This window comes from Chryseobacterium gambrini (assembly GCF_900156825.1).
Taxonomy (GTDB): Bacteria; Bacteroidota; Bacteroidia; order Flavobacteriales; family Weeksellaceae; genus Chryseobacterium; species Chryseobacterium gambrini.
On record NZ_FTOV01000010.1, the window covers coordinates 1 to 115,343 of the forward strand.

Consider the following 115,343-nt stretch of genomic DNA (forward strand, 5'->3'; position numbering starts at 1 on the left):
ATTCGAGCGTCTGTCTTTATCCTGCTGCTTTTGCTCTTCTGGTTAATATTTTTAACTAAGTTATCAATCTGTTTTGTTTAATGCAAACTTACCATAGCAGCGGTTACCCCACAGCAGAAATGGGAAAGGGGAGGGATTGAAATTGGCGGGCGCAGGAGCGAGGAGTATGAGCGGATAGCACGAAAAAGCTCCTGAAAAAGAAGTAGAGTTCTAAAAACAAAAAAGTCCCATAAATTATGAGACTTTTGTATGGTATGTTTCAGATTTTAATTATCTACGTTTGAGGTTTCATCACCGATGTTCCATGTAAGTCCGAAACGAAGGGTGTTATCCAAAGCGGTATTAATTTTAGACATATTGATCAGGTAAGAAACGTCCAGACCGAAAGAACGGTATTTTAATCCGATACCCGCAGTTGCAAACTGTCTTGCTCCCTGTTCTTCACTTTCATGGAAATATCCTGTTCTTACAGAGAATGCATTGTCATAAGAATATTCTAATGCACCACTATACATGATGGAATTTTTGTTTTTGAAAGATTTTCCGATTCCCGCCATTACACCTACGTTTGGAACCTGATAGATCGGCTGTCTCGTGTTCGGATCTATTCCTGCATATTCCGAACCTGGAACTAAGATTTTTGATCCTTCCACGCTGATTCCCACTCTGTTCATATCATCAAGATACATATCGTAGCCAAGTCCCAGTCTTGCCATAGTAGGAAGATAAGATCTTGAATCTTCGTTTCCTGTATAATCCAGCTTCGGACCTAAGTTCTGAACAGCAAAACCTGCATTGATTTTTCCGTCCATTCCTCCTAAACTCGAGAATCTTGGAGATGTATAGTATCCTGAAACATCTACTGCAAAAGAGTTTGCCGGTTTAAGCGTTGTATCTGTGTTGAATCCTCCGGCTAAGTCTGAACGGATGTATCTTCCGGTAACCGCCATTGAATATGAATCGGATAGTTTAAGACCATAAGCTACGTCGATGGAAAATTCGTTTGGTTTTGAGGTTCCCATTGAAGTTACTTCGTTTCCTACTAACTGAGTAAGGTCTACTTCTCCCATATTGAAGTAATAAATACTTGCAGAAATGGTAGATCTTTCTTCCTGCCCTAAGAATTTGTGGAAGGCTCCGTATAATAAAAACACATCATTGGTAAGTTTTCCCATGTAAGGCGTGTAGTTTAGCCCGACGGAAGAACTCGATCTGCTGAAAGGATATTTCGCTGCATTCCAGAATTGTGAAAAAGCATCCGGAGAGGTTACCACACCCTGATCTCCCATACCTCCAGCTCTTGCATCTGGTGCGATTCTTAAGAAAGGAGCTCCGGTTAATACAGGTCTTACTAGACTTAAATCTTGAGAATAGCCTAAAAAACCAGCACTTAACCCAATTCCTAAAAGCAGTTTAGTAGTTAAATTCATATGTTGTCTTTTATATATTATCAGTTTTTTGTTAATATTATTACTGTTATCGTTTTAAATTTATTTCAAAAGTACCATTTTTTCTACAGCTGTAGCACTTCCTTTGCATTTTTCTTGATTTTGACTTTTTGCAAATATCTTAAAAATATACGTACCTTTTGCTACTGTTGCCCCAAAATCGTCTCTTCCGTCCCATTCTATTGCCTGACGTGGCGTTCTAAAGCCCTGTAGGAAGGGTTCTGCAACCACAGGCTGTGATAAAGTTCTTACCAATTTTCCTGTAATTGTATAAATCTGAACGTTTACATCCAGAATATCGTCGCAATTATGCTCAAACTGAACATACGTTTTGTTCGTAAACGGATTCGGCCAGTTCAGAGGTCGGTTGATTACCAAATGCTGATCTACTTCATCCTTAACTTCAAAATTTAACGTAGCAGTTGTAGAATTATTGTTTATGTCCCAAACTTTAAATGTTAACTGATGTTGTCCCACTGCAAGATTTCTGAAAGGATACGTTACATTTCCTTTCTGATAATCTGCCAAACTCGGGCTTAAACATCCGTTTCCTTCACCTGAAGCATAAAAATCATTCAGTACAATTGTATTGATAATTTGTCCGTCCAAATATACTGTAATATCATGACCAATACCAGAACCTGTAGAATTAATTCCTGTATCGTCTGTAACACACGCCAGTAACATCGGATTCTGGTCTGTGATACCGCCGTCTGCGAAGTTGGTATTGTTCATATACAATTTTACTTTTGGCGGTTCGTTGTCATTAATTCCGTTCGGATTGATATCTCCCACCTGAACCGGCTGGTTGTTGAATACATCAGAAGATTTATTATCTGCGTATCCTAAAATTCTGCCTGTTCCCACTGCGTAATTGATATCTTTCGGAACATAAAATTCTACAGTGAAAACTCCGTTTACAGCGGTTCCGGAAGCTTTTACGATCGCACTTCCTTCCTCGGTGTACTGAAGAACCGGCGTTAATCCTCCGTCGTTATTCAAAGTGGTTTTGTTTAATCTTTTATCAAAAATATTAATGACCACTCTTCCGTTAAACGTTGTATTTACCGTTCCGTTCGGATTATTGATGTGTCCTTTTACTTTCACAAAATCAAGACCTCTGATCAATCCTGGAACCGGAGTTTCAATATTGTCAATGACTAGTAATCTTTTCGGTCTGGTCAGTTTCATCGCAGGATCTCCTAGTAAATTAACCTTTAAATGTTCTGAAGAAGCTCCTCTCTGTTTTTTTGCATTCAAATGGGCATATCCTAAAGTATCGAAATCATCGTTGGTAAGTTTAAAGATATTTTGCGTGAAAAGGTTGGTGAAATCTACCCCATAACCTACGTCGATTGCACGGCTTGAAGTAATCATTGTTGCAGGACCTCCCTGCTTAAGCTTCATAAACTGTTCTCCTGCGGAAGAAACGTCAGGATCATCCCAAAGTGTGAACTCGCAGGTAATTGTCGATACAAACGGAAATCTGCTATACACATTAGAGAAATTATTCGCATTCTGAATTTCAGATAATGTTAAAACTCTTTCCTGCGCCCATCCGTTGATTCCTCCGTGTCCGAAATAGAAAAGATAAAGGCTGTTTCCGATATCATTGGAGATCGCCTGGTTTACCTGAGGATATCTTTGTCCTCCCGCTGTACTTTGCGCCTGAAAAGCATCAAGGTAAAGTTTTCTTACGTTATACTCTTTTAAAGTCGTATTGTTTTGTTCAAAAACCGTTGCCAGAGAATTGTTCATTACGGTATGAAAAGGGGGACCTCCGTCATTATCATCATCCACAACAAAATCCAGCTTCATTTTCCATTCCCCGAAAGGTGTAGACTGACCGGATAAACTGTTATAATAAGCTAGAGTCTTATCAATCATATTGGAAGCTTCCGTCGCATTGGCAGCCGGAATTCTGCCCACAGGAAGATCCGGAAGATTAAAATCGATGTAGCTTACAGTCTGTGGTTTCGTCATCACAATATAATCATCAGTAACGAATGATCTTATCACATCCTGAGAAATTTCACTCTGATAGCTGGATACAACATTCGTATTATTCTGAACCCTGTTTTTGTAATCAAATGAGGTATCTCCCAAAATAAATACATATTTCAATGTTCCAAGTGGAGTATTCAGCTTCGTTACAAAATCTCTGATCGCCGTAAGATCTCTACTGCCGCTTCCGAATTCATTATAGATTTTTTCCGTATCTACCACCTGTACATTATAATTGTTTTTGGTCTGGTGATAGTTGGCAATTCTTTGTGCCTGTCCCAACATTTCAGGAGTCGTGATAATTAAATAATCTACATTCTGTAACGCTGAAATGTTCTGATTGTTGATTCTTCCAACAAATGAAGGACTGAATGCCGCATCCGCTCTGAAAGCTACAAATTCATTATTGAAGTTCAGATTAGATGCTGTGTAGGCAAAATTAAATGATGCACTTCCTGCGGCTTTATTTACTCTTCTGTTGGCATTGGTAATATCTGTAACGTCCCAGATCTGCTCTGCCGCAGAAGCGTTGGAAAGACTGAAACCATAAGTGGTATTGCTTCCGGTAACCAGAGAAAAATCACGGAAACTCATCTGAGTACCGTTGAAGCTTAAATTATCTTTATACTGTACCTCAAAATAATCCGGGTAGAAAGTTCCGTTCGGATTCAGGGTAATATCAGGTTTCATGTTAATGGTAATCTGAGTTCCGCTTAAACCGGATACAACACCCGAATAATTCATAGGATAAAATTCATACGTTGAACTCAGATCCGGAGTAGGAACCGTAAAAGGAATCGGATTTTGATTATTGATATTATAAAGCAATTTGTTTTTTTGAGACTTATAGCCAATTACCTGTGCTTTATACCGAACCTCATCGCCTGTCTGAAGGGGAGAAGCAGTCGTAAAGGTAATCGTTTTGTCTGTTACAAAAGGAGCATCTTCCACCCATGTTCTTCCCACTCTCATCAGGTTTTTCTGGTCTACATTAATTACCTGATAATTATCAAATCTTGTGATAAGCGGAGTAGCAGGTAAATTAACATCTACCGGCTGAACTCTTTTTCCGGGACCTTTATCGAAATTGATGAAGTAATACGAATAATCTTCATAAATATTTTTCAGGTTTTCACTCGGATATGTTCTGGATTCTGTTCTTTTAATTCCGTTTCCGTTCGAGTTATTATATAAATTGTATCCGTTCGGACCCTGTGCATAGAACAAAGCATAGTCATTATCATTCCATACACCGTCGTCTTCTCCCACTACCTGAATAGCATTTTCCTGAAGCGCACTGTATCTTGCGTCCTGATTGTTTTCCGGAAGCATGATTCCGCCGTTTCCGTAAATTCTGAAGTTTTTAGGATTTACAGAAGAAGGATTGATGCCGTTATCCTGCAAAAACTGTCTGGTTATTTTAAATATTCCGGATTTATCAACTCTTATTTTGTAAAAAGTTCCTGATGATAAAGGATTGTTTGTAGTCCCCAGTTTTAAAGTATTTCCAAAACTGTTGGAAACATTAGTTTCTGATAGTTCAAAAGACGATAGCCTCTGGATCTGTCCCTTTACATTTTTGAAAAGAGATACATTTGCGCTTGCATATCTTGCTCCGTCGGCATTATAATAAACCACATCTTTGATCTCCTGATCCGTAATAAGATCCTTACTTAATGAAAATAATTCCTTTGCAGAAACATTTTCCCAGACAGGATTAGAAACTTTTAACTGGTTTTCGCCAACTTGTTGTTTAGTTGTTATAAAAATGTTATTTTGGCTGAATGAAAATCCCTGATTTTTAAAATTTGGGAGATTGAGTTTTGTCTCACCAAAGTCTCGAATTTTAGCACCATCCCATTCGATAGTGATTCTTTGAGCCCAAAGTGTTGATACAAAGCTTAATAAAAATAAAAGAGAAATTTTTTGTTTCATGTTTACTATTGAAATTTCTGAATTACAAAATAAATGAAAATTTTATAATTAAATTGTGATACAATAAAATTAATTTGTTAACGTTTTTCAAAAAAATCAACTCTTTACTTGATTTATTGAATAATTTATTTTTTCTTTGTACTTTGAAAATATTTATATCGACTATGAAAAAACTAAAGTTGTTTTCATTAATAGCATTAAGTTCTACACTTGCATTAACCAGTTGCGGAGGATCTAATAATGGCGGCGGTACTAAAAAATTTGTCAGCAAAACAGGTTGGAAACCAAACGAGAAACAAGGTTGGTTTTTTGCAGGAAAGCAACAAAAACAAAAAGGTTGGCCGGGAATGGTATATGTAGAAGGTGGAACTTTTACAATGGGATTAGTGAAAGATGATGTTATGCACGATTGGAATAACTCGCCTCGCAGAATGCAGGTAAGTTCATTCTTCATCGGGGAAACTGAAATTACTAACTACGAATACCGCGAATACCTTACATGGTTGAAGTATGTATTCCCACCAAGCGATCCAAGCTTTAAGGAAATCTACAACGGTGCGTTGCCGGATACCTTATTGTGGGACAACAAATTATCTAGAAATGACTACAACGAGACGTATTTCCGTGCTCCTGAATTCGATTACTATCCTGTAGTAGGAGTATCGTGGACTCAGGCAAACAGATACTGCGAATGGTTGTCAGACAGAGCGAACGAGAAAGCTTTAATGCAAGCTGGTATCATTGCAAAAGATTTGTACATTAACGAATCTAATAACCAGGGTGGAACCGCATTCAACATGGATAAATTCAAATCGAATGATCCTGAAATGCAAGGTTACATCAATGAAAAAAGAATGCAGCAGAAAACAGGTCTGAAAACGACTAACCAAAGATTATTGGCTGCAAACAGAGCTCCGAACGCTGCAATGGTAACAAAATTCAGACTTCCTACAGAAGTTGAGTGGGAATACGCAGCTTTAGGTATGGCTAAAAACAGAGAGTACAATCAGTATATGGGCAAAAAGCCTGAAATTGAAAAACTGAGAGGTACTAAAGGAAGAGAAAAAGGAATGTTCCTTGAAAACTTCAAAATGGGAACAGGAGATTACTCTGGTATCGCAGGTTGGAAAAATGACGGTTCTGCAAGAACTTCAGATGTAAGACAATTCCCTTCTAACGATTTAGGAATCTACGGAATGTACGGAAACGTTGCAGAATGGACTGCGGATGTTTACAGACCTATCATCGATGAAGATTTCAGTGACTTCAACTATTACAGAGGAAGCATGCCGCAGGCTATCGTAAGAAACGGTGACGGAACTTACAAAATGGTAGACGAAAGCAGCATTAAATACGATACTTTAGCTGACGGAAGATTGGTATACAGAAACCTACCGGGTCAGTATGAAAGACAAACAATTGCTGATTACAGAAACTACAGAGATGGTGACAGAATGTCTTCTTTAGACTACAGAACTGCATCAGATTCTGCTACCTCATACGACATGTACAATTCTCCGAAATCGAGATTTATTGTAGATGCTCAGGGTAGAGTAGTACTGCAAAAAGACAGAAAAGAAAGAACTTCTGCTATTACTAACGATGTAAGAGTGGTAAAAGGAGGTTCTTGGCAGGATACAGCATACTGGTTGGATCCGGGACAAAGAAGATACAAGTCTCAGGATAAAGCTTACGGATGGATTGGATTCCGTGTAGCTCAGGATGCGAGAGCCAACGAAAAAGGTAGAACAAGAAGATAATATTTATCAAAATAATTTTCAAAAAACCTTCCGGAATTCTGGAAGGTTTTTTTATTTTTGAACTATGAATATAGAACAGTTTTATCCTTTATTTTTACAATCCGAAAAAGCTACCATCGACAGCCGAAAAGTCGGAAAGAATGATATGTTCTTTGCTTTTTCAGGAGAAAATTTCAATGCAGCAACGTTGGCTGAACAGGCAGTTGAAAATGGCGCTTTAGCCGTGATTGTTGAACAGCAGGAATTTGAAAATAAAGAAAAAAATATTTTCTTCGTCAATTCTACACTGGAGTTTTTGCAGCAACTTGCCATTTATCACAGAAAACAATTGCAGATTCCTGTGATCGGTTTAACCGGAAGCAACGGGAAAACCACTACAAAAGAAATCATTCATGCTGTTCTTTCCGAAAAATTTAATGTACAGTATACTTCCGGAAATCTTAATAATCACATCGGAGTTCCTTTAACTCTTCTTTCCATTAAGCCGGAACACGAAATGGCAGTCATTGAAATGGGAGCCAATCACCAGAAGGAAATTGCTCTTTTAAGCTCCATTTCCCAGCCGGATTTCGGATATATTACCAATTTCGGAAAGGCACATCTGGAAGGTTTCGGAGGATACGAAGGAGTAATTAAAGGAAAATCTGAGCTGTACGATTATCTTAAAGATCATAAAAAGACGATCATTGTTAACGAAAATGATCCGATTCAGGTGGAAAAAACTGAAAATTATGTACCAAAAATTACTTTCGGAAGAGAAAATTCAGATTATCAGTTTGAATTATTTTCAGAACAAAACTTTGTAGGTCTCAAATATAAAGATCAGAAAGCAGTTTCAAAGCTTACCGGAGAATATAATTTCACCAACCTTTGCGCGGCGGCGAGTTTAGGTCTTCACTTCGGAATTGATTTTGAGAACATTAAAAATGCCATCGAAAATTATACGCCCACCAATATGCGTTCCCAGATTGTGAAGAAGGAAGGGAAAACATTAGTTTTGGATACCTATAATGCCAATCCGAGTTCAATGACTGCTTCTTTGCACAATTTCATCACCTTTGAAGGTTCAAAAACGATTATTATAGGCGATATGTTGGAATTGGGAGAAGAAAGTACGGTAGAGCATCAAAATATTTTAAAAATAGCGCATGATTTGGGTTTCAACGAAATCATTACCGTTGGAAAGCATTTTAAAGCAGTAAATAATTCTTCAAAATCTTTTGAAAACACAGCAGAGTTAGTAGAATATCTCGGTTTAAACAAAATAAAATCTGAAAACATCTTATTAAAAGCCTCAAGAGGAATTTCACTGGAGAAAGCGATTGATTTTATTTAGTATTTACTCCCTATAATATCATTTTAAAAATATTTAGTACGAATTATTTCTACCTTAATTTAATCTGGTACAGGAGAAATTTTAATTCACGTTTATTTATCATTTTTAACTTATTTCTTTTATAAATGGTATCTTCGGCTGGCTGAATCTGATAGCAATATTAACAAAGTTTAATCTAACGATCATTCTGAGCCAGCCGAAGAATAGAAATAGCTTATCTATCTATAATACGATCGATATTCACTGAAAAACCTGCTAATTGAGTTTTTCTATGTTTAGAGCTGTGCAACTGGGTATCGTTTGCATATTCGTTGCATCAACTCTCTGCATTCTGATTCTCAAAGCGCTTCCTGCAGCTAATTGTATAATAAAGTTTCTGCCGGAACAATTATTAGATCCATTGTAAGCATGAATAATGATATTTGAATTGACGATTTCTGTTCCGCCATTTTCCAGCCAAAATCTGCTGGAGAATTCATTACTTCCTGCGGGTATAGTAGTTCCTACAGAATAATTAACCCGATAAACACCTGCTTCCGATACCGTAACTGTATTAGAAGCTAACGTAAATATCCCGCCAATATTTGTTCTCCCGGTTCCTAAAGATAAAGTTGAAGTAACATTGGTAATAGTTTGTGAAGCGGCTGTATCATAAGCATCAAAAACCTTTAGTTCTTTGTAAGCTCCGCCATCGGCTCCTACAGAAATTACATTATTGGAATTTGCACTCACCACATTTGCCGTAGCGGTAGTTGCATCTTCTTTTATATAAGTGATGACACCCGTTGTCGCATTTTGATTAAGATTTGTTATCGTTTCTTTTATATCTGTAACCACATTGTTCTCATTGGTATAAGTTGCGATCGTTTTTCCGGCAGTTTGTGTATTCGTGATGGTAGTTATGTTTTGTAACGAACTTAAATTTTGTGTTGTAGTAACTCCATTTACATTTGATGTTAAGACAGAACCTGATAAACTTAATGTATTTGAATTAACAACAGGAGCGGTTGAAATTACTCCGTTTACATTTGAGGTAACAGTATTTCCGCTGGTGGAAATGCTATTGGTGGTACTTGCAGGAGCAATGGCTTGAGGAATCCAGGTTGTACCATTCCATGTTAATACTTGTCCGATGGTTGCTCCCTGCTGGGAAATTCTCAATTCGTTTCCGGTACTTCCGTTACCGGATAAAGTGTTATTTGTTAGTATTTTAGCATTTCCTGCAGAAGCCTGTGCAACAACAGCATTTGCCGATACATATTTTACTACACCATCTGTATCAAAAACCATAATGGAATCTTTTGCAGATTGAGAGGAACCAGTCTGGGTGATTTTTCTAACGCGTAACGTACCATTAATATCTAAAGTGTGTGTGGGTGAAGGTGTATTTATACCCATATTTCCACTCTGAGCATTAAAAAATAATACTGTAAACAATAGTACAACAAAGGAATACGTTTTTTTCATAATTATTTTTTTTCGAGTTAACATTATCCTGATACTAATTTTTCTTCGATGAAAAGATCAGTACTCCTGAGAAACAATAAATAAAAAATGAATTTTTCATATCTGATGATTATTTAGATATTAACTAATAATCAACAGGTATGCTTTGTTGTTTAAAGTGTTGATTTTAAATTATTTACGTATTATGTCTTGTTTTAAAAATTCCAAAATATAGAATTTTTTACATTTTTTGGATTTTTTTGCTATTAATGAAAAATAGTAAGATAGAAGTAATTTCGAAGTAAAAACAACACAATAATATTCAATAAGAATGGGCTTTATTCCATTTTAACAATTAAGAAAGCAATTGGCTTTAGCCAAAACTCATATTAAATTTCGGTTAAACTCAATTTTGATTTGAAATATTACCATTGAACTGAAACCTAACGCAATCAATGAAATGTAATGGTTTGATTATAAGTTAATTTTATTAAATAAGACCCAAGTTAAAACAAGAACTTTTGAGGTACTATTTGAAAATTACAGAAAAATGAATAGAAATTCTTGTTTTCAGACAAATCTACTGATGTAGAAAAGAATATATAAAAACTACTTTAAAATTAAATAAAAGATAAAAGGGAAGAGGTAATGATTAAAAATCTTCGAATGATGCTGGAAACTGGCTTGAAAAAATACCTGAAAGCATTCTAACGTTAATAACCCACTAAAAATTAATGGGTCTCAAAATATTGAAAAAAAATGGTTTATGCCTTTTTCTCCCAGAACTCGTTAATAATTAACTTAATATTTTTAAATGTACTCGGGGAAACTTCGCTTTCAATTTGTGCAGTATTTTTCCATGCAACTTCCGTAATTCCCTCTTCAATCTGAGGTTTTGAAGTATCTTCTCCGTTGAAATTCATTTCAAACCAATGTGTACATTTCAAAACTTTATCACCGTTTCTTTCGACATAAATATGATAGGTCGTGTTGATAAACTGTACCAGTTCCACATGGGCAAGTCCGGTTTCCTCTTCAATTTCGCGTACTGCAGACTCTTCACGCGATTCTCCTTTTTCCATTTTGCCTTTCGGAAGATCCCATTTTCCCAGTCTTTTAATGAAAAGAATTTCACCTTCAGGATTATTTACAATTCCTCCCGCTGCTTCGATAATTCTGAAAAGCTTTTGAAATTCTGCCCATATTTCATCGATATTCTCGCCGAAAACATTCAATTCTTTCACCGATGTATTTTCCAGAAGATCCAACGCGATTTCCAGGCTTGTGACGTTTTCGTATCCAAGCGTTTTTTCTAAGTTTTCAGATTGCTTAGACAACAATAATTTTTTTTCGTTCACAAAAACTTTATACATATATTTGTAAGAATTAAGAATTTAAATACAAAAATAAAAAATGAATTTAGAAGGACGAAAGATTATTGTTAATAAATCATCTAAAGACTTGGTAGAAATCCTGAAATCGCCAGAAAATTACAAAGATTTCATGCCGGATGGTCTTCAGAAATTTGAAACGAGAGAAGATGGATTTAAATTCGGATTGCAGGGAATGCCGGAAATTGCTCTGAAAATTGATGAAGTAACAGATGAGAAAGCAGTGTTGAAGTCTGCAAGTTCAAGCTTAGATTTTTCTTTAACAGCGGCTTTGAGTCCTCTTAACGAAAACCAGACCGAAGTTCAGATGCTGTTTGAAGGAAAATTCAACCCGTTTATCAAAATGATGGTGGAAAAACCTCTTCAGAATTTCATTAATACACTTACCGATAAAATCGAAGTTTACAAATAAACGAAAACCTTCAGCAATGAAGGTTTTTTTATGCTTTAAACAATGATTCCCGAACTGTGGTCACGGGAACTTCCCGTCGCAGAAGAAAGAACATTTACTTCATTGTTGTACCTTAAAACTCCCATGAATGCAAATATTAAAGCCTCTTTGAAATCAATAATCTCTTTTTCAGGAATAATAATTTCAGCATTGGTTTTGGCTTTTAACTTTTCAGTTAAATATTGATTATAAGTTCCGCCACCTGTAAAAAGGACTCGTTTGAGTTGGTAATTATTGAAAACTTTTGAAATCTGTTCTGCAGCGTGCTCTGTAAACGTTGCCATTACATCTGCATTCTCAATATTTTCAAAAAGCGGAAAGATATTTTTGTTACACCATTCAATTCCCAATGATTTTGGATGAGACTGGCTGTAAAAATCCAGCGAATTTAATTTAGACAGTAAGTCTTCATTAATTTTTCCTGTTCTCGCTAAATCACCGTTTTCATCGAAAATTTTATTGTATTTCTGAGCTAATTTATTCAGAATAATATTGACCGGAGCAATATCGAAGGCAATTCTTCTGTCAGGAATTCTCATGGAAATATTAGAAAAACCACCCAGATTAAGACAGGCATCGTATTCCGAAAACAATAATTCGTCGCCAATCGGGACAAGCGGAGCGCCGTTTCCGCCCATCAAAACATCCTGACTTCTGAAATCGTAAATTACAGGAACATTATTTTCTAAATTGATTGCTCTTCCGTCGCCGATCTGTAAAGTAAATTTTTTCTGAGGCTGATGAAAAACCGTGTGACCGTGAGAAGCAATCAGATCAACCGTTTTTATCTGATGCTTTTCGATAAAGTTTTTAACAGATTTTCCTAAATAAAAACCATATTCCGAATTCAGTTCCAGCAGTTCTTCCGCAGAAAGATGGATCGAGTTTCTAAGCTTCTCTTCCCAGCTTTTAGAGTAGGGAAGGGTTTCTGCTTTCAGTGTTTGGAATGTCCATTGATCCTGTTTTTCAAATCTGGCAAAACAGATATCCAGTCCGTCTAAACTTGTTCCGGACATCAATCCGACCGCATGAAAAACCATTTGATTATTTTTTGTTTTGAGATATTTCAGGCGCCGCAAAATCTCCTGAATTCTGGAAGAAAACATATTCGGAAAAATCATCTTTTGCACGCATTCCGTGTGCGCCGATCAGCGTACTTCCGTCTTTTCGCGTTACATATACCGTGTCTTTGGTGTAGATGTTTTTCTTTACCTGATCCCAGTAAATACTCTGCATGGCAAATTTATCGCCTTCATTGGTGGTAATTCTTACGTTTCCTTTCGCTTCGTAAAACTTTTTGTAATCGTAGAATTTAGCATATTTTGCTTTAATTGTTCCGGGAATTTTAGGCTTTTTCTTGTCAAAAAACTGAATGTCAATTCCCTTTCTTGCAACCGTATAAGGACTGTCGATCAGCTCATATTTTTCAATGATCGGAGCTTTTGCCCTCATTGTCACAAACCCGGAATCTCTCTGGATGATGTTTGCATTATTAATAATCTGTGAAGGAAAATTTTTGCTTTGTTTGCCTTTATTTTTCGTAAGATCCTCTTCACAGGAAGTTATTACAAAAAATATAGCACAACTAAAAAGGTATGCTATATTTTTTTTATATGATATGTTTCTAAAAAACTTCATTTTAGTTGTATAGAGTCTTTCTGAACCACTTATCCGCAAAATTGAAACCAACTCTCAGGTTCACAAAATTCTGGTTAATCAGATTATTTTTGGTAGTTCCTCTTTTTCCTACTTCAAGACCTAGTTCAAGACCGCTCATTCTCGTTATACTGCTGTTTTTGAACGGTAGAAGAACTCCTGCAGAAACTCCGACCTTATTGATGTTCTGTCCTGCGATCTGAAGACTTCCTTTCTCATAAAACGCTCCGTATCTGTAAACGATTCTTGAAAAATAACTTCTGAAATTGTTATAATTCGGCAAATACCAACCTCCGGCAGAAATTCTGTAAGAATCCTGAAGATCAAGCGTGTTTCCGAAATAATTAATGTTTTCCCCCTTTTTATAATCTCCCTGAAGAGAAAGGAACCATTTGTTTTCTTCTCCATAACCTACCCCTAAAGAAGCCTGTAAAGGTAAAAGGTTTTTAGATTTTGTATTTTTCTGGTCGATAATGCTTTCGTTACTTTTTACAGTGGCACCGGCATCAGAATAAAAATACGTACTGTTCACATAATCGGTCGTCATATTACTCGTATTTCCGAAAGTAGTAGTAGCTCCGATCGTAAGTTTTCTGTCTGTACTTGTATTCAGTTTCTGGTAACTTGCTCCTAAAGTAAAGTTGAAATTGTGGATGCTGTTTCTCGTTTCGTATCCGTTAATTAACTCCGCGTTGGAATAAGCCAGTTCATTCAGGTCATAAAGATTCCCGAAATAATAATTCGCTCTTGCTCCCACAGCAAGTTTATCGTTCACTTTATATCCTAAAGCCATCTGTACCGTATTCAGTGTACCGCTTCCTTTAAATCTGTTGGCTCTGATATTACCTGCGGAAAGTGTATCTCTGTGGATAATTTCATAGCTTTTTGAGCTGTACGGCTGATAAGAAATCCCCATCTTCAGCTTTGGAGACAGAGGAAAAGCAATTGAAATATTGGATAAATACGTAGAGTGCTTCGTAGACTTCGTATTATTATAGTTTGTTTTAAAGTAATTGTTTTCGTTGGTAGCTTCCAGCTTAATACTTGTAAGCTCGAAATTAGCATTGTTTGCAGGGTTTGCAAAATTGAAATTACTTGTAAAATCACTTATAAAAGCGGTAGATATACCTCCCATTGAGGTAGTTTCGATCGTATTATCATATTTTACATCTCCGATTCCGTAAGTTGCATATGGTGAATTACTCAGGTTCTGCGCGTTAAGGAAATATCCAACTGATATCAATGATAGTACAAAGATTTTTTTCATTCTTTATTTTTAAAACAATGCGCAAATATCTTAAATATTAATGAATTGTAAAAATTATAAGAGGTTAAAGTTTGTTAAGGGGGATGAATAGCTATAATTATGATGAATTCTTAATTGTAAATTCGCTTTGGCTGTGAATTTTTATACATTATCTATATACTGCATGATAAAATTCACAATTCATTTGCAACGCTAAATTTACCTGCAAAGTGAAATTTCACACTCTGCGAATTACAAATTTCTTATCTTTGAATCATGAATTGGGAGAACATTGCCGGACAGGAAAGTCTGAAAAAACTTCTTAGAGACAGTATTGCCAAAAACAGGGTAAGCCATGCCCAGCTTTTCGTCGGCAAAGAAGGGTACGGAACATTGCCGATGGCTTTGGCATATGCCAAAGAAATGCTTAGTAGCGAAAATCCGCACGCCGGAGCCAAAGTAGAGCATCTCAATCATCTCGATCTGCATTTCAGTTTTCCGGTTTTTACTGATAATAAAAACTCATTAAGCAAAAATAAATTTGATGAATTCAGGGACATGATTCTCAAATCTCCGTATGCAGGATATGATGAATGGACGGCTGTTTTAGAATCCGAAAACAAGCAGCTTTTTATTTCGGCAGATGAAATTGATGAACAGAACCAGAAATTTTCACTGAAAAGTTTTGAAGGCGGAACAAAAATTTTAATCGTCTGGAGAGCCGATAAAATGAACGTCGCTGCATCCAACAAATTCCTGAAATTTTTAGAAGAACCTCCTGCGAAAACAATCATTCTGCTTACTGCAGAATCTACCAACGAAATTTTACCTACCATACTTTCGCGAACACAGATTGTAGAAGTGCCAAGAATAAACGATGAAGATCTGGAAATTTATCTGAAAAAAAACTATAATCTTTCAGAAGACAAGACGGGGGAAATCATCCATCAGGCTCAGGGAGACCTTAATGAAGCCTTGAAACTTTTACAGTCCGGAAATAAAACCGATGAGTTCGAAAAACTCTTTGTACAGTGGGTTCGTGATGCATTTATGGTGAAAAAGAAACCTGAATTTCTGCGAAGCATCATTCTTTGGGCAAGAGAAATTGCAGGCTGGAACCGTGAAAAGCAGAAAAACTTTTTAAATTACTGTTCCGAGATTTTCAGACTCGCTTTGCTGCAGAACTATCAGTCGGAGAATTTAGTCTATAAAAAGATTGATGCCAATGGTTTCAACTGGATGGGATTCTCAAAATTCATCAGCGGAGCCAATATTGAAAGCATTCTGGAAGAAATCAATACCGCCGATCTGCACTTAACCCGAAACGGAAATCCCAAAATTGTCTGGACGGATCTCGGGATAAAATTATCAAGATACATTCATAAAAGCTAAATAAAAAACTCCGAAATGAATTCGGAGTTTTTTATTGTTAAGCTGTTTTCTTTACTTTGGCAGCTTTTTTATCGGTAGTTTTAGAACTGTTTTCTGCTGTTTTGTGTTTAGCATCACAGTTTTTATGATCTCCACAGGCTTTTTTATCTTTTGTGGAACATTCTTTCTTGTCTTTTCCTGCGCAGCATGCACCTTTCGGGGTTTCCTGTGCAAAGTTGAAAGTGAATAAAGTGATGGCTAAAACAGAAATTATTTTTTTCATGATCTAAATTTTTAATTGAATCCAAATATAACAATTTTTCCATTCGGAGAACTTTAAGATTAAAAAAAAATTAAATTTCAATAAAAAATCAATCAATCGTTTGATTTATGAAAAATTGATTGTAGATTTGCACCTCGAAAAACAGATACAGAGTAAAAGATGATTTCAAAAGAAGAGAATATATTATTTGCCGCAGAAAAGCTTTTCGCCGAGAAAGGCTTTGAGGGAACTTCCACAAGAGAAATTGCCAAAGCTGCAAATGTGAATATTTCTATGATCTCTTATTATTTCGGTTCTAAAGAAAAACTGTACGAGAAACTGGTAGAATACAGAATGAGCGAAGGACAGTTTTTTTCCAAAGATATTATCGAAAGAACCGATATCAACGAATGGGAAAAAGTTGAAAAAATCGTAGATCAGTTTGCAGGAAAAGTAAGACACAACAAATGTTTCTACAGAATTATGCAGAGAGAGCAGCTTCATGCAGAAAACCCGCAGATCGTAGAATTTCTCAAAGAAACTAAAATGGGATTCATTTCCATGTATTCAAAAATTCTGGAAAGCGGTCTTCAGAAAGGAATTTTTACAAAAAATCCTCCCATCTATCTCCTTCATTCCACGGTGAGCGGAACTTTATTTTACGCTTCCAACGCAAAAGAAATGTATAAAGAATTTCTTAACGACACCAATGAAGAGGAAGTTTTTGATGAAAAATATTACACAGAACTTAATAAACATATTAAATATCTACTAAAAGACCTTCTAGGTTATGAAGAAAATAAATAATTCAGTCCTTGCGCTCGCTCTATTTGTAGGGATTGCAAACGCAAATGCTCAGGAGAAAAAGACCCTCACTCTTGATGATGCCGTGCAGTTGGGAATCCAGAACAGCAAAAATCTTAAAATTGATGCTGCAAAAATAGAAGAAGCTACAGCCAATCTTTTGGAAGCCAAAAACAGACAGCTTCCGGAGCTGAAAATTTCAGGAAGCTATATGTATCTTCCTTTAAAACCGAATATTGATATTAAACTTCCCGGAGTTTCAGGAGCAGGAGGTCCGGAAGTTCATCAGGTTGCCTACGGATCAGCGAATGTCAGCGTTCCGATTTACAGCGGAGGAAGAATAAAATACGGAATCGAATCTGCAAAATATTTAGTGGAAGCATCTAAATTAACCACTGAAAACGACAAAGTAGCCATTGCTTATAACGTGGCACAGGCTTACAATAATTTATTTAAAGCCAACCAGTCCATCAAAGTTTTAGAAGAAAACCTTACCGCTTCCCAAAAAAGAGACGAAACGTTCCTTAAACTTGAAAACAACGGAGTAATTGCGAGAAATGACCGTTTAAAAGCAAGTTTGCAGACTTCAAACATCGAACTTCAGTTGCTGGAAGCAAAAAACAACTACAATATTGCCAATATCAATATGGATTTATTGCTTGGACTTCCGGAAACCACAGAAATCGAAGTAGATCAAAACTACATTGAAGAAGGAAATGAAGTAAAACCGCTTGATTTCTATTTAAATGAAGCCAGAGAAAACCGAAAAGATCTTCAGGCTTTGGACAAACAGAGACAGGCTGCAGCTTTGGGAACAAAATCCGCGAAAGCAGAAAATCTTCCTTCTATTGCTTTTACAGGAGGTTATGTGGCGGCAGATATTCCGAAGTTTTTAACGATTTATAATGCGGTAAATGTAGGCGTAGGAATTTCTTACAACTTATCGAATCTGTGGAAAGAAAACTCTTCACTGAAGCAGTCTCAGGCAAGAGAAATGCAGTTGGCAGCAACCAACGAGTTGTTAAACGACAACATCAAGTTGGATGTAAACAGAGAATATCAGAACACAGATTATTCTAAAAAGAGAATTGCCGTTTTCGAAAAATCTGCAGAACAGGCTAACGAAAATTACAGAATTACAAAAAATAAATATGATAACGGTTTGGCTACGATGACGGAACTTCTGGATGCAGATGCTGCACAGATTTCAGCGAACGTAGGAGTGATTAATGCGAAAGCAGATGCTGCTTTAGCCTACAGAAAACTATTACAGACCACCGGAACTTTAACAAACAAATAAAATTAAGAACTTATACCCACAATGGAAAATAATACTACACAAACGGCTGAACCTAAAAAGAAAAAAAGTTTAGTTTTCCCTATCATATTAGCAGTAGTTTTAATCGGCGGAGGAATCTACGGTTACAGAACCTATTCTTACGGGCAGGTTCATGAAGAAACAGACGATGCACAGATCGCGTCCAATATGGCTCCCGTAATTTCTAAAATTTCAGGATATGTAACGGAAGTAAAAGTAAAAGACAACCAGTTTGTGAAAAAAGGAGATACGCTGGTTATTCTGGACAGCAGAGATCAGAAAATGGCTTTACAGCAGGCAGAAGCAGCTTTGGCAACAGCGAAAAGCAGCATCTCTAATGCACAGGCTTCCACAACGGCAACTTCAAAAAATATAAATTCTTCTGAAGCCGCTGTTACTACAGCGAATGCACAGATTGAAGCCGCAAAAGTAAACGTTTGGAAAACTTCTCAGGATTTAAAAAGATATGCCAATCTTGTGAAAGACCACTCTATTACAGAACAGCAGTATGAGCAGGCTTTGGCAGCAAAACAGTCTGCAGATAAACAGCTTCAGGTTTTAATCGATCAGAGAAACCAGATTGCACAGCAAACCAATATCGCTTCTTCTCAGACCGCAGCAAGTTCTCAGCAGATTGGAGTGGCAAATTCCGTTGCAAAACAGAGAGAAGTGGATGTAGAAAATGCGAGACTGAATTTATCTTACACGGTAATTGTAGCGCCGGAAGACGGATATGTAGGAAAAGTGCCGATTCAGGCAGGACAGTATTTACAGGCAGGTTCACAATTGTTTTCTTTGGTTAAAAATGACCAGAAATGGGTAATTGCCAACTTCAAAGAAACCCAGATTGATAAAATGGTGGAAGGACAAAAAGTGAAAATCGAGATTGATGCTTTCCCGGACAGAGAATTTGACGGTGTGGTAAGTTCTTTCTCTCCAGCAACCGGAGCTACCTTCTCTATACTTCCTCCGGATAATGCAAGTGGTAACTTCGTAAAAGTAGTACAGAGACTTCCTGTAAAAATCGATTTTGTAAATCTGGATAAAAATGTATCCAAAAGATTAAGAACAGGAATGAATGTAAAAGCAGAAGTTTCTTTAAAATAAAAATATAAAATAAGTGAATTGTCAGCAATGCAGAAGCAGATCGGTTATGAGATGTGATGAAGTAGTAGAATTGACAATGAAAGATTGATAACTGCAATTCACTTTTTTCAAAAATATATATGATTATCTGTAATTTGTCATAATTGAAAAATCTTTGAGTTCTTTGCTGAGTGAAACGACTTTGCGAACTTAAAAACAGTTAGTATGTAAAAGAATCTTAGTGATCTTTGCGTTAAAAAGCAGTATAATTAATAACGGATTATCAAAAAAATATATAAGTGAATTGTCAATTTTTGAAGGAGAAGTCATTTTTTAATGAAATGAATTTGAAGATTGATGATGAAGCTGATGCCGGATAATGAAGAGAGATCAATGATAGATGTGGAAATGATGAAGTTGATCCATGAAGAAGGTTCCGGTGTAATGCAGAAAGATCATGAAGAGGAAACAGGAAAATGAAGACGATAAATGAAGCGGTTGCCGGATATGAAGAAGAAAATTCATGTTGAAATGATGAAGCTGAACGATGCAGCAGAATTCCGGTTTAATGAAGACAGATCATGAAGAGGAAAATGCAGAGGTAAAAATAAGACCATGCAGAGGATGATTATTGACAATTCACTTTTTTAAAATTGAGAAATTTAGAGATTTGGAAATACTTTGATGAAATTTTAATCAGCTAAATTTTTCTGAAACCTCATCTCATGGATGAGAGAACAAAGTTGGTTCGTAAAAACTTGTTCATATTTCCGAATCTCAAATCTCTTGATTTTTAATACAACACTAAAAAAACTATGCAAGATTCATTAGTAGAATACGGAGCCCGAAGAGTAATCATTACGATTACGGCAATTCTTTGTGCTTTGCTTGAAATAGTGGATTCCACGATTGTAAACGTTGCCCTGAATGAAATGAAGGGAAATCTTGGAGCCACCCTTTCCGAAGTAGGATGGGTAATCACCGCGTATGCGATCGGAAACGTAATTATTGTTCCGATGACGAGCTGGCTTTCGCAGCAGTTCGGGAGAAGAAACTATTTTGCGGCTTCCATTATTATATTTACCGTTTTCTCCTTTTTATGCGGAAATGCAACCAACATCTGGGAGCTTGTATTTTTCCGTCTCATGCAGGGAATCGGTGGGGGAGCGCTTCTGGTAACTTCACAAACCATCATCACGGAATCTTATCCGGTGGAAAAAAGAAGTATGGCACAGGCAATTTACGGACTTGGTGTAATTATCGGTCCTACATTGGGTCCGCCGTTGGGAGGATATATTGTGGATAATTTTAGCTGGCCTTACATTTTCTATATCAATATTCCGATCGGGATTGCGGCAACCTTAATGACGCTTCAGTTTGTAAGAAGTCCGAAATATGCCGAAAAACGAAAGATTTCCGATGTAGACTGGATTGGAATTGCATTATTGGCAATTACCGTAGGTTCCTTACAGTTTATTCTGGAAAGAGGTCATGAAGAAGATTGGTTTGCCAGCGGAATGATTGTTTTCTTTACCGTAGCTGCCGTTTTAGGATTTATCCTTTTCCTATGGAGAGAACTTACCTTTAAATATCCGATTGTAGAACTCCGTGTTCTGAAAAACGGAAACTTAAGAATCGGAACCGTGATGTCCTTCGTTTTAGGATTTGGTTTGTACGGCTCAACGTTTATCGTTCCTTTGTATACCCAGAGTATCCTGGGATGGACGGCGCTTCAGTCGGGTGCTTTAATGATTCCGGCAGCTTTAACGACGGCTTTCATGATGCCGATTATCGGAAGACTGCTTTCAAAAGGAGCTAAACAGCAGATTTTGGTTTCGTTGGGATTATTTATCTTCTTTATCTACAGTTTCTGGGGATATAAAATATTAACTCCGGATACAGGAAAAGATGCCTTCTTCTGGATGCTGATTGTAAGAGGAGCCGGATTGGGTTTACTGTTTATCCCGATCACCTCACTTTCATTAAGTACATTGAAAGGACAGGAAATCGGGCAGGGAGCTGCATTTACAGGGATGATGAGACAGCTTGGAGGTTCCTTCGGAATTGCGGCGATCACAACATTCATTGCCAATGCGAGTCAGAAATACAGGGTGAATCTTATTTCGCACCTCGACCAGACCGATTTTGCGGTACAGCAAAGGTTACAGGCTCTGAAAGGCAGTTTTATCGCAAAAGGAATGACTCCCGATGCCGCAATGAACGCCGCCTACAAAATGCTCGATCTTTCGGTAACGAAACAGGCAACTGTACTTTCTTACATGGATGTTTTTCTTTATCTTGGGGTAATCTTCCTTGTCTGTATTCCGTTCATCTTATTTATTAAAGAACGAAAAAGCAAAGAAAAGATTGATCTGAGTGGAGTACATTAATTAAAATGCCCGAAATTTTCTAATTGAATATAATAAAACCGCAGAGATTTTCTGCGGTTTTTTTTGATGGATCAATTTGATACTTACCATATTCATGGTATTTTTTATTGCATACAGAATCTATAATTTGGCTTTAAATTCAAACGGAATCCGAAAAGTTTAGAGTAGGAAAAATTAAAATTCTATTATTATGAAAAATTTAAGAAAAATTTCAAGAGAAAGCTTAAAATCCATTACAGGAGGAATAAATTCACAATCTCCAGGTGACTGGATGTGCGGACCTGGTAGAAAATATGCAAAATGTACTGATCCTGATACAGGTGCAACCTATTGGCAATGTACTTTGAATGGAGATCCAAGAATGTGTATGAGAATTATACCTGTTTAAATAGCAACTCTTTTTTGAAAACAATTGAATGGGCAATACTAATTGCCCTTATCTTGTATAAAAAAATCTTCTCATAAATCTGATTTTACATCCTCATAATCTGATTTAAATTTTTCTTAAGTTCAAAAAAAAGTTGCTGACAAACTGTTTTTGTAGTTCTGCTTTAAACTTTCTTGTATTATAAATTAAAATTAACCCCATTAAATCCTTTGCCCTTTCTAGCTAAACTGGTTAGTAATGCATCAGCAATCGGTACATACTCTTCTTTTAAGATTCCCATTGTATAATTATTTTAAAAATTCGGAAAATAAATATACACTTTAATCCCTCATCTTTAGAGGTTTGTATGCTTTTAATACACTGTTTAGAAGATTATTAATACTGTTGATTATTTTTAATTTAGTATTTACATGAAACGGTGTATTGTTTAGAATAAATTTTACTTTTTACACCATCTTTAAAGCCGAGTTGAGTATTTTTATTGCAGTATTAAACATTTTTACTAAACTGTTGAAGATTTTTGTTGCACTGTTGAACATTTTTATCGCAGTATGGAAGATTGAGATTTGTGTCCGAAAATAAATTTTTACCGCTCCTGCCATACAGTTGTCATTACCGACGCTTATATTTGCATTTAACTATGTATAAAAAATAATAACAATGAGTTATTGCGCGGCAATTGAAGGAATGCAGCCTGAAAGCAGGAGAGAACTGCACAAAAGATACCATGATAACCATTATGGATTTCCTATTCATGATGATAATGAGCTGTTCGGGAGACTGGTGATGGAAATCAATCAGGCAGGGCTGAGCTGGGAAACCATTCTGAAGAAAGAAGAGGGTTTCAGAAAAGCGTATGATAATTTTGATATTCAAAAGGTGGCTTCTTACGCTGAATCTGACCGGGAAAGACTGCTTAACGATCCTGCAATCATCAGAAATAAGCTGAAAGTAAACGCTGCCATTGAAAATGCAAAAACCATTGTAGAACTGCAGAAAGAATTTGGTTCTTTTGAAAAATGGCTGGAACATCATCATCCCAAAACGTTACCGGAATGGATGAAGCTTTTCAAAAAGACCTTCAAATTTACGGGCGGAGAAATCGTGAATGAATTCCTGATGAGCATCGGTTATCTCAAAGGTTCCCACGCAGAAAGCTGTCCCGTGTATGATGAGGTTTTAAAACATAATCCGATGTGGAATAATATTTAATTGATATTTGAAGAAGTATATAATAATCCTGAAAATTAATTAAAAGGATATTGCATAAAAAAAGCGGACTCAAAAGTGCCATTCTGAACATACACTGAAAGTTTCAAAATCTTAAATAGTTGATTTTAGAAATTCTTTGCTGCTCCCGAAATGATAAAAGTCAAATTGTTTTCACTTTTGAGACCGCTTCTTTAGGATATTTTATCGAAGACTTCTTACAGTAACGTCTGGTTTTTCGCCTTGGGGTACGATGAAAATGGCATCATCGTTTATGGTATCTCCGGAATCAAAATAATAACTTCCAATTACAGGAAGAATACTGTTCACAAATTTTCCGGATTTGTCATAAGCAGAGTAGGTTACATTAATGATCTGGGCTTTCATCTTCAGTTCAATTTTTTTTGATGTAAGCTTGGCTCCGGTTGCATTAATGCAGTTGAGCTCTACGATTGCAGTATTGTTTACAATCTGAGGATAGGAAGAAAGCCTGATGTTATAGGATTTATCGGAAGTGTTTTTTACAGATGCGGCAACTTTATAGCGATCAAAAGATTTTCCTCCGTTTTGTATTGTTTCTTTATTCAAAATATTAAAGGTTACGCTCATTCCATTGAGGTCAATGGTTTGTCCGTCCGTTATTTTCTGCGCTTTGGCAGTACTACAGAAAGAGATGATTACGAGAAGTAAACATAAAAAGGTTGATTTTTTCATGAATTGATATTTTGGTGTTTGTAGTACTAAAGTTACGAAATCTGTTAGAATAATTTTCTTTCTTTCAAAGTATTGTATTAAATTTTTCCTTACGATCAGAAAAAAGCTTTTGTTTTTTTATACAACATCAATCTGACTTTTGATTCTTTCTGAAAGCATGGTGATGATCCTTTTATTGAAGGATTTGCTGTCCGAAAGATAAACCGTTATTTCTTCCGGAGTGAGCATTCCGATTGTCATTCCGATGAAGGTATTTTTCAGGGCACTATCTTTTTGAAGGCTTTGTTCGGTGAAATTTATTTTCTGCTCGTTTTTCAGAGAAGTAAAATCTGACATTTTTCTCATTGCATAGTCTCTGAATATCTGGATGAAAATATCATTTTGTAATTTTAAAACAGGACGCAGCACATTATTCTGAAATAGTTCTGTTTCACTGCTGTTTTCAAATGTCGGAAGGGAAAGGTTTTCTCTTAAATCTTTTTTGGTGGGCATATTCATTTCTTTAACGAAACGCAATTTAGCAATCATTTTTGAAAAAACTTAGTTTATTCAGCACGCCAAGAATGTTTACAGTACCTACATTGTTTTGCATACGGCGTTCTTGCTAATTTTCCGCATTTTGGACAGTTATTGAAGAATACTTTTTCAGGCGTTTCGTTCATCATACGTTTTGCAACATTAATTTGAAATTCCTCGTAACTGTTTTTCAAAAGATTAAGAATTTGAGGATCATTACTAATCCATCCTTTTTCTTTCATCATATCTTTTATTGCTTTATTATCGGTGCTTTTAACTATGTACATCTGATGTTGCAAAGCTAATTTTTCATCATGCGTCATTAGGTTGCTGAAATATCTTATGATGTAGTTTATACTTTCCTTATCCATATTTTTTTCGTAAAAATTTATAATAACACAGAATAATTAAACTCATTTTAACTTTAACCACAAATGTAAATGATAAATTGTTTGTGATAAGATTATTAAAGCGAAAAGGGGTTCGCTCCTTTAGGAGCAGAATCTGTGTAGAAATAACAATCAATCAATCAATCAATCAATCAATCAATCAATCAATCCGTAGGATTGATATCTATAATTAGCTATGAACTTTCTAAAGATAGCGTTCCTACGGAACGCCAAATATCTTCCGAATACGATTTCTACACAGATAAAACTCTATAGAGTTTTCTAACTTTTACTTTAAACAGCGTTAAGATTTAAAGCTCTCAAAAAAAATCGAAGCTTTTTAAGCTATTGTGAGCTTTTCATTGCATTCATGAACTAAATTAAAATTATTTTAAGCTTTTGTGACTTTTGTGGTTAATAAAATTTTAAAGCAAACTTATTTTTTACCCCACCGTTTTCGTATCCTCTTCCTTCAGGATCTTTTTCTCCTTCATGGAAACCATCATTCTTTCGCATTTGTATTTTTGCCAGTCGAAATTACTCAGGAAATCCAGAGCTGCAGAAAATCCACGGTTGAAGAGCTCTTCTTTTTCTTCTCTTTGCATAAAGAAATTCAGCCAGTTGCTGGTTCCGCAGTTCACGGTCTGAATGCTGAAAAGATGGTAGAACGTATGTTTGGTGAGAAAAGTTTTGTCGTTAAAACCTTTTAAAGTATCAATAATATTGCCTGCAAAAGAGAGAGGCGATTTTAAAATTTCGGCACTGGTTTTTCCTTTTTCAGACTGAATATCGGAATCGCTGGTTAACTGTACGCCGAATAAAGGCATTCTCGGATAAAAAATATCAGTGGAGTGGAAAAGGTCGATCGGGAAATTGGAAATACTTCCGCCATCAATAAAAACTCCGGCAGGATTGATCTCTTCCTGTTTGGTATTCATCCAGAATCTCCATGCATATTTTACGGAGTTATCATTTTTGTCGATCTGTTTCTGAAATGGTTCAAAGAAGAACGGAACCGACATGGAAGCTCTTACAAATTCAGCCGGACTGATCTTTTTAAGCTCTTCTTCCGACCAATACAGATTTGCCATTGTGGGAAGTTCCACTTTTATTTTGGCGTTAATATCCGTTGTAATTACGATGTATTCGGATTTTAAGGAATAGAAAGGATCTTTTTTATAATACTCGTTGTTAATGACACCGTCGTAGAATATTTTAAAACGGATTTCGTCGATATGTTCCTTGTTGTTCTGCCGGATTTCCTCAATGCTTTCTAAAGCTATATTATAATATTGTGTTTCATTGCCGTGGCGATAATTCAGGTTAAGATCTTTGCCTGTTTTTACAAACTTGTCATTCAGCGCAGCCACTGTTTTAATGTCGAAAGCATCCAGAACGTCTTTCATCTGATTCAGAAATGTATTTCCGGGATTTAATCCTGAATTGGCTTTTTTCAGATCATTATATAATTTTCTCAGATACAGATAAGCAATGATGATCGGAATGATGGGAACCAGAAAAAGCAGTTTGGCTCTCAGCGTTGTTTCCGAAGAAATGACAAAAGGCGCAATCACGAGAATCAGCATAATAATTCCTGCGATAATGGAATTGATCTTCAGGAAATTTTTGTTATTCAGCATCGAATGGATGGTGGTTTTTACATACGGTTTTCCATCCATAAAGTCGGAGAAATTCCAGTTGAAGAGAATATCTTTAATCACTTCACTTTTGGCTTCTTCCTTGGTTTTACACGCGGCGATCAGCATCGTATTAATGGCTCCTGCACTCGTTCCGGCAACTTTCAGAAAACGGATCCCGAAAATTTCCAGTCCGTACAGATAACCTACCAGTGCGCTTCCCCAGACTCCGCCTCCTTCCTGCACAAATTCCACATACTGATTGCCTTCTGCATCCAGAAGATCAGAAAATTCCTTCGCCGAAATACGGTTGTGAAGCGCAGAAAGTTTTTCTTTGGATTCTTTGGAAAGAACATCTTCCTCAAGAATTTTTTGCAGCATTTCAGGTTTCATGGCTTTTGTTTTTTGGTTGTTTTTATTTTTTAAATGGGGTTGATAAGACCACCCCGTCTCAATTTTCCCTGAAAATTGATCCACCCCTCCGGAGGAGGGGAATTCTCAACGTTTCATTAGTTCATTGATTCTGAATTAAAATTACAACTATTTAAAAGATTCAGCCACAGTATTTTCACGATAATTAAAGCGGGAAAATTACCATTGTTTTCTTCGGGCGTAGATAAAGGTACAGATGACAACCAGAGCCATTAAGCCTAAGGTATAAAAATATCCGTGTTGGGTATGTAATTCCGGCATATTGTCGAAATTCATTCCGTAAACTCCTGCAATAAAGGTGATGGGTAAAAAATACACCGAGTAAATTGCCAGAACTTTCATCACCTGATTGGCTTTCTGGTCAGAAAGGGCGAGAAACATCCCGATAAGGTTGGTGATCTGTGCGTTGAGATGGTCGAAATCGGCAACCACGTCCTTGTGTTTGTCTTTTAAATCGTACACTTCGGAGTCCTGAAGCCCGAGTAATTTAAATTTATCGATGGCATCTGTGGAAATTGTAAGCACTCTTGAATTCAGCCCCGATTTTCTTTTCAGCTTGTATAACCTTTTAATCTGGTTTGTATGATTGGTATTTTTAAGGAAAATTTCGTTTTCGATATTGTCCATCGTTTCCAGAAGACTTACCGATTCATCATCAAAACTTTTCATGATGAGCAGTGCGATTTTCAACGCAATATTTTTGGAGGTAGTTTCGGTTTTCATGGCAGAAAGCTGTTTCTTGGTTTCTGCGATGCTCTTCGTTTTCATCCTGTGGATCGTGATGATGGTTCTTCCCAGAATAAAAATCCCGATTTTGGTACTGATGTCGCTGATCGTATTGAGGTTTTTGCGTTCCAGCTCGGTACTTTCCCGCAGGAGGAAGAATTTTACCTCTCCGTCCTCTTCATATTTCGGTAAGTGATTAGGATCTAAGGTATCTTCCAGAAGAAGATTATTGATTTCGTACCGTTCGTGTAAAAATTTCAGGTCTTCCGCTGTGGGAGCCTCTACATCCACCCATTCGCACTGGGAATCTCTGTAAATCGTGTCAATTGGCATACCGTAAAAATAGTAATATTTTGAAATACTATGTCTCAAATAAGTTTATCTTTGTCAAAATTAAAAAACTATATGATTAAAAGTACAATAAGAGGAATCGGATTTTATGTTCCAGATAACGTTGTTACCAATGATGATCTAGCAAAATTAATGACTACCAATGATGAATGGATCACGGAAAGGACGGGGATAAAAGAAAGAAGACACCGTAAAAACAGAAACGATTCTCAGGAAACGACAGCTTATTTAGGTTTCAAAGCTTCTGAAAAAGCAATTGCGAATGCGGGTTTAACGGCTAAAGATATAGATTATATTGTTTTTGCAACCCTTTCTCCGGATTACTATTTCCCGGGATGCGGTGTTCTGCTGCAGGATATGCTTGGCTGCGATACCATCGGAGCTTTGGACGTGAGAAACCAGTGTTCCGGTTTTGTATATGCGACGAGTGTGGCAAATGCCTTCATTAAATCCGGAACGTATAAAAATATTCTGGTGGTGGGTGCGGAAGTGCATTCTTTCGGACTTGATTTTTCTGATGAAGGAAGAGGGGTTTCCGTTATTTTCGGAGATGGGGCAGGAGCGATTGTACTGTCTGCAACAGAAGATGAAAACGCAGGAGATATTTTAGCATTCAACATGCACTCTGAAGGGAAATTTGCAGATGAATTGTGCACACAGTTTCCGGGTTCCAAATACGGATGGAGCGACAGGATGAGAAAAGAACCTGAAAATGTAACGAACAAAGAAGTTTACCCGATCATGAACGGAAATTTCGTGTTTAAGAACGCAGTAACGAGATTCCCTGAAACCATGCAGGAAGCTTTGGATAAAGCAGGAAAAACAATTAACGATGTAGATATGTTTATTCCGCATCAGGCGAATTTAAGAATTGCCCAGTTTGTTCAGCAGAAGTTTGGACTTCCGGATGAAAAGGTCTTCAACAACATCCAGAAATACGGAAATACAACGGCAGCTTCCATCCCGATTGCTTTAAGTGAAGCGATTGAACAAGGGAAAATTAAAAGAGGAGATTTGGTACTTCTTTCAGCTTTCGGAAGCGGCTTCACATGGGGAAGCGTTTTGTTTGAATATTAATGCCAAAGAAGCATTTTACGATAAAAATCCGCAGACTGTTCTGCGGATTTTGTTTTATGTGGAGTTTGTTTAAACTTTTATAAATAAATATTCTTTTCGGTTTTGCGTGTTCTCGATCCGAGACGGAGCCAAACTGTTTGGGTTTACACTTTCTCGGAGCGAGACGGTGTGTTTTTCTTTCAGGCTGAACTTTCTCGTTCCGAGAAAGTAAGAATCTGTCTGGGTTTTGGTATTCTCGGGTAGAGAATGCTTCTCCCTATTTTTCTTTCAGCATTTTTTCGATCAGTTTATTCTGCATTTCCATAAGTTGGCTGATCTGCTGCTGATTTTGCATCACGCTTTTGAATAAATCTAAATCAACATTATTAATATTTGTATCTCCTACATTTCCCACAGAAGAATTATTGCTTGTTTTTACATTATTATTGATGATGGTATCTCCTTCCAAAAAATACTGAGGTTCCACTTTAAAGAATTCAGCCACTTTCTGCATAAAAATAAAGTCTAATTTTTCAATGCTTCCATTTTCAATTTTGCTGAGATAGCTTTGGGAAACTTCAAGCTGAAAAGCCAGATCTTCCTGAGACATTTCTTTCTGTTCTCTCAGTTTTTTTATTTTAAAGCCAACACTGTTATTCATAATTATGGAAATTGAACTGTAAATATACTGTTTTTAGGAGAAAAAATTTATTCCAAACGGAATTGTATTTTATTCTGTTTGGAATAGATAATTAGGGAATGAGATTTTATTTTTGAAAAAAGTTTCGCGAAATACTTTTTATGTAAAAATTATTATTAATTTCAAATTCTAAAAACAAATGAAAAAAATTATTTTATTGGCAGCCTTTGGAGTTGCCGGAATGTTAAGTGCTAAAACTTCTAATAAAGAAGGTGAGTCCAAATCAAAGGTTTTTTACCACCCGATTGTCCTTACCTCTTCGTGTGGCTACACACAGGTTGTAGAAGTTGGACCTAATGACCAGCCAGATTGTTGGATGACAGACGCTCAACAAATGGAAGATGAATGTGCATCTCCGTTTACTAATCCTAGATTAGCTGGAATAAATTGGACTTAATAAACAATTAATTAACACTAATGCGTAAATATCTTTTAATATTATCAATTATTTTTTCTTTAAATGTTTTTTCTCAACAAAAAGAGGAAAAATCTTTTTCTGATCTTGAAGTTCAATATGAATATTCTTTTGTAAGAGACACTACAGATGTAGATCAAAGCCATAGGGCAAAAGAATTAATGATTTTAGATTTGAATTCGAATACATCATTATTTTATAGTCAACAATATATGGCAGCTCGAAAAATCTTTGAACAAGCTGCAATAGATGCTCAAAATAATAAGAATGTAACTATCAATACAGGCGATTTACCAAAATATAAAATAGGCTATTCTGTATATAGAAAAGATTTTGGTATTTTCGTTACAGTACTTATTGCCAGAGATTTATTCACATTTGAAAATACTTTTTTGAAATGGAACGTTAATTATAAAGATGTTAAAACAATTCTTGGTTATAATTGTAACAAAGCTACTACCGTCTTTAATAATAGAACGTACACAGCTTGGTATACAAAAGAAATTCCAATTTCAGAAGGACCTTACAGATTTAAAGGATTATCTGGTTTAATTTTGGGGATCAATGATGAAAAAAATTACCATTCTTTTTTGGCAGTTGGCATTGAGAAAAAACAGGTTGAAATAAAGCCTCTTCAAAAAGGGGTTCCCGTTACTCGCGAACAATATCTGAAAAAAAAGGAAGAGTTTAAAAGTAATCCCTATCCTGAAAGAACTAATATTTCAAAGGAAAGAAGAGATCAAATGATTGAATCATTTAAAAAAGATAACAATCCATTAGAAAGTTAATTTTTAGTTTATTAAAAGGATAAATTAACAAAAATTCCGCAGAATTTTCTGCGGAATTTATTTTTTACTGTACATTCAAGCTTTTCAGCAATTTCTCGGTATCGGAAGAATCCTGTCCTGTTTTTTTCGCCAGTTCGATGGATTTTTCGGCCCATAGTTTGGCGTTTTTCTTGTCGCCAACTTTGTTGTAAAGATTGGCTAAAGTATCGGTATTCGCGAAGTTTTCGTCTTTCTTTACAGATTCCTGCGCCCAAACTACTGCTTTTTCCAGAGAAGCTTTGTTGCTTACATTTTCAAAGAAATTCCATGCAAGAGAATTCAGTTCTTCGGAGCTTAATGCAGAAGTGTCCTGGTTCAGTTCAAGCGTCAGTTTTTCGTATTTGGCAATGTCTTTATCTCTTAACGCTCTTCCAGCCTGTGCTTTTTTAAGAATTTTCTCTGCTTCTTCCTTAGACAAGAATTTCTGAGCTTCTGTAAGGAAATAATTGTCGTCCCACGTTTTCGACTGTGCGTTGTAAGACTTTTTAAGGACAGACGTAATCTTTATGCTTTTGTCGATGGCTTCATACTTTTGAGGAGTAATCATTTTGGAGATTTCATCCTTTTTTGCCTGAAAAATTTTGTACATCGGGCTGTCTGCGTTCTGTGCAACGGAAAGAAGCATCTGAATATCTTCTCTGTCCAGCTCTTTTTTCGAACTGAAATAACGCTCCATTACTCTTCCTGCAAATTCAGCATCGTTGTACATCGTAAGAGAAGCAAGGTTTTTCAGAAACTCAGGATCTTTTTCACCGTCTTCGAATTTTTGTTTCAGCGCGGTTAATCTTTTGCCCGGATCTCCTGCATCTTTTGCAAACTGAATGAAATCGTTTTCCTCCACATATCCTAAAGTTCTGTGTACCAGTTCTCCGTTTCCGTCTACAAAAAGGTAAGTAGGGAAGGCTTTTACGTTGTATTTTTTGGCAATTTCAATTCCTTCGCCTTTCTCCATATCAATTTTTGCATTGATGAAGTGGGAGTTGTAATAATCTCCTACGGTTTTCTGCGGGAAAATATTTTTCGCCATCAGTTTACAAGGTCCGCACCAAGTGGTATATGCGTCGATAAATACAAGTTTATTTTCTTTTTTTGCTTTGGCAAGAATGGCTGTAAAGTTGGATTCTTCAAATTTTATTCCCTGCGCAAGAGCAAACGCTCCGATGAATAAGGCAGAAAATATCGATAGTTTTTTCATAATACTTTTTATTGGTTGCAAATGTAATAATTATGTTAATAAATAAGTCTTTTCAGGGGAGAAATAGTTACAACGTAGTTTTGATTATTTTTTTGATTTCAGGTTAAAAAAGAAACGGATGTCTTATTAAAAACAGTAAATATTTTCATTTTACCTATCGAATTAATTGGAAGTATTAAATTTTATTAAAAAATAAATTATTCTTAGTTTTGTGAAAAACAAAAAGACACCCATGAAAATGATGAATTATTATAACAAGGATAATAATTTGTTGAAGTATGTCTAATAGTTTCTGCCGGTTTGTATTGCTACTGGTCAATGCCTTTTCCGTTTCCGTACATGAGCATCATGAAACGATACATGTTGCACAGAACGTAATCATTATTGTGTTGTGTTCTGCATTAATTGGGTTATTTCTTCATTTCAGATCCAAACAGAAAAAGCAGCTTGCAAGAATCAGAAATATTCTCAGAAACCAGCGACAGGGATTTGTTCAGGATAAAGGTTTTTATTCTGAGGATCCAAAACCGGATTTTGCAAATATTTCCATTGAAGAAATTCAGAATAATGACGATGTAAAAGGAAGGAAAAAAGCAGAATCTCCGATGACTTCCGAAACCGAAGCCAAACTTCTTGAACTTCTGGATGATTTTGAAAAGGGAACGTCCTTCACGAATAAAAATATGTCTCTGTCCTTTCTTGCAGGAGAGTTAAACACCAATACGAAATATCTTTCGCACCTCATCAACCGCCATAAAAATTCGGATTTTAAAACCTATATCAATCGTCTGAGGATAAATTACATCGTCGATAAGCTTATTAATGACGAAAAATACCGCCAATACAAGATCAGCATCCTCGCTGAAGAGTGCGGATTTTCTTCTCACAGCAAGTTTGCCTCCGTTTTTAAACAGATTACAGATTATTCTCCATCGGTTTATATAAAGTTGCTTTATTCTGAAAATCAGTCGGATATGATTCCTGTTTTTCACGAAAACGATCAACAGTCTTAGTCTTTTTCTTTTCATTTTCCTGAAAACGGATAACCTTTCTTTTCGCAGAAACTATTGAGTGCATTATATTTGCGCCAGTTTTACGGGATAACCACTACTACTGCAGTTATTACCAATCTTTCCGGAAAAATAAAACCCGTACTGCTCACCTAAACACTAAAAACTAATAATGCCACTAGCCAATGTTGTAAAATATGTAACCGATATTTTGCACCAAACCATGAAACATTAACTAGTAACGAATTAAACGGATGAGAACAATTTTTACAGTCGTTATGGCTACTGTAGGATCTAATTTTGCCTTTTCGCAGATCGGGATCAATACAGCAAATCCTATAACGAGTTTGGACGTAGTCGCAAAGAACAGCGATGGCTCCACTGCGGAGGGTATTTTACCCCCGAGATTAACGGGAGATCAACTAAAAGCGGGAGATTCCAGATATTCAAGCACACACGCCGGAACTATTGTATATGTAACTTCACCGGTCACTTCAATCACTTCAAAAACCAACAGAGTAGATGCTCAGGGATTGTATTATTTTGACGGTACGATCTGGCAGAAATTAATGCTTGGTGATGAAAAATCATTAAACAGCAAGAACATCGGCGATATTAAAACTTCTGTAAAAAAGACCGACCACGGAGGATGGTATCTTTTGGACGGAAGAAATATTGCAGCCCTTTCGCCGGTAAGTCAGGCAGCAGCAGCAAGTCTGGGATTTACGGACAATCTGCCGGATTCCAGAGACAGGGTTCTGAAATCCAGAGCCAACGGAGAAGTTTTAGGCGCTACAGGAGGCGAAAACCATTTCGGAATTTTACAGTCTAACCTACCGAATATTACCCTTTCAGGACCGGTAAACGGGGTGGCGCAAAGTGCGGGATCTCATACCCACTCTTCCACAGAAGGGGGATTTTTATTGGGTGGAACCACGGTGAACAACAGTTCCGGCGGTTATCATCCGGATGGAGCTTCTACCGCATGGGGCGGCATCGGAATGCTGAACAATACAGCCGTTGCGGGAGCGCATATGCACACTGTGGCAGGAACGGCAACCATCTCTACCGGAGGCGGAGGGAAATCTATCGACAACCGATCTGCTTATCTGGTGGTGAATACATTTATCTATCTGGGAGAATAATCTTCCTAACAATACAATCGGGGTGATTGCCCGGTTTTTTTCAGTCAAGTTTTTTTAAGTACAAAACCGCAGCTTTTTTTGCGGTTTTGTTTTTTTATTTCATTTTTGTAGAATCTGAAGCTGCTTTTGTACTGTCTGAAGGAGCTGCAGTAGTTTCTGAATTGGCAACGGCAGAATCTCCCATTCTGTTTCTTAAAGAATCTTTGTTGTGCTCTTCTTTAAATTCTTCCCTGTTTTCTTTCTTATCGGCACAGCTTCCTAAAAACAGCAGTCCTAAAACGGTACAAATCCATAATTTTTTCATAGTAAATTTTTTAATGTTTAGTGTATATCAAATATAATGATTTAAAAAGTAAAAAGTAAAAAGTAAAAAGTAAAAAGTTCTTTTTAAACTTCTGAGCATTATAAATCCCCAGAAAATTTTCTGAGGATTTTGAAATTTTTAAGTTAAAATTCTGTGTTATTTTACAGTAGTGCTTGCAGAATCCATTTTCATCTTCATACTGTCCGGATTGGCTTTTGCTGTAGTCATGGTGTCTGTTGTGGCAGGAGCAACGGCTGTTGTATTATCCACCATTGTAGAATCCGAATTGGTGGTCGACATGGAAGACTCTTTTGTACCGCAACTTACTGCGAATATTCCGACTGTTGCTATTAACAATAATTTTTTCATAATATTTTATTTTGGTGTGATTGTAACATGATTAGTTCAATTATTATTCCGAAAGTATTGGTAAGCCTATTAAATTATCAATAAAATAAATTAAAAAGTGTTAATAAATCTCTTATCAATCAGTAATTTAAAGAAAGAAAAAGCCCCGAAACCAAGATTCCGGGGCTGTATTGATATAAGAACAACAATTATCTATTGTTCCTGAATGATTAACCTAAATACGGATATTTGTAATCTTTAGGAGATACAAAAGTTTCTTTAATAGATCTTACAGAAGTCCATCTTAGTAAGTTCATTTTAGAACCTGCTTTATCATTTGTTCCTGAAGCTCTACCACCACCGAAAGGCTGCTGACCAACAACAGCTCCTGTCGGTTTGTCATTGATGTAGAAGTTTCCGGATGCATTTTCCAACGCTTTGAATGCTTCATTTACCGCGTAACGATCCTGTGCAAAAACAGATCCTGTTAATGAATAAGGAGAAGAAGAATCTACCAACTGTAAAGTTTCAGCCCATTTTGCATCTTCATAAACGTAGATAGACAAAATTGGTCCGAAGATTTCCTCAACCATACTTTCGTACTGAGGATTTGTAGTTTCAATAACAGTCGGGTGTACAAACCATCCTTTAGAATCGTCTGTTTTACCGCCGATTACAACGTTTGCTTCAGTTGAAGAATTCGCTCTGTCAATATATCCTTTACATTTTTCAAAAGAATTTTTGTCAATTACCGCATTTACAAAGTTAGACGGATCTTCTGGAGAACCGATTTTGATAGAAGCAATCTGAGTTTCCATTACTTTTTTCACATCTGCCCAAAGAGACTGAGGAATATACGCTCTGGAAGCCGCAGAACATTTCTGTCCCTGATATTCGAAAGCACCTCTTACCAAAGCAGTTGCCACCGCTTCTACGTTTGCAGAAGGATGCGCAATTACGAAATCTTTCCCTCCGGTTTCTCCAACGATTCTTGGATACGTTCTGTAATTATGAATATTGTCTCCGATCATTTTCCACATTCCCTGAAAAACTTTCGTAGAACCTGTAAAGTGAAGTCCTGCAAAATCTCTGTGCGCCAAAACTTTCTCAGCCGTTTCTTTTCCATCTGTGAAGATCATGTTGATAACCCCTTTTGGAAGACCTGCTTCCGTAAGAACGTCCATGATAACTTTTGCGGAATAAACCTGCTTATCAGAAGGCTTCCAAACCACTACGTTTCCAAGCATTGCCATACAGGTCGGTAAATTTCCTGAAATCGCTGTAAAGTTGAAAGGAGTTACCGCAAAACAGAATCCTTCCAATGGTCTGTATTCCACTCTGTTCCAGATTCCTGCGTCAGAAACCGGCTGTTCGGAATACATTTCCGTCATAAATTCTACGTTGAATCTTAAGAAATCGATGAATTCACAAGCGGAATCAATTTCAGCCTGATGAACATTTTTAGACTGTCCGATCATCGTTGCTGCATTAATAACGTCTCTGTAAGGTCCTGCCAAAAGATCAGCCGCTTTTAAGAAAATGGCAGCACGGTGTTCCCATCCCAGTTCGTTCCATTCTTTTTTCGCAGCCAGCGCAGCGTTTATCGCATCATCTACATGCTGCATGGTTCCTCTGTGATAAAATCCGAAATCGTGCGCATGATCCTGAGGCGACTGAAGCTGAACTTTATCTCCTGTTTTTACTTCTTCACCATTGATGATCATTGGGATTTCGATTTTTTCAGCCCACATTTTTTTGTACTGGGCGATCAGACTTTTTACTTCCGGAGTTCCCGGTGCATACGAATTTACGGGCTCGTTTACTGCAAATGGTACTTGCGAAATTGCTTTAGACATATTAGTTGTATATTTTTATTTGCTAATGATACAAATTTACAACAATTATTTGGGTCGGAGAGAATGTGTGAATGGTCAATTTTGCTTCGCAGGTGAATTGTGAATTTTTGAATAGAGCTGAAATTGATAAGACTAACGAATTGACAATTCACCATTGATTTTCACGGTTAACAGTCAATTTTGCTTCGCAAGTGAATTGTGAATTTTAAAATATAATTGAAAAATTGACAAGTATAACGAATTGACAATTCACCATTGATCCCCTACATTTTCTCAGTCTCTAAAATTTTTAAAACTAATTTTTCTTCCTGTGTGAGATCTGCTTTACCATCGTTTTCCTCTATCTGTTCAAGCTCATCAAGATATTTTTTGATGGTGTTGTTTTCATACAAATTAATGACCAGAGGATGAACATAATATTTTCTACATACCGTACTGGTATTTCCAAGATGGGAAGCAACTATTTCAAGGGCTTCTTTCACTTTTTTCTTGTATTCTGTATGGGTTTCTGCATAGCCGATTTCCTTAAAAGCAATCAGAGCACTTACGGTTCCCGACCATGTTCTGAAATCTTTCGCCGTAAAATCTTCACCGCTGATTTCTTTAATATAATCATTCACCATTCCGGAGTCTACAGTATGGCGGTTTCCTTCATCATCAATGTACTGGAAAAGTTCTCTTCCGGGAATATCTTTGCACTTCTGCACCAGTCTGGAAAGCCTTTTACTTTTCAGATCAATATCATGCATTACGCCTTTTTTTCCTTTAAAATGAAAAGTTATTTTCTGTCCCTTAACCTGAACGTGCTTCTCCTTTAAAGTCGTTAAACCGAAAGAACCATACAGTTTTTCATATGCATTATTGCCAATTCTTATGTTGGTTCTCTGCATTAAACTTACGATCAGTGCAAGAATCTTTCTTTTTTCGAAATTTCTTAAGGCTAAATCTTTCTCAACCTGCAGGCGAATATCCGGTAAAGCATACCCGAACTGAAGCATTCTGTAAAACTTCGTGTGATTTCTCAGGGCACTCCAAAGCGGATGATAACGGTATTGCTTTCGTTTTTTAACATCAAAACCGGTTGCCTGAAGATGGCCGTTGTCCAAAGCGCAGATCCATACATTTTCCCAAGCCGGAGGAATAACCAGTTTGTTAATTCTTGTGATTTCTTCTTTATCCCTTATTTTTTCGCCGTCTTTGTAGTAAGAATATTTTTTTCCGGTTTTCTTCCGTGTAATTCCGGCTGTTTCTGCATCGGTGGTATATATAAGATGTACCGCCTTTGCAGATGCTACCGGGTCTTTCATAATTTTTACGATCTTCGAAGGCTTCAGATGTGAGATGAGTTCTAAGTCTGAATTTTCCATAAGATGATTTGGTTAAGAGTTCCTACCCCTTGAAAACAGCCATAAAATAATAGCTATTACGGCGACTACTACGATAATTCCCCACCACATTCCTGCTTTAAAGATCGTTTCTACTGCTTCGCAGCTTGTTAATGTCAGCAGACAAAATATCATCATACTGTATAAGCTCCATTTTTTCATAATAATTTATTTTTTGGTGTTTATTATTTTATACTCTGTTATGGTCTGCGCGCCATCTTTTTATTGATCTCTTGATTTTGTCGCCCGAAATATTTTCATGTAATGCTTTATGCAAAAGCTCTTTAAATTCATCATCATAAGCGAATCTTAACGCTGCAATCTGGTCAAATTTCAGCTTACCTTCAACCTCATCAGATCTCTGCTGGAAAAGTTCGTAATACCTCTGTTTAAATTCTAACCGAACCAATCGGTTCTGAAGAACCAGCGCATAATGCTGTCTCAGCATAATCGCAAGATAGAAAAGAAGAAAAATAGCAGCGGAAAATAAAATCCAGATCAATTGGTTGGTTTCATCATTAAAGATTTTATAAATGCCAAATATTTCCAATCCCATCAGCAATGGAAGATAAATGAAATGATGCGGCGGGTAAAATTTTCTGTGATTTTTGTAATTCTGACTTTCCATATGGTGTAAGTAAGCAATAACCTTTCCAAAATGTTAAATTTTAACAACAATTGATTCTTGTGGTATCTGAATATTGCTGTTTTCTTACATATAATTCAGAATTCCCGATCTTTCCTCATCATAAAACAGATTATTTTTCAGAAGCTTTTTCCGGCTTTCCGCACTCGCTGTTATAGTTTTTGGATTTGCGGCGGCGGAGCCGCCGCAAATCCAAAAACTATAAACGAGCTCAGACAAATGCTGCAATCCGGGCTAGGATTTCTGTCGTTCCACAAACATTTGCCATTTCAGGAAATCAAGAATAACAAAGCACAGAAAAACGTTCAATCATGCAGAAACGGTTTAAAAACAACAATAATTTCATCTTCAAAACTTAAAAAAATCGTAACTTCACCTCTTTAAAAAATTAAGATAAAATGACTTCAAAGGAAAAAGTAGCTGCGCTTCGTGAAGAAATGCAGAAAAATAATGTTGATGCATTTATAGTATATTCTGCAGATCCTCACATGAGCGAATATCTGCCGGAAGAATGGCAGGAGAGAGCATGGCTATCAGGATTTCTGGGTTCTGCAGGTTTTGTGGTAGTTACCAAAGACAAGGCAGGACTCTGGACAGACGGAAGATATTTTACACAGGCTCCGATCGAGCTGGCTGGTTCAGGAATCGATCTTTTCAAAGACGGAATGGAGGGAACGCCTCATTATATCGACTGGATCATTTCTGAAATTCCTGCGAACGGAAAAGTAGCGGTAAATGCTCTGGCAACTTCTCACGCTAACTGGGAATTGTTAACACAGAAATTAAACGCAAAAAATATTACCCTTGAAGACCTTCCTTTACTGAAAGAAATCTGGAAAGACAGGGGAGCACCTTCCAAAAATCCAATATATGTACATCCTGTAGAAAGAGCAGGAAAATCCGTAGTAGACAAAATCGCGGCAATACGCCAGAAAATGGAAGACATTGAGGCAACGGTACATATCATTTCAAGCTTGGATGATGTAGCATGGACGCTGAATTTAAGAGGAAGCGATGTAGAAAGCAATCCCGTGTTTTTAGGCTACATCGTTATCACTAAAAATGATGCGAAATTGTTTACAGATCTTGATAAGCTTGAAGTGGAAGCCAGAAGACAACTGGACGAAGCATGGGTAAAAATGATGCCTTATGAAGAATTCTACAACTGTCTGAAAGAATTTAAAAACGAAAAAGTTCTCGTTTCACCAAACAGCAACCAGTCGATTTTTGAAGCGTTGAAATCTGAAAATGAATTCATCAAAGCTCCGGTTCCGGGAAATCTGATGAAAGCCCAGAAAAACGAAACGGAACTTGAAGGATTCAGAAAAGTAATGGTAAGAGATGGCGTTGCAATGGTGAAATTCCTTTACTGGCTGACTCACAACGCCGGAAAAGAAGCCATGAACGAATATTCTATCGGTGAAAAACTGAGAGGCTTCCGTGCAGAAGGCGAAAATTTCGTAGGCGAAAGTTTCGGAAGCATCGTCGGATACAAAGACAACGGAGCTATTATGCACTATTCTGCCAAAAGTGAAGGAAGCAAAGACGTTACTAATGATGCAAGTATTCTGGTAGATTCCGGAGGTCAGTATTTGGAAGGAACAACAGATATTACAAGAACTTTGGCTTTAGGAGCAGTTTCTGAAGAATTCAAAAGAAATTCAACATTGGTTTTACAGGGATTAATCCGTTTATCGATGGTGAAATTCCCGAAGGGAACAAGAGGTGTTCAGCTGGATGCAATCGCAAGACTTCCGCTTTGGATGGTAGGGAAAGATTACAATCATGGAACTGGACATGGTGTAGGAAGTTTTATGAACGTTCACGAAGGTCCGCAAAACATCAGAAAAGATATGAATCCGCAGGAACTGTTGGTTGGAATGGTCTGCTCGAACGAACCGGGGTATTATCTGGAAGGAGAATACGGAATCCGTCATGAAAATCTGATCGCCGTAAAAGAATCTGCAACCACCATTCACGGTACTTTCTACGAATTCGAGACTTTAACATTCTGTCCGTTCTTTAAAGATACCATTGTGAAAGAAATTCTTTCTGAGGAAGAAATCAACTGGCTGAATGCTTATCATAAAACGTGTGAGGAGAAAATAGCGCCATATTTAGAAGGAGAAGTGAAAGACTGGTTCCTTGAACTTGTAAGTCCTTTGTAAAGAAAATAAATAGATTAAAAAACCGTCCTGTTAGTATTTGCAGGACGGTTTTTTTGCATTACCGTATTTTTACGGAGGTGTTTTTAGGGTTTATCCTGAAAAAATAAAATGAAACCCAACCTATCTTTGTACCAGCAAAAAGACATCATTCATATCTTCATATAGTAAATTCAAAGCAGGTAATCATCTCAGTTCTTGAGGTGATTTTTTTATTTAAGTCTGTATCTTTTGCTTACTTTTGCCGGAAAATCATATTCAGTCTCTAATGGTAAAGGATTTCTTTCGCAGTTTTAATATATTTTCAGAACAGGAAATTGAAGAATTTTTAAGGCTTTTTGAAGTCCGGAAACTCAACAAAAACGAAATTTTTATAAGAGAAGGTGAAAAATGCAGAGAGATTGCATTTATAGAAACCGGCATTTTCCGTTCTTATTATATTTCCGACGAAGGAAAAGATATAACCTACTGCTTTAGATTTCCGAATGATCTTATGGCTTCTTACTCATCATTTATTTCCGGTACACCAAGTGTAGAGACAATGCAGGCTATTTCAGATGCCGATTTGTTGATTTTAAAGAAAGATAAAGTAGAAGAATTAGTTCAGATTCATCCGAATTGGATGAAATTTTTAAAGACAATCGCCGAGCAGGAGTATCTCGAATTGGAAAAACGTTTTTTTCAGTTACAGAGGGATAACGCGACACAGAGATATTCTGTTTTACTAAACGATCAGCCGGAGTATATTCAGAATATTCCGTTGCAGTATCTGGCTTCTTATTTGGGAATTACACAAAGACATTTAAGCAGAATCAGAAAAGAAATTACTTTTTAGACATTTGTCCTACACCTTGAAGTGCTGCCTTTATAGTTTTGTAAAAAAAATATATGAAGTCAAACATTTTAATTATCGGCGGAAACGGAACGGTTGGAAAAACCATCGCAAGAATTTTTGCATCAAGAAATCCGCAGGCTGCTATTTTCATTGGAGGCAGGAAACAGGGAAAAACGGACAATGATTTAATAATTGATGTTACCAAACCTCACACATTTCAAGTAATTATTGATAAAAAAATAGACGTGATCATACTTTCTGTGAATGATAAGGAAGATCATGTTCTCCGTTTTGCCATTGAAAACAAGATAGATTATCTGGATATTACAAAACCGACTCCGGATCTTGTGAAAGCCTATGATTTTGCTAAAAAACACACAATAAACAGCAGAATTGTCTTCAGCTCCGGCTGGATGGGTGGAATTGTAAGTGGATTAATCAACGAGTTTTCTGATAGTATTAATGATATTGATGAAGCAAAACTTTTCGTTTACTATTCTGTGAAGGATCTTGCGGGAGAAAGTTCGGCTCATTTTATGGCTGAAAATGTAGCTAAGCCTTTCTTTAAATATCAAAATAATAAGCCGGTTTCTATCAAACATTTTCTGGATGCCGAACCATTCAGGTTTTCTTTCGGAATCGGAACAAGACAGGCTTATAATTTTGATGTTCCAGATTTATACATTTTAAATCAGATTGAAAAAATACCGAACGTAAGTGTTAAGATGACTTATAATTCAAAATTTATCACCTGGTTATTGGGAGCATTTCAAAAAATAAGACTGTACAATATTTTATCTTTAAAGGAAAGAAAAATGATTTTCGGCTCCAGCGGAAACGGCGATCAGTCGATTTTCGAAATTGTTATTAAAACTCATGAAGGATCTAAGAAAATAAGTCTACAAAGTACGAAAGGGCAGGCTGAATTAACAGCCTTATCCGCTGTTTTGCATGTAGAACACTTGTTGAAAAATTCTTATGAAAACAAAATTTACTTTAGTCATCATTTATATCAGAATTCTTCATTATTCCAATCTCTCAATGCCTCTGAAACCATTCATATAAAAATAACAGAATGAAAAAGATATTGATTATTAATGGTCATCCTAACAAAGATTCTTTCAATTTTGGGATAGCAAAAGCTTATCAGGACGGAGCTCTGCAGTCTGGAGCGGAAGTTAAGGAAATCGTTATTGCAGATTTAAATTTCAATCCGAATCTACAGTTTGGGTATCAGAAAAGAATGGAGCTGGAGCCTGATTTGGTGAAAGCCTGGGAAAAAATACAATGGGCGGATCATCTGGTCTGGATTCATCCGGTTTGGTGGGGAGGTTTACCGGCAATAATTAAGGGTTTTATCGACAGACTTTTTCTGCCTGGTTTTGCCTTCAAATACAGAGAAAATTCTGTTTGGTGGGACAAACTGCTGAAAGGAAAAACGGCTCACATCATCACAACATTAGATCAGCCGGGTTTATATTATCGTTTTTTCTTTGGCAGACCGAGCGTGAATCAGCTTAGAAAATCTGTATTGCAATTTTGTGGAGTAAAGCCTGTAAAAGTTACCTATATCGGAATTATTAAAACTTCGGATATAAAACAGCGCAAGATATGGCTTGAACAAATAAGACTGTTAGCAAAAAAACAGAAGTGACGATTTTGAATATCGTTTTAGAACTTAATGAGGTGCTTTTTGAAAATATTGCTTTGTATTTTAACTTGGAAAAAAGCAACCGAAAATCATGACAATAGATAAAGGATATTTTTGTTTGCGGTTAAAAACCGTAAATTTGCAGCATGAATAACGATACCATTTGTGCGTTGGCAACTGCCAATGGAGTAGGTGCTTTAGGAATTATAAGAGTTTCGGGAGTTGAAGCTTTAGCTGTTGTGCAAAAGTCTTTTCCGGGAAAAAATCTTTCTAAACAGAAATCCCACACCATTCATTACGGATATTTTATGGACGGGGAAGAAGCGATTGATGAAGTGATGCTTTCTATTTTTCTGGCTCCGAAAAGTTTTACGACAGAAAATTCTGTGGAAATTGCATTTCATGGGTCGCCGCACATTGGAAAACGTATTCTTGAAACGCTGATTAAAAATGGCGCAAGAATGGCAAAAGCCGGCGAATTTACGCTTCGTGCATTTATTAATGGAAGAATTGATCTTTCTCAGGCTGAAGCGATTGCCGATGTTATTGCGTCTGAAAATGAAGCTTCGAGGAAAGTGGCAATTAATCAGTTGAAAGGAGGAATTACCAACGAAATTTCTTTCCTGAGAACCGATTTGCTGAATTTTGTTTCATTAATTGAACTGGAGCTTGATTTTGCAGAAGAAGATGTGGAATTTGCGGACCGATCGGCTTTGGTTGGACTACTAAATAAAATTGAAGTAAAATTAAATTCCCTGATTGAAAGTTTCCAATACGGAAATGCCATCAAAAACGGAACCGCGGTTGCCATCATCGGAAAACCGAATGCCGGAAAATCAACCTTGTTGAATGCGTTGTTGAAGGAGGAGAGAGCAATTGTAAGCAATATTGCAGGAACGACGAGAGATACAATTGAGGAAGTTCTTCATATAAAAGGTCATGCTTTCCGTCTAATTGACACTGCAGGATTACGCGAAACAGTCGATGAAATTGAAGCCATTGGTGTGAAAAAAGCCAAAGAAAAGGTTGAAAATGCCAACATTCTAGTCTACTTAGCGGATGCTGCAACAGAAGATTTTTCCGAAGATATTGAAATGATAAAATCTCTTCAAAGAGATGATCTAAAGCTGATTATCTGTGCTACAAAAATTGATGAGGTTTCTCCTGCAACATATGAAAAAGCAGAAGATGTTTTCAGAAATGTAATATCTCAGGAATTTGACTTTATTAAAATTTCAGCGGTTGAAAATCAGAATATTCAGGATCTTAAAAATGAATTGTCTTCTTATGTAGAGCAGTTGAAAGCTTCTGAAAACAATGTTGTGATTACCAATCAGCGCCATTTTGAAGCACTACAGAAATCTTTGGAAGCCGTACAAAAAGTAAAAGAAGCAATTACTTTCCAAATTTCCACCGAACTTTTAGCTTACGAACTGAGAAACGCACTTGAACATCTCGGTGAAATTTCAGGCGAGGTAACAAACGATGAGGTTTTGGGGAATATTTTTTCTAAGTTTTGTATCGGGAAATAATACTTGAACCATCCTTATAAAATATGTAGATCAAAAAAATTATTAAAAGGGGATTTTTTGATCTCTACATTTAAAGTAACTTGTTTCAGTTAGTATATATGCAAACTTCAATAACAAGTCTTATGTAATTATACCAACTATTTGATAATTTTTTAAATGGATGTTGTCTTCTGGATGATCTTATTTTAACTTTTTAATCATTAAAGGGGTGAATTGTATAATTTTGTGAAAACAAAAATTAACGACAGTCTGTAGCGTCATCATCGGAAGAAATCCGCAGGGTCTATGTTTTAAAAACCTTATCGGGATTTCTACCGGCAAAAATGATTAGTACCATTGCTATTCTTGTTTTAGCTGTTTTATAACCTAAGTTATTCGCTTTTTTATAGATAAGGAAAAGCATAGAGGTAATCACGGTTATATAAACCATCACTTAAATTCCATTTTTATTGAGTGAAACCAAACGGGTAATGTTAAGTTTCTGTTTGATAAATCTGAAAACACTTCTATATCCCATCGTTTTCTGTAGTAATCGGAAACTTCTTTGGCAGAGAATTCAAATTCATTACTCAAAAGCTAAAATTCTTTTTCTGTTTTTCGTTTTTTTGAAAAGAGTAATTTTTTCAAAACATATCCATTTTTACGTATGATTTAAATACAATTAGACATGTTGAAATAAGATGACCGAATTTTTTAACAGGTAGTAGTTACATGGCAGGATAAGGACGTTTTCTTAATGTTAATTTTGTGAAAGTTTAAATATAAAATATTATTTCTAAGAATAATTTTAATTATTTCAAATAGTTTGTAAAAATATATAATTTTTCGCCCTGATTATCAATGTATTCCAAAAAATATAGTTTTTTGTTTTTTATACGACTAGTTCTGTCGCCGTGCAGGGTGATATTTGCAGTATAGAAAATAACAAAATGCAACTTGACATTAAGACTCACGGTGGATATATGTAGTCTGAAAACCACCTTAAAAAATAAGGCTAAAACCTGAAGTTATCCTCGGAAAAAGAAACTTCAAATCTCAACCTTTTTTAATAAAACCAAACAAATTTACAAAAATGTCTACAAACAACAATGCGACTCAGACACTTTTTCGATTCGCAACGATGAGAAACCCTGAACTATCAAACCCTAAAGACCTGGACAAGAGATTTATCTTCAGAAACTCTACTCTGAAATCAACCAGTGTTTTTGATACCAATCTGGCTGCTCAGAAAACGCTGTCGGCGATCTGTGCTAAAATTGATACTCAGAATATTGCTCTTCAGATTTTCACTGAGGATACGCTGAAATCCCAGTACGGTAAGTTCTATGAAACAATGGTTTGGATAGCCCGAAACAAATCTGTTGCTGCCAAAACAGAATTCGATGCAAAAATTACGGCATGCAAATCTGCAAACGGAGTTCCGGTAATTGATTCTAAACTGTGGGATAATCTTGTTTATCAGGTGATCACACAAAAAGATTTCTACGTAAAGGAATTTATTATGCAGCTTTTGCATCTGGCACATATTCTTCAGAATTATGATATGAAGGACGAAATGTATCAGAATATTGTAAGAGCCAAAGTGGTGCTTCCGAAAGAATTGTTTAAAACAGATACAAGCGGTCTGAATGGCGGAAATGCTTCCAGAATATCCGGTGCTGTTATTGAACAGACTCCACAGCCACAGGTAATGTACAATGATAAAAGCATGAAATTCGCAGAGGCAAAAGTAAGACTGATGGAAAACCAGAAACTTTCTGATGCTCTTGTCAAAGTGGAGAAATCGTACCGCAGAGAATATCAGGATGCTTATCAAAAGTCTTATGATACTTATATGAAAGAATCTGCGCCTATTAAGAACGAATATCAGAGCAGGCTTTCTGAAGCCGAAAGCCGAAAGAAGTTTTTGGAAGGAAGAATTCAGTATCTTACTGAATTTAGTATTTCTAATCCTGAGTATTTCTTAAGAGACGAGCGTTTGCCGAGTGAACTGAAGGAATTGAATGATGGGTTAGCAAAACTACAGGTTCCACCTGTGGAATTCGCAGAATTCAGCTTTGATTACCGTCCTGAAGTTTCTGCAGACAGCCTTCAGAAAAGCCTGAGCGCAGAGCATTTGTCCACGTTAGCAAAAGTCATGGGTATAGATTCTTTTGCTACGGGAATACAAGGAATAAGCTCTTTTAATGATCTTAACGAAAGTATTTCTCAGAATAATCTTGCCCTACAGCAGCAGGTTCTGAATAATACCGAGCTTAATACCCAGGTGTCTGCATCGGTTGGAGGAATGCTTATTCCTGTCACCAACACCGTAAACAGTAACGGATGGATTCCGTATAGTGTGAAAACCTACAGCAAAGGAAGTTCAGACTGGTTTATTATGCTTACGGTAGACAATTATACCTCCAATATTGTTTCTGGATCGTACAAAGTTATACTTAATGGGACCGAGATTGCTTCTACCAATATTTTTCAGGCTGTAAGCGGAGTCAATTTTCTTTTTTACAACGGAACGTCGATCCCGGCTGCACAAACCGTAAACACAGGAGGCTTTGTATTGCAGGGAGAAGTTGTTCTTGATGATGGTAAAACCTATTCTTTAAACGTTACCCTGACAAGAGACTCCTCGGAAATCGACAGAATTCTTAAACAAGGGGTTTTTAAAGGAAGTTCCGCATTCACTCCTGTAATGAAACCTGTAGAGCCGGAAAACCCTGGAACTCCTGTGATCATTCCTTCCAATGCTGCCGCATTTATTCCTTCAGGATTTGGAATGAGAAATATCGGTGTTGCAGATTATCTTAAAGTAGAACAGTCTTTACAGGGGTATATTGAAGGCGAAGTTGCCCACATCGAGAATGTAATGGCAAGGGAAAGAAGAGAAAAATCTACTAAAAAAACTTCTCGAAGCGAGATTACAACAATGGAATCTTCGGATACCGAAAAAGAACAGTTGCGCGATACTTCTACTGCAGACCGTTTTGAACTTCAGAATGAAATTTCAAAAGCAATTCAGAATGTGAAGGATGCAAATGTTTCAGCGTATGTAAACGGAGAAAATACCTATCCAAGCGGCTCTATTAATTATGGCGTTTCCGGAGGGTTCTCCACTCACAACTCTAAAGAAGAAAATACAAGACAGGCAATGACGCAAGCCAAGGAAATTACTCAGAAAGCAACAGACAGGGTAGTTACCAAGGTTCATAAAGAGCGTACAGAGAAAATGATTGAAGAATTTGAAGAATCAAATATTCATGAATTTGACAATAGAAAAGGAGACAAGCACGTAGTGGGAGTTTACCGTTGGGTAGACAAAATTTATAAAAATCAGATCTACAACTATGGTAAGAGAATGATGTTCGAATTCATGATTCCTGAGCCTGCCAAACTTCATAATTTAGGAATGAAGATTTCTAAGAATGCAGAAAATTTGTTGATTAAGCCTGTAGACCCGAGAGAATCAACTATTCATAAAATTGCCACATTTGCATCGTTAAATGATGATACCATTCTTAAATTCTGGCTGAGCAAATACAATGTTGAAGTGGATGAATTCCCCATGGCTACTTTCAGCATCAATAAATCATTTCACGAAAGAGATTCTGCACATACTGGTAAAGATGATGATAAGGTACAGGTAACGAACGGTTCAGGAGAGGTGGAAATTCCTGATGGATATGTTGTAGATCAGGTAACCTATACTTTCAATACATATCCTCACGGTTTTAAAGGATCTCATCAGGCATTTATTACCATTGCCGGAAATCCTCTGCCATGGATTGTTTCTGCAAACGACACACAAAAGAACGGAGTATTGAAAAATCTGAATGTTAAAGATAAACTTGCGTTTTCATTTGCAACCGGAGAAAGCCCTATTATCGAAGGAAGTTTAGATGTAAGATGCAATCTTACTGCTGAAGCCAAAAATGCATGGCTACAGAAAACATTCAACAAAATTATTGAAGCCTACGAAAAAGTAAAAACAAAATATGATCAGGATCTGGCGGCCATTCAGGCACAGGGAGTACAGATCAAAGGTTCTAACCCAGGATTCTACAGACAGATAGAAAATACCATATTGAGGAGAAACTGTATCTCCTACATGATAAACCAGAACCCTTCCGCTGCTCTTACTTTCGGTAAAAACAAATATTATAAGACCGATAATGCAGAAGAAAGCTTCCTGAACACAGAAGTAAAACTAGATTCTACACTGGATCAGTATACATCTTTCATAAAATTTGTGGAGCAGGCTTTCGAATGGGAAATCATGAGTTATTATTTCTATCCTTATTACTGGGGGAATAGAAACAACTGGGACAAAATGTATCAGTTTGATGATAATGATCCTACTTTCCGTGCATTCATGCAGTCCGGAATGGCCAGGGTAATTGTTACTGTAAGACCAGGCTTTGAAGAAGCAGTAAGGCATTATCTTGCAACCGGACAAATCTGGAATGGAGGAGAAATCCCTGTCATCGACGATCCTTTGTTCCTTTCTATAGTAGACGAAATGCGCAAAACAGAAGGTGAGAAATATGGTAAAGCATGGGCAACAAGACTGCCTACAGCACTTACAATTCTGCAGGCGCAGTCTATCGGGCTGAATGTCACAAAAGCACTTCCGTTTGACGATAATCTTTCTGATTATGAAGATCCTACAAAGGTTCCGCAATCTTCGGAGATTACTCCTAATGATGCACAGATAGGAGGTGATAGCGATACACAGAAAACAGGAAATATAGCAGGATCCATCAAAGGATTGGATGGTTTACTGCCAGAGATTATGCTCAAAAATATGGACAAGTCTCCTGTAGATTTTACCAACCCAGATGACGGAGGTGATTTCTTCCTGCAAAATATCCCTGTGGGTAAATATGAAATCTGTCTTGATGAAAATGAAGATCTGAACAACCAATATAACATTATCAGTGGTAAAGTTACCAGAGTTATTGAAGTAAAAGAAGGATCTACAACAGAAGTTTCGCTCATAGTAAAAAGAATCTAATGACATAACATCTGCTTCAGACATTAGGCGGTAATCTTAAGTTTACCGCCTGAAGTCTGCTGCATAAAACAAAACAAATGAAACCAGCAACAATAACCGCTATAGGGATCAATGCCAATGCATTAAGAACCACTCAAAGGGTTTTTGTAACAACACAAAATTTTAATCCTGAGAGACACCGTATTATCTTACGGGTTAACGGAAGATATTATGATAATCTGCTAAATTATTTTATACTGGATATCGCATTAGGACAGAATAAAAACCCTTTTCCTTTTCAGTTTCCGGTTACAGCAGAATACATCACCATCCATGCGCAGCTTTATGATTACAAAAGTGATGAGATTATTGCAACTAAAAAGCAGGAGTTCCTGAAACAATCCTTTACATTTAAAAAGGTGGGAGATCTTGATAAAACAAATCCAGCACATTTTAATTTTTTCTGGAATAGCAAAAGGCTGGTATCCAAGGTGGAAGGCCCATTTGATAAAGACGGAAAACTGAGATCCGAAATAAAGCCCGGTGAACGGTATTATTTTACAGCTACACCAAACCAGGATCTGCATAATGTGGAACTTCTTTCCGTAAAATGGTCTTACCGTTATGATGGCGGAGAAATTACCCGCTTTAAAAATCACAGTGAGACCGTCAGGAACGGATGCAACGTGATGGAATGTACTTTTCATAAGGATCCGAAGAAAATAAAAGTGTATGCGTATTTCTTCGATCCAAGCGAAAAGGTAATGGTAAAGTTTACCAATTCCGGAATCACGGAAGAAGAGGAAGAACAGGTACCTGCAAAACAGCAGCCCGCAGAAAGTAGCCCGGAAGTATCCGCTCTGGACAATACAGAAAGCTCAGGTGAAGCCTTGGTATGGAGTAAGAAAGTGAGTTCTGAGTTTTGTGAGAAAGTGAAAAAAATCTCAAAAAATCTCGGATTGCCACAGCAGAATAATGAAGGAGCCAATTGGCTGATGACGGTCATGGCCTTGGAATCGGCATATACATTCAGTCCAAAAGCCGGTACATTCGGGAAAAATCCTGATGAGACCAATAAATACAAATATGTCGGACTCATACAATTCGGAAAGGCGGCAGCAGAAGAAGTGGGAACAACCAGAACTCACCTGATGTCTTTAACGGCCGAGCAGCAATTGGATTATGTAGAAAAACATTTCAAGTTAAAAAGGTTCAGAGGATTATTGAAGAGTAAAACGGCTCTTTATCTTTCGGTTAATTATCCGGTAGCTACCAAACACGCCGGAGAAAAAGATTATGTGGTGTATGACAGCTCAAAGGATGCTTATGATGATAACCCGATGTTCAAAAGAGAATCCCATGAATTCTGGATTGATAAAAAAACAGGAAACAAAAAATACTATAAAGGCAGAAAAGGCAAATCATACGTATGGGAATTCGATGAAGCTTTAAATGAAGTTGAAGAATTGGGAAAACAATATATGAGCAATGCGTCTGCTCCCAAAAGCAAGCCTGTAGCCGATCATAAGAAAACATCTGCTCCATCTGCCACGCCTTCAGCTCCAAAAAATAATACAAAGGCGTCAGCAAAGGATATTGTAACCTACCATGTGTATCATAACGGTATAATAGAAAAGCATATTCCCAAACAAATAAAGCTGGGAAATGAGAAGAAATATAAATATGTGTATCATGACTACAAAAACGTAATACATGAGATCTGCGTAGCAGAATGGCATACCACAAAAGAAAAGGGAGTCGGGAAAGTACATATGACAAAGCCTACTCATGCTAAAATTGTATCAGACGAGAATGTGAATGAAGGAAATACCTCCAGAAGAGTAAAATATCAGAATGGTGATATCGCAGAGTATGGAACCCATCCTAAAAAAGGTAAAATATGGCTTTTGTATAAAGCCGGGCAAAATAATGTAGAACTTCTGAAAATGCCGGATAGTTTAAATTATAATAAGGACGAGGTATCCATAGCCTACGAATTTACAGAAACCAAGAGAAGATATACTGGGGTGAATTCATTTGCTGGGTTTATAGGATATCTGGCAAAGTCGGGCAGGAAACTAAAAACAACGGGAAGCTGTTTCTCCGAAGGATCAAGTTTTCCCAGTCAGGAACACTGTAATGGAAGAAGTGTGGATACTTTATATCTGAAGAAAGTAGAAGATGATCAGAAAGTAATTGACAGTGCTATATTTTTCCATTTCACAGAGGTTTTAAAAGGTGTTGATGCATACTGTAAAAAATTAAAAAGAGCGGGAAATGGAGGAACGCTCCACAACAGCCATCTTCATTCCGGGAATTTTGATGGGAGCATCGTTAAAACCATAACAGAAAAATAATGTAAGCAAGGTTTGAAAGTGCCAGAACCGGTTTAAATTTTTATTTTGAATTGGAATTTAAAGTGGATTAATGATTTTGGTTATTAATAAATTATTTAATTATGCATACTCTTTAAAATTCCGCTTCAAAATAAAATAATAGAATTTAAACAAATTATCAGAGGCAGAACCGAAGTGATTCTGCCTCTGTTATTTTATCCTGTGTAATAAGAAGTTTTAACTTAAATGATAAGTTTTTTCTTTACAGTAATTGCTTTTTTTCCTCTGTTGTACTATTAGATGGAAATTCTGTGCATAAGCTGTTTCTGAATATAACTCACAATTTAAAACTCTTTACCAGTTCACAAACATAAACTGATTCTTCCACGGAAGCTTCACAAGACCGATTCCCCATGAAAGTCTTTCCAGTAAAATATCTTGTGTCTTTCGTTCTACGGTAAGAGTGCAGTCGTGGTCGATGACAACCAGTTTTCCGGGACGTTGAAAAAATTCATTCCGGAGCAATTCTGCGGATGAGGTTTTCATAGCGCTCCAGTTATGCTGAACACTTTCTATCAGATTTTTAACTTGAGTTTTGTGTTTACGCGTAAGCTTAATATGTCGGTTGATCGATTGATGAAGAGGAATATTGCACAAAAATTTCTCAAATATCATGTCATATTCAGGAGCATTTATTTTTCCGGTAGCAATATAATGAAGCAGATGCGCACCCAATTCCGGATCTGAAAGCTGATTAGTTTTTTTGTCCAGAAGATCACAATGCTCAAAAAAAGTTTTCATAAACGGATGAATCAGAATCAGCCCGGCATTTTGAACATATTGTCCTTCATCAGAAATAATTTCTTCAGCTTTTTGTTCAGAATTCTTGTCATTCTGTATTACCACATCATTGATTTCCGTAAAATTTTGCTCATTTTTTTTCGTTGTCTTTTTTGTATTTTGATCGTTTTTGATGAATGTCTCTTCAATTTTTTCAATCAATTCAGCCTCTTTGATGATCGGAAATATCTTTAATACTGTTTTTAGGTTATGAAAATGATTTTTCACAAAAAATAAATCTTTTGATAAAGTCTCAGATTTCAGTATTTCTTCTAAAAAATAATCCTCAATATGAATGTTCGGAGATTTCAGATGCCTCGACAAAATATTTAAAACCAGTCTCCACACCGTGATTCTGTTTGTCTGATCCAGCTTTGAGATCAACTGTATAATCTCAGATTCTAAATTGATTTTTAATGCTTTATCTTTTAAAATAACATTGCATAATTGGGCAATTTGTCCGTCAGAAAGCTGATGAATGATTCTTTCCTGTACATTTCGTTTAGAAAAGGCAGGAAGAATGCAGCTTTGAAAATTTTCTGCCTGAATAATAGCATTAAATACATTTGGCTCAAGCAGAGAAAAACTTTTTTTATCAGAATTCCACCATGGCACACTTCCTCTTTCCAAAAAATAGATAAAGCTTTGAAGGATCTTTTCCTGGTTGGTCACCAGATACGCTTCAGAATTATTGGTCTTAACCTCATCCGAATTTAAAACAGGATTTGTAATTTCAGATAATTTCTCTTCAAAAACTTGGGCAATTTTATCTTTCAGATCAGAATTTAATGCGCTTCTTTTTACATCCAGATTCAATTCCAGTTTAGGGATCTGTAAAGTGCGGTCTGCTAATCTGTGTTCAAAAGTAGTGAGGTATTTTTCTATTTTCGGAAACACATCCATCGACAGAAAACTGTTGATGTCATCTTTTATGCTCAATCCTTTTTCTTTATTATTTACCGTAATTTCAATAAAAACTTTCTGAATGATATGATCTTGCTTCACATTAAATAAATTTGAGTTATACAATGGTGGAATTACCGTAAAATGCTTATTTCTTGTCAAATTCTCCACCCCAGAAACCTGCAGGACAAAGGCTGTATTTGGACCTCTGTTTTGCACTCAGTCTGCATCCGCAACCTCTTATAAAGCCGTCTTTTGGACCGCTTGAAACTTCAAGAGTCTGAGGATGAATCCATTTTTGGGTATTGCAGTTGTTTCCGTTTTTCAAAGGACAGGCGTTACAGATTTCTTCTCTTACAGAAAAAATAACTTCTTCGTCCTGATTTGCCATACCCAGTTTTGATCTTAATTCATTAAAATGGCCGCCAATGATTTCATTGCGCTTGCCAAAAAGAGTTTTAATATTCATTGTGATTAAAGTTTAAATTATGGAGTCAAAATTAGAGGAAGAAAAACCGTCTGACGAATAATAAGACCTCGCTGTTCTGTCTTTGCAGTAGATCATAAACTTTTGTTCTGATAATAAAAACGATAAATTTTTTAATTCAGAAAAGGATGAAATCTGATCAGATTTCGATAATTGAAAAAATATTGAGCGGATAAAAAAATCAAAAGAGAAATCTCACAACATTATACTTAAAATAATCATTTTTTACTCCTTAAAATCACCTTCAGTTAACAGTGTTTATTTCACAAGCCTTAGATCAGGATAAATTTTTATTAAATGTATTGTGTGTTAATTATTTGATTGTCATTGCTTTATGTTGATTTGTTTTTTAGGTTAAAAGAAAATTCAAAAAAAGCATTTACTGCAAAGACAGGATGGAGCTCCCAAAATATTCGTTTTTTAAGTCGGGCTGATTGTATGTTTGCACCATAATACTAAAGAACAAAAATTATGATAAAAGAAGTATTAACAGTTTTAAAAAATGAGTTGCATTCTGCCGGTTTAGCAGATGTTGTTGTTAACGACATCGCAAAGCATGAAGACGGAGCTGCGGGACTTGATAATAAAGTGGTGATTACCTTACTGAACGTTCAGGAAGAATCTACCATGAAAAACATCTCAAGATATGTAAAAAATACATCCAATGTTACAAAAATGGAAAGTCCTTCGGCATATGTAAATCTTTTCGTAATGGTTACAGCCAATATGACGGACTATGACAGTGCTTTAATAAACATTTCAAAAGTTATTGAGGTTCTTCGTTCAAAAAATGTATTGGAATACGTTGCAACCGGTATCGGAGAAAGCAATTTTACTTTCAGAACAGAAATGTACGCCGTTCCCTTTGAGCAGCTAAGTTACATCTGGGGTTTATTGGGCGGAAAGATCATTCCTTCCGTAATGTATAAAGTAAGTGTGGTTAAGATTGGAGCTAAAAATGCTTCCGATGTTCAGCTTATTAATGATGTTGATATCAAGGATATTACGGTTAAATAATATCAGAAAACAAATAACCCTTTAATTTAAAATTTATGAACATGCCAAATCCGACGACACCCGGTGTTTCTATTGAAGAACTGCCAAAACTTCCCAACTCCATTGCATTGGTAGAAACTGCAGTACCTGTATTCATAGGATATACCGAACGAAAGCCTTCCGAAGACAATGATACTAGCGCATCTGATTATAAGCCATCAAAGATCAGCTCTCTTCTGGATTTTGAGAAAAAATTCGGGAGCGCAAAAATGGAAAGTATTACATTAAAAGATACAGATGCAGGAATAACAATTTTAGACCCAAAGGCAAAATTTTTAATGTATTATTCGTTACAAATGTATTTTGCTAATGGAGGCGGTGCTTGCTATATCGTTTCTGTGGAAGATTACAATGCAGCACAGGTAGAAAAAAGTCTTTTGGAATCAGGGTTAAATTTAATCAATAATATAAAAGAGCCACTTCTTCTTATTTTCCCGGATGCCGTATCACTAACCGCTTCTGATTTTCATGCCTTATATAATACAGCAATTACCAAAGCCGAATCTGCAGGAGAATCCAAAAATATGTTTGCCCTATTAGATACCTACTACGGAAATTCAACAACTAAAATCGGAAATCTTACTGCAGTAGAGAGTTTCAGAAATACAGTAAATTCCTCAAGTTATGCGGCAGCTTATTTTCCTCATCTGAAAACGGTTCTAAATTATCATTTTGATGAAAAAATAACTCCTGTTTCTCACCTCGATACGCAGAATCAGCCCGTTGGAATTGCCAATGGTGTAACATTAGAGTCCCTGAAAATAGCAAATTCTTCATTATACAATCAGATAAAAGAATTACTGAAATCTCTGAAAGTAGTTTTGCCGCCATCATCTGCAATAGCAGGAGTGTATGGAAGAATAGACAATACAAAAGGAGTCTGGAAAGCGCCCGCCAATGTAAGTTTGAATTACGTAACAGCTCCGACAGAAAAAATTTCCGACGAAGAACAATCCGGTCTTAACATTGATGATGAAGGAAAATCAATCAACGCTATCAGAAGCTTCACAGGAAAAGGAACCTTGGTTTGGGGAGCCAGAACGCTAGATGGAAAAGACAAAAAGGAAGATGAAAAAGATAACGAGTGGAAATACATCCACGTACGCCGTTATTATAACATGCTTAAACAGTCAATAAGCATAGCGCTTAACGAAAAATTTATCAATCAGCCTCATGTCATTCACACATGGTTAAGAGCAAAAGCAATGATTGAGAATTTTCTTAATCAGCAGTGGATCGATGGGGCATTGGCAGGAAATTCTCCCAAAGAAGCTTACAAAGTTGAAGTGAAATCCGGAGGAACAAACATCATGGATGTAAAAATTGAAGTAGCCTTAGTACGTCCTGCAGAGTTTATTGTATTAAATTTTTCTCACAAACTATAACAAAACCAAAATAAATCACAACAAAATATTGAAGTTCTGCTTCGAGTGATAATTAATATTAACTTAAAAATTTTAACAAATGAATTACAAAACCCCTGGAGTCTATGTGGAGGAAGAGGCAAAATTTCCGCCTTCCGTAGCGCAAGTTGAAACAGCGATTCCCGCTTTTATCGGATATACAGAAAAAGGGACACAAAACAAACCTACGAGAATCTCGTCCATGCTGGAATTTGAAGAGCTTTTTGGAAAAGCATACGCTGAAACTTTTGCTGTAGCTTTCAAAGATGGTGCTGCAACAGCAGTTCAGCCAAAGGTAAGCGATTTCAAAATGTATTACGCGATGCAAATGTATTTTGTCAATGGAGGCGGACCATGCTATATTGTTTCGGTAGACAAATTTGAATACAAAGAAAACGGCGTAATAAAAGAAAATAAAGTAAGTCCTGCTAAATTAGAAGCAGCTCTTGATTTACTGAAAAAAGAAGACGAGCCTACACTTATTGTTTTTCCTGATCTTCAAGGTTTGGTAGCAACGGATGATGAAGTAATAACTGCTCAAGCCTTTGCTGATGCTGCCGAAGAAGCTGCTGATGCTGCTTTACTTGCTATTAATGCAGCTACAGCGGCAAAAACTGCTGCTGACACAGCGCTTACTCAGGCTCAACAAGCTGCTGCCGCTGCACCTAATGATGAGGATCTTGCTGAGGCTGTCGTAAAAGCTCAATTAGCGGCTCAGGCTGCGGCTCAGGCATTAATTGATGCTAATTCTGATGCGGAAACAGCATCTGATATTAGTCTTGCTGCTGATGCCAATGTAACGTCTGTTACAAATGCGAATGATGAACAAAGTATTAAAACTGTTTATTCTCTGTATGACAGTGCTTTAGATCAGGCAGAATCTATGAAAGACAGGTTTGTTATTATGGATGTTTTAGGAGATGATGCTATTTTCAGAGATAAAGTAACTTCTACAGGGCTAAAATACGGAGCAGCTTATTATCCGAACCTTAAAACAATTTTAACGTACGCTTTTAAAGAAGATAAGGTTTCTGTGATGGGTGCTTCCGGTGTAACAACCTTAGCAGAATTAAAATTAAAAAATTCTGAACTGTACAATCAGGCTAAGGCGGCAATTGAATCCCAAAAAGTAGTTTTAGCTCCATCTTCAACAATGGCAGGTGTTTACGCTAAAGTAGACAGTACATCCGGAGTATTCAAAGCTCCTGCTAATACAGGACTTAATTATGTTGATTCTCCCGTGATTAAAATTTCCAATAAACGTCAGGATGAACTTAACGTAGATCCTACATCAGGAAAATCCATCAACGTTATCAGATCTTTTACAGGAAAAGGAACATTGGTTTGGGGCGCAAGAACGCTTGACGGCAACAGCAACGAATGGAGATACATTTCAGTACGCAGATTCTTCAACATGGTAGAAGAATCCGTGAAAAAAGCAACGGAACGTTTCGTATTTGAACCGAACACAGCCAATACATGGGTTCGCGTACAGGCGATGATCGAAAACTTCCTGAACCAGCAGTGGCAGGACGGAGCATTGGCAGGAAGCAAGCCGGAAGAAGCTTATTATGTAAGCGTTGGCTTAAACAAAACCATGTCTGCACAGGATATCCTTGAAGGCAGAATGATCGTGGAGATCGGTATGGCGGCAGTTCGTCCGGCAGAATTTATTGTTCTTCGTTTCTCACACAAACTGCAGGAAGCTTAAAAATTAAACAAACAAATAACAAAATTAAATAAAGACAATTATGAATACATATCCATTAGTAAAGTTTTCCTTTGAAGTAGATTGGGGCGGAACAAACATCGGTTTTCAGGAAGTTTCGGGATTAAGCATCGAGCGCGATATCATTGAATACAGACAGGGAGCAAGTCCGGATTTCAGCAAGATCAAAATGCCGGGAATGGCAAAATTCGGAAATATCACTTTAAAAAGAGGAACTTTCAAAGGCGATAATGATTATTTCGAATGGTTGCAGACGGTTCAGATGAACACGGTAGAAAGAAGATCCATCACGATTTCTCTTTTAGACGAGAACGGAGCCCCTGCGGTAACATGGAAAGTGAAAAATGCCTTCCCTCTGAAATTACAGTCAACCGACCTGAAAGCTGAAGGTAATGAGGTAGCAATCGAAACTTTGGAGATTGCGCACGAAGGTTTAACTATTGAACATAACTAAATATTAATTTTAAATTTTTAACAAAATGAATTACAAAACACCAGGTGTTTACGTGGAGGAACTGGCAAAATTTCCGCCTTCCGTAGCACAAGTAGAAACAGCGATCCCTGCTTTCATCGGATATACAGAAAAAGGACCAAAAAATGAGCCGACAAGAATTTCTTCGCTGTTGGAATATGAAAATCTTTTCGGAAAAGCAAAAAACGAAGGTAAAGAGATCAAAATTTCTGTTAAAGACAATACTGTCTCTACTACTTTTGAAGATAGTAAATTAGGTAAATTCAAAATGTACCATGCTATGCAAATGTATTTTGCAAACGGTGGTGGTCCATGTTATATTGTTTCTGTTGGAGTAGCTTCAGGATATCCTACAGAAGTATTAAAAAGCGAATTAGAAACAGGACTTAAGACTCTTGAAAGAGAAGATGAGCCTACGCTAATCGTTTTCCCGGATGCAGAATCTTTAACAGCATTAGAGGCTTACGGTTTGTATGGATTGGCTTTGGATCATGCAGAGGAAATGAAAGACAGGTTTGTTATTATGGACGTTCTTGGAGATGATCTTACTTTCAGAAATAAAGTAGTTTCTACAGGTTTAAAATACGGAGCTGCTTATTATCCGAAATTGGAAACTGTTTTAACTCATAGCTTTGAAGATGAAGATGTTAAAATTACAAGTTTTGAAGAAAAAGATATCTCAGGAAATGTTTTGTCTCTTCCAAATGGCTATGTAAACAATTTAAAATGGCTAAAATCCAACAGAACAGAGCTGTATAATAAAGCTAAAGCAGCAATCGAGTCTGAAAAAGTAGTGATGGCTCCGTCTTCAGCAGTTGCGGGTGTGTATGCTAAAGTAGACAGCACTTCCGGAGTATTCAAAGCACCTGCTAATGTTGGACTTAGCTATGTAGTGGCTCCTACAGTAAAAGTTTCTCACGAAGATCAGATGACTCTTAATGTAGATCCTACTTCAGGAAAATCCATCAACGTTATCAGATCTTTTACAGGAAAAGGAACATTGGTTTGGGGTGCAAGAACGCTTGACGGCAACAGCAACGAATGGAGATACATTTCAGTACGCAGATTCTTCAACATGGTAGAAGAATCCGTGAAAAAAGCAACGGAACGTTTCGTATTTGAGCCGAACACAGCCAATACATGGGTTCGCGTACAGACCATGATCGAAAACTTCCTGAACCAGCAGTGGCAGGACGGAGCATTGGCAGGAAGCAAGCCGGAAGAAGCTTATTATGTAAGCGTTGGCTTAAACAAAACCATGTCTGCACAGGATATCCTTGAAGGCAGAATGATCGTGGAGATCGGTATGGCGGCAGTTCGTCCGGCAGAATTTATTGTTCTTCGTTTCTCACACAAACTGCAGGAAGCTTAAAAATTAAACAAACAAATAACAAAATTAAATAAAGATAATTATGAATACATATCCATTAGTAAAGTTTTCCTTTGAAGTAGATTGGGGCGGAACGAACATCGGTTTTCAGGAAGTTTCTGGATTAAGCATCGAGCGCGATATCATTGAATACAGACAGGGAGCAAGTCCGGATTTCAGCAAGATCAAAATGCCGGGAATGGCAAAATTCGGAAATATCACTTTAAAAAGAGGAACTTTCAAAGGCGATAATGATTATTTCGAATGGTTGCAGACGGTTCAGATGAACACGGTAGAAAGAAGATCCATTACGATTTCTCTTTTAGACGAGAACGGAGCCCCTGCGGTAACATGGAAAGTGAAAAATGCCTTCCCTCTGAAATTACAGTCAACCGACCTGAAAGCTGAAGGTAATGAGGTAGCAATCGAAACTTTGGAGATTGCGCACGAAGGTTTAACTATTGAACATAACTAATCATGGCTCTTTTATATCCTCCAACCAGTTTCTCTTTTATTGTTAACGGGATTTCGACAACAGAGGGTATTGACTCCAGATTTCAGTCTATATCTGGTTTATCTACAGAAATTCAGACCGAAGAATATGCCGAAGGAGGCGAAAACAGATTTCTTCATCAGCTTCCTCTGAGACCGAAATATGAAAATTTAGTTCTTAAGCGTGGACTGATCGTAAGTTCCGGATTAATAAGCTGGTGCAGAAATGCAATGGAAAACTTCGAGTTTGAACCCAGAGATCTTGTCATTACACTTTCAGGAGGACTTCAGTCTACAGCACCGTTAATGGTCTGGAATGTAGTTGGAGCCTATCCGGTAAAATGGAACGTTTCAGAATTCAACGCAGAAGAAAGCAGACTTGCCATTGAAACAATAGAGCTGAAATACAGATATTTCAAAATACCCTCATCGTTAGCAAGTTTAGGCTTGTAATTTCTAAATCAAATCTAAGCACTTACCGTGTGTTAGTTTTCGGATAACATTCAGCAAAAATTTTAAGATAAAAAAATAAAGGATTGGTCTATAACAGGACTGAACACACGCTTTATGTGCTTAGATTTTTTTAAATAAATACGTTAAATAATTGGTTTTAAGTTTTTTACGTATTAATAATTAATTAAAAATAAACGAAATGCCAATAGAAATAAAAGAGCTTCACATTAAAATAAATGTGGACGAAAAAGCAGCCGCAACGACAACTACCGCATCAGTAGATGAAGGAAAAATTATGTATGCAATTAGCGAAAGCGTAGAGCAGGCAGTAAATATAGAAAAACGTAAAAAAGAAAGATAATGAGAGGAGAAATTCAAAAACTAACAATCGGGACATACGAGAATTCTGACTATCAGAAGAGGATTGATGCTAAAGCTTTTAAAGCTTTTATAAATCCTACGGGTTATTCAGTTACTTACAAAACGGAACTTGAACCTGGTCAGGCATTGGGAACAGCTAAAACTGATTTGAAATATACAGCATCACCTTCAACAGATTTACAATTAGAATTTCTATTTGATGGTACGGGGGTTACGGAAGAAAATTCCGGTATTAAATTGATTAATAAAATTAAAGGAAAAACATTCAAGAAAACAACTGTAAAAGACCAGGTAGATGCTTTCTATAAAGCTACAGGCAAGGTTGCCGGTCCTATTCATAAGCCTTATAATGTTATTCTTAACTGGGGCAGCTTTGAATTTAAAGGAGTATTAGCAGAATTTACAGTAGAGTACAAATTGTTTGACAATGAAGGACAGCCTTTAAGAGCAATAGGAAAAGCCAAATTTAGTGAATCAATCAGTCCCAAGTTAGAAGCTGCTGAGAAGAAAAACGAATCTCCAGATGTCACCCATAAAAGAACCGTACAGGCAGGAGACACTTTACCCTTAATGACTGAAAGAATTTACGGAGACTCCAAATATTACCTGGAAGTCGCTAAGGTTAATAATCTCATCAATTTCAGACAGTTGAAACCGGGAACTGAACTCTACTTTCCACCCATAGAAAAAATAGCATAACATGAACAACAGCGGATACATAAAAACATCAAAAAATCCGGATCTGATCACTTTTAAAGTAATGTCCGGAGGTACCGAGTTGCCGGGGAAATATGGGGTAAAAAGTATTGTTGTAGAAAAAGAAGTAAACAGAATTCCTTATGCCCGCATTGTTATTTTGGATGGAAGCGTACCGGAACAGGATTTTAAACTAAGCAATGAAGATCTTCTGATTCCCGGAAAAGAAATTGAAATTACAGCAGGCTATCATTCGGATGAAGAAAGCATTTTTAAAGGAGTTGTTGTAAAGCACAATATAAAAGTAAGAAACGGCTCTTCCTACCTCATCATAGAATGCAGAGATAAAGCAGTAAAGATGACTTTAGGCAGAAAAAGTAAATATTTCTACGACAGTAAAGACAGCGATATTATCGGAGAACTGATCAGTAGCAACGGATTGAATGCCGATGTTCAGGCTACCTCAAATTCACACAAAGAATTGATTCAGTACAGAGCTTCCGACTGGGATTTTATGCTCACCCGAGCACAGGCAAACGGAAAACTTTGTTTTGTAGAAGACGGAACCGTTAAAATAGCGAAACCCGATTTCAGTAAAAAAGAAGTTGAAACAGTGATTTACGGATCTTCGGTGCATGAGTTTGACGGAGAAATAGACGCAAGAGATCAGTTCAAAAAAATTTCAGCCAAAACATGGAGCTATACCGATCAGGAACTTACAGAAGTGGAAGCTCAGGATCCCGCAGTAAAACTTAACGGAAACCTTTCACCGGATGATCTGGCGAAAGTATTTGGAATAGACGATCTGCAGCTTAAACATGGCGGAAATCTTACGCAGAGTGAACTTCAGGACTGGAGTGATGCGAAAGCAACTTTCCAACAACTGGCAAAGACCAGAGGAAGGGTGAAATTTCAGGGAATTCCGGCTGTAAAACCGGGAGTTTCATTAATGCTGCAAGGCGTAGGAAACCGTTTCAACGGAAAAATTTACGTAACAGGCGTCCGTCACGAAATCGCTGAAGGAAACTGGCTTGTTGATGCACAATTCGGGCTTTCTCCAACATGGTTCTCAGAAACATATGATGTGAGCGAAATGCCGGGTTCAGGGATTATTCCTTCCATCAGCGGATTACACATCGGGAAAGTATCCCAACTGGAATCCGATCCCGATGGAGAAGACAGGATTCTGGTGCAGATCCCGATCATCAATAACGAAGAGGAGGGAATCTGGGCGCGTGTAGCCACACTTGATGCAGGAGAAAACAGAGGATCATTCTTCAGACCGGAAATCGGAGATGAGGTAATCATTGGTTTTATTAATGATGATCCCAATGATGCAGTAGTTCTGGGAATGCTGAACAGCAGCGCAAAACCGGCTCCTATTGTAGCTTCCGATGACAACAACGAAAAAGGATTTGTTACCCGCAGCAAAATGAAGATGATTTTTAATGACGATAAAATTTCATACACCCTTGAAACACCAAAAGGCAAAAAAATAACTGTAGACGAAGATGCAGATGTCATTAAAATAGAAGACGAGCATAAGAATACTCTTACCCTCAATAAAGACGGGATCAGTATGGAAAGTGGGAAAGACATCAGGATCAAAGCAAAAGGTGATATTAAGATGGAAGGAACCAATATCGGTATCAAAGCATCCGCACAGTTCAAAGCAGAAGGAAGTTCCGGTTCTGAGCTTAAATCAGGCGCAGTAACCATCGTAAAAGGATCTCAAGTTAAAATCAATTAATCATGAAACCGGCAGCAAGAATTACAGATATGCATACCTGTCCGATGGTAACGGGAACTACCCCGCACGTTGGCGGACCCATCATTCCGGCAGGAGAACCTACTGTACTTATAGGAGGTAAACCCGCAGCAAGAGTAGGAGACAAAGCGATATGCACAGGTCCGCCCGATACCATTGCAGCAGGATCTTCAAGCGTAATGATTGGCGGAAAACCAGCCGCAAGAATGGGAGATTCTACCGCTCACGGAGGCGTAATAAGCGCGGGTGAAGCGACTGTTTTAATAGGCGGATGATACACAGCCTGCAAGATTAAAAAATGTAAAAACATCAATAACAAAACGGTTAGAAAACTAAAACTCTATGTTACAGATGCGAGATGTTACAATTAAATATAATACAAGAACGTATGAAAATAAATACAGATTTTTTAGGAATAGGCTGGAGTTTCCCGCCTGAGTTTAATGAGGCTGAAGGAAAGCTGGTAATGACTACAGATGTTGAAGACATCAACAACAGTTTGATCATTTTACTCTCCACAAGACCGGGAGAACGCGTTATGTTCCCCGATTACGGATGCGACCTGCAGGAAATGCTTTTCAAACCTTTGGACTTAACGCTGATTACCCAAATGAAAGGAATCATCGAGCGTGCCATTTTATATCACGAGCCCAGAATAAACATTTTAAATATCGACATCGATACTCAGGAAGAACTGGAAGGCGAAGTGTTGATAAAAATTGATTACGAAGTAAGGAATACGAATACCAGAAGCAATATGGTTTTCCCTTTCTATAAAGGAGAAGCTACTGAAATATAAATAATTACGGGATGTCTGTAACCATTTTGAATACTACCGAAACATTACATTAAGTATTGCATCTGACCATAGAATATAAATATAAACAAATGAAAAAAACAGATACATTTTCACATTATCGTGAAGGAAAATCACAAATGCAGCGCTTTTTAGCGGATCTGGATCCCGGCAATCTCGAATTGCACGACTTCGATCTGTTCGATTGGTTGCTATTTGCAAACAATTTTGCCAGTCATGTAAATTTTTTTGAAAAAGATGCTGATACAGCAATACCAGATAAGAAGTGGGGAAACTTTTTCTTTGGTGATGATACCAATGCTATTCCGCGCCGAGAAAGCGTAGAGTACAAAAGTATGAAAAAACAGGTTACAGATCTTATTTCCCAATTTGAACAGGACAGCAATCTGACGCCTCATCTTACTCTCTTTGTCTGCTTTCTGAAATTGCTGGATTTTTCCAAAAAAGCTTTCAATAATTTAACGAAAAGACATCTGGATTTCTACTATAACGAGATCCTTCAGATTCAGAAGAATGATGCTAAAGAAGACAAAGTCTATGTAATTTTTGAATTGGCAAAAAAAGCAATTCAGGAAAGAATTCCGGAAGGAACACTTCTGGACGGAGATAAAGATGCGGAAGGAAAAAAACGGGTCTACAAAACCAATAATGAACTTATTGCCAATCAGGCAAAAATAGTTGAAATTAAAAGTCTTCTTAACGACGGCGGAAAACAAGAGCTTAAAATGGCTCCGGTGACCAATTCTGCCGACGGAATGGGCGAAAAACTGCCGGAAGGCGGAAACTATTGGTGGCCGTTCGGATACAATGCTGAAGAAACAGCTTCGGACAAATCGATCTATAAAGAACTTCCAAAAGCGAAACTGGGCTTTTCTGTAGCATCATCTTTATTCGATTTAAAAGAAGGAGACAGAACAATTACCCTGAAAATAGATTTCAATGCAAATTCTGTTCAAAAACTAAAAGACCTTGAAAAAGAAGACTTTCAGAACAACATCAAAGTACTTTGCAGCGGGGAAAAAGAATGGTTATCCGACATTGCATTACAATGTGCTGAAAATGGAGAAACAGGAACCAAAAGTGATAAAAAACACCGTTTAACATTTTCTTTAACATTACCGAAAGATTTTCCTGCCATCGTAAAATACAATAAAGATGTTCTGAAGGAAACTTTCCAAACCAGTTTTCCTGTTCTCAGATTCATGATTGAAGGGAAGAAATATTATGAAGTCTATGAAGCTTTTTCAGAAGCATTGGTCAACAATATTGAAGTTTCTGTAGATGTAAAAGGAATAAAATCTCTTCAGATTGAAAATGACAATGGAGAGCTGAATTCCGAAAAATCCTATTATCCATTTACTGCGCAGCCGATCAAAGGTTCCAATTTTTATATAAAATGTCCTGAAATGTTCTCTAAAAAATGGAACACTGCAGACATTACCATCAATTGGAAAAACACGCCGACTTCCATAAAGGATTTATACAGCGGGTATATCATGGAACCGGATACAAATATCAGTCAGCAGGATTTTAATAATTTGAAAAATTCGTCAGTTGTAACAGGAGACGATTATTTTAAGATCGATACAGCGGTGTTAGACAAAGAAATCTGGCACAATCAGGAAAGTGATATTGCTTTATTTAAAAAGAATGGAAATGTTTACCAGACACAGTTTTCTGTAAAAAGCACCAGTGATGAAGCAGGTACAGGCGAAGCGATCAGGGTAAAACTGAAGAAATCTTTATTACAGGACTTGTATCCTAAATTATATACGCTTGTTTTATCAGATCCTCAAAAACTAAAAGTAGTTCCGAACGAACCTTATATTCCTTTTGCGGAAGATATTGAACTGAGCTACAGCGCAACAGAAACCGCATACCATTCTTTAAGAAAAGATTCTGAAGGAGAACTTCTGAAAAGTGAAGAAGTACAGATGTATCATGAAGATGCTTTCGGGCAGTATGAAAAGGAAATTGATACGAAAACCATTGTTCCGGTACATCAGAAAGGAGGTGAATTATACATCGGTCTGGAAGCAGTTCCGCAAATGACGGTTTCCCTTCTCATCCAGATGCTGGAAGGAAGCGAAAATCCTTTAGCCGAAACTTTTGAAGAAAAAGAGTATATCGAATGGAGCATCCTTTCCGGAAATACATGGATTGACCTTTCAAACTCTATGCTGCAGAATGATTCTAAAAAATTCCTGGAATCCGGAATTGTAAAATTCAAAATTCCAAAAGATATTAATTTGAATCACACAAGATTTACAGATCAGTTAATCTGGGTAAGAGCAAGATCAGGAAGAAGTTACGATGCGGTTTGTAAAGTTCAGGGAATATATACACAGGCAGTTCTGGCAACATTCCAGAATCAGAACAATGATCTGTCCCACTTAAACAACGGTTTGGAAGCCAATACGATTTCCAGACTTATTACCAGAGTTCCACAGGTAAAATCTGTGAGCCAGCCGTATAACTCATTCGACGGAAAATATAAAGAAACAGATACAGAATTCTACAGAAGAGTAAGTGAAAGACTGAGACATAAAAACAGAGCCGTTACACAATGGGATTACGAGCATCTCGTTTTGCAGGAATTTCCAGAAGTTTTCAAGGTAAAATGCCTGAATCATACTTCGGAAAAGTCTTACCTCGCTCCCGGATATGTTACGCTGATGGTTGTTCCGAATATTAAAAATAAAAACGCTTTTGATATTTATCAGCCAAGAGTAAGCAGAGCCACGCTTAACAGGATTCAGAAGTATATAAATGAATGGAATACCATGCACATCAACGCTCAGGTAATCAACCCGAATTATAAAGAAGCGAAGGTAGAAACAAAGGTGAAATTCTTCGATCAGTATGATGAAACATTTTACACAAAACAGTTAGACGAAGACATCAAAAAGTACATATCGCCTTGGGCTTTTACAGACACTAAAGATATTGATTTTAATGTGAAACTGAATGTTAATCAGCTTATTAATTATCTGGAACAACTGCATTATGTAGACTACGTTGAGGAGACCAGTATATTGGTAAATAATGTTTTACAGACACAGTCTTTAATCGAAGTAGATCCGAAATCCATACTCGTATCTGCCAAACAGCACAAAGTTACTATTGCAGAACCGGTATGCCTTTAATAACAAACAAGCAGAAACATAATTATGTCAGAAAATAAGCACATTAGTATACCCAAAAATATAGAAACGCAGGATCAGACCGATTTTCACTTTCTACGCAGAACAGGTATTGAATATATAGAAGGATTAGGAGGAAAACTTTGGACAGATTATAACTCTCACGATCCGGGGATTACCACATTGGAGGTTTTAAGCTACGCCATCACAGATCTTGGGATGAGGATGAATATGAATATGGAAGACATTCTTGCTTCAAACGATGCAAAAAAAGATATTCATACACAATTCCTGAAAGCTACGGAAGTTTTACCTTCCAGACCTTTAACGGAGCTTGATTACAGAAAGCTCTTCATCGATATCAGCTTTAAATTCGGTCATCCGAGACCAATCAGCAACTGTTGGCTGGTTCCGAGAACCGAAACGCTGTATGTGGATTGTAAAACTGGACAGTTGGATTTTGAACCTATCGGAGAAAAGACACAACATTTTAACGTAAAAGGATTGTATGACCTTTATGTAGATTATGCCGATGATATAGACGATAGTGAGAATGAAGATTGTGACAAATCGAATGCAAGAGTAAAAATACTGGAGCGTTATCACCAGAACAGAGGTCTTTGCGAAGATCTTGTAGATATTAAAGAAATCGAAACCCAGAAAGTTGCGGTATGCGCCCGCATCGGACTTGTAAATAAAGTAGATGAGGAACTGGTTCATGCAAAGGTAATCAGAGCGATCAACAACTATCTGGCTCCGGAAGTTCATTTCTATTCATTAAAGCAGATGCTGGAAAAAGGTCTTACCACAGATGAGATTTTTGACGGACCGATTCTCAATAATGGTTTTATTGATACTGAAGAATTGAAAGCAAGTCAGTTAAGAAGAGAAGTCAGACTTTCTGATATCATCAGCGAGATCATGAAAATCGACGGAGTGAAAGAAATTCACGAAATTTCTATTGCCGGCTGCGACAGTGCAGTGAAGCAGACCGATGACTGGATGATCTGTATTGAAAAAGGTAAAAAACCGGAGCTTTGCGATCTGAGTTCATTCAGTTACACCAAAGGTGCGCTTCCGTTGAATATCAACACTAAAAAAGTAGATGAATATCTCGAAACGTTAAGAAAAGAGGAGGAAGTACTGAGAGAAGATGCCAGACAAAATAAAGAGTTGACTCTGCCGCAGGGAACTTCTTACGATATCGGGAATTACGCGACTATTTTAAATGAATTTCCGGATACGTACGGAGTGGGAATTTCCGGAATCATCGGAAATCCAACCCCGGAAAGAGAAGCTTTGGCAAAACAGATGAAAGGATATCTTTTGTTTTTCGATCAGATTCTTGCCAGTTATTTCAAACATCTTGAAAAAGTAAAAGAAGTTTTAAGTATCAACGGAGGTTTAAAGAGAACGTTCTTTACTCAGGCTCTTAAAAACATCAAAGGTTTTGAAGAATTGGTTTCAGATTATGATGAAAATGACGACAGACTTACAGATGTTTTATACGAAGAACTTGATAACAGTGTGGAACGCCGAAATGAAGTCTTGGATCATTTAATTGCCCGTTTTGCAGAAACATTCAGCGACTACACTTTCCTGATGAAATCTCTGTACGGAAAATCTACCGATGAAATTGTACTGAACAATAAAGAAACCTTCTTAAACGAATACAAATCGTTGAGCAAAGACCGTGGATTGGGCTATAATTATACATTAGATGATACCGCGAATGTCTGGAATACAGACAATATTTCAGGGGTACAGAAAAGAATTGCCCGATTACTGGGAATAAAAAATTATCAGCAGAGAAATCTTTCTCAAACACCTGTTTCGATTATTAAATCGGTAAGTGACGACGGAACGGCAAGCTATTCATGGAAAATAAAAGATGCAAAAAGTAATATCACTTTATCATCCGTAAATTCATTCCATATCGAATATGCGGCAACTAAAAATCTGCATGAAGCCATTTACCAGACCATTCAGATAGACGAAGAAGATCTTAAAAATGCATTAGAGCTTTTACAGGAAAATCAGACTCATTATGATTTGATTGGGAATATTCAGATCCGAATGTCTGCCGGAGGGAACTATTATCTTGAAATTATGGATGACAGCCAGCCGCAAAATGTAATGGCTACCCATAAAAAGACAAATCCGTACCCTTCTTTAACCGAATTAAAAAAGGGAATCGAGGAGTTGGTAAGATATTTCAAATATGATTTTACCGAAGAAGGAATTTTCCTTGTAGAGCATTTACTGCTGAAACCTGCATTTAAAGATTACAAGCTTGTGGGAGGAATCGGATGTATGTCTGTGGAAGATACTTTCAAAGTATTTCAGGATCTTGAAGGAATCGGCAGCATGATCGTAGGAAAATCTTTTGAAGTATTTCCAAATGAGGAAGGAGATGTTCTTCCTGCAAATCCGGTAGATTATGCCGATGCTTTAATGTCTTCCTGCGAAGAAGACTGCGAATATGATGTTTTTGATCCTTATTCTTACCGTGTAAGTGTGGTTCTTCCGGGCTTTGCCTACCGTTTTCAGGATCCTGACTTCAGACGTTATGCAGAAACTGTGATCCGACAGGAGATTCCGGCTCATATTCTGGCTAAAATCTGTTGGGTGGGAGATCGTTTAAGTGAAAAACAAACCGCTCAGAACGATTTGTCTGCATTTGAAACGGCATTTAAAAAATATCTTTCGGATAAGGCAAAAAATAACCTTAACAATTTAGGAAACAGCATTCAGAATTTACTGACGGCTCTTACCAATTTAAATAATATTTACAGACCGGGAAGACTCTTAGACTGTGCTATAGAAGATAACGACAGCCTGGACGGGAAAATAATATTAGGACAATCAAACATATAAAATTGAAAAACAATGAATGCTAAATTAGATAATGTAACAACCCAATATAGAAAGTTTAACGAAAATCAGGTACTTACAGACGGGCAGTTAAATGAATTCATAGACTATTTCGAAGATCAGGACAGGCTCTCGAGAACACTTCTCAGCGGCGTAGGAATTGTATGCGGATTTAAATCCACAATTACCAGTTCTGGTCTGGTTCCGGACGTTATGGAAAAAATCGCTCCGCGAAAGGCTGAAAATGCTTTGGATACCATTGTGATTACCCAAGGAGCAGGAGTTACCACAGACGGAGATTTAATTACCCTTCGTACAGGAAAAGAGAAATCTTCAGACTTTACGATAGATTTCGATACTAAAAATTACAGATACTTCAGAGAGTATAAAGACAAAGTGAGGTATGACCATTTCCGAATCGGAGAAGACCAGATTCCTTTATTGGAACTGGCAACCGAAGACGAACTGAAGCAAATGGAAGTTAAAGGATTAGACACGGGTAGTTTTAAAGATATTAAAACTCTGGAAAAACTGAATGAAAAAATCATCATCCTTTATCTGGAAAGCTATTCTAATGATGAGACTCCTTGTGAGGATGCCGATTGTGATAACACCGGAGCAGAGCAGGTTTCTGATCTTAAAGTGCTTTTGGCAGATTTTCAGTCTGTTTCCGATCTTATGACGAGCGGAAATGCAAAAGATACGCTGTATAAAATTCATAATTCTTACGAAGAACTTTTTGACCGCTTACCGAATATTGAAGCTAAAAGAGTGATCCTTGATCCTAAAGTTGAAACAGCAGATCAGTTAAAAAGAAAATTTCTTAACGCCATGGATTCTGTTTCGAAATTGTCCGACGGTTTTGGCGCTATTGCAGATACTTTTAAAATAGATCTCAACTTCAGTGGTTTATCGCTTTTTAATAAACTCAATACTTTATTGTCTGCATCTTCACCAAGACTGGATGATTTTCAGTACAGATATGATCTCCTGAAAGATCTCATTGATACTTACAATGAAATAAAAGGACTGATCTTAAATCTGAATGTTGAATGTTGCCCGACTATTGCTTCATTCCCTAAACATTTGATGTTGGGATATGCCGGAGGTTCTTTGGAATTGGGAGAGTATGCAGCTTTCCGTCACGGATTCTATCATTCGCCCATCACAACTCAAGATGATGAAAATTATGAAAGATTGATGTTATTAGCCAATCGTTTTGTGCAGAAAATCAATGGATTTCAATCTTATATCGGACCGGTTAAAATTACACCCTCCAATCTTTATGTGAGATTAGGAGAAAAAGCGATCCCATATTATTATAACGTAGATAAACCATTACTGGATAAGTGGAATTTTGAAAAGACAAAAACAGACAGAGAAACATATAATTTAAGTTATCATACTGCCAACTTATCATCAGAAGATTATGTTCAGAATCCTCTGAATTATAATATCGATAACAATGATTTCTACAGAATTGAAGGACATCTTGGATTGCCTTATGAAACAGCGGTACAGAATATTAATGATCTTAAAATGAAGTACGGACTGGCTTTTGACGTTAGCGTTTTACTTTTAAATGACGGTAAAAAAACAGACGATGAGCCTGAAGAACCAAGAAAGGTTTCCATTGAAGAACTCAGAAATAAATTATTGTCTATTTCCAATGATATCAGTAAAGAAACAGGAGACCCGAAGAACGCACTCCTTAATTTATCCAAATTAGACAGCGATCTTAAGTTATTGAATAAAGCTAAATTTGAAACGCCTTCCGGATCATCAGACGACGTTACGATTGTAAAAGAAGATCCCAGAAAAGAAGAAATTTCTACAGAACTTTTAAGCGATTTTTTAGAAAGAAAATCAGGCTTGGAGCATCTTTCCGGTGTAGAACCGGGCGGAACATTTGTTTTGATCGCAGAGTCGAAAGCAAACAATCAGGTTATTGCAGATTTCTCATTGTCTTATTTATGTTGTTCAAAAAAAGATCCTGTATTCTTATCATTACCTTCAGGTAAACTTTGCCAAAATGAAAAACCGGTTCTTATGACAATCGTTCCTTTGGATGGTCAGGTAAAAGCATTTGTAAACGGAACAGAAATATCCGCCATTACCCAGACCGGAGGACAAAGTTATTTTGATCCGGCATTGGTTGGCGCAGCTTATCTCGGACAAACCATTACTTTCACAGTTAATGATGATCCTGTGGATACTCAAATGGTTGTTTACAAAAAACCAGAAATTGTATCTGTAGCTTCAGGTTCCATAACATATAGCACTCCTACTACAGATCCTAACACCACAGACCCGGATGCAACAGTAGAATTTAATGTCACTGGAGATTTTACAGATCTTGATTTTACTTGGAATTTTGGTGATGGTAGCCAGATACATTATAACGAATTACCAACTAACAAAAAGACTCACACTTATAATCTTGTTTCCGGACAGGAGGAAACTTTTCATCCAACACTTACGGTAACAAACAAAAATGGATGTAGTAATGTATATGAATTGAGCCCTCTAAAATTAAAAGGACAATCAACCATTGCTTGTTTAAGTGGAATGAGGATTGTCGTTCAGTTTAGATATGGTCCAGACGGCACCCATACTTGTAATCGAGCTAGTTTTAATCTATTAGGAAACGGAGTATTGATAGAGGGTACAAAACCATATTCAGATCCTGTGATAAAAGGGAATATTCATTTAAGTAATACGAAAGGAAATCAGGACGCGGGTAATATTATTCCGGGCGGTCATCCATCAAGTAGATATAATGAAATTATTATAACGCAAGAAGAAGCGGAAGCATTAGCAGCAGGAGCGAATGAAGGATTTGTACAATTTTCACTGGATTGTGCAATGCCTCCTAGCATTGGATGTCATACAGGTGTTGCTTTTACTCAGTTATTTTTAGCAAACGATTCTACACCTATTTATTCTGGTTATCCTGATGGAAATTTCTTAGAGATCAATCCTTGTACAGGAGTGACAAGATAACAATTAAATATAGCTTCATGGATAATGTGATTGTCTGTGAAGCATATTTAAAAATCTTAACAAATCATTAAAAATGAACAATAATGAATAATCAATTAAATAATATACCGGAGAAATACCGGAACTTTATTCAATTAAGTGATATATCGACCCGGTACCGCAAATTCAGCAAAGGACAATACATTGAGTATACTCAGTTCAATGAGTTTTTAGACTTTTTTGAGGATCAGGATCGCTTATCCAGAGTAATGCTTCAGGGGGTAGGTATAGTATGTGGTTTTAAACCTGAGCTTACCTATTCCAATAAAAAACTCAACAGCATAAAACTTTCGCAGGGAGTCGCAGTTACAACAGACGGAGATCTGCTTACCCTGAATAATACGAGTAAGGTAAGTGAAGAGTTATATGTAAGTGATTTAAAGACAATCAGCATTGATAGTAAAGAATATACTCACTTTAAAAAATACAACAATTTCAAGGTAAACTATCCTGCATTTTATGACGAAAACGGAGGACAGATTGAACTTTGGGAACTGGCGACAGCTCAGGAAGCAACTTCAGATTTTCAGCAGGTAGTCAACTTTACGGATCTTGAAGATCAATACCTGATGCTCTATCTGGAAAGTTATGAAAAAGAAGTAAAACCTTGCAGAGGAGTAGATTGTGATAATCATGGAATCCAGCAGATCCGAAATCTAAAAGTATTGGTTACAAACGAACAGGGTGTTAATTATATTCTTCAGAAAGACCGTATTCAGCCGCATCCGTTATTTATAGAGGATATATTAGGCTCGGTAAAGCAGGAACGCGTGATTCTGGAAAGGCTTATTCAGGAAAAAGGAATTGAAACAAGATTTTCCTATGCAGATTTAAAAAATATGTATGCCGATGTTTTAGAAAGAAACGGCTATGGTGAGCTGGTTTTTAGAAAAATCTACGAAATTTCTAAAATGTTTGGACTTCCTGTTGCGGATCATCTTACTTTTAAAAGTGTTTTGGAAGAATGTCTTAACCTGCCGTTTGGTTTTCAGTATGCTTATGATGTGGTAAAAGATTTAACGGCTACGTATTCCGAAATCATCAGACTGCTTCCTAAGACTTTTACGAAGTGTCTTCCCGATTTTGCTTCTTTTCCTAAGCATATGATGTTAGGGAAATTAAATTCAGAAACTCAGCTGGATTCTTCAAGACATCAGTTTTACAATTCTCCGGTCTTGGATGATGAAAAGGCGATGCAGAGAGTTAAAACATTAATTAGCCGTTTTAATCTGCAGGTACAGAATTTTAAATATCCAAACCGCAATGTAGAAGTAATTGGGAATGATATACCAATAGAAGCGGAATCCGCCATTAAAATCACCCCGTCTCAAAAGTCAGAATTCTTAGGGAATAAAGCAATCCCTTTTTATTACAGGATTACAGATAATTTCCTGAAAGTCTGGGATTTTAATAAAGTAAGAACTCCGGCTTTCCGAAATAATGTAGGCTATAATTCTGGTCTTTTCTCACAAGAATCTTATGTGAGAAAACCTTTAGGTTTTAACATTGACAGAGCTTCATTTTATAATATTGAGGGACATCAGGGAATGCATTTTCAGGATGCATTTGATCAGATAAAAAAAATCAGAGATGAGCAACAGCTCGGATTTGATATCATGCTTTTGTCTTTCAAAGAATTATTAAAAAATAAAGATCTTTCAAAGGCATATTTTAATGAATATATCGATAAATATTCGGGTTTAGAACACAAACACGGAGTTGAAAAAGGAGGAACTTTTATCATGGTCTACGATAATATGGGAAGAGATGAAATTGTAGTGGCAGATTTCTCGATTCCGTATATCTGCTGTACTCCGAAAGTGAAGATTAATCTTAGTTTACCAAATACAACCATCTGTGCCAAAGCAGAGAAAATTCCGTTTACGGTATTCCCTTTCAACGGCATCGTAACGGCAAATGTAGATTCTGATCTGGATGGTGGTGTAGAGTTAGTTGACGGATTGTACTTCTTTAATCCTGCATCGGTAAGTCAGGAATTGCATAACCAGCTAATCAGTTTTAATGTTAACGGAAAACCTACTGATTGTACTGTAACCGTGATTACAGAACCGCAGGTGAGAATTGTCGTGGAGAAAGTTGATCTTCCTGAGTCTGATTCAACATCAACTGTTGTGAAATTCAAAATAACAGGAGATCATTTCATGGATTATCAGTATAGCTGGGATTTCCTTGATAATGGAAGTCAGGTAATCCAAAATCCGGATTCGGAAGGTTTTGTTACTCATACATTCAATAATCTTTCTCCAAGAATAATTCCTACAATAAGAGTAAAAGTAAACGGTGGCGGATGTGAGCAAAATATAGTTATTGAAAAGTGGTATAATAATGTTCCAAGTAATATTTCTGTTAATGCAGGAGCGGATCAGACATTTGTCCAATCAAATCTAGGATACGGAACTCCGGTTTTAAGAAAAATTAAAAATATAGGTTCTCCTCCTAATTACGGTGCACATGCTAATCCTAATGATAAATTTTTGATAGAGTTAGGTATAGAAGATGGTGCAGGTACTGATATCAATACATGTAGACTGTACTATAAAAAACAATCTAGCAGTCAATGGTATTCAGATGGGAGTTCGGTTTATAATGGTACACAAACAGAAATACTTTTTAATAATATAGTCAATCAGGGTGAGATTCTGGATTTTAAACTTGGGGTTTATATTTCGGGTAGTACAACAGAAATATTTAGTAATCAATTAAGTTTATCTTATTATGAAATTAATAATGCAACAGAAGGGGAAATAAGATTTCCTGATGAATGGATCGCTCAAAACTCTGTTCAATCTGTTCTTACCCCATTCACTATTAATTTAAATGGTAGTGTTCAGTTATCTGGCAGTACTTTAAACTCTGTTTCATGGGAAGTTATATCTGGTCCGGCAGGTGCAGCATTCAGTTTTGGTAATAGTACAAATGTAGTAACAACTTTTTCAACAAATACTTTTGGAACTTACATATTAAGATTATCCGCAAGTAATTCTTCTGCACAGAGTTCATCTGATGAAGTCACCATAATAATAAACCGGCAGATGAACGCCTCTCCTGTAGCTGTAGCTACTTGGAATGATGGAACTGATGGTGTTCTAACAGTTGAATGGGACACTTATGATCCTTATAGTGCTACTTGGTATGGCTTTTATCAAGCTCAATTGTCGGGTTCTGCTTCTTCCGATTCGGATGGTCATATAGTAGGTTACTATTGGCAGTATAATTTAAATGGATCTGGATGGAATGATTTTGAAACTGCTTCTCCTACATTTCCAAATATTCCAACACCTACAAAATCAATAGAAACAAATGGTAATTGGAAGTTTAGATTTAAAGTGAAAGACGATTTTGGAACTATTAGTAATTGGAGTAATGAGTTAATTCTGAATATTACAGATACTAAAACTGGCATACCATCAAATCTTTTTGCATTAAATATTTTATACGGAGGTTTAGGATATTATAATACACAGGCACAACTGAATAATTCTTCTGCTAATAAAATACATAAATTGGTTGTAAAAACAATTTCGTATACAAATACGGTTGGTAATATAGCAACAGATAAATTTTTATTAAGAATAGAAGGAAATGGAACTCTTCAATATAGCACACCTGCTGTCGGAGTTGAGAGAGATATTACTTCAGTTATGAATGATAATATGTTAATAACAATAGATTTAGATTATCCGATTCCTGCTAAAAACGCAATAATTAAATTTATTGCTTACGATATAAATAATAATATAATGGACACAAAAACCATTAAAATGGGTAATACTGGAAATGCTATTGCTTACGTATCCAACGGAAATAGTATGTCTTTCCCAATAAAAGTAAATTCAAATAAAAAAGTGAAGGTTATTGTTAATGGTAGTGTAAATATGAATCCTGGCTGGAATGTATCATTGGCTAACGGACTTAATCCTGCGTCTGAAACACATAATTTGGTTTCAAATGAAGCAAAGACTTTTAATTTAGTTTTAATTCCGGGAAATACTTATTATTTGATGAGTAATTCGATACAAGGACCAACAGGAACCAGTGCAACAGTGGAATTAATTGATTCTTAATTTGATATTTATTAATTTAACGGATTAGGTTATCTTGTAAAAAATAAAAATCCTCAAGAAATTTTGAGGATTTTTATTCTATGATAAAGCTTTCTATCACCTTCTGTTATTTTTACGCCTTGTACTGATGATATTGAAGAGTTTTGCCACATCTTCAAGATGAATTTCAAAGTCTTCGTAATATTCATTCAGAGAATGAAGAGTGATAATGCCTCGTTCCACATCATGATTGATGATTCTTTTCACGAGAATCCCTTTTTCTTTATGTACAATGACAAAATCCCACTTATCATAATGCAGCTTGCTCATCCAGTAATCCTGACGGATATTTCTGCATAAAATAATATCGCCTTCAAGGTAACTTTCGTAGGAGCCGTCGTCCATACTGTCTCCCCGAACTTCGAAGCACATATATTCGCCGCGGTGTTCCACATCATCACTAAAAGGAATCGTGGGTAAACTTTCTATATATTCCTCGTCTGCAAATCTGCTCAGATATCCGGCTTGAGCGTATTGGTTCGCCAGTGGAACGTACATGATCTTTAGATCCGAATAAGCAACCGGCGATGCGCTGTTATTGGGTTTCTGCTGCTGTTCCTGCAAAAGGTTTTTCACAAAATAAGCAGTGGTTTCCGGTATTTTTCTTTCGCCTTTTTCCCAGTACTGAACGGCTCTCGTACCAACTCCTATCGCCTCGGCGATCTCAGCCTGCTTCATTTTTAGTTTCTTTCTGATCTCTTTGAATTCTAAGTTGGTCATTTTGATATGTTTATCGTTATTTATGAAAAAATACGCAAAATATTTTTCTTTTTTATTTTGAAATACGAACAATGTTCGTATATTTGTCTCGTTGTTAAAACAGAATACGGCAAATGTACAAAAATTATCACAACAATTTAATACATATTTGATGCTTTTTAATTTTTTTTGGTTTAATATAGGTTATTAATCAGGTGTTTAAAATTGTTTATGTGCTTTTTGTTGACAGACAGAAGATAAAGTTTCAATAATAGAAATCACTGTAAAAAGTGCGCTTTTATATTGGTGTGAATATTTTTATTATTGATTTTAAATTCTTTTTCCGAAAAATGTGCATTTTTTAAACCGTTAATGCGAACATTTGCTGTTTTGTTTTAACGACCATAAACACAGACCGTGAAAATGTAAGACAAAGCTGCTGTTCAGATTATAAAATATCGATTCATTATAACTGTCAGTAATAATTTAAATACATTCCGAAGCGGGGAATCTGAGTTTGCAGAAAGAAATTCATTTTTTAATATGAATTTGTTTAAACTTTTTTAAATAAAGAGATTCTTGTTGGAAGAAGTAAAGACGCAAGATTTTTTTGTCTCAAATCTTTGGAGGAGCATGAAAATCAAAGATTTTCAATAAGGATTGATGTTTAATTTATCGCAGATAAAATCTTTGCGCCTTAAGCCGAGACCTTATGTAATGATATTTTGCGCCTTTGCTATTACGTTTAAACAAATTGTATATGAAGATACTTTTCGCAGACGAAGGAAAAAAAATTCAGGAAGACAGGCCGATGAAACTGCGCCGGAAAATACAGGAAGCCGACTTCTGGGAATTAAAATCAAATGACATCATTAAACATCTTTTCAGAGGCAGAATTTAAGCCTTTGCAGGATTTTATTGACTCAACTGATCAAAAAAAGACACGAAAAATTATTTTATTAAAACAACTTTTAACCTTTTAAATATGAAACGTAGTAAAGAACTTGTAGAGAAAAGAAAAGACTTTGTCAACGATTATGTAAAACGCAATCAGGACAAGCAAATGAAAGTTATTGTAACCGAACTTACGGAGATGCTGTTTTTGTCGGAAAGAACCATTTACAACATCATTCAGGAGTAAAACGGAAAAACAAAAGTTATTAAAGATCCGCATTTCGTGCGGTTTCCTCAGGGCAATCTTTTACAACTGATACACCATCACAAAAAATTAGAGCCGGAAAATTATATTCTAAAAAGCTTAAGACCAAGCAACCGCACAGTTCAGTGCTTCTAATTCAATCTGCCCATCAGATCAATAAAAGATTGTCTTTTCATTATCCATTTAATTTATAGAGAACAACAACAAGGTAAAAACTGTTTTACTTTCCGGAACGATGCTTTTAAGGCTAAAGACGAGCCTGCAATACACTGGTTTCGAAAGTAACAGGAAGAAATTGAAAATTAAAAATCAGCATTAATAAATTTTGGTAGTCATGGAAAAAGAAGAGAACAAAAAAATTAAAGAAAATTTAGAAAAATTTCAGGATCCCGATAGAGACATCAGTGATCTTATAGACGAGCTGGCTTACCTCAGCGAAAACGAAAACATCGAGACGAGCAGAAAATTTCTGGATGATATGTATATGCTCGATCAGGACGACTAACAACTTAGCGTTGTGAAAAATCAATTTTAATGAATAACAATATGAAGAATGAATTTAGATAGCATAAAAGCCCTCCTCATCGGAACTGCCATTGCATTTTCGGGAGGACTGTTAAGAGTATTGATCTCCATACAGAACAAAGAAAAAAAGAGGCCTTGGGAACATATCATCACCTTAATTATCGTGATTATTGTGGGTTTCACCATGAGCTATGTCATGAAAAGTGCCGAACTCCACAACAAATGGTATTCTACAGGAATATTGTTTGTACTCGGTTATGGCTACGACAAGTTCCTGAAAATGATTACCACCAATCTTCCTAACTGGATTGATACTACCATGAATCTTTACATCGGAAACCAGCCAAACAGACAGCCTGAAGAAGAAAAAGAGAAGAAAGAAGAGATAAAATAAAGAACAAAGAAATCCTCCGAAGCAGGACAAACATCAAAAACAATTAATTATTGTTGTTAAAAACCAACATCTGAAAACGTCATTACATGAAGTAGGCTAAACTCCTTTAAGATACTATTTGAATCTTGTGTACTAAGCTTTAGGAAAAGTGGGTTTGAATAAAATTGTAGTGCCGTAAGGCTAAAATATAGTGTATTGGAGTATGGAACGAGTGAGCAGTGATAAAAATGTACTGTAGTAAGCCTAAAATGTACTGTGGTAAGCAGCAGAAAAGGTGAGCAGTAGTAAAAATGTACTGTAGTAAGCCTAAAATGTACTGTGGTAAGCAGCAGAAAAGGTGAGCAGTAGTAAAAATGTACTGTAGTAAGCTTAAAATGTTAAGCAGTAAGCAGTAGAAAAGGTGAGCAGTAATAAAGTTGCAGAACAGTAAGCCTTTAATCCAAGACAGTGGAATGTAAATGTAGAACATTTTATTAAAATTGCTGTACAGCAAGCTTTCAATCCATAACAGTGGAATATAAATATAGAATACTGCAATAAAAATACATCACAGTAAGCTTTCGGTACAGGACAGTGGAGCGTAGAGGAAGAATACTGCAATAAAATTGCATAACAGTAAATGTACCATTTAGAAAATCAGGGCAAAAAAAATGATTTTTTAAACTTATGTGCTCTTTTTTTTCATTTAAGCATTAAACTTAAAAAACTAAAGTGTTAAACTCTTTTGCATCTTTTGTGGTAAAAAAGTTTAAAGTCTAAAGTAAATTTCTGTATTACTGTCATCAGAAATCATTTCGGGAAACCACTTACTGCAACTACAGAATCCTCCGCTCCAAAAAAGACTTATTCTCCTTAAAAATTCTGAATTTTGAATCTGGAATTTCAGTCGGGTCAAAAGAAAAAAAGCACAGCACTTCCGATTTCTCATCATAACGCTGTGTACACCTTACAGGCAGTAAAATCTTAAAAAACTACAATACCGGGTATGATTTTCAGTTTCATCAGGTACGGTAAAGCGCAGCTTCCATTGTTGTGCTTTACGTGCCTTTTAAACAAAATATAATTAAAAAACACCAAGTCAATGAAAGCAGCAAAACCTGTAGAAAAAGACAACAAAAACCATCATAGCCAGAGCAAAAAGCAGAAGGCTAAAAAGCCGGTGGTGGTACCTCTGCCTGTGGCGGAAGTTGCTCCTTTACAAATACAAAAGCCTGAAGAATCTGCAGCTCTTGCAAGATTCGCAACCCCGAATATCAATAAGACGAATGCAAGCGGAATTATCGCTCCGGTTCACGGTTCACAGACCATTTACGATCAGGGTTCCGGGATCATGTTTAAAAAGCATCAGGAAAGTCTGGCGGAAACCGGGGATATCAATCATCCGGATACCCAAAAAGCGGAAAAAAATTATACTTCTACGCTGAACATCAGTCAGGTTAAAGATTATCATGATCTGAAATCCGGAACGTATGTGCCGAAAACGTTGGAGGAACAGGCAGCGGTTCACCAAATGGTTAAAAATCAGAAAACTGCTGCGAAAACGATAGACGAAAAAGAAGCATTAAAAAAGATTAGCAGTAAATCACAAACGTTAAAACCTATTATAGACCAAAAGCCAAAAGAGAGAAAAATTGAGATTAAAAGACCTCCGATTAAGCCGATTTTATACAAAGCCAATACTAGTGGCTCAAAAACGAGGATTGATAAAAATATATTCACTCATTCGGGGAATGTCAAAATTAAGGATGGAAAAAAATCTAATAATAATCTAAATACAAAAACTAAGATAGAAAAAGATGACAATTTTGTCATTCCAAAAAATATTCAACCTGTTGTTACTCCAAGAATGGATAAGGCTGTTGATAGCGAACAAGCTGAAATTGCTCCCGATGCACAAACAACACTCAATATCGTTGGATTGGTTGCGGCTGCACAAGAGTTTAGAGATCAGGGTGTAGAAGCCAGGTCTCAGGTGAAGACTCAAAATGAAGCTGCGAATGCGTTAAAAAGTAAAATTAAAGAGGTTCAAAAAGAAATTCAAAAATCAGATGCTGATTTAGAGAAATCAGAAGATAGCATAGAAAGTAAAGAAGCTCTCATCCGTAAATTGGAAAAAGGACTGGAAACCTCAGTAAAAAGACAACAAAAGGTAGAACAGGAAGTTGGAATCTATCAACAAGAATATAATAAAAATAAGACCAAGGCAAGTGATTTCAATAGTGAAGCAAAAAATTTACTTAATGGATCTCAAAAACATCAAGATCCCAAAAATGCTGATTCCGGAACCCTCACTAGAAAATTAAATGAATTAAGTACTAACGCGGATACGATAAATCAAGCTGTAACTCAGGCAGGAAATACAACTCAAAAACTGTCTCAAGAAGCTCAACAATCTAAAGCTAAAAATGCAAAAATACAGAGCGAAATATTGTCTTCCAGAGCATCAATATTAAAATCAAAAGCTAAACTGGCATCAGATACTAAAAAGAATAAGGAAGCAAAAAGAGAGTTAGGAAAACTTACTCCTAAGCTAAAACAGGTAGAGTCGCAAAGTAAAAAATTAAACCAGGAAGCAGACGGATTAATAACGGATTCTTATGCTATCGAACGTGAGGTTATAAAAACTCAAAATGCTTATTACGCCAATATGGCGTCAGTTGAAGGACGAAACAGCTTAATACAAAAAGAAAAAGATAAAATTCAAAAGGCTCCTAAAGAGCTTAATCAGGCAGAAAGTTTATTAATTGATTTTGCAAAATTAAAAACAGAAGAGCAACAGGTAGCTTTCTTAAGAAAATTAAGCCCAAGCGAACAAAATTTACTAAAAGATAAATTTGAAGAAGTAAATGCTAATTACGATAAAGATCAAGCAGAACATCAAGGTTTAATCAAGCAAAATGTTGAAAGCATTAGAAATGCTCAAATAGAAGTTTATAATAACAAACGTAAAGATGCCTTACAAAAACCATTAAACTTAGTTACCAAAAATCTGAACAGGATTACCGGTTTAAAAAGACTATGGATGTCTATTTCTATTGCGTTTTCAGATATTTGGAATGACGTTACGTCTATTACATGGACAGATGTGGGTAAATTCATCGAATCTATTTTCAGTCCAAAAGCGTGGTATGAGGCAATTTCAGGCTCTATAAGTGGAATCTGGGATGATTTAACAAACTGGAAAGGATTCTCAGAAGATCCCGTAGGAATGATTCTTCAAAAAGCCGCCGGAATAGCCAATAAAGTACTGGTCATAGCTGGCGTAATTACAGGAATATTAGGAATATTAACAGTAGCTGCTGCCGTAGGATCTTTCTTCACTCTTGGTGGTTTGGCGCCGTTAGCTGCCTGGTTGGGAGGAGCTACCATAACAATGGGAACTATAACATTCTGGGTTGGAGCGATTGCATTAGGATTGAATATATTAAACGGAATTAAAAACATTTATGACGTACATACGGCAAAAACGGCTGATGTTTTATTCAAAAATTCTGGCGAATTAAAAAGTGATATTACCAATTCAGGTATGGCTATTTTGGCAATGATAGGTGGAAAAGCCTCGAAAAAAGGAGGAGCTTCCATAAAAGATCTGGCAAAAAGAAACCCGAAAACTTTTGGTAAGCGAATGTTTATTAACTTAAAAAATGGTCTTAAAGCACAAATTTTATTTTTACCTAGATTAATAGCCTCCGCTTTTAAAAAAGATAGATGGATCAAGTTATCTCAAAGTTTTAAAGCAGCTTATAAGAAGGCAAACAATTGGGTAGTTAAATCTTTCAAAAAAGAAAATACTAAACCGAAAGTAAAAAAACAATCTTTCAACCCAGAGCAGTATTCGGAATTTATTGATACTCCTGAAAATTTAATGGGTGGTAAAACACCAGAACTTAATCTAAATAATTATTTATCAAAAGTTGAGATTATGAATTATGAGAAAGCTTTAATTTCTGCAGATCCTAAAGTTTTAAAAGAAATAAATTATCAATACAATCAATACAAATTGATTAACTTCGTTAAAAGTTATAAATATAATCCGAAGGCTTTCACAGAAGCAGTAAAAAGTTATGAAAAATTCTTTGGAGAGAATGGATGGTATCACTTTTGGGAAAAAACACCCGATATTAAAGAATCATTTAAAGTTATTAAAAATTTAAAACGTAGAAATAAGTTATTACCTACCGGTACTGCAACTAATCTTGAACTTGCCTCCACTCATGTTTTTACTGTTGAGGGAGGAGTAACAAACGTTCCTGCGCGTTTTGCCCCTACTTGGTGGGGTGAATATAACAGTCAGATATATAGAAATCTAAAAAGTGCCTTGAAAAAACTTAGAAAAGTTAAAGAACGAAATATGAATGGAAAAACGGTATATAGCGGACGTATGTTGACTTTAGATTATTTTGAATCAACTTTAAAGAATGGAAAAGGTAAAGAAATAGCTTTTGAAGCCGGAATGGTATCATCTTCATTAAAGAGAGAAGTTGCCGAAGGATTTGTCGAACTTTCAGCAAAGAATGCAGGAAAAGGAGAAAAGGTAGCCGTTATTAGAATAATAGAAACTGTAGAAGGTGTATATATTGATGACTTGTCTGATTGGGGTAACAACCTTGGACGTACAAGACATTCTAATGCTAATCCTCCTTCTACAATGATACAAGAAGAAGTTCTTATGAATGAAGGATATTTTCTTCAAACCTCAGAACCAAAACTTGTGAAAGAAGTTAAAGGAATAAAATATTATGAAATACAATATAAAGAACTAGTAAAACCATTAAAATAAAAAATATGATTTTTGCAATATACGATTTCACACCCTTCAAAAATGAATTACCAGAGTTTAATTTAAAATTATTATTAAATATAGAAGATTTAAACAATTCTATTTTTAATGAGGTATTTAATATTCTAAGCCTAGAGCAACAAGCACAGTACATTTCATTTAAAGAATCTGATAAGAGTGAAAAATATAGAAAAGAAAGAAATGCTCAATTACCTTATATAGATTTCAACAATTTGCCCGAAACTCTTGACGATATTTTATTGGAAAAAATTATGTTGTATCAAAAAGACGGAGAAGTCAGAAGAGCTATTTACGATTCATTATCAGAAGATCACAAAAGCCAAATTGCTTTGTTTAATTCAAAAATATACGAAGAAGAAAAAGCCAGAAAAAGAGACTTAATGTCAGAAGAAGAAAAAAGAAAAGAAAAAGAATGGTGGGATAATTATAATGCAGATTCTACTCCACGTTTTATGGGTAATATGGGCGAACCAGCCAATGCTGACGAATATGTATTAAGATACGGAAGAAATCCCTTTACCGGAGAACCTGAAACTGTTGAAAGTTTTTATAAAAAATATACCATTACTGAAACAGGAGAGATTGTTCCAAAGGAAAATAAGGAGTAACCATTAATTTTATATCTTTATAACAGAGTAAATAAATTGTAACGAGGCTATCTCAAAATGAGATAGCCTCATTTTTATTAAACAAAATAAATATGAGTACAAAAAAAGAATTAGGAAAAAAAGATTGGTATTATTATGTTTATGAAGAAAACAATATTATAACCTTATCCGTACCAATTCCAAAACCAGCGCCAGGATTTTGGATGTACTAATTTAGTGTCCAGTTAAAGTTAAGCATAAAACTTAAAAACTAAAGTGTTAAACTCTTTGCATCTTTTGTGGTAAAAAGTTTAAAGTAAATTTCCGTATTACCGTCATCAGAAATCATTTCAGGAAACCACTTACTGCAACTACAGAATCCCCCGCTCCAAAAAAGGCTTATTCTCCTTAAAAATTCTGAATTTTGAATCTGGAATTTCAGCCGGATCAAAAGAAAAAAAGCACAGCACCTCCGATTTCTCATCATAACGCTGTGTACACCTTACAGGCAGTAAAATCTTAAAAAACTACGTTACCGGGTCTGATTTTTCAGTTCCATCAGGTACGGTAAAGCACGGCTTCCATTGTTGTGCTTTACGTGCCTTTTAAACAAAATATAATTAAAAAACACCAAGTTAATGAAAGCAGCAAAACCTGTAGAAAAAGACAATAAAAACCATCATAGCCAGAGCAAAAAGCAGAAGGCTAAAAAGCCGGTGGTGGTACCTCTGCCTGTGGCGGAAGTGGCTCCTCTACAAACCCAAAAACCTGAAGAATCTGCAGCTCTCGCAGGATTCGCAACCCCGAATATCAATAAGACGAATGCAAGCGGAATTATTGCTCCGGTTCACGGTTCACAGACCATTTACGATCAGGGTTCTGAGATCATGTTTAAAAAGCATCAGGAAAGTCTGGCAGAAACCGGGGATATCAATCATCCGCAAACAAAAAAAGCGGAAAAAAATTATACTTCTACGCTGAACATCAGCCAGGTTAAAGATTATCATGATCTGAAATCCGGAACGTATGTGCCGAAGACCTTGGAGGAACAGGCTGCAATGGCTCAAAGCAATGGCAATAGTAATTCTGAAACAGCAGTTTCAGAATTAGCAGATTCTGTTAACATATCTGAAGTGCAGGATTCCGTTGCTGCAATGGATCTTAGTTCAGAGTTTACTTTAGCAGGCGAACAGGAAGAAGCCGCTAGAACAACGCCAACCAGCGCGAACAGTGATCCGAAATTTAACCAGACTATAGGTTTGGTTAAAAATACGGCAAAAGTGAAAAGCACACACAGTTCCAAAGAAAAGGCGGAAAGCCATGCTAACGCTGCCGCCGCCGTACCTGCCGGAGAACGAAAATCGAAAGCAAGGGGTCAACAGGTAGAACAGTTGAGTCAGCAAAGATCAGAGCCTTTTAAAGCTTCAGATTTCAAGAGAAAATTAGAAAGCAAAATCACCAAAATGAAACTGCCAAGTAATGAAAAAGAGGCAGATAATTTTGAAAAAAATAATAATATTGCGCAAGTAAACAAATCGGCAGGAGCAGACGTTATTGCGGCTAAAAATAATGTAACAGGCAAGATTGCTGAAGTTGCGAAGAAAGAACCGGATGAAACCAAACTTGCACAGCGTAAAGCAACGGCACTGCCAGATCCGAAAATAGGTTCTAAAGTAAATATAAAAGCTTCTGAAGCAATGCCTGCTAAGAGAGGAGACTCCGAACTCAGCCAGCCGATTGCTAAAAGTTACAGGTCTGTTGAACAGCAGTTTGCTAAGCAACAGATCACAGATGAGCAGTTGGCAAAATCCAACGAACCGGATTTCATCAATGCCCTTAATGCTAAAAAAGCAGCTAAAGACAACGCGGAAAAGGCTCCAAAGGAATTTAAAAATGAAGAAAGCAAAAAGCTGGAAGCTTCTAAACGCGAAGCTCAGGGCAAAACCAACAGCACAATGGAGGGAATGCACCAAAGCAGAAAAGGACTGCTGGATAGTGTAACCAACAAGCAGCATAAAGCCGGTGAGAAAAATACCGCCAAACATCAGGATGTTGTGGATAAGCTGAATGCTATTTATGCAGAGACCAAAAAATCGGTTGACGGACAGTTGGATGATCTGGAAAGTAAAGTTACACAGTTGTTCGACGCAGGAGCTAAAGATGCCAAATCTGCATTTGAAAGGTATGTTACTAAAAAAATAGATAACTATAAAGATGAAAGATATGGCAGTTGGTATAGAGCGGATAAATATGGAAACCGTTTGGAAGACGCCTGGAATAGAAAATTACCAGATGAGGTAAATATATTTTTCGTTGAAGGACGAAAGATATTTCTTCAAAGGTTAGACGGTATTATTGATACTATAGCCAATTTAGTAACCTCACGATTGAATGCCGCAAAAGCGTCCATTGCTTCCGGACGACAGAAAGTAGTTACCTTTATTAAAAATCTTCCTGCGGATGTAAAAAAAGCCATTAAAGGAGATATTGATGCAATTCAGGGACAGTTTAAAGAACTTGAAAATTCGATCAGTGAAAAAGAATCTTCATTAATCGATTCTTTGGCAACGAAGTACAATGATGCACTGAAAGAAGTGGATGAACTGATTGTTGATATTAAGAACCGTAACCGAGGATTCATCGCAGCTGCAGAAGATGCAACGGTGGGAGTGGCAAAAACGATTATGGAAATCCGAAAAACACTTACAGAGCTGCTTTCCGGAGCGGTAAGTGCAGTCATGGCAATTGTTGCAGACCCGATAGGATTTTTATCCAATCTTATTGCCGGAGTTTCACAAGGATTTACTAATTTCGGAACCAACATCTGGACACACCTTAAGACCGGTTTCTTCGGATGGCTGACCGGAGCAATGAAAAATATTTCTTTCACTTTGCCGGAAGATATATTCTCGTTAAAAGGTATTTTCTCCATCAGTACCCAGATGATGGGATTAACATGGGATAATATCAGAGGAATTGGAGCTTCAGTAGTTGGAGAGCCTGCAATGAAGGTACTTGAAGGAAGTTTCAAAATGGTACAGATTGTTCAGAAAGATGGTTTTGCCGGACTTTGGGAACATGTGAAAGACCAGTTTGCCGATATTAAAGCTACGGTGATGGATACCATTATCGATATCATTAAAACGGAGGCAATACAGGCAGGAATTAAGTTTATTTTGGGCTTGCTTACTCCGGCAGGAGCGTTTGTAAAAGCGGCAATGATGATTATCGATCTGGTGAAATTCTTTATCCAGAAGGCAGCACAGATCATGGAGCTGGTAAAAGCCATTACAGAAGGTATTAAAGCGATTGCCAGCGGAAATGTAGCAGCGGTAGCGAAGGCGATAGAAAATGCATTGGGAAGAGCAATCCCAGTCGTGATAGGCTTTCTGGCTTCCTTGGCAGGTCTTGGCGGATTGGTAGATAAAGTTACCGGCGTAGTAAGAAAAATAAGACAGCGTATTAATAATGCCATTGTGAAGTTCTGGAACTTTGTTAAAGGGAAGGCTAAAGGATTGCTTGGGAAGATTGGTTTCGGTGATAAAAAAGAGAAGAAGAAAAAAAGGGAAGACCTTCGTACTACTGAAGAAAAGAAGAGGGATTTAGAAGAAGGGGTAAGAGAAGGTACACAATTGCTAAAAGATAATAGTTTAACTTCAAAAGAAAGAGAGAAACGTTTAAAAAATATAAAACAAACTTATGAATTAAAAGAACTTAAAATTGTTACAGATAAAGTTGAAAGAGATAAAGCAACTGTGCATATCCATGGTGAAGTTAACCCTACACTAAATGGAAATAGAATTGTAGTTGATTTTGATAGTGGAAATCCCTTATCTATTATTGAAAGAAATAAATTGATTAAAATTCCTGGAGGTCAAGATAAATTAGATAAGATTAATTTAATGATACAAGGAAATAGTTCGAAGCTTAAAGATGAATATGCCGAAGTCCGAACAGCTTTAGATGCTTTAGACAGTGGAAGATTGTCCGTTAGCATTGGTGTAGATGTTTTTTTAGACAAAGGAGGTTTAATTAAATTTACAGAAATTGATGTTCTTACAGAAGAAGAAATGATAGAAGTTAAAAATAAAACGATTTTTTCGGATGCGAAAAAATTGTCTGGTGATGCTTATGATCAATGGTTAAAACTTAGAGATATTTTTAATGGCAAAAGAACGGTATATGATAAAAATGGGAATGTCATTATTCCTCCCAAAAAATGGGTTTATCAAGTCACAATCGACAATATAGATCCTAGATTAAAGAAATGGTTACTAAGTAAAGGAATGACAGAAGTAAGAGAAGGTAAATAAAAAATAAAAAATTATGGGAAGTTACAATTCAACTTTAATATTGTTTAAAGAAAAACAAGATCCAAAAACATTTCTTTCTGATTTTCATAAGAAGCTTAAAGAAATAAATATTTTAATTGAAAAAAATTATTATCAGCGAGTTATTTTTAATGACAAAAGAAACGAAGAAGAGCATGAACCTATTGAATTAGATAGATCAATGACTGATGAAGATATAATTGATTTGGTATGTTCTTGGGGAGGGTTTGGTTTGTTATCTTACAGACATGATGACATTGAATTTACATTAAGTATAAATTATGTTTCTTGGGATGATGAATTTATTGAAGGTATAGAAGTCTTTTATAATGCAAGCCACCAAAACTATATCAATAAGAATGAAATAAAAAATGACATTATTATAAAATTAGCTAATTGTATTGATTATAAATTAGTGGTGGGAAGTATAGGAGATAGTGAAGATGATTTTAGGACGGACTTAGATTTAGAATATAATCTGAAATATATAAAAAATAAAAAATTTGATATTGATTTAAGAGATTAAATTGATGAAAAATATAAATATGTTATTGATTAAATAAAACCTTACAAAAAAAGGAAACTTCCAATAGAAGGTTCCCTTTCTATTAAAGGACTGTTTTTAAGCTCTCAAACTGAAAAATTTCAAAATAACCATGACAGATTTTATAAAGAATTTAGAAGAATAAGTTGATACCCAAATTGTTCCTTCAAATGAGCAAATCTGAAAAAATAATTATGAGATGGATAAAAAGTTAATTGAAATAAATCAGGTAACTGAGGAATAGCAGATAGAACAGGCGAAGATTATACAAAATTTAAAAATGCGCCATTGGTTTCATCAACTGAAGATTTTAATAAACTAATTTAATAATTATGGGAAATTTTACAACCGACACTGTTATTGTAATAGAAAAGACACCTACAAAAGATATTGTAAATATAGTAGATGAAATTATGCTAGAAAATAATTTCACTGTTGCTTATGGTTATAGCCGTTTTTATTTTGAAGATACTAACCCAGATAGTAACCTTGATGATTCAAAAACAGTAGAGGCAGAAACTATGGAAGATGCCTTAAAAACTTTAGAGGAATTTAAGAAAAACCCTACCGGAGGTAGTTATGAATACAATATGTTTTGGGGTTATAATGAATACGGACAAGAACTTGGTTATAATATATCGGTACATTTTCGATCGTTTGATAACAAAAATATAGAAGCTGTAATTTTTTATGTTAGAGAAAATATTTTTGAAATAGCACACGAAAAAGAACTTAAAAGAGTATTTGCAGAAATAAACAGGAGAACTAAAGTAATAGCAGCCACACAAAAAACAGACTATTATACTGATGACTATGATGAATTTGATATAATAGAAGAGATTATGTCTGGAAATATTCATACTAAATACGAGTATAAGTTTCTTTAAATAATTTCTGAGAAAAAGCTTTTAAAACTAAACTTTAATTAAAAGTTTAGTTTTTTTATTAAAGAGTTTATCTTTAACCTCTCAAACTGAGAAATTTCAAAATAACCATGACAGATTTCATAAAAAAACTAGAAAAAGAGTTTGATATTCAAATTATTCATTCTAAGAAACATATTTGGGAAAATTATTTTGATACAGATGATGATGGAAATATTACAACACTTTATTTAGATGAGGTTGATTTAAATAAACTTGAAGTACTTCTACCCATAGCAGACAGTTTGATTAATCTTGCTGTTGTTAAATGCAATATCAAAACTATAGGAGCTTTAAAATCGTTTAGCCGTTTAGAATCATTAAGCTTAAGACTTAATAGTTTGCACGGATCCACATTAAGTCATTTAAGCCATCTGAAAAAACTTAAACGATTGGATTTATGTGGAACAAACATTCAGGATACATCGCCACTTGGCAGCGTTACTCATTTGCAGGAATTGTATATTGGTAGTAGTAGCCGCCTTTACGAAGTGAATGGTTTAGAAGGTTTAAAATCTTTACAGCATTTAGATACATCTTACAGTAGAATTGATAGCATTGAAAAAGTTAGAATAAATGAAAATATCCCTTCACTGAATATAAAAGGGACTAAAATAAAAAAGATAATGCATTTGGAAAGGTTTTCTAATTTGCAAAGCCTTAATATGGAAAGTACTTTAGTCGAAAAAATTGAAGGATTGGATACATTAAAAAATCTAAAAGAGTTCTTTATATCTACATACAGGATAAAGCGTATTGAGGGTTTGGAAAATTTAACTGGATTGGAAGTTTTAGATTTAAATTTTAATAAAATATCAAAAATAGAAGGATTGGATAATCTAATCAATTTGAAACGATTGAACCTTAATGAAAATCAAATAAAAAGAGTTGAAAATTTGGATAATCTTGTAAATCTTGAGCTTTTATTGCTAGAGCCTAATAATACTGTCACATATTTTGATACTTCTTTTTTTTATAATTTAGTTTCAGAATGTCATATTTACATACGCGATATTAAAGATATTGACGTGATTCAAGACGCAGCACCTAAAAATGTTAAAATTAATGTTGATAATAATTATCCTTATCCTGTATCTCTGTACAGAAAACCCAAAGGTATTTTTAAATAATTTTGTCTATAATACCATTTGAAAGATCACTCCCTTAAAACTTTTAAAGGAAAATTTCAATTAGAAATTTTCCTTTTTTATTTTATCTTTAAACTTTTAAGCAGAGAAATTTCAAAATAACCATGACAGATTTTATAAAAAAATTAGAAAAAGAGTTTAATACTCAAGTGATCTATTCCAAAGAACATATCAGGGAAAATTATTATGATGTAGATGAAGATGGGAATATTAAAACATTATATTTGAATGAGGTTGATTTAAAGGATATCGGTATATTATTACCAATAGCAGACAGTCTTGTTAAATTAGCCCTTCCATATTGTAATGTGGAAATGTTACGTCCATTAAATGCTTTTTCACGGTTAGAAACATTAGATTTAACCGGCAATGAATTACCGGAAAAATCATTTAGGTATTTAAGAGATTTAAAAAGTCTGAAAAATCTGGATTTGGCAGCAACTGAACTTAAAGATACTTCTTTGTTGGGCGATTTAATGAATTTGGAAATATTATATATTGGTGGAGGCAATCGCTATCTTGAAGTAAATGGTTTGGAACATTTAAAGTTCTTACAACGGTTAGATGTCAGCCTGACTAGAATTGATCATATAAAAAAGATAAATGTTAATGAAAATATACGCTCTTTAAATATTGGAGAAACTAAAATTGAAAAAATAACCGATTTGGAGCGTTTTCCCTATTTGGAAGAATTGAGAGTAAATGGAACCTTAGTAGAAAAAATTGAGGGTTTGGATACCTTACACAATCTCAAACAACTTTTTATTTCGGCTACTCATGTAGAAGAAATTGAAGGCTTAGACAGTTTAACAAATTTAGAAGTATTAGACCTAAGTTATAATGAAATTTCAAAAATCAAAGGATTGGTTAATCTGAAAAACTTAAGAGAACTAAATTTAAATGAAAATAAGATCACCAAAGTTGAGAATTTAGATCATCTTATTAATCTGGAGTATTTAATTTTTGAGGCGAATGAAATTAAAGAGTTTGATACGTCTTTTTTATCTAATTTAGTGTCCGAATGTTTTATTTCTCTATGTTTTACAGGAGATTATATCAAAGAGATTAAAGATGTTCCAAAGAATGTAACAATTAAGTTTGAAGATGATCATTTTGTACCGAGAACATTATATAGGTCAAAGGATTTGTTTCGATAATAAAAAGAAACTGTCTCAAAAATGAGGCAGTTTCTTTTTTTACACCCGAGTTTTTCATTTCTATTTTTCTTCTTTTTAATTTTTGATAGCTCGATAAAAGTTTTCATGTTCGTTTTCCTTTCGGATACTTTTTCATCTATTAATATGAGCGTCTTATTTTTTCTTTTGAAAAAACAGTAAAATTTCCCACAGTCAAATAAAAGCTTCTTAAGCTATACAAAATTTACGACTTACTGCAACTACAGAATGCAGGAGGCTAAAAACTTTAATAAGAAGAAAAAAATAAGGAATTTTGAACCCTCAAGTACAGATACTATTGGATCCAAATCAGCTGTGCTAAAAACTTAGAAAAGTTAAAAAATTAAGTATGGAAAAAAATGAATCAACTACAAAAGAAATTCTAAAATTCTATTTTGAGACAGGAAAGAAACCTACCGAAGCTCAGTTCTCAGAATTTTTAGATTCTTACTGGCATAAAAAGGAAAGTATTCCTAAAGAAAAAATCGAAGGATTAGAAAATCTGTCATTAGACTTTGATCTTCTGTGGTCACCTACCAACAAAAAATTGTCATTAACAGATGCTCAGGGAAATGTATTGTCGGAAATTTCTTTGCAGTCTCTGGACAATGAGGGGACAGATTTAAGGTATAATACTGCTACAGCGTCATTGGAACTTTATAATGCGGACAATGAGCTCTTAGACAGTATTCCTGTCGCCGATTTTGTAAATAATGTAGGTACGCAGCTGGCTTTAAATTCCAACATTTTACAGTTAAAAGACAGCAAAGGAAATGTGCTTTCTAATGTGATGTTTGCGGTTTCCAACATCTCAGGCTTACAGACGGTATTGGATACAAAAGCAGAAAAAAACGTAGCTATTAATACTGTTTCTCCGTTACAGGGAGGAGGCAATTTATCGTCAGACAGAACATTAAGCATATCTCAGTCTAATACGAATACTTCAGGTTATCTGAGTAATACAGACTGGAATACATTTAATAATAAATTTGATAGACCTTCCATGGGAGCGAATTATCTCGGAAGATGGAACGGCTCAACATTTATTAACAGCCTATTACAGGATAACGGAACCAGTTCGGGACTTGGAAGCAATAACTACAATAATATTATCTGGTCTGTTGATTCTTCTTCTAAAGCAGCGCTTATCGCTCCAAGAATGACTCAGGCTCAAAGGCTTGCTATTTCTTTAGGAACCATTCAGGCGGGAGCTATTGTTTATCAGACTGATGCCGTTGCCGGATATTATCTCTGGAACGGAAGTTCATGGGGAACTTTGGGAAGTAATATTGCTACCGCAGATCTTACCAATACTCAGGCAAGAACTTTCACTCAGAATGCGGATTTTACATGGAATACTTTAGGAAATGCTTATTTTTTGAAAGGACTGAAGGATGTAGGCATTGATTACAAAGACCATCCCAAAGTTTTAAGAATAGACTCAAATACAAAACAGGTTGTAGAAGGTGATGCTCTGGTTGTAACCATACCGGATACTTTACCTAACCCTGTTACACCAACATCACAAACTTTAAATATAGTTCACACTTACACAAACAGTCCTACCGCATTAGATACCAATGTAAAGGATTTAAATGAATTTATTATGAATATAGGGAATTTACAATTTACACATTTAACGGTAGAAGATTGGAATTTAATTAATGCTAATCCAAACACTGCTGCTGTAATGACAGCTTCTAATGGTATATACTTAAAAAGCGATGCAGTAACATCATTTGGAGCTGGAGAAATAATGGCTTGTGCATATCCTAATTTGGTATTATCCGCTAATAAAAACTGGGTTTTTAAAATTGGATTATCTTTCGGATATAGTTCTTCATATAATAATAATCAAGGTATTGTTGGTATTACACAGAGTTCTGCAGATAAGAATATAGGTATTTTAAACGGTTTTTTAGCAAGTCTTTCAACGGGAACGTGGGATTATTACAATAGTATAAATTTTATAGAGCAGACTTATGATACTACTCCAGTTAATCAAAAAATAAATGCGACGGATTCTCTTCTAATATTTACAAAAGTAGGTAATATTCTTAATATTACAGTAAGAGCAGGTAATGCGGTAAAAACTTTTAATAGTGATGTTACAGGAGTCAATAGCTTTAAACCTTTGGTTGCTTTAAAGCGCTTTGGAGATGGCAATACCGTTGGAGCAAAGACAGACTTTGGATCTTATTATTTAGAGCCTTAAATAGTTTTTTCTGCTGTAAATAATAAATCACAGCAGCTACAGAATACTGAAAGTAAAATACTTTCACAAAACTAAAAAACATCATATTAGAAATCCAGACAAAAAATATAAAAAATATGGAAGAACATAAAATAACATCACGGGAGGTGTTGAAAACCTATTTTGAAAAAGGAGACAATCCCACCCAGGATCAATTTGCGGAATTAATAGATTCTTTAAAACATAAAGAGGACCTTACTACTGGTAAAGAAGCGGTAATGTTTGCAAACAGCTTAGCTTCTATGGATAACGGATTTATCAATTATTATATAAACTTAGATAATGGCGGAAAAGAAGTGAAATTTCCACTGGTTATAAGCCAGGATGGGACTGAAGATCAGATCATAGAAATTGGAAATACCTACGGCAGTGAAAAAAGACAGTACTTTTTAGACAATGGACCTTACACTGTTAAAGCAAAAAAGTTTCCAAAAGAAGGATTAAATAATTACGAATATTATCGATTATACTATCAGATAGAATCTAATTACGGCATTTACAGATATTTTGGAAATAACCTGCCGACAATTCCCGAAGGATTTGAATTCGGAACACTTATAGATAAAAGACTTGTTTTTCAGATATATAAAGAAAATTTGGGTCAGCAATTAAATATTGTAAACACGAATATAAAGTTTGTAAACTATACTGATTTGCCTATTCAATACAGATTGGATTCTGGTAATTGGGGACATAGATTTATTGATAAAGATATTGTTACCGATCATTACAATCTTTGGGACTATTTATATTTTTATTACAGGGCAGATCTCACTAAAGAAACTCAAAATATAGAATGCCGGATTTATAATGATGATTCCGGACAGTTTTTAACAACAGGTTATTTGTATGCAGGACAAAATAACTTAAACAATTGGGGTGGAGGCTCAGTATATGGAATCAGAAATATAAGAATCGAATGTAGTTATCAAGACAATCAAAATAATCAAATTAATTTCAAATAACCGTATCCTAATGAAACTAAAAATATTTGAACAAAATCAGCATCTTAAGGATCTTACGCCTTTTGAGCTAATGGCAAAAGATATCACCATTCTTAATGGAATCGTTAAAGGGGAACCCACTTATGAAAAAGGAAGAAAAACCAGTACCGGTTACTATTTAGACAAAGAACAGACGAATCTGGCAATTGAGAAAACCTTTTCTGATGAACTGGATGAAAATGGATTTTTAAAAGGATTAAATATTCTGATTAAATGGTTTGATATCTACGGAAACCCGGTGCTTGTCAAACGAGTCTATGTTCCTCTCTCTGTCTCGGAAAGTGCGGAAATCATTATTAAAAGACGTAAACGAATGATTGATTATCTGAAGGAATCCGGATTAAGATTAGGAGTAAAAGAATATATCGATTCTCTTTTTAATTATTATTCAAATTATCAGCAATCGGGAATTACAAGAAATCTTTTGAATAGCTTTATTGAGAATGGATCGGATGAATTACAACAAGCTGTTACCAATGAAAATAATCAGGAAATAACAGGTATTCTTAACCATATTTTACCAAACGGAACTACCGTTAAAGATTCATTACTCGATCAGATCTCATAAAAAATTCTTACATTAATTATTTTCAGAAATCAAGGTAACACTTTATATACTTATGGGAAAAGTTTTAGCTTTAAACCATCAACCAGCTCTGAAAAGAATTATCGAGAAAATCAGAAAAATAAAATAGCCTAAACATCAGCGGCAAATTTTAACCTATTCAATCCTTACCATTTTATCACTAAAAACTCTTCATTACTCTAATGGAGATGAATGGGTTTGTTCCCAAAATCATTGAGATACAATAGATCTGTAAGGATTGGAGAATACCTTCTTTTCTATTCAGCCGAGTTTTTTAACTAATCATCATGAAGGATAAATCGGCGAAACTTTTTAAAAGTTTTACCGATTTATTCAAATTACTTACATCGAAACACAAAATAAAAATAATAACTTCCATGTTTATACCAACACCATTAGATACCATATTAACTTATTTCCAGACAGGAGATATTCCTACCCAGGAGGAATTTAAGGCATCTTGGTCTTCATTTTGGCATAAAAATGATTCTGTACCGACAAGCAAAATTGAAGGTCTCGATCATCAGTTACAAAATAAAGCCGATAAAAGTGCTTTTGAAACACACCTCTCAAATCCGGATTCCCATATCAGTTATTTAGCTGCAAAAGATGCTGCAAATTTAGACAGCAATAATCTTCAGGCTTGGAAAACAGCATTAGGGGTTGGAGAACAGCCTGAAAATACAGCAACTATTGATGACGCAAATAATACGGGAAATGTTTATACAAAACAGCAAAGCGATACAAAATATATGCTTTTGAGTGATTTTGTAGATAAAGATCAAAAAATTCTGGCAGAAAAAATCGAAGCTTTAGGTTTAACCTCGCTGATCGAAGCTGTTGAAACTGATATTTCTTTATTTGCAGATCATTCTGCATCTTACGAATTTCAGGAGAACGATTTTATTGCAATTCCGGATTCAGCCGGAAACTTTTCACTTTACCTTTTTAAAGGCGGTGTAAAAAACAATAAATATAATTATCTGCCTACAGGAATCTCGAATGTCACCATCGGAATGGTAGAAGGACTTCAGGGTGAACTAAATAAAAAAATAGACAAACCTCTTACGGATGGGAAATTTTACATTAAGAGAGCATCAGGAGTTACAACAACAGAAACCTTAGCAGATGAAACACTTGCTTCTGTTGTGAGCAGAGATGCATACTCCCCGAAACCTATTACTTTTCTGGATGGTTCCGAACGTACTTATGCCAATATTGGAGTGAATCCAGCAACTTATTCCTTTTTCTGGGGCAATATTAATCCTAATCATACTGGATTTTACAATCATACATTTGGCTACAATTGTCTATCAAAAGTAACCACAGGAAATAACAATATTGCTTTTGGTGCCGCAGCGGGGCAAGAGCTTACAACCGGCTCGTTTAATACTTTTGTGGGAGTTGTTGCCGGTCAGAATGCAGTGTCGGGAAACTATAATGTAATGATAGGAGAAGAAACCGGATTTAAAGTAACTTCAGGATTTAAGAATACTTTAGTAGGAACGGCATCTGGATATAATGTGACTACCGGAAACCTTAATACACTTATCGGCTACAAAGCATCTAATACCACTACTTTAGGAGATCGTAATATTATTATTGGGGCATCATCAGGACAGGGAGTTACAGGACAGAATAATATTCTGATCGGAGTTGGGGCAGGTCATAATGACGGAGCTTTATCTAATAAGCTTATTATCCACTCCAATAATACCATGACAGGATACAACAACACTTCAGAAGGTGTGTTTGGAAGCTTTCAGCAGGGAACCCTCGGTATGGCTTTAATTACAGGAGATTTTCTCCAGAGATGGGTGAAGTTCAATGGTACGTTTTCTATTAATCCGTCCTATATTCCTGCAGGAGATGCATCTTATAAGAAAATATTCGTTGGGAACTCTTCCGGGCAGTTTGGATGGATCGATAAGGTAGATTCTATTCCCCTATCGGGAACTTTACCGGGAAAACCTGTAACAGGAGAAATTGAATTTTCAACAGATGGAGGAGGGGCTATTAAAAGTGGAGTTGCCAATATTTCTGTTTCAGACGGATTCACTACCATTTTTTCAGGCGATCTGATGGGCGACAGGACTCAGATATTATCAAGTCCAATGCAGATTTCATTATCTCAGGGATCAGATAAATATATCAATCTTACCCAATGGCTGGACAGAATAGATGTGGGGGCTCCAAGTGAAGGTCCCGGTATTGTCGGTCAGAACTATTATGGAGATCATTATACAGAAAATTCTTTTGTACAGAAAAAGTGGGTAGAAGAAAAAGTAAAAAATATTACGGGAAATGGTTATAAAATCTACAGGGCATTATTAAACAATAATAGGGGAACTTTTGATCCAAACTTCATAGTACTTGAAAACACAATAGGAAACATAGAGTGGGATCGTGTAGACTCGGGTAAATTTATAGGAAAAATGTCCGGAGCCTTTACGGAAAATAAAGTCTGGATTAATGCCAGGATAAATGCGCTATATACAAAAAATCATGTGGATTGTTATTCTTTCAGAGGATCAGAAGACCATGTAAGCCTCAATATATTTGATGTAACCGATAAATCTCCTGTTGATTTTGAAGAACAGTACGGATTTATTGAGATCTATGTTTACGATTAAGCAAACAGAAAATCTAAAATTTAAATTATGAACAAAAAAAGAATTAAAAACTGATGGAGTCAACACAACTACAACATTTATTCACCCATTTAGAAAGCGTTATTACTTGGCGTCTCAATCATCCGGAAGATGATTTCACTACTGCTCCCGAATTTAATCCATACGATTACAAAAACTTTCATTTGGGAAATTATATTCTGGAAAAAAAGCTCACGCATGAGGAAATTATTATCCTTTTAATGGCTTTGCTGCCAAGACTGGAACCTTCCTTGCTGAAAAAGATTTATCTGGAATTTCCTGCCGGTTCATTATTCGATTTTTGTTCGGTTAATGAAAATGGCAGACTTTTTAATCCCACGATTCAGTCATTACAGTATATTTTAGGTGGAGAAAATATTCAGCAGAGACTGAAGGTATTAGATAATTTTAGTCAGAATTCAACACTTGTAAGAGAAGAACTTATTGTTTTTTCAGGACAGGAAAGCACGTCCATAAACAGCCAGCTAAACATTCATCAGGATGCTTTTGAGGCTTTAATGTTCGGAGCAGAACTGCTTCCTAAAATGAGTAACGATTTCCCGGCAGAGCAGCTTCATACAAGCAGAACATGGGAAGATTTAATCCTTCCTCAAGATACTTTGGATGAGCTTCAGGGGATTGAAGCTTGGTACAGCAGCAGCAGGATTCTTATGGAAGACTGGGGAATGCAGAAAAAGCTTAAACCAGGTTTCAGGGTACTGTTTTACGGAGATCCCGGAACCGGAAAAACACTTGCAGCAAGTCTTCTGGGAAAATACACCGGACGTCCCGTTTTCAGAGTGGATGTTTCCATGCTGGTTTCAAAATATATCGGGGAAACAGAGAAACATCTGGCTAAATTATTCGATAAGGCGGAAAACAAAAACTGGATCCTGTTTTTTGATGAGGCAGATGCTATTTTCGGGAAAAGAACCAGTGTTCGTGATGCGCATGACAAATATGCCAATCAGGAAGTTTCTTATCTGTTACAGAGAATAGAAACTTTTTCGGGACTTATCATTCTGGCATCCAACTTCAAAAACAATATGGATAAAGCCTTTACGAGACGTTTCCATAGCTGTATAAAATTCAATAATCCCGGATATGAAGAACGTCTGCGCATCTGGCAGCACAATCTGCCGCAGCAATTAGATCTTGGAGATATTAATCTGGAGCAGATTTCCAGAAGATATGAACTTACAGGATCCAATATCATGAACATCATTCAGGATGTTTGCTTAAAAGTAATTTCATCGGAAGAGCCCGGTTACAGAGCAAATTCAGAAATGCTGCTGGAAAGTATCAGGAAAGAATATTTAAAAGAGGATAAAATATTCTCTTAAAAATTTGAACTTTAAATACCAAAATCATGAATGCAAAAACTTTACTGTTGATTGCTTTAATCAGCATTGCTTTTGGGTGTAGAACTAAAAATAAAGTGATCACTAATTACGAAGAAAAAAAACAGGAATCGGAAAAAGTAAAAATAGATTCTCTGAATTCACAAAGTCAGCAGTCAGCACAGAATAGTTCTTCAGAAACGCTTTCAAACGACCGAAAGAACGAACAGTCCGGAGAAATATTAATCAAAGGTAAATCTGATCCGTCCAGTCCTTTTGTTTACCATAATATTGTCGGCAAAGACACCATTCAGAGTATTTCGATCGTGGGAAACGCAGAATATTTAATCGATAATCATTATGTGAAATCCGACAGTAAAAAATTGGAGGTAATGAAGAAAGAATCTGTACAGCTTATTCAGAATACAGATCAGAAAACTTTCTCCAAAGAAGTAAACAAAGAGTCTGAACTTAAAACTTCTGAAGAAACAAAAAAGATTAAAGTGAATGGACTTCAGGCGGGAGCGTGGATTGTGATCGCAATTGCTACAGGAATTTTAATACTGGCATTTTTCACTTACAAATATTTTAAAAAATGAAAACATCACCAAAAGGAATACAGCTCATTTTATCATTCGAAGGTTTCAGTGCAAAACCTTATCTGGATTCTGCCGGAATTCCGACAATCGGTTACGGAAACACCTATTATCCGGGAGGTAAAAAAGTGACGATGAAAGATTTGCCGATCACAAAGGAAAAAGGAGCCGAACTGTTTGCATCAGTCTTGCCGACCTATGAGAAAATTGTTCTCGGAAAAATAAAAATTCAGCTTACACAAAACCAGTTCGATGCGCTTGTTTCGCACACCTACAATACAGGAGGTTCCGATACATTGTTTTCGTTAATTAATAAAAAATCAGACGCGGAATCCATCAGAAACTGGTTTACCACAAAATATACTACAGCGGGCGGAAAAGTTCTTGCAGGTTTAGTGAGAAGAAGAAACGCTGAGGCAGATTTGTTTTTTGCAAAGTAAGGTTTAGACAATAATGATAAAGATTTTTAGTCTTAATCTTAAATAGTCAGGCTGTCTTTTCAGGCAGCCTTTTCTTTTTTAACTTTTATCAATAAATAATATAAATATTTTAGCAAAATCGATAAAATTTAATCAATGATTTATCATATTTGTATTATGTTTTCAAGTAATATTTTTAAAAAATTTCAAATTTTAATCTCATTAATTTCCCAAACATATAATTTCTAGCATAGCATTTGTATAGTACAATTTATCTGATCATTTAGAAAGGAATTGTAAAATTTTATTTATAGAGTTGAAGAAATTTGTCAGTTGAGGTGATGTTCTGTTCCTATTATTTTTAAGTTTCTGATGACGGATGATGTGAAGAATATTTTTATTCAATACAATAGATCAACCACCAATGACAAAATTGAATACCAAAATCTGCTCAGATGTTGCCTTGTGTACTTTGATAAGGAAAAACAGGCAAAAGGGATTTGAAAAGCTCTATAGAACTTACGGATGCATTCTGTATGGTCTCGCTCTACAATCTGTTTCTTCAAAAGACCTTGCAGAAGAAATCGTACAGCAGACTTTCGTTAATGTTTTAAAAAAAATAGATCATTTTTCAGATCAAAAATATTCTTTTCAGGTTTGGATGATCCAGAATCTTATCATAACCATCAAAGAGTTTCTTTCCGAAAAACACATCGATTATAACTTTACCCTAAAGAATTTTCCGGAATTTAAGTTTGAACTGAAACAGCAGATTCCAACGTATCCTTCGCAGACTGAAATCAACAGTTTCTGATCGTTTATTATTTAACCACATTTATAAAAGCCTTTTTGCTGACTTATCATTGTGGTATCTGTTTTTTAATATCTTGAAATACTTTAAAATTTTGGCAGACAAATTGTTACAGCTTAAAAGTCAGAGATGATTGTCCGTAATTTATCGTAACTGAAAAACCTTGAGTTCTTTTGATAAGTGAAACGCCTTTGTGAACTTAAAAACATTTAGTAGTAACAAAAACTCTGCGGAATTTGCTTGGTAAGAGCAGTATAATTAATAACGGATAATTAAATCAAATACAAATTAAACCACTAAACATATTAATATTATGAAAAATTCAATTTTAGGTATTCTTGCCATCGCTGCAATGGTAGCCTGTAAAAAAAATGAAACTACGAATGTTAACAGTTCTGCAGACAGCACAGCAATGACGGCTCCTGCAGATTCCGGAATGATGAGCAACGATTCTGCTACTGCTGCAGCACCATCCGATGCAACTACAAAAACATCTCTGAGCGATCAGGATAAAATGTTTGCCGATGCCGCAGCAAAAGGAGGAATGATGGAAGTAATGGTAGGAAAGCTTGCTGCAATGAATGCTGAAAGCACTGTTGTAAAATCATTGGGAGAAATGATGGTAAAAGACCACAGTAAAGCCAATGACGAGCTAAAAAAATGGGCAATGACGGTAGAATATACTTTACCGACAGCCATGGATGCAGACCAACAGAAAATGTATGACGATCTGAAAGCCAAAAAAGGAAAAGATTTCGATAAAGCTTACACCGATCTTATGGTAAGCGATCATAAAGAAGACATTGCGGTGTTTAAAAAAGAAGCTTCAGCCGGCTCGGAAGCATCACTGAAATCTTTTGCAAGCAATACGCTTCCTACTTTAGAACATCATTTAATGGAAGCTGAAAAAGCAAAATCAGCCGTTAAGTAAATAATTTCTGATACAAAAATTCATAAAGACTATTCTCAGAATCCCTATTGATTAATCTCTGAGAATAGTTTTTTATTTTAAGCTTATAAACTCATTGTAGTTGTCTGCAATTTTTCATTATTAAAAAATCTTTGTGTTCTTTGCTGAATCAAAAGCAGTTGCGAAATTAAAAAACAGTTTGTAGTCAAGAACTCTTTTAAACTTTTCGTTAAAATTAAGCATCATGATTAATAACGGATAAACAAAATTTTTATCAATGAACAGTACTTGCAGTATGATCCTACTCATAATCATAGGCAGGATTCAATGGTAAATTTGTAACAAACCACCAAACAATAAATAGAGATGAAGCCGAAACAGATTCTGGGAGTTCCGATACAGAAAAAAGGCGGATTCCACGACACAGAAAGTACAAAACAGTTTGGAATTGTAGAAATAGATTCAAAATTTGCAATTCTGAAAGAACGGTTTTTTGCCATCAACAGATGGAAAGAATACTGTGGTAATGCTTCCACAGATTTTAAACATTTTGATGCTTCCGGAGATTTTGTAGACCGCTTTCCCAAAAAAGGAGATTTTATTAGAATTGATATTCCAGGTCCCGGAATGCTTCAGGCTGAAGGGTATGACTGGGTTGAAATACTACACCTCACGCATACAGATACAGAACGAAGCGAATCTTATATGATGATGTGCAGACCGTCTAAAGAGCCCAACAAGCCGAAAGGTTATATTGAACATTTTTATACCGCTTCGGCAACATCCAATATGGTGATTTCCAAAGAAGGAAATTTCTTAAAATCAGGAATATACGGAAGAAATGAAAGTCCGAATTTTAAAGTGCCGTTCTGGGATAAAATAAGAAATTTTTTAATAGCCTTTGGCGGAATTTTCGGCTTTGGAAAAATGCAGTGGAAGATTCTTGCTGATGGATTACTGGATTTCGAATAACATTATTTATACCCTTGTTTTTTCAAACCATTTATTTTTCTGTTTAGCTCATCAAAAGTCTGTGGAATTTTTAGTTTTGATAATGCATGAAATCTATGTGTTAGTATAGCCTCTTTCCAAGATTTTTAAACCATAATTCCGTAGTTTCTTCGGTAGGAATATTCAGTTTGGTTCTCAGATTATGCTTTCTGTTCCGTACTGTACTTATTGTTCTGAAAGTGTAGGTTGCAATATCTTTTGCATTGAATCCCAAATAAATATAGGCACAAAGCGTAAGTTCTGAAACTCTTAATTTCGGATCGATTTTCAGAAGCTCATTAATTACTTCGGGATACACTTCCTGAAAGCGGGTAAAAAACTCAGGACTGTTGCTTTTTGCCAACTGAACAATATTTTCGAACGATTCATTTACTTTTTGCTGAAGCTGCAAATTTTCCTCTTCCTTTATGGTAAGCAATGCACTGTTTTCTCGTTTTTTAGAATTATATTTTTTAAGCGTATAAATGTATATGATTATAAATAATATAATGGTAATCATTAAAATGACATACAGTGTAGTGTGTGATTTTTGATTTTTAAGATCCTTTTCCCGGATAATTTTCTTTACGGGAAGATCGTAGATTTTTTGTTTTTCAACAGAAAGGCTGTCATGGATTGCAGAGTAGTTCTCAAAATTTTCGGATGCTTTTTTATATTCGTTCATCAGCTTGTAAGCCTGAGCTAATATTTTTTGCGTCTCCATAATATCCTGTGGCTTGTTCAGCTTTTCTGAAATGGAAATAGATTTTTCAAGATAGGAAACCGCTGTTTTGTAATCTCCTTTTTCCAGATAATATCTTCCCCAGTTTCTATCCAGTACAGACCTCTGAAATATGGGCAGCATTTTAGATGAACTGTATTTCTCGCCTGCTTCCAGATAATACCTCGCCGAATCCATATTTTTATCCAGAGAAATATAATATTTTGCCAGTCGGGACGATGTATACGTTGTAGGTGATGCAAGATGAGCTTTAAGAAGATCGGCATACATATTTTTGTAATCTTTCTGATGCTCATAGATTACAGATCTTAATCCATACAGATATTCCAGATCCTTTTTCCTTTTATTCTTTTGCGCCTGATGTATTGCTTTTTTATAATGGTTCAGTGCCAGTGTATAAAATCCTAAATTGTGATAACATCTTCCATATTCTCCGTTTATCCGTATCTGGAGTTCATCGTCATTAAGGTTTTCACTTTTGGCTGCGGCAATATCCAGATAGCGCAGACTTTCTTTTGTGTTATAAAGGTTGCTGTAAGTGTTTGCGATGAAAATATATCCTTTCACGGAAGCTTTATCATCCTTAATAGATTCATAACCGGAGATTAATTCCTTGCAAAGAACGATTGCCTCTTTAAATTTACCTTCTGCACGGAGAACATTTAATTGGAGATAAAGAGAATCCAGTTGCTCCTTAGATTTTTGTCCAAAAGCAATATTAGAAAAAAATAAAATAAAAAAAATAAATAGTGCTTTCTTCAGATTCATAAAGGTACAATCGCGTTACTAAAATTAATTAAAATTTTAAAATATGATCAATAATAATTTAAAAAATAGACAGATTTAATAATCTGCCTATAAGATATTCCTTTGGGGAACGATTTGATTTCTATTGAACTGCGAAGGCACTGATTACATTTTCTCCCCACATTCCGCCGACATTTTTCAGCCTTCCCGGAAGTCCCGCCGAAGATCTGGTAACACCACCTATGATGATGTAGTACCTTTTGGTGGTACTGCTGGAATTATTAAGCATTAAGGCTCCGTTTATCATCGCATATTTGGGAACTCCACCCGTTGGAGCCGGACCGTTAAAAATATTTCCTAAAAATTTTGTTTCGTCAAGATCTGCGGTTGGAGCATAAGGACCCGAACCTTTTGCAGAAACTGGTGCGTCCGTTAATGTTACTCTGGTCCAGAACCAGTCGTCTCTTGTAAGAGTGCTTGTTCCGGAAATATTATCATAAGCAAGCAATAAAGATATATTTACCTGCCAGTTTCCGGGAGCCAGATCTATGTATGAAGTTGTCGCATAGAACCCTGTGGAAAGATCAGAAGAATTAAAATTATAAGAAGAATTATTCAAAGACAGATCAAAACCGTCTGCAATATTTCCTTTGTATGATTTCAGAGCAATATATTCCCAGTGCGCGGAACCGTTTTCATCCGATATCAGTGCTTTGTTTTTAGCTTGTCGCCCGTCTGTAAGTCTGAAACCGTCTATCGGATTACCAGCCGTTCCTCTGGAGTTTATTTCTAATTTTCTGCTGGGTGTGGCAGTCCCTATTCCTACGTTTCCGGAAGATAAAACAATAAAGTCATCTTTTTGCTGCGAAGCAGACGGATCTCCGGTTGAAGGATTATTTTTATTTCCGTCGATGTGGAAAATACCACGCGGATTTTGAGTATTGATTCCTACCTGAGAATAGGCGGAGTTTAAGATGATCATCGAAATAATGACAACTATTTTTTTCATAGGTTATTTGTTTGTTAATCTTGTTCTATAGCGTAAGCTGTGATTTTATTATCCTTCCATATTGCTCCGCCCATATTTTGCAGAATTCCTGGAATATGAAGATTAGAACGGGTAAAACCTCCTGCTAAAAGATAATACCTTTTCATGTTTGCGGAAGGATTGTTGATGATGAGGTTTCCGTTAATCATAGCAAATTTATTTCCTCCGGAAACAGCAGAACCCGGACCCTGAAAAACTTCACTTGCCCATCGGCTGTTGTCTACCAGATCAACGGACGGACTTGCCGGATTACTTGTGCCGTTGTCCGAAAGGGTAGTTCTCAGCCAAAACCATTCATCCTGATTCATCGTGGAATTCGCATCTGCAGTATAAGGAATAACGAGATCCATTTTCACCCGCCATTTTCCGGGGGGAAGATCAATGTACGAACCGGTCTGATAAAATCCTGCATTGTAATTGGATGGATTGAATGAAAAGCTTGTACTGCTGATATCAATATCAACTCCCGCTCCCATCACGCCACGATAAATTTTTTGTGCAGGGTACAAAAGCCAGTGTGCAGAGCCATTGTCATCCGAAACCAGCACTTTTCCTCTTCCTTCTGTACCGTCTTTAAGCATAAAACCGTCTTGGGGTGAAAGCACAGTTCCGCTGCTGATATCTAGTTTTGTTAAAGGTTTTGTGGTTCCGATTCCCAGATTACCGTTGGTAAGAATAGCAACATCATTTTTCTGTTGCGAGGTACTTAAAGCGCTTCCCGATGAAGGATTGTCTTTCCCTGCATCAATATGGAAATTTGCCAGTGGATTAACGGTATTAATTCCTACCTGAGAATGTGCATGGGAATAAATTAAAGCTAAAAAAGAAATACATAATTTTTTCATACAAACTGTTTTTGTGTAATTTTTTTTGATCAGAAATCTGAAGGATAAACAGCAAAAACTTTTTTCAAAACTGAAAAAAGTTTTATGCCGTCTTAGTGTTCATGTGTGTTTTTACCTCCTTTCATTTGGATGCGCAAAGAAAGCGGATGAGGGTGGTAATGTCAAAAAATACAGTTGCCTATCTTGTATCTATTTTTATTAATGTGTTGATTTTTAATAATTTAATTTTTAAACGTCTTTACTTTCTGATAATAATGTCTGCGGATAAGCATTTTTTATTTTGTAAAGTTTCTTCCATTTGTAGATGGTGTTTCGGCTTATTTTAAACTTCAGGGAGGTTTCTATATTGCTCATATTGTATTTTTTTTGATGCTCAACAATCTTCCTGATATCCGATTTTTTATATGACCGGTGTTTTTGGTTAAAGTCTTTGTTCTGTTCATTTTTACCGAAAATTATATGGTTAAGATGAATGATATCAAAAGTCGTAAGAGATTTTTTATTGAGTATTTCGCTGCAGTCTTTTCTTTTTTCCGGATATTTTTTATCGAGAATGTCGGAAAAAATGAGTTTATAATTAGGTTTTAATTCTTTTTTCATAAGTAAACTGTTTTTAACGATTTTCCTTAGCTTTTTTATTTAAAATTGTAAACAAATTTTTGTACAGATCTAAACAATACATGATTACAATTTTTTATAATTTATTTAGATAAGTCATCTTTCGTTTTCTGGTTTTCATACTTATTAAACCATTTATAAAGCGTGGTCTTTGGGATGCCGTATTTTTCGATAACCTCCGATTTTGTGTACTCGCCGGAATTAATCTGTTCCAGTATAAAATCTATGATTTCTTTGGTATAGATATTTTTACGAAAAGAAGGAAGATGAGACTTCAGCGTTCTTTTTTTTATTAAATCGGATCCGGAGGAAGTGGGAGGGGAGTATAGGATCAGATGCTGGCTGTAAATCCTGAAAAAATCATATTCCAGAAGTTTAGACCATTTCAAAAGGGTTCCGGAATCTATGCTTTCGGAAATCAGCATCTTTTCAATTTCATTTTCTGTCGTATTCATGAAATTGCAAATTCTTGTAAGATCTGTATTCGTCTCGATAATCCTCTGATTGATGAGCGAGCCGATATGAATATTTTTAAAGTTCAAGTTGTGTTAATTTTTAATTCAATGATCAAAATAAGAGCAACATTTTTAGATAAGAAAAAAAACAGCGATCTATCATGATACTACTTTTTTATAAGTTTTTTATATTCAGTATTTTAAATATTTCATTACCCCGTTACTTACAAAAAGTCCGCTTTAAGAATTTTTAAAACGGACTTACATTTATGATAAAAAATACGATATTTCTTCTCAGGGTTTCCAGAACGTCCATTTCTGCCCGTTGAAAATAATAAGGCGATGTTTCGATGCATCAGTCGGATGTTTAAGAAATGCCATCATTCCCGGAGACGGATTCTTAATATTGTTAAAATTAGTTACTATTGGCAAAACCAACGCTTTGTTGGGAGAATCCAATACCAGAACACCGTCCGTAGATGTGCCTGAATTTCCGATAATTGCCCTTGCTCCGTTGAAGTCATTTAAAGGTAATGCCTGTGGTGTTTTTACCGTATTTTCTATGGCAGTGGAGTAGCCGGAACGGATGCTTAAATCTGTCCAGCCCGTATTTTCATTTTTTACTTTTACTTTATATTCTGCATTTGAAGAAACATCAAAAATAAAAGTTCCTCCTTTAGAATTATTGGCTCCCGAAGGTACGGTTTCCGTATAAGGAAGAATAATCCCTTTGTCGTTATCTGTCCCGAATTCTAACAGAACAGAAGTACTGCTGACATTTCCTACAGAATTTGCCGATCCTATCCTTACCTGCGAAAAAACTTCTCCGAACATGAAAACGAATAATATAATTGCGGTCTTTTTCATTGTTTAAAATTTAAATTAATAAAAACGATAATAAAAGCAACCGGATAAATCATCATTTAAACGGTTGCAAAAAATGAGTGAATTAAGGACATCCTTGTGTGCTGAAACATTTCCAGCCTTCGCCGGCTCCGGCTCCTGTATAAATTTTCATACATCCTGCTCCGGCATTTTCATCGGTATCGAAAACCATCATTCCCACAACCGGAATGGCAATCGTAGTTTCAGGGCTTGAATTTCTTGTGATTACAAAACCTTTTGTTTTGGCTTCAAGCGCAGTATACGCTGAATTTCTGATCATCGGCCAGCTTGTACTGCTTCCTCCGGCTCTCCCCAAAATGGTAATTCCCTGCTTTACAGGATAGGTTTGTCCTGCTGCTAAAGTGGGATCTTCATAGCAAACACATCCGTTTATCAGTGCATTCTGAGAACTTCCGATGCTTTGTCCGGTCGTATTGCTGTACCCTGTCGGTAATGATGAAAATTGCGGAAGACCAATATTAATTCCTCCTGTACTTACGCAGGTTGCAGAAGCACAGAGATTTTGGTTTACCGATGTGCTTCCTCCGCTGAGCGATCCTCCTGCAGTTACCAGTTCAGAATTGGCAATATCGGCTCCTCCTTCGCCTGCATCAGAACAGCCGTCTGCATCGGAATCTAAGTCTAGTCTATTGGGAATTCCGTCACTATCAGTATCACAAACCCTATACGCAAATAAAGAATAAGCAACAAGTTCCGCACTATCCATACCGGTACTGGTTACTGTAAAAGAGCTTACTAAAGTGTCACCAATCCCCTTGAGTATCATAAACTGGTCATTAGGACCGGAGGTCGCATTATAAATACCTGTAGCTGTATTATAATTACCCAAGTTAGAACCAGTTGCAGGAACTAGGATTCCATTAGGCTGATTTCCGTTAATCTGAAAAGTATAAACAACATTGGGACTCAGATTGTCGGGGTCTAAATCAAAGAAATAAAATCCTATTTCTGATGCTCTTACTGGTGTAGAGAAGGTATAAGTAAAACCAGCATCACCAAGTTTAGCTCTTCTTGTTTGTCCACCTTGCTGATTGATCCAGAAATTTACCTGTCCGTCATTCAGATTCTGAACCGTGGATTGAGTAGTTGCTCCGGGCATATTTACCGTTAGATTAGAGGTTGTAAAACCTAACCATGCTCCAGAAGTATTCTGGGCGCGGAAACCCAGACAATCTTCATTAATATCCGGAATACCGTCATTATCATCATCCAAATCGGTACTGTCAGGAATAGAATCTCCATCGCTGTCGGGAGTTACTGTAACAGTAGAAGAATTGTTAGCCAAAACCGGATCTGCCTGTGTGGCTGTTCCGCTGATAGCTGCTGTATTTGAATATATTCCATCTGCTTTTACAGTAGCTGCTATTGTAAGTGTAGCACTGGCTCCGTTTGCCAGATTGCCGATCGTCCAGTTCGGAGCAGTCCATGTTCCTACAGAAGGTGTGGCACTTACGAAAGTATAACCGGAAGGTAAAATATCATTTACAACAACATTACTTGCGGAATCAGGACCCACATTGCTTGCGGTAATAGTGAAGGTGACATTACTTCCTACTCCTGCTGTTGGATTATTTACCGTTTTTGTTACCGCTAAATCTGCAATTATTGCCGTTGCTCCAAATTCAGATGTATTTCCGTTTGTATCTATGGCAATAGCAACCAATTTATCTCCCGAAGAAAATGTAGCACCAGATACCAATGTTAAAGTCTGATTGCTAAAAGCATTAACCACTCCGCTGATGCTTCCTAAATACTGGATGCCTTCACCGTGATTGGCTACTCTGGAACACGCACCGCCTGTAATTGCTCCGTTTTGGTCTCCGTCATCTGCAACTTTATAGAACTGAATGGTTTTATTACCTGCAATATCTCCTCCTGCCGTTGATTCGTTCCCATTACAGATGCTTACATATCCTGAAACACTTAGTGTGGTTGAAGAAGTAATGCTGTAGCTTGTAATTACCGGATAATCTAATAATAAGTTAGGCTGATTGGCTGTAGTTGCCCCGTCATTCGGAGAAACACCATCGTTATTTAAATCAATTGGTAAACCGCCATTGTTATAAAATATATTTCTGGAAATTCTGTTTTGGGTTGCGTTTCCAGAAACATTAACTCCTCCTCTCGTAGCTAAGGTAGCGGAGCGTCCGTTATTTGCAATGATATTTGCTTCAATATTGTCTCTTATCCCATCATCATTAGAACCAATGACTGTATTTGCAACAGAGCCTGTTCCGCTTGCACTTAAAAGAACACCCGAACCGCCGTTACCCAATGGAGTTACTCCATCGGCACCTACACCAATATAATTACCCATAATGATATTGTTATCAGCCACTAAAGAAGCCGAAAGAATATAAACCCCATTTCCGATATTCCCGGAAATAACATTTCTTTCTAAATCATCAAAAACATTATCGCTGTCTGTACCTATTCTGGAATTGATTGTTCTTGAAAAATTACCACCGGCAGCAGCATTAGCTGTAATTGTACCACCAAATTGTCCATTGGGCAAAGCTATATTTCCTGTGACATCTACACCGATGTAGTTTCCGGCAACCACAATATTTCTGGTTCGCAAAGCAGCATCTGTAGTATTGTTCGAAGTGGTTCCGAATCCTCTGCCATAGTTGCCAGAAATTATATTTCTTACATCTGCGGCTACAGCAGCAGTGTGTTTCGTATCATCGAAACCAATCACGATGTTTTCGGATATAAAATTAGAGGCATTCTGTTGGATATATACTCCGGGCCAGCTAACGGTATCGTCTCCATTTAGACCATTGGGTCTGGCTAGTGTTCCCGATTTATCTGTACCAATATAATTACCTGCTATAGCGACATTGGAAACACCTTCTAAGTTGATGCCATATAAACTACAGTTGGAAATAATATTTCGCTCTAAAGCATCTGATATACCATTACCATCGGTACCGATAATAAAGTTATTCCCAATGATTCTTTGAGCAAATATACCGGCTCCGTTACTCCCAAGAGCAGAACCTATACGGGATGATGTAGTACCATCTGGCAGTAAACCAATATAATTTCCGGAAATTCTTAAATTGTTATAGGTAACCGAAACTGAACCGGGGTTGTTATTTAATGTAATAGCATCACCAGTGGTAACATTTGCAATAACATTCCCTTCAATATTGTCATCAACGCCGTCTCCATTTGTGCCAAAGACAATATTTGACATGGTTGCGCGTGTACCATTAAAGCCTAAATGGATAGCGGTGCTCCTTAACGTTGTTCCTGATGTTGCCGTTCCATTGGCGAATAATCCGAAATAATTTCCCCAAATATGAAAATTGGAGGTTCCGCTGTATATACCAATACAAGGCTGACTGGAGTTTCTGGTATTGTATATTGCCAAACCACTTACAGATGAATTTCCGGCAGAGGATTCAAATTCCAATACTCC

General features: G+C 36.1%; 92 protein-coding genes (1 of these 92 running past the window's edge). 60 read left to right on the forward strand and 32 right to left on the reverse strand.

What is annotated here, in order from left to right:
* Positions 1-266 precede the first annotated feature (266 nt).
* Together porV and porU are read right to left on the reverse strand one after the other, a co-directional pair.
* Positions 267-1,430, reverse strand: a complete 1,164-nt coding sequence (gene porV, locus BW951_RS16035) for a type IX secretion system outer membrane channel protein PorV (RefSeq protein ID WP_076394718.1) — start codon at positions 1,428-1,430, stop codon at positions 267-269.
* Positions 1,431-1,490: 60 nt separating this feature from the next.
* Complete coding sequence (gene porU, locus BW951_RS16040; RefSeq protein ID WP_076394720.1) at positions 1,491-5,387, reverse strand: type IX secretion system sortase PorU; 3,897 nt, start codon at positions 5,385-5,387, stop codon at positions 1,491-1,493.
* A 164-nt stretch (positions 5,388-5,551) separates the two neighbouring features.
* Between porU and gldJ the strand changes: the two genes are divergently transcribed.
* The gene (gene gldJ, locus BW951_RS16045) at positions 5,552-7,147 is read left to right on the forward strand and encodes a gliding motility lipoprotein GldJ (RefSeq protein WP_076394722.1); all 1,596 of its coding nucleotides are present in this window, start codon (positions 5,552-5,554) and stop codon (positions 7,145-7,147) included.
* 64 nt (positions 7,148-7,211) lie between these two features.
* A complete protein-coding gene (locus BW951_RS16050; protein ID WP_076394724.1) occupies positions 7,212-8,483 on the forward strand; it encodes a UDP-N-acetylmuramoyl-tripeptide--D-alanyl-D-alanine ligase in 1,272 nt (423 codons plus the stop codon).
* Positions 8,484-8,738: 255 nt separating this feature from the next.
* On the opposite strand, the gene BW951_RS16055 is transcribed toward BW951_RS16050, so the two are convergent.
* Both BW951_RS16055 and BW951_RS16060 read right to left on the reverse strand, forming a co-directional pair.
* Positions 8,739-9,950, reverse strand: a complete 1,212-nt coding sequence (locus BW951_RS16055) for a hypothetical protein (RefSeq protein WP_139326184.1) — start codon at positions 9,948-9,950, stop codon at positions 8,739-8,741.
* A gap of 743 nt (positions 9,951-10,693) precedes the next feature.
* On the reverse strand, positions 10,694-11,302 hold the full coding sequence (locus BW951_RS16060; RefSeq protein WP_076394728.1) for an NUDIX hydrolase: 609 nt from the start codon (positions 11,300-11,302) through the stop codon (positions 10,694-10,696).
* Between the two features lie 40 nt (positions 11,303-11,342).
* On the opposite strand from BW951_RS16060, the gene BW951_RS16065 reads away from it, so the two are divergent.
* A complete protein-coding gene (locus BW951_RS16065) occupies positions 11,343-11,732 on the forward strand; it encodes an orotate phosphoribosyltransferase (RefSeq protein ID WP_076394730.1) in 390 nt (129 codons plus the stop codon).
* Between the two features lie 35 nt (positions 11,733-11,767).
* Here the strand turns inward: BW951_RS16065 and BW951_RS16070 are convergent, their stop codons facing one another.
* The 3 genes from BW951_RS16070 to bamG are packed head-to-tail and all read right to left on the reverse strand — an operon-like array spanning position 11,768 to position 14,694.
* Positions 11,768-12,811, reverse strand: coding sequence for an anhydro-N-acetylmuramic acid kinase (locus BW951_RS16070; protein ID WP_076394732.1), 1,044 nt, complete (start codon positions 12,809-12,811; stop codon positions 11,768-11,770).
* A gap of 4 nt (positions 12,812-12,815) precedes the next feature.
* Positions 12,816-13,409: an LPS export ABC transporter periplasmic protein LptC gene (lptC, locus tag BW951_RS16075; RefSeq protein WP_076394734.1), complete on the reverse strand. Its 594-nt coding sequence runs from the start codon at positions 13,407-13,409 to the stop codon at positions 12,816-12,818.
* A 1-nt stretch (position 13,410) separates the two neighbouring features.
* Positions 13,411-14,694, reverse strand: coding sequence for a BamG family beta-barrel-assembly machinery protein (gene bamG, locus BW951_RS16080; RefSeq protein ID WP_076394736.1), 1,284 nt, complete (start codon positions 14,692-14,694; stop codon positions 13,411-13,413).
* 255 nt (positions 14,695-14,949) lie between these two features.
* Between bamG and BW951_RS16085 the strand changes: the two genes are divergently transcribed.
* Complete coding sequence (locus BW951_RS16085; RefSeq protein ID WP_076394738.1) at positions 14,950-16,065, forward strand: DNA polymerase III subunit; 1,116 nt, start codon at positions 14,950-14,952, stop codon at positions 16,063-16,065.
* A gap of 37 nt (positions 16,066-16,102) precedes the next feature.
* Here the strand turns inward: BW951_RS16085 and BW951_RS16090 are convergent, their stop codons facing one another.
* Entirely contained in the window at positions 16,103-16,327 is a 225-nt protein-coding gene (locus BW951_RS16090) for a hypothetical protein (RefSeq protein WP_076394740.1), read from the reverse strand.
* Between the two features lie 159 nt (positions 16,328-16,486).
* Between BW951_RS16090 and BW951_RS16095 the strand changes: the two genes are divergently transcribed.
* From BW951_RS16095 to BW951_RS16120, 7 genes are all read left to right on the forward strand, one after another.
* Complete coding sequence (locus BW951_RS16095; protein WP_076394742.1) at positions 16,487-17,113, forward strand: TetR/AcrR family transcriptional regulator; 627 nt, start codon at positions 16,487-16,489, stop codon at positions 17,111-17,113.
* A complete protein-coding gene (locus BW951_RS16100; RefSeq protein WP_076394744.1) occupies positions 17,097-18,410 on the forward strand; it encodes a TolC family protein in 1,314 nt (437 codons plus the stop codon). The genes BW951_RS16095 and BW951_RS16100 overlap by 17 nt, the downstream gene beginning before the upstream one ends.
* A 21-nt stretch (positions 18,411-18,431) precedes the next feature.
* Entirely contained in the window at positions 18,432-19,535 is a 1,104-nt protein-coding gene (locus BW951_RS16105) for an HlyD family secretion protein (protein WP_076394746.1), read from the forward strand.
* A 336-nt stretch (positions 19,536-19,871) separates the two neighbouring features.
* A complete protein-coding gene (locus BW951_RS23140) occupies positions 19,872-19,994 on the forward strand; it encodes a hypothetical protein (protein ID WP_262487841.1) in 123 nt (40 codons plus the stop codon).
* Between the two features lie 335 nt (positions 19,995-20,329).
* A complete protein-coding gene (locus BW951_RS16110; RefSeq protein ID WP_076394748.1) occupies positions 20,330-21,904 on the forward strand; it encodes a DHA2 family efflux MFS transporter permease subunit in 1,575 nt (524 codons plus the stop codon).
* A 190-nt stretch (positions 21,905-22,094) separates the two neighbouring features.
* Complete coding sequence (locus BW951_RS16115; protein WP_076394750.1) at positions 22,095-22,292, forward strand: bacteriocin-like protein; 198 nt, start codon at positions 22,095-22,097, stop codon at positions 22,290-22,292.
* Between the two features lie 660 nt (positions 22,293-22,952).
* Complete coding sequence (locus BW951_RS16120; protein WP_076394752.1) at positions 22,953-23,504, forward strand: DNA-3-methyladenine glycosylase I; 552 nt, start codon at positions 22,953-22,955, stop codon at positions 23,502-23,504.
* 201 nt (positions 23,505-23,705) lie between these two features.
* Here the strand turns inward: BW951_RS16120 and BW951_RS16125 are convergent, their stop codons facing one another.
* From BW951_RS16125 to BW951_RS16145, 5 genes are all read right to left on the reverse strand, one after another.
* The gene (locus BW951_RS16125; protein ID WP_076394754.1) at positions 23,706-24,215 is read right to left on the reverse strand and encodes a hypothetical protein; all 510 of its coding nucleotides are present in this window, start codon (positions 24,213-24,215) and stop codon (positions 23,706-23,708) included.
* Positions 24,216-24,332: 117 nt separating this feature from the next.
* The gene (locus tag BW951_RS16130) at positions 24,333-24,743 is read right to left on the reverse strand and encodes a hypothetical protein (RefSeq protein WP_084196463.1); all 411 of its coding nucleotides are present in this window, start codon (positions 24,741-24,743) and stop codon (positions 24,333-24,335) included.
* 17 nt (positions 24,744-24,760) lie between these two features.
* The gene (locus tag BW951_RS16135) at positions 24,761-25,102 is read right to left on the reverse strand and encodes a hypothetical protein (protein WP_076394756.1); all 342 of its coding nucleotides are present in this window, start codon (positions 25,100-25,102) and stop codon (positions 24,761-24,763) included.
* A gap of 461 nt (positions 25,103-25,563) precedes the next feature.
* A complete protein-coding gene (locus BW951_RS16140) occupies positions 25,564-27,150 on the reverse strand; it encodes a patatin-like phospholipase family protein (protein WP_076394758.1) in 1,587 nt (528 codons plus the stop codon).
* A 198-nt stretch (positions 27,151-27,348) separates the two neighbouring features.
* Positions 27,349-28,248 (reverse strand): magnesium transporter CorA family protein, encoded by a 900-nt coding sequence (locus BW951_RS16145; RefSeq protein WP_076394760.1) that lies wholly within the window; start codon positions 28,246-28,248, stop codon positions 27,349-27,351.
* 72 nt (positions 28,249-28,320) lie between these two features.
* Here BW951_RS16145 and BW951_RS16150 point away from each other — a divergent pair, with 72 nt between their 5' ends.
* The gene (locus BW951_RS16150; protein ID WP_076394762.1) at positions 28,321-29,343 is read left to right on the forward strand and encodes a 3-oxoacyl-ACP synthase III family protein; all 1,023 of its coding nucleotides are present in this window, start codon (positions 28,321-28,323) and stop codon (positions 29,341-29,343) included.
* 256 nt (positions 29,344-29,599) lie between these two features.
* Here the strand turns inward: BW951_RS16150 and BW951_RS16155 are convergent, their stop codons facing one another.
* Positions 29,600-29,983, reverse strand: a complete 384-nt coding sequence (locus tag BW951_RS16155; protein ID WP_076394764.1) for a helix-turn-helix domain-containing protein — start codon at positions 29,981-29,983, stop codon at positions 29,600-29,602.
* A gap of 178 nt (positions 29,984-30,161) precedes the next feature.
* On the opposite strand from BW951_RS16155, the gene BW951_RS16160 reads away from it, so the two are divergent.
* Both BW951_RS16160 and BW951_RS16165 read left to right on the forward strand, forming a co-directional pair.
* Entirely contained in the window at positions 30,162-30,419 is a 258-nt protein-coding gene (locus tag BW951_RS16160; protein ID WP_076394766.1) for a hypothetical protein, read from the forward strand.
* Between the two features lie 20 nt (positions 30,420-30,439).
* Positions 30,440-31,225 (forward strand): GLPGLI family protein, encoded by a 786-nt coding sequence (locus BW951_RS16165; protein ID WP_076394768.1) that lies wholly within the window; start codon positions 30,440-30,442, stop codon positions 31,223-31,225.
* Positions 31,226-31,289: 64 nt separating this feature from the next.
* Here BW951_RS16165 and BW951_RS16170 read toward each other — a convergent pair whose 3' ends face one another.
* A complete protein-coding gene (locus tag BW951_RS16170; RefSeq protein WP_076394770.1) occupies positions 31,290-32,459 on the reverse strand; it encodes a thioredoxin family protein in 1,170 nt (389 codons plus the stop codon).
* A 278-nt stretch (positions 32,460-32,737) separates the two neighbouring features.
* Between BW951_RS16170 and BW951_RS16175 the strand changes: the two genes are divergently transcribed.
* Positions 32,738-33,472, forward strand: a complete 735-nt coding sequence (locus tag BW951_RS16175; protein WP_084196464.1) for a helix-turn-helix domain-containing protein — start codon at positions 32,738-32,740, stop codon at positions 33,470-33,472.
* Positions 33,473-33,723: 251 nt separating this feature from the next.
* Positions 33,724-34,614, forward strand: coding sequence for a hypothetical protein (locus BW951_RS16180; RefSeq protein WP_139326185.1), 891 nt, complete (start codon positions 33,724-33,726; stop codon positions 34,612-34,614).
* 94 nt (positions 34,615-34,708) lie between these two features.
* Here the strand turns inward: BW951_RS16180 and BW951_RS16185 are convergent, their stop codons facing one another.
* The 6 genes from BW951_RS16185 to BW951_RS16210 all read right to left on the reverse strand — a co-directional run bounded on the left by BW951_RS16185 (position 34,709) and on the right by BW951_RS16210 (position 39,135).
* The gene (locus BW951_RS16185; protein WP_076394776.1) at positions 34,709-34,918 is read right to left on the reverse strand and encodes a hypothetical protein; all 210 of its coding nucleotides are present in this window, start codon (positions 34,916-34,918) and stop codon (positions 34,709-34,711) included.
* Between the two features lie 156 nt (positions 34,919-35,074).
* Positions 35,075-35,287, reverse strand: a complete 213-nt coding sequence (locus BW951_RS16190; RefSeq protein ID WP_076394778.1) for a cytochrome C551 — start codon at positions 35,285-35,287, stop codon at positions 35,075-35,077.
* 209 nt (positions 35,288-35,496) lie between these two features.
* Positions 35,497-37,122, reverse strand: a complete 1,626-nt coding sequence (gene pruA, locus BW951_RS16195) for an L-glutamate gamma-semialdehyde dehydrogenase (protein WP_076394779.1) — start codon at positions 37,120-37,122, stop codon at positions 35,497-35,499.
* 263 nt (positions 37,123-37,385) lie between these two features.
* A complete protein-coding gene (locus tag BW951_RS16200) occupies positions 37,386-38,489 on the reverse strand; it encodes a DNA topoisomerase IB (RefSeq protein ID WP_076394781.1) in 1,104 nt (367 codons plus the stop codon).
* A gap of 12 nt (positions 38,490-38,501) precedes the next feature.
* Positions 38,502-38,645 carry a phosphatidate cytidylyltransferase gene (locus BW951_RS16205; RefSeq protein WP_228408121.1) on the reverse strand — a complete coding sequence of 48 codons (144 nt, stop codon included), beginning with the start codon at positions 38,643-38,645 and terminating at the stop codon, positions 38,502-38,504.
* 52 nt (positions 38,646-38,697) lie between these two features.
* Positions 38,698-39,135, reverse strand: a complete 438-nt coding sequence (locus BW951_RS16210) for a DUF6526 family protein (protein ID WP_076394785.1) — start codon at positions 39,133-39,135, stop codon at positions 38,698-38,700.
* 416 nt (positions 39,136-39,551) lie between these two features.
* Between BW951_RS16210 and BW951_RS16220 the strand changes: the two genes are divergently transcribed.
* The 5 genes from BW951_RS16220 (at position 39,552) to mnmE (ending at position 45,336) form a co-directional block, all read left to right on the forward strand.
* Complete coding sequence (locus BW951_RS16220) at positions 39,552-41,321, forward strand: aminopeptidase P family protein (protein ID WP_076394789.1); 1,770 nt, start codon at positions 39,552-39,554, stop codon at positions 41,319-41,321.
* 265 nt (positions 41,322-41,586) lie between these two features.
* Complete coding sequence (locus BW951_RS16225) at positions 41,587-42,153, forward strand: Crp/Fnr family transcriptional regulator (protein WP_076394791.1); 567 nt, start codon at positions 41,587-41,589, stop codon at positions 42,151-42,153.
* Positions 42,154-42,206: 53 nt separating this feature from the next.
* Complete coding sequence (locus tag BW951_RS16230) at positions 42,207-43,232, forward strand: saccharopine dehydrogenase (RefSeq protein ID WP_076394793.1); 1,026 nt, start codon at positions 42,207-42,209, stop codon at positions 43,230-43,232.
* Positions 43,229-43,807, forward strand: a complete 579-nt coding sequence (locus BW951_RS16235; RefSeq protein ID WP_076394795.1) for an NAD(P)H-dependent oxidoreductase — start codon at positions 43,229-43,231, stop codon at positions 43,805-43,807. The genes BW951_RS16230 and BW951_RS16235 overlap by 4 nt, the downstream gene beginning before the upstream one ends.
* A gap of 143 nt (positions 43,808-43,950) precedes the next feature.
* Positions 43,951-45,336 carry a tRNA uridine-5-carboxymethylaminomethyl(34) synthesis GTPase MnmE gene (gene mnmE / locus BW951_RS16240; protein WP_076394797.1) on the forward strand — a complete coding sequence of 462 codons (1,386 nt, stop codon included), beginning with the start codon at positions 43,951-43,953 and terminating at the stop codon, positions 45,334-45,336.
* Positions 45,337-45,619: 283 nt separating this feature from the next.
* Here the strand turns inward: mnmE and BW951_RS22810 are convergent, their stop codons facing one another.
* Complete coding sequence (locus BW951_RS22810) at positions 45,620-45,766, reverse strand: hypothetical protein (RefSeq protein WP_175608834.1); 147 nt, start codon at positions 45,764-45,766, stop codon at positions 45,620-45,622.
* Positions 45,767-46,408: 642 nt separating this feature from the next.
* Between BW951_RS22810 and BW951_RS22815 the strand changes: the two genes are divergently transcribed.
* Both BW951_RS22815 and BW951_RS22820 read left to right on the forward strand, forming a co-directional pair.
* Positions 46,409-50,344 (forward strand): hypothetical protein, encoded by a 3,936-nt coding sequence (locus tag BW951_RS22815; RefSeq protein ID WP_076394799.1) that lies wholly within the window; start codon positions 46,409-46,411, stop codon positions 50,342-50,344.
* Between the two features lie 77 nt (positions 50,345-50,421).
* Positions 50,422-52,680 (forward strand): hypothetical protein, encoded by a 2,259-nt coding sequence (locus BW951_RS22820; RefSeq protein ID WP_076394801.1) that lies wholly within the window; start codon positions 50,422-50,424, stop codon positions 52,678-52,680.
* Between the two features lie 333 nt (positions 52,681-53,013).
* On the opposite strand, the gene BW951_RS16255 is transcribed toward BW951_RS22820, so the two are convergent.
* Together BW951_RS16255 and BW951_RS16260 are read right to left on the reverse strand one after the other, a co-directional pair.
* Complete coding sequence (locus BW951_RS16255; protein WP_139326187.1) at positions 53,014-54,504, reverse strand: contractile injection system tape measure protein; 1,491 nt, start codon at positions 54,502-54,504, stop codon at positions 53,014-53,016.
* A gap of 46 nt (positions 54,505-54,550) precedes the next feature.
* Positions 54,551-54,871 carry a hypothetical protein gene (locus tag BW951_RS16260; protein ID WP_076394805.1) on the reverse strand — a complete coding sequence of 107 codons (321 nt, stop codon included), beginning with the start codon at positions 54,869-54,871 and terminating at the stop codon, positions 54,551-54,553.
* A 489-nt stretch (positions 54,872-55,360) separates the two neighbouring features.
* Here BW951_RS16260 and BW951_RS16265 point away from each other — a divergent pair, with 489 nt between their 5' ends.
* The 16 genes from BW951_RS16265 (at position 55,361) to BW951_RS16335 (ending at position 78,669) form a co-directional block, all read left to right on the forward strand.
* Complete coding sequence (locus BW951_RS16265) at positions 55,361-55,906, forward strand: Pvc16 family protein (protein WP_076394807.1); 546 nt, start codon at positions 55,361-55,363, stop codon at positions 55,904-55,906.
* A gap of 41 nt (positions 55,907-55,947) precedes the next feature.
* Positions 55,948-57,330, forward strand: a complete 1,383-nt coding sequence (locus BW951_RS16270) for a phage tail sheath family protein (protein ID WP_076394809.1) — start codon at positions 55,948-55,950, stop codon at positions 57,328-57,330.
* 79 nt (positions 57,331-57,409) lie between these two features.
* Positions 57,410-59,059, forward strand: coding sequence for a phage tail sheath family protein (locus BW951_RS23060; protein WP_076394811.1), 1,650 nt, complete (start codon positions 57,410-57,412; stop codon positions 59,057-59,059).
* Between the two features lie 40 nt (positions 59,060-59,099).
* A complete protein-coding gene (locus BW951_RS16280; protein ID WP_076394813.1) occupies positions 59,100-59,531 on the forward strand; it encodes a phage tail protein in 432 nt (143 codons plus the stop codon).
* 25 nt (positions 59,532-59,556) lie between these two features.
* Positions 59,557-60,921 carry a phage tail sheath family protein gene (locus BW951_RS16285; protein WP_076394815.1) on the forward strand — a complete coding sequence of 455 codons (1,365 nt, stop codon included), beginning with the start codon at positions 59,557-59,559 and terminating at the stop codon, positions 60,919-60,921.
* A gap of 40 nt (positions 60,922-60,961) precedes the next feature.
* Positions 60,962-61,393 carry a phage tail protein gene (locus BW951_RS16290; protein ID WP_076394813.1) on the forward strand — a complete coding sequence of 144 codons (432 nt, stop codon included), beginning with the start codon at positions 60,962-60,964 and terminating at the stop codon, positions 61,391-61,393.
* Between the two features lie 2 nt (positions 61,394-61,395).
* Positions 61,396-61,863: a phage tail protein gene (locus BW951_RS16295; protein ID WP_076394817.1), complete on the forward strand. Its 468-nt coding sequence runs from the start codon at positions 61,396-61,398 to the stop codon at positions 61,861-61,863.
* Positions 61,864-62,062: 199 nt separating this feature from the next.
* Positions 62,063-62,224, forward strand: a complete 162-nt coding sequence (locus BW951_RS22830; RefSeq protein ID WP_175608835.1) for a DUF5908 family protein — start codon at positions 62,063-62,065, stop codon at positions 62,222-62,224.
* The gene (locus tag BW951_RS16300; RefSeq protein ID WP_076394819.1) at positions 62,224-62,943 is read left to right on the forward strand and encodes a CIS tube protein; all 720 of its coding nucleotides are present in this window, start codon (positions 62,224-62,226) and stop codon (positions 62,941-62,943) included. Before BW951_RS22830 ends, BW951_RS16300 begins: the two co-directional genes overlap by 1 nt.
* Position 62,944: 1 nt before the next feature.
* Entirely contained in the window at positions 62,945-64,690 is a 1,746-nt protein-coding gene (vgrG, locus tag BW951_RS16305) for a type VI secretion system tip protein VgrG (protein WP_076394821.1), read from the forward strand.
* A gap of 2 nt (positions 64,691-64,692) precedes the next feature.
* Entirely contained in the window at positions 64,693-64,983 is a 291-nt protein-coding gene (locus BW951_RS16310) for a PAAR domain-containing protein (RefSeq protein ID WP_076394823.1), read from the forward strand.
* 113 nt (positions 64,984-65,096) lie between these two features.
* Positions 65,097-65,507 (forward strand): GPW/gp25 family protein, encoded by a 411-nt coding sequence (locus tag BW951_RS16315; protein ID WP_076394825.1) that lies wholly within the window; start codon positions 65,097-65,099, stop codon positions 65,505-65,507.
* Between the two features lie 89 nt (positions 65,508-65,596).
* Positions 65,597-68,671 (forward strand): baseplate J/gp47 family protein, encoded by a 3,075-nt coding sequence (locus BW951_RS16320; protein ID WP_076394827.1) that lies wholly within the window; start codon positions 65,597-65,599, stop codon positions 68,669-68,671.
* Between the two features lie 24 nt (positions 68,672-68,695).
* Positions 68,696-71,545 carry a hypothetical protein gene (locus BW951_RS16325; RefSeq protein WP_084196466.1) on the forward strand — a complete coding sequence of 950 codons (2,850 nt, stop codon included), beginning with the start codon at positions 68,696-68,698 and terminating at the stop codon, positions 71,543-71,545.
* A gap of 12 nt (positions 71,546-71,557) precedes the next feature.
* Entirely contained in the window at positions 71,558-74,545 is a 2,988-nt protein-coding gene (locus BW951_RS16330; RefSeq protein ID WP_076394831.1) for a PKD domain-containing protein, read from the forward strand.
* 83 nt (positions 74,546-74,628) lie between these two features.
* Positions 74,629-78,669 carry a PKD domain-containing protein gene (locus BW951_RS16335; protein ID WP_076394833.1) on the forward strand — a complete coding sequence of 1,347 codons (4,041 nt, stop codon included), beginning with the start codon at positions 74,629-74,631 and terminating at the stop codon, positions 78,667-78,669.
* Between the two features lie 96 nt (positions 78,670-78,765).
* Here BW951_RS16335 and BW951_RS16340 read toward each other — a convergent pair whose 3' ends face one another.
* Complete coding sequence (locus BW951_RS16340; protein WP_076394981.1) at positions 78,766-79,428, reverse strand: S24 family peptidase; 663 nt, start codon at positions 79,426-79,428, stop codon at positions 78,766-78,768.
* 739 nt (positions 79,429-80,167) lie between these two features.
* On the opposite strand from BW951_RS16340, the gene BW951_RS22835 reads away from it, so the two are divergent.
* The 21 genes from BW951_RS22835 to BW951_RS16435 all read left to right on the forward strand — a co-directional run bounded on the left by BW951_RS22835 (position 80,168) and on the right by BW951_RS16435 (position 106,537).
* Positions 80,168-80,308 carry a hypothetical protein gene (locus BW951_RS22835; protein ID WP_175608836.1) on the forward strand — a complete coding sequence of 47 codons (141 nt, stop codon included), beginning with the start codon at positions 80,168-80,170 and terminating at the stop codon, positions 80,306-80,308.
* Between the two features lie 84 nt (positions 80,309-80,392).
* Positions 80,393-80,548: a hypothetical protein gene (locus BW951_RS22840; RefSeq protein ID WP_157967284.1), complete on the forward strand. Its 156-nt coding sequence runs from the start codon at positions 80,393-80,395 to the stop codon at positions 80,546-80,548.
* A 352-nt stretch (positions 80,549-80,900) separates the two neighbouring features.
* Complete coding sequence (locus BW951_RS22845; protein ID WP_157967283.1) at positions 80,901-81,071, forward strand: hypothetical protein; 171 nt, start codon at positions 80,901-80,903, stop codon at positions 81,069-81,071.
* Between the two features lie 48 nt (positions 81,072-81,119).
* Positions 81,120-81,485 carry a hypothetical protein gene (locus tag BW951_RS16345; protein WP_076394835.1) on the forward strand — a complete coding sequence of 122 codons (366 nt, stop codon included), beginning with the start codon at positions 81,120-81,122 and terminating at the stop codon, positions 81,483-81,485.
* Positions 81,486-82,566: 1,081 nt separating this feature from the next.
* The gene (locus tag BW951_RS16350) at positions 82,567-86,265 is read left to right on the forward strand and encodes a coiled-coil domain-containing protein (RefSeq protein ID WP_076394837.1); all 3,699 of its coding nucleotides are present in this window, start codon (positions 82,567-82,569) and stop codon (positions 86,263-86,265) included.
* A gap of 5 nt (positions 86,266-86,270) precedes the next feature.
* Positions 86,271-86,894: a hypothetical protein gene (locus BW951_RS16355; protein ID WP_076394839.1), complete on the forward strand. Its 624-nt coding sequence runs from the start codon at positions 86,271-86,273 to the stop codon at positions 86,892-86,894.
* A 617-nt stretch (positions 86,895-87,511) separates the two neighbouring features.
* Complete coding sequence (locus BW951_RS16365) at positions 87,512-91,186, forward strand: phage tail protein (protein ID WP_076394843.1); 3,675 nt, start codon at positions 87,512-87,514, stop codon at positions 91,184-91,186.
* A gap of 13 nt (positions 91,187-91,199) precedes the next feature.
* The gene (locus tag BW951_RS16370; RefSeq protein WP_139326188.1) at positions 91,200-91,730 is read left to right on the forward strand and encodes a hypothetical protein; all 531 of its coding nucleotides are present in this window, start codon (positions 91,200-91,202) and stop codon (positions 91,728-91,730) included.
* 350 nt (positions 91,731-92,080) lie between these two features.
* On the forward strand, positions 92,081-92,635 hold the full coding sequence (locus tag BW951_RS16375; protein ID WP_076394847.1) for a hypothetical protein: 555 nt from the start codon (positions 92,081-92,083) through the stop codon (positions 92,633-92,635).
* 107 nt (positions 92,636-92,742) lie between these two features.
* Complete coding sequence (locus BW951_RS16380) at positions 92,743-93,801, forward strand: leucine-rich repeat domain-containing protein (protein ID WP_076394849.1); 1,059 nt, start codon at positions 92,743-92,745, stop codon at positions 93,799-93,801.
* A gap of 122 nt (positions 93,802-93,923) precedes the next feature.
* Positions 93,924-94,976: a leucine-rich repeat domain-containing protein gene (locus BW951_RS16385; protein WP_076394851.1), complete on the forward strand. Its 1,053-nt coding sequence runs from the start codon at positions 93,924-93,926 to the stop codon at positions 94,974-94,976.
* Between the two features lie 367 nt (positions 94,977-95,343).
* Positions 95,344-97,209 (forward strand): hypothetical protein, encoded by a 1,866-nt coding sequence (locus BW951_RS16390; protein ID WP_076394853.1) that lies wholly within the window; start codon positions 95,344-95,346, stop codon positions 97,207-97,209.
* 116 nt (positions 97,210-97,325) lie between these two features.
* A complete protein-coding gene (locus BW951_RS16395) occupies positions 97,326-98,213 on the forward strand; it encodes a hypothetical protein (RefSeq protein WP_076394855.1) in 888 nt (295 codons plus the stop codon).
* Positions 98,214-98,223: 10 nt separating this feature from the next.
* Complete coding sequence (locus BW951_RS16400) at positions 98,224-98,820, forward strand: hypothetical protein (protein WP_076394857.1); 597 nt, start codon at positions 98,224-98,226, stop codon at positions 98,818-98,820.
* Positions 98,821-99,215: 395 nt separating this feature from the next.
* Positions 99,216-101,471, forward strand: a complete 2,256-nt coding sequence (locus BW951_RS16405; protein ID WP_139326189.1) for a hypothetical protein — start codon at positions 99,216-99,218, stop codon at positions 101,469-101,471.
* Positions 101,472-101,524: 53 nt separating this feature from the next.
* Positions 101,525-102,832 carry an ATP-binding protein gene (locus BW951_RS16410; protein ID WP_076394861.1) on the forward strand — a complete coding sequence of 436 codons (1,308 nt, stop codon included), beginning with the start codon at positions 101,525-101,527 and terminating at the stop codon, positions 102,830-102,832.
* Between the two features lie 26 nt (positions 102,833-102,858).
* Complete coding sequence (locus BW951_RS16415; protein ID WP_076394863.1) at positions 102,859-103,428, forward strand: hypothetical protein; 570 nt, start codon at positions 102,859-102,861, stop codon at positions 103,426-103,428.
* On the forward strand, positions 103,425-103,865 hold the full coding sequence (locus tag BW951_RS16420; protein WP_076394865.1) for a lysozyme: 441 nt from the start codon (positions 103,425-103,427) through the stop codon (positions 103,863-103,865). Before BW951_RS16415 ends, BW951_RS16420 begins: the two co-directional genes overlap by 4 nt.
* Positions 103,866-104,268: 403 nt before the next feature.
* Positions 104,269-104,658 (forward strand): RNA polymerase sigma factor, encoded by a 390-nt coding sequence (locus BW951_RS16425; RefSeq protein ID WP_076394867.1) that lies wholly within the window; start codon positions 104,269-104,271, stop codon positions 104,656-104,658.
* A gap of 310 nt (positions 104,659-104,968) precedes the next feature.
* On the forward strand, positions 104,969-105,586 hold the full coding sequence (locus BW951_RS16430; RefSeq protein WP_076394869.1) for a DUF4142 domain-containing protein: 618 nt from the start codon (positions 104,969-104,971) through the stop codon (positions 105,584-105,586).
* A 345-nt stretch (positions 105,587-105,931) separates the two neighbouring features.
* Positions 105,932-106,537, forward strand: coding sequence for a hypothetical protein (locus BW951_RS16435; protein ID WP_076394871.1), 606 nt, complete (start codon positions 105,932-105,934; stop codon positions 106,535-106,537).
* 100 nt (positions 106,538-106,637) lie between these two features.
* Here the strand turns inward: BW951_RS16435 and BW951_RS16440 are convergent, their stop codons facing one another.
* The 7 genes from BW951_RS16440 to BW951_RS22415 all read right to left on the reverse strand — a co-directional run.
* Complete coding sequence (locus BW951_RS16440; RefSeq protein ID WP_076394873.1) at positions 106,638-108,065, reverse strand: tetratricopeptide repeat protein; 1,428 nt, start codon at positions 108,063-108,065, stop codon at positions 106,638-106,640.
* Between the two features lie 121 nt (positions 108,066-108,186).
* Positions 108,187-109,053, reverse strand: a complete 867-nt coding sequence (locus BW951_RS16445; protein ID WP_139326190.1) for a hypothetical protein — start codon at positions 109,051-109,053, stop codon at positions 108,187-108,189.
* 14 nt (positions 109,054-109,067) lie between these two features.
* The gene (locus BW951_RS16450; protein ID WP_076394876.1) at positions 109,068-109,937 is read right to left on the reverse strand and encodes a hypothetical protein; all 870 of its coding nucleotides are present in this window, start codon (positions 109,935-109,937) and stop codon (positions 109,068-109,070) included.
* 228 nt (positions 109,938-110,165) lie between these two features.
* Positions 110,166-110,537, reverse strand: coding sequence for a hypothetical protein (locus tag BW951_RS16455; RefSeq protein ID WP_076394878.1), 372 nt, complete (start codon positions 110,535-110,537; stop codon positions 110,166-110,168).
* A gap of 101 nt (positions 110,538-110,638) precedes the next feature.
* Positions 110,639-111,097 (reverse strand): transposase, encoded by a 459-nt coding sequence (locus tag BW951_RS16460; RefSeq protein ID WP_076394880.1) that lies wholly within the window; start codon positions 111,095-111,097, stop codon positions 110,639-110,641.
* A gap of 207 nt (positions 111,098-111,304) precedes the next feature.
* Positions 111,305-111,877 (reverse strand): hypothetical protein, encoded by a 573-nt coding sequence (locus BW951_RS16465; protein WP_076394882.1) that lies wholly within the window; start codon positions 111,875-111,877, stop codon positions 111,305-111,307.
* 82 nt (positions 111,878-111,959) lie between these two features.
* Positions 111,960-115,343: the 3' portion of a DUF11 domain-containing protein gene (locus BW951_RS22415; RefSeq protein ID WP_084196467.1), read on the reverse strand. 372 nt of this gene lie beyond the right edge of the window; 3,384 of the gene's 3,756 nt are visible here — the last part of the coding sequence; its start codon lies off the right edge, out of view; its stop codon occupies positions 111,960-111,962.

What these genes read in the sequence shown, in the direction of transcription:
- pruA (WP_076394779.1), bottom strand. Translation starts at nt 37,122, where the DNA reads ATGTCTAAAGCAATTTCGCAAGTACCATTTGCAGTAAACGAGCCCGTA.
- BW951_RS16380 (WP_076394849.1), top strand. Translation starts at nt 92,743, where the DNA reads ATGACAGATTTCATAAAAAAACTAGAAAAAGAGTTTGATATTCAAATT.
- BW951_RS16340 (WP_076394981.1), bottom strand. Translation starts at nt 79,428, where the DNA reads ATGACCAACTTAGAATTCAAAGAGATCAGAAAGAAACTAAAAATGAAG.
- BW951_RS16085 (WP_076394738.1), top strand. Translation starts at nt 14,950, where the DNA reads ATGAATTGGGAGAACATTGCCGGACAGGAAAGTCTGAAAAAACTTCTT.
- BW951_RS16220 (WP_076394789.1), top strand. Translation starts at nt 39,552, where the DNA reads ATGACTTCAAAGGAAAAAGTAGCTGCGCTTCGTGAAGAAATGCAGAAA.
- BW951_RS22845 (WP_157967283.1), top strand. Translation starts at nt 80,901, where the DNA reads ATGGAAAAAGAAGAGAACAAAAAAATTAAAGAAAATTTAGAAAAATTT.
- BW951_RS16230 (WP_076394793.1), top strand. Translation starts at nt 42,207, where the DNA reads ATGAAGTCAAACATTTTAATTATCGGCGGAAACGGAACGGTTGGAAAA.
- BW951_RS16440 (WP_076394873.1), bottom strand. Translation starts at nt 108,065, where the DNA reads ATGAATCTGAAGAAAGCACTATTTATTTTTTTTATTTTATTTTTTTCT.
- BW951_RS16120 (WP_076394752.1), top strand. Translation starts at nt 22,953, where the DNA reads ATGAGTTATTGCGCGGCAATTGAAGGAATGCAGCCTGAAAGCAGGAGA.
- BW951_RS16170 (WP_076394770.1), bottom strand. Translation starts at nt 32,459, where the DNA reads ATGAAAAAACTATCGATATTTTCTGCCTTATTCATCGGAGCGTTTGCT.
- BW951_RS16415 (WP_076394863.1), top strand. Translation starts at nt 102,859, where the DNA reads ATGAATGCAAAAACTTTACTGTTGATTGCTTTAATCAGCATTGCTTTT.
- BW951_RS16070 (WP_076394732.1), bottom strand. Translation starts at nt 12,811, where the DNA reads ATGGTTTTTCATGCGGTCGGATTGATGTCCGGAACAAGTTTAGACGGA.
- BW951_RS16295 (WP_076394817.1), top strand. Translation starts at nt 61,396, where the DNA reads ATGGCTCTTTTATATCCTCCAACCAGTTTCTCTTTTATTGTTAACGGG.
- BW951_RS16185 (WP_076394776.1), bottom strand. Translation starts at nt 34,918, where the DNA reads ATGAAAAAATTATGGATTTGTACCGTTTTAGGACTGCTGTTTTTAGGA.
- BW951_RS16200 (WP_076394781.1), bottom strand. Translation starts at nt 38,489, where the DNA reads ATGGAAAATTCAGACTTAGAACTCATCTCACATCTGAAGCCTTCGAAG.
- BW951_RS23060 (WP_076394811.1), top strand. Translation starts at nt 57,410, where the DNA reads ATGAATTACAAAACCCCTGGAGTCTATGTGGAGGAAGAGGCAAAATTT.
- BW951_RS16290 (WP_076394813.1), top strand. Translation starts at nt 60,962, where the DNA reads ATGAATACATATCCATTAGTAAAGTTTTCCTTTGAAGTAGATTGGGGC.
- BW951_RS16140 (WP_076394758.1), bottom strand. Translation starts at nt 27,150, where the DNA reads ATGAAACCTGAAATGCTGCAAAAAATTCTTGAGGAAGATGTTCTTTCC.
- BW951_RS16065 (WP_076394730.1), top strand. Translation starts at nt 11,343, where the DNA reads ATGAATTTAGAAGGACGAAAGATTATTGTTAATAAATCATCTAAAGAC.
- BW951_RS16260 (WP_076394805.1), bottom strand. Translation starts at nt 54,871, where the DNA reads ATGAATATTAAAACTCTTTTTGGCAAGCGCAATGAAATCATTGGCGGC.
- BW951_RS22815 (WP_076394799.1), top strand. Translation starts at nt 46,409, where the DNA reads ATGTCTACAAACAACAATGCGACTCAGACACTTTTTCGATTCGCAACG.
- BW951_RS16320 (WP_076394827.1), top strand. Translation starts at nt 65,597, where the DNA reads ATGAAAAAAACAGATACATTTTCACATTATCGTGAAGGAAAATCACAA.
- BW951_RS16445 (WP_139326190.1), bottom strand. Translation starts at nt 109,053, where the DNA reads ATGAAAAAAATAGTTGTCATTATTTCGATGATCATCTTAAACTCCGCC.
- BW951_RS22810 (WP_175608834.1), bottom strand. Translation starts at nt 45,766, where the DNA reads ATGGTTTATATAACCGTGATTACCTCTATGCTTTTCCTTATCTATAAA.
- BW951_RS16050 (WP_076394724.1), top strand. Translation starts at nt 7,212, where the DNA reads ATGAATATAGAACAGTTTTATCCTTTATTTTTACAATCCGAAAAAGCT.
- BW951_RS16315 (WP_076394825.1), top strand. Translation starts at nt 65,097, where the DNA reads ATGAAAATAAATACAGATTTTTTAGGAATAGGCTGGAGTTTCCCGCCT.
- BW951_RS16175 (WP_084196464.1), top strand. Translation starts at nt 32,738, where the DNA reads ATGTCTAATAGTTTCTGCCGGTTTGTATTGCTACTGGTCAATGCCTTT.
- BW951_RS16280 (WP_076394813.1), top strand. Translation starts at nt 59,100, where the DNA reads ATGAATACATATCCATTAGTAAAGTTTTCCTTTGAAGTAGATTGGGGC.
- BW951_RS16060 (WP_076394728.1), bottom strand. Translation starts at nt 11,302, where the DNA reads ATGTATAAAGTTTTTGTGAACGAAAAAAAATTATTGTTGTCTAAGCAA.
- BW951_RS16435 (WP_076394871.1), top strand. Translation starts at nt 105,932, where the DNA reads ATGAAGCCGAAACAGATTCTGGGAGTTCCGATACAGAAAAAAGGCGGA.
- BW951_RS16265 (WP_076394807.1), top strand. Translation starts at nt 55,361, where the DNA reads ATGATAAAAGAAGTATTAACAGTTTTAAAAAATGAGTTGCATTCTGCC.
- BW951_RS16115 (WP_076394750.1), top strand. Translation starts at nt 22,095, where the DNA reads ATGAAAAATTTAAGAAAAATTTCAAGAGAAAGCTTAAAATCCATTACA.
- BW951_RS16145 (WP_076394760.1), bottom strand. Translation starts at nt 28,248, where the DNA reads ATGCCAATTGACACGATTTACAGAGATTCCCAGTGCGAATGGGTGGAT.
- BW951_RS16095 (WP_076394742.1), top strand. Translation starts at nt 16,487, where the DNA reads ATGATTTCAAAAGAAGAGAATATATTATTTGCCGCAGAAAAGCTTTTC.
- BW951_RS16450 (WP_076394876.1), bottom strand. Translation starts at nt 109,937, where the DNA reads ATGAAAAAATTATGTATTTCTTTTTTAGCTTTAATTTATTCCCATGCA.
- BW951_RS16405 (WP_139326189.1), top strand. Translation starts at nt 99,216, where the DNA reads ATGTTTATACCAACACCATTAGATACCATATTAACTTATTTCCAGACA.
- BW951_RS16150 (WP_076394762.1), top strand. Translation starts at nt 28,321, where the DNA reads ATGATTAAAAGTACAATAAGAGGAATCGGATTTTATGTTCCAGATAAC.
- BW951_RS16385 (WP_076394851.1), top strand. Translation starts at nt 93,924, where the DNA reads ATGACAGATTTTATAAAAAAATTAGAAAAAGAGTTTAATACTCAAGTG.
- BW951_RS16455 (WP_076394878.1), bottom strand. Translation starts at nt 110,537, where the DNA reads ATGAAAAAAGAATTAAAACCTAATTATAAACTCATTTTTTCCGACATT.
- BW951_RS16400 (WP_076394857.1), top strand. Translation starts at nt 98,224, where the DNA reads ATGAAACTAAAAATATTTGAACAAAATCAGCATCTTAAGGATCTTACG.
- BW951_RS16235 (WP_076394795.1), top strand. Translation starts at nt 43,229, where the DNA reads ATGAAAAAGATATTGATTATTAATGGTCATCCTAACAAAGATTCTTTC.
- bamG (WP_076394736.1), bottom strand. Translation starts at nt 14,694, where the DNA reads ATGAAAAAAATCTTTGTACTATCATTGATATCAGTTGGATATTTCCTT.
- BW951_RS16180 (WP_139326185.1), top strand. Translation starts at nt 33,724, where the DNA reads ATGAGAACAATTTTTACAGTCGTTATGGCTACTGTAGGATCTAATTTT.
- BW951_RS22840 (WP_157967284.1), top strand. Translation starts at nt 80,393, where the DNA reads ATGAAACGTAGTAAAGAACTTGTAGAGAAAAGAAAAGACTTTGTCAAC.
- BW951_RS16310 (WP_076394823.1), top strand. Translation starts at nt 64,693, where the DNA reads ATGAAACCGGCAGCAAGAATTACAGATATGCATACCTGTCCGATGGTA.
- BW951_RS16210 (WP_076394785.1), bottom strand. Translation starts at nt 39,135, where the DNA reads ATGGAAAGTCAGAATTACAAAAATCACAGAAAATTTTACCCGCCGCAT.
- BW951_RS16365 (WP_076394843.1), top strand. Translation starts at nt 87,512, where the DNA reads ATGAAAGCAGCAAAACCTGTAGAAAAAGACAATAAAAACCATCATAGC.
- porU (WP_076394720.1), bottom strand. Translation starts at nt 5,387, where the DNA reads ATGAAACAAAAAATTTCTCTTTTATTTTTATTAAGCTTTGTATCAACA.
- BW951_RS16345 (WP_076394835.1), top strand. Translation starts at nt 81,120, where the DNA reads ATGAATTTAGATAGCATAAAAGCCCTCCTCATCGGAACTGCCATTGCA.
- BW951_RS22835 (WP_175608836.1), top strand. Translation starts at nt 80,168, where the DNA reads ATGAAGATACTTTTCGCAGACGAAGGAAAAAAAATTCAGGAAGACAGG.
- BW951_RS16160 (WP_076394766.1), top strand. Translation starts at nt 30,162, where the DNA reads ATGAAAAAAATTATTTTATTGGCAGCCTTTGGAGTTGCCGGAATGTTA.
- gldJ (WP_076394722.1), top strand. Translation starts at nt 5,552, where the DNA reads ATGAAAAAACTAAAGTTGTTTTCATTAATAGCATTAAGTTCTACACTT.
- BW951_RS16325 (WP_084196466.1), top strand. Translation starts at nt 68,696, where the DNA reads ATGTCAGAAAATAAGCACATTAGTATACCCAAAAATATAGAAACGCAG.
- vgrG (WP_076394821.1), top strand. Translation starts at nt 62,945, where the DNA reads ATGAACAACAGCGGATACATAAAAACATCAAAAAATCCGGATCTGATC.
- BW951_RS16350 (WP_076394837.1), top strand. Translation starts at nt 82,567, where the DNA reads ATGAAAGCAGCAAAACCTGTAGAAAAAGACAACAAAAACCATCATAGC.
- BW951_RS16090 (WP_076394740.1), bottom strand. Translation starts at nt 16,327, where the DNA reads ATGAAAAAAATAATTTCTGTTTTAGCCATCACTTTATTCACTTTCAAC.
- BW951_RS16165 (WP_076394768.1), top strand. Translation starts at nt 30,440, where the DNA reads ATGCGTAAATATCTTTTAATATTATCAATTATTTTTTCTTTAAATGTT.
- BW951_RS16330 (WP_076394831.1), top strand. Translation starts at nt 71,558, where the DNA reads ATGAATGCTAAATTAGATAATGTAACAACCCAATATAGAAAGTTTAAC.
- BW951_RS16335 (WP_076394833.1), top strand. Translation starts at nt 74,629, where the DNA reads ATGAATAATCAATTAAATAATATACCGGAGAAATACCGGAACTTTATT.
- BW951_RS16205 (WP_228408121.1), bottom strand. Translation starts at nt 38,645, where the DNA reads ATGATGATATTTTGTCTGCTGACATTAACAAGCTGCGAAGCAGTAGAA.
- BW951_RS16225 (WP_076394791.1), top strand. Translation starts at nt 41,587, where the DNA reads ATGGTAAAGGATTTCTTTCGCAGTTTTAATATATTTTCAGAACAGGAA.
- BW951_RS16425 (WP_076394867.1), top strand. Translation starts at nt 104,269, where the DNA reads ATGACAAAATTGAATACCAAAATCTGCTCAGATGTTGCCTTGTGTACT.
- BW951_RS16395 (WP_076394855.1), top strand. Translation starts at nt 97,326, where the DNA reads ATGGAAGAACATAAAATAACATCACGGGAGGTGTTGAAAACCTATTTT.
- porV (WP_076394718.1), bottom strand. Translation starts at nt 1,430, where the DNA reads ATGAATTTAACTACTAAACTGCTTTTAGGAATTGGGTTAAGTGCTGGT.
- BW951_RS16355 (WP_076394839.1), top strand. Translation starts at nt 86,271, where the DNA reads ATGATTTTTGCAATATACGATTTCACACCCTTCAAAAATGAATTACCA.
- BW951_RS16370 (WP_139326188.1), top strand. Translation starts at nt 91,200, where the DNA reads ATGGGAAGTTACAATTCAACTTTAATATTGTTTAAAGAAAAACAAGAT.
- lptC (WP_076394734.1), bottom strand. Translation starts at nt 13,409, where the DNA reads ATGAAGTTTTTTAGAAACATATCATATAAAAAAAATATAGCATACCTT.
- BW951_RS16270 (WP_076394809.1), top strand. Translation starts at nt 55,948, where the DNA reads ATGCCAAATCCGACGACACCCGGTGTTTCTATTGAAGAACTGCCAAAA.
- mnmE (WP_076394797.1), top strand. Translation starts at nt 43,951, where the DNA reads ATGAATAACGATACCATTTGTGCGTTGGCAACTGCCAATGGAGTAGGT.
- BW951_RS16390 (WP_076394853.1), top strand. Translation starts at nt 95,344, where the DNA reads ATGGAAAAAAATGAATCAACTACAAAAGAAATTCTAAAATTCTATTTT.
- BW951_RS16190 (WP_076394778.1), bottom strand. Translation starts at nt 35,287, where the DNA reads ATGAAAAAATTATTGTTAATAGCAACAGTCGGAATATTCGCAGTAAGT.
- BW951_RS16100 (WP_076394744.1), top strand. Translation starts at nt 17,097, where the DNA reads ATGAAGAAAATAAATAATTCAGTCCTTGCGCTCGCTCTATTTGTAGGG.
- BW951_RS16125 (WP_076394754.1), bottom strand. Translation starts at nt 24,215, where the DNA reads ATGAAAAAATCAACCTTTTTATGTTTACTTCTCGTAATCATCTCTTTC.
- BW951_RS16420 (WP_076394865.1), top strand. Translation starts at nt 103,425, where the DNA reads ATGAAAACATCACCAAAAGGAATACAGCTCATTTTATCATTCGAAGGT.
- BW951_RS23140 (WP_262487841.1), top strand. Translation starts at nt 19,872, where the DNA reads ATGATGAAGCTGATGCCGGATAATGAAGAGAGATCAATGATAGATGTG.
- BW951_RS22820 (WP_076394801.1), top strand. Translation starts at nt 50,422, where the DNA reads ATGAAACCAGCAACAATAACCGCTATAGGGATCAATGCCAATGCATTA.
- BW951_RS16110 (WP_076394748.1), top strand. Translation starts at nt 20,330, where the DNA reads ATGCAAGATTCATTAGTAGAATACGGAGCCCGAAGAGTAATCATTACG.
- BW951_RS16105 (WP_076394746.1), top strand. Translation starts at nt 18,432, where the DNA reads ATGGAAAATAATACTACACAAACGGCTGAACCTAAAAAGAAAAAAAGT.
- BW951_RS16130 (WP_084196463.1), bottom strand. Translation starts at nt 24,743, where the DNA reads ATGATTGCTAAATTGCGTTTCGTTAAAGAAATGAATATGCCCACCAAA.
- BW951_RS16055 (WP_139326184.1), bottom strand. Translation starts at nt 9,950, where the DNA reads ATGAAAAAAACGTATTCCTTTGTTGTACTATTGTTTACAGTATTATTT.
- BW951_RS16285 (WP_076394815.1), top strand. Translation starts at nt 59,557, where the DNA reads ATGAATTACAAAACACCAGGTGTTTACGTGGAGGAACTGGCAAAATTT.
- BW951_RS16465 (WP_076394882.1), bottom strand. Translation starts at nt 111,877, where the DNA reads ATGAAAAAGACCGCAATTATATTATTCGTTTTCATGTTCGGAGAAGTT.
- BW951_RS16410 (WP_076394861.1), top strand. Translation starts at nt 101,525, where the DNA reads ATGGAGTCAACACAACTACAACATTTATTCACCCATTTAGAAAGCGTT.
- BW951_RS22830 (WP_175608835.1), top strand. Translation starts at nt 62,063, where the DNA reads ATGCCAATAGAAATAAAAGAGCTTCACATTAAAATAAATGTGGACGAA.
- BW951_RS16135 (WP_076394756.1), bottom strand. Translation starts at nt 25,102, where the DNA reads ATGGATAAGGAAAGTATAAACTACATCATAAGATATTTCAGCAACCTA.
- BW951_RS16375 (WP_076394847.1), top strand. Translation starts at nt 92,081, where the DNA reads ATGGGAAATTTTACAACCGACACTGTTATTGTAATAGAAAAGACACCT.
- BW951_RS16300 (WP_076394819.1), top strand. Translation starts at nt 62,224, where the DNA reads ATGAGAGGAGAAATTCAAAAACTAACAATCGGGACATACGAGAATTCT.
- BW951_RS16155 (WP_076394764.1), bottom strand. Translation starts at nt 29,983, where the DNA reads ATGAATAACAGTGTTGGCTTTAAAATAAAAAAACTGAGAGAACAGAAA.
- BW951_RS16430 (WP_076394869.1), top strand. Translation starts at nt 104,969, where the DNA reads ATGAAAAATTCAATTTTAGGTATTCTTGCCATCGCTGCAATGGTAGCC.